Annotated in this window: 112 protein-coding genes and 4 pseudogenes (2 of these 116 cut by a window edge); 34 read left to right on the forward strand and 82 right to left on the reverse strand. The window is 64.7% G+C overall.

What is annotated here, in order from left to right:
- The 3 genes from EXE63_RS06255 to EXE63_RS06265 form a co-directional block, all read right to left on the reverse strand.
- On the reverse strand, positions 1–1,208 hold the 5' portion of the coding sequence (locus EXE63_RS06255) for a cation:proton antiporter (RefSeq protein ID WP_234904385.1). It extends 553 nt beyond the left edge of the window; 1,208 of the gene's 1,761 nt are visible here — the first part of the coding sequence; its start codon is at positions 1,206–1,208; its stop codon lies off the left edge, out of view.
- A 90-nt stretch (positions 1,209–1,298) separates the two neighbouring features.
- Positions 1,299–1,871, reverse strand: coding sequence for an SRPBCC family protein (locus EXE63_RS06260; RefSeq protein ID WP_210000325.1), 573 nt, complete (start codon positions 1,869–1,871; stop codon positions 1,299–1,301).
- Between the two features lie 32 nt (positions 1,872–1,903).
- Positions 1,904–2,317: a hypothetical protein gene (locus EXE63_RS06265; protein WP_168141258.1), complete on the reverse strand. Its 414-nt coding sequence runs from the start codon at positions 2,315–2,317 to the stop codon at positions 1,904–1,906.
- Positions 2,318–2,688: 371 nt separating this feature from the next.
- On the opposite strand from EXE63_RS06265, the gene EXE63_RS06270 reads away from it, so the two are divergent.
- Entirely contained in the window at positions 2,689–4,332 is a 1,644-nt protein-coding gene (locus EXE63_RS06270; RefSeq protein WP_234904544.1) for a GAF domain-containing sensor histidine kinase, read from the forward strand.
- 9 nt (positions 4,333–4,341) lie between these two features.
- Here the strand turns inward: EXE63_RS06270 and EXE63_RS06275 are convergent, their stop codons facing one another.
- From EXE63_RS06275 to EXE63_RS06285, 3 genes are all read right to left on the reverse strand, one after another.
- A complete protein-coding gene (locus EXE63_RS06275; RefSeq protein ID WP_168141259.1) occupies positions 4,342–5,334 on the reverse strand; it encodes an Acg family FMN-binding oxidoreductase in 993 nt (330 codons plus the stop codon).
- Between the two features lie 82 nt (positions 5,335–5,416).
- A complete protein-coding gene (locus tag EXE63_RS06280; RefSeq protein WP_168141260.1) occupies positions 5,417–7,132 on the reverse strand; it encodes a SulP family inorganic anion transporter in 1,716 nt (571 codons plus the stop codon).
- Positions 7,129–7,386 carry a three-helix bundle dimerization domain-containing protein gene (locus EXE63_RS06285; RefSeq protein ID WP_168140738.1) on the reverse strand — a complete coding sequence of 86 codons (258 nt, stop codon included), beginning with the start codon at positions 7,384–7,386 and terminating at the stop codon, positions 7,129–7,131. Before EXE63_RS06285 ends, EXE63_RS06280 begins: the two co-directional genes overlap by 4 nt.
- 181 nt (positions 7,387–7,567) lie before the next feature.
- Here EXE63_RS06285 and EXE63_RS06290 point away from each other — a divergent pair, with 181 nt between their 5' ends.
- Entirely contained in the window at positions 7,568–8,602 is a 1,035-nt protein-coding gene (locus EXE63_RS06290; protein WP_234904386.1) for a zinc-binding alcohol dehydrogenase family protein, read from the forward strand.
- Between the two features lie 26 nt (positions 8,603–8,628).
- Here the strand turns inward: EXE63_RS06290 and EXE63_RS06295 are convergent, their stop codons facing one another.
- Entirely contained in the window at positions 8,629–9,525 is an 897-nt protein-coding gene (locus EXE63_RS06295; protein WP_168141261.1) for a universal stress protein, read from the reverse strand.
- A 194-nt stretch (positions 9,526–9,719) separates the two neighbouring features.
- On the opposite strand from EXE63_RS06295, the gene EXE63_RS06300 reads away from it, so the two are divergent.
- From EXE63_RS06300 to EXE63_RS06320, 5 genes are all read left to right on the forward strand, one after another.
- Positions 9,720–10,367 carry a response regulator gene (locus EXE63_RS06300; RefSeq protein WP_168141262.1) on the forward strand — a complete coding sequence of 216 codons (648 nt, stop codon included), beginning with the start codon at positions 9,720–9,722 and terminating at the stop codon, positions 10,365–10,367.
- Between the two features lie 125 nt (positions 10,368–10,492).
- Positions 10,493–11,365 (forward strand): universal stress protein, encoded by an 873-nt coding sequence (locus tag EXE63_RS06305; protein WP_168141263.1) that lies wholly within the window; start codon positions 10,493–10,495, stop codon positions 11,363–11,365.
- 197 nt (positions 11,366–11,562) lie between these two features.
- Entirely contained in the window at positions 11,563–12,204 is a 642-nt protein-coding gene (locus tag EXE63_RS06310; protein ID WP_168141264.1) for a TetR/AcrR family transcriptional regulator, read from the forward strand.
- Positions 12,205–12,252: 48 nt separating this feature from the next.
- On the forward strand, positions 12,253–13,506 hold the full coding sequence (locus EXE63_RS06315) for an acyl-CoA dehydrogenase family protein (RefSeq protein ID WP_234904387.1): 1,254 nt from the start codon (positions 12,253–12,255) through the stop codon (positions 13,504–13,506).
- 149 nt (positions 13,507–13,655) lie between these two features.
- Positions 13,656–13,982 (forward strand): hypothetical protein, encoded by a 327-nt coding sequence (locus EXE63_RS06320; protein ID WP_168141265.1) that lies wholly within the window; start codon positions 13,656–13,658, stop codon positions 13,980–13,982.
- A 61-nt stretch (positions 13,983–14,043) separates the two neighbouring features.
- Here the strand turns inward: EXE63_RS06320 and EXE63_RS06325 are convergent, their stop codons facing one another.
- From EXE63_RS06325 to EXE63_RS06335, 3 genes are all read right to left on the reverse strand, one after another.
- Positions 14,044–15,720 (reverse strand): dihydroxyacetone kinase subunit DhaK, encoded by a 1,677-nt coding sequence (locus tag EXE63_RS06325; protein ID WP_168141266.1) that lies wholly within the window; start codon positions 15,718–15,720, stop codon positions 14,044–14,046.
- Positions 15,721–15,829: 109 nt separating this feature from the next.
- Positions 15,830–16,456, reverse strand: coding sequence for a TetR/AcrR family transcriptional regulator (locus tag EXE63_RS06330; protein ID WP_168141267.1), 627 nt, complete (start codon positions 16,454–16,456; stop codon positions 15,830–15,832).
- 9 nt (positions 16,457–16,465) lie between these two features.
- Positions 16,466–17,686, reverse strand: a complete 1,221-nt coding sequence (locus EXE63_RS06335) for an MFS transporter (protein WP_168141268.1) — start codon at positions 17,684–17,686, stop codon at positions 16,466–16,468.
- Positions 17,687–17,844: 158 nt separating this feature from the next.
- On the opposite strand from EXE63_RS06335, the gene EXE63_RS06340 reads away from it, so the two are divergent.
- A complete protein-coding gene (locus EXE63_RS06340) occupies positions 17,845–19,284 on the forward strand; it encodes an HNH endonuclease signature motif containing protein (RefSeq protein WP_168141269.1) in 1,440 nt (479 codons plus the stop codon).
- Between the two features lie 49 nt (positions 19,285–19,333).
- Here the strand turns inward: EXE63_RS06340 and EXE63_RS06345 are convergent, their stop codons facing one another.
- Positions 19,334–20,695: an NAD(P)H-dependent amine dehydrogenase family protein gene (locus EXE63_RS06345; protein WP_168141270.1), complete on the reverse strand. Its 1,362-nt coding sequence runs from the start codon at positions 20,693–20,695 to the stop codon at positions 19,334–19,336.
- A gap of 213 nt (positions 20,696–20,908) precedes the next feature.
- Between EXE63_RS06345 and EXE63_RS06350 the strand changes: the two genes are divergently transcribed.
- Genes EXE63_RS06350 through EXE63_RS32820 form a run of 4 tightly spaced genes read left to right on the forward strand, consistent with a single transcriptional unit; the run spans position 20,909 to position 24,637 of the window.
- On the forward strand, positions 20,909–22,720 hold the full coding sequence (locus EXE63_RS06350; RefSeq protein ID WP_168141271.1) for a flavin-containing monooxygenase: 1,812 nt from the start codon (positions 20,909–20,911) through the stop codon (positions 22,718–22,720).
- Positions 22,717–23,307, forward strand: a complete 591-nt coding sequence (locus tag EXE63_RS06355) for a TetR/AcrR family transcriptional regulator (RefSeq protein ID WP_168141272.1) — start codon at positions 22,717–22,719, stop codon at positions 23,305–23,307. Before EXE63_RS06350 ends, EXE63_RS06355 begins: the two co-directional genes overlap by 4 nt.
- Before the next feature lie 33 nt (positions 23,308–23,340).
- Positions 23,341–24,135 carry an LLM class flavin-dependent oxidoreductase gene (locus tag EXE63_RS32815; RefSeq protein ID WP_234904388.1) on the forward strand — a complete coding sequence of 265 codons (795 nt, stop codon included), beginning with the start codon at positions 23,341–23,343 and terminating at the stop codon, positions 24,133–24,135.
- Entirely contained in the window at positions 24,050–24,637 is a 588-nt protein-coding gene (locus EXE63_RS32820; RefSeq protein ID WP_234904389.1) for an LLM class oxidoreductase, read from the forward strand. Before EXE63_RS32815 ends, EXE63_RS32820 begins: the two co-directional genes overlap by 86 nt.
- A gap of 8 nt (positions 24,638–24,645) precedes the next feature.
- On the opposite strand, the gene EXE63_RS06365 is transcribed toward EXE63_RS32820, so the two are convergent.
- Complete coding sequence (locus EXE63_RS06365) at positions 24,646–25,401, reverse strand: GTP pyrophosphokinase (RefSeq protein WP_168141273.1); 756 nt, start codon at positions 25,399–25,401, stop codon at positions 24,646–24,648.
- A gap of 102 nt (positions 25,402–25,503) precedes the next feature.
- Between EXE63_RS06365 and EXE63_RS06370 the strand changes: the two genes are divergently transcribed.
- Complete coding sequence (locus EXE63_RS06370; protein WP_168141274.1) at positions 25,504–26,418, forward strand: MBL fold metallo-hydrolase; 915 nt, start codon at positions 25,504–25,506, stop codon at positions 26,416–26,418.
- Between the two features lie 403 nt (positions 26,419–26,821).
- Here the strand turns inward: EXE63_RS06370 and EXE63_RS06375 are convergent, their stop codons facing one another.
- From EXE63_RS06375 to EXE63_RS06440, 14 genes are all read right to left on the reverse strand, one after another.
- On the reverse strand, positions 26,822–27,409 hold the full coding sequence (locus EXE63_RS06375; protein ID WP_210000330.1) for a fumarylacetoacetate hydrolase family protein: 588 nt from the start codon (positions 27,407–27,409) through the stop codon (positions 26,822–26,824).
- A 158-nt stretch (positions 27,410–27,567) separates the two neighbouring features.
- Entirely contained in the window at positions 27,568–28,563 is a 996-nt protein-coding gene (locus EXE63_RS06380; RefSeq protein ID WP_168141275.1) for an extracellular catalytic domain type 1 short-chain-length polyhydroxyalkanoate depolymerase, read from the reverse strand.
- Positions 28,564–28,851: 288 nt separating this feature from the next.
- Complete coding sequence (locus EXE63_RS06385; protein ID WP_168141276.1) at positions 28,852–30,060, reverse strand: cytochrome P450; 1,209 nt, start codon at positions 30,058–30,060, stop codon at positions 28,852–28,854.
- 2 nt (positions 30,061–30,062) lie between these two features.
- Positions 30,063–30,647, reverse strand: a complete 585-nt coding sequence (locus EXE63_RS06390; RefSeq protein ID WP_168141277.1) for a TetR/AcrR family transcriptional regulator — start codon at positions 30,645–30,647, stop codon at positions 30,063–30,065.
- An 86-nt stretch (positions 30,648–30,733) separates the two neighbouring features.
- The gene (locus EXE63_RS06395) at positions 30,734–31,594 is read right to left on the reverse strand and encodes an alpha/beta fold hydrolase (RefSeq protein WP_168141278.1); all 861 of its coding nucleotides are present in this window, start codon (positions 31,592–31,594) and stop codon (positions 30,734–30,736) included.
- 60 nt (positions 31,595–31,654) lie between these two features.
- Positions 31,655–32,665, reverse strand: coding sequence for a zinc-dependent alcohol dehydrogenase (locus EXE63_RS06400; RefSeq protein WP_168141279.1), 1,011 nt, complete (start codon positions 32,663–32,665; stop codon positions 31,655–31,657).
- A complete protein-coding gene (gene araA, locus EXE63_RS06405; RefSeq protein ID WP_168141280.1) occupies positions 32,662–34,173 on the reverse strand; it encodes an L-arabinose isomerase in 1,512 nt (503 codons plus the stop codon). The genes EXE63_RS06400 and araA overlap by 4 nt, the downstream gene beginning before the upstream one ends.
- Positions 34,170–34,880 carry an L-ribulose-5-phosphate 4-epimerase gene (locus EXE63_RS06410; RefSeq protein WP_168141281.1) on the reverse strand — a complete coding sequence of 237 codons (711 nt, stop codon included), beginning with the start codon at positions 34,878–34,880 and terminating at the stop codon, positions 34,170–34,172. The genes araA and EXE63_RS06410 overlap by 4 nt, the downstream gene beginning before the upstream one ends.
- Entirely contained in the window at positions 34,877–36,544 is a 1,668-nt protein-coding gene (gene araB, locus EXE63_RS06415; protein ID WP_168141282.1) for a ribulokinase, read from the reverse strand. Before araB ends, EXE63_RS06410 begins: the two co-directional genes overlap by 4 nt.
- Positions 36,541–37,569, reverse strand: coding sequence for a LacI family DNA-binding transcriptional regulator (locus EXE63_RS06420; protein WP_210000333.1), 1,029 nt, complete (start codon positions 37,567–37,569; stop codon positions 36,541–36,543). The genes araB and EXE63_RS06420 overlap by 4 nt, the downstream gene beginning before the upstream one ends.
- Entirely contained in the window at positions 37,566–38,567 is a 1,002-nt protein-coding gene (locus EXE63_RS06425; protein WP_168141283.1) for an ABC transporter permease subunit, read from the reverse strand. Before EXE63_RS06425 ends, EXE63_RS06420 begins: the two co-directional genes overlap by 4 nt.
- Positions 38,564–39,661: an ABC transporter permease gene (locus EXE63_RS06430; protein ID WP_168141284.1), complete on the reverse strand. Its 1,098-nt coding sequence runs from the start codon at positions 39,659–39,661 to the stop codon at positions 38,564–38,566. The genes EXE63_RS06425 and EXE63_RS06430 overlap by 4 nt, the downstream gene beginning before the upstream one ends.
- Entirely contained in the window at positions 39,658–41,193 is a 1,536-nt protein-coding gene (locus EXE63_RS06435) for a sugar ABC transporter ATP-binding protein (protein ID WP_210000336.1), read from the reverse strand. The genes EXE63_RS06430 and EXE63_RS06435 overlap by 4 nt, the downstream gene beginning before the upstream one ends.
- Positions 41,193–42,176 (reverse strand): ABC transporter substrate-binding protein, encoded by a 984-nt coding sequence (locus EXE63_RS06440; RefSeq protein ID WP_168141285.1) that lies wholly within the window; start codon positions 42,174–42,176, stop codon positions 41,193–41,195. Before EXE63_RS06440 ends, EXE63_RS06435 begins: the two co-directional genes overlap by 1 nt.
- A gap of 285 nt (positions 42,177–42,461) precedes the next feature.
- On the opposite strand from EXE63_RS06440, the gene chvE reads away from it, so the two are divergent.
- The 9 genes from chvE to EXE63_RS06485 all read left to right on the forward strand — a co-directional run bounded on the left by chvE (position 42,462) and on the right by EXE63_RS06485 (position 51,234).
- The gene (chvE, locus tag EXE63_RS06445) at positions 42,462–43,565 is read left to right on the forward strand and encodes a multiple monosaccharide ABC transporter substrate-binding protein (protein ID WP_168141286.1); all 1,104 of its coding nucleotides are present in this window, start codon (positions 42,462–42,464) and stop codon (positions 43,563–43,565) included.
- 29 nt (positions 43,566–43,594) lie between these two features.
- Positions 43,595–45,106 (forward strand): multiple monosaccharide ABC transporter ATP-binding protein, encoded by a 1,512-nt coding sequence (gene mmsA / locus EXE63_RS06450; RefSeq protein ID WP_168145437.1) that lies wholly within the window; start codon positions 43,595–43,597, stop codon positions 45,104–45,106.
- Positions 45,103–46,332 carry a multiple monosaccharide ABC transporter permease gene (mmsB, locus tag EXE63_RS06455; RefSeq protein ID WP_168141287.1) on the forward strand — a complete coding sequence of 410 codons (1,230 nt, stop codon included), beginning with the start codon at positions 45,103–45,105 and terminating at the stop codon, positions 46,330–46,332. The genes mmsA and mmsB overlap by 4 nt, the downstream gene beginning before the upstream one ends.
- A gap of 4 nt (positions 46,333–46,336) precedes the next feature.
- Entirely contained in the window at positions 46,337–46,564 is a 228-nt protein-coding gene (locus tag EXE63_RS06460; RefSeq protein ID WP_168141288.1) for a hypothetical protein, read from the forward strand.
- The gene (gene galT, locus EXE63_RS06465; RefSeq protein WP_168141289.1) at positions 46,561–47,643 is read left to right on the forward strand and encodes a galactose-1-phosphate uridylyltransferase; all 1,083 of its coding nucleotides are present in this window, start codon (positions 46,561–46,563) and stop codon (positions 47,641–47,643) included. The genes EXE63_RS06460 and galT overlap by 4 nt, the downstream gene beginning before the upstream one ends.
- Positions 47,640–48,731 carry a galactokinase gene (locus EXE63_RS06470; RefSeq protein ID WP_168141290.1) on the forward strand — a complete coding sequence of 364 codons (1,092 nt, stop codon included), beginning with the start codon at positions 47,640–47,642 and terminating at the stop codon, positions 48,729–48,731. The genes galT and EXE63_RS06470 overlap by 4 nt, the downstream gene beginning before the upstream one ends.
- A gap of 4 nt (positions 48,732–48,735) precedes the next feature.
- The gene (locus EXE63_RS06475; protein ID WP_168141291.1) at positions 48,736–49,659 is read left to right on the forward strand and encodes an aldose 1-epimerase family protein; all 924 of its coding nucleotides are present in this window, start codon (positions 48,736–48,738) and stop codon (positions 49,657–49,659) included.
- Between the two features lie 179 nt (positions 49,660–49,838).
- Positions 49,839–51,026, forward strand: coding sequence for a cytochrome P450 (locus tag EXE63_RS06480; protein ID WP_168141292.1), 1,188 nt, complete (start codon positions 49,839–49,841; stop codon positions 51,024–51,026).
- A gap of 13 nt (positions 51,027–51,039) precedes the next feature.
- On the forward strand, positions 51,040–51,234 hold the full coding sequence (locus EXE63_RS06485; protein ID WP_168141293.1) for a ferredoxin: 195 nt from the start codon (positions 51,040–51,042) through the stop codon (positions 51,232–51,234).
- A 17-nt stretch (positions 51,235–51,251) separates the two neighbouring features.
- On the opposite strand, the gene EXE63_RS06490 is transcribed toward EXE63_RS06485, so the two are convergent.
- Entirely contained in the window at positions 51,252–51,914 is a 663-nt protein-coding gene (locus EXE63_RS06490) for a TetR/AcrR family transcriptional regulator (protein WP_168141294.1), read from the reverse strand.
- A 134-nt stretch (positions 51,915–52,048) separates the two neighbouring features.
- Between EXE63_RS06490 and EXE63_RS06495 the strand changes: the two genes are divergently transcribed.
- From EXE63_RS06495 to EXE63_RS06515, 5 genes are all read left to right on the forward strand, one after another.
- On the forward strand, positions 52,049–53,170 hold the full coding sequence (locus EXE63_RS06495) for a VOC family protein (protein WP_168141295.1): 1,122 nt from the start codon (positions 52,049–52,051) through the stop codon (positions 53,168–53,170).
- Positions 53,167–54,099 (forward strand): fumarylacetoacetate hydrolase family protein, encoded by a 933-nt coding sequence (locus tag EXE63_RS06500; protein ID WP_168141296.1) that lies wholly within the window; start codon positions 53,167–53,169, stop codon positions 54,097–54,099. The genes EXE63_RS06495 and EXE63_RS06500 overlap by 4 nt, the downstream gene beginning before the upstream one ends.
- A complete protein-coding gene (locus EXE63_RS06505) occupies positions 54,096–55,982 on the forward strand; it encodes an acyl-CoA synthetase (RefSeq protein ID WP_168141297.1) in 1,887 nt (628 codons plus the stop codon). Before EXE63_RS06500 ends, EXE63_RS06505 begins: the two co-directional genes overlap by 4 nt.
- 46 nt (positions 55,983–56,028) lie before the next feature.
- Positions 56,029–57,588: a bifunctional 3-(3-hydroxy-phenyl)propionate/3-hydroxycinnamic acid hydroxylase MhpA gene (gene mhpA / locus EXE63_RS06510; RefSeq protein WP_436277753.1), complete on the forward strand. Its 1,560-nt coding sequence runs from the start codon at positions 56,029–56,031 to the stop codon at positions 57,586–57,588.
- 228 nt (positions 57,589–57,816) lie between these two features.
- Positions 57,817–58,656: an EamA family transporter gene (locus tag EXE63_RS06515; protein WP_168141298.1), complete on the forward strand. Its 840-nt coding sequence runs from the start codon at positions 57,817–57,819 to the stop codon at positions 58,654–58,656.
- A 182-nt stretch (positions 58,657–58,838) separates the two neighbouring features.
- Here the strand turns inward: EXE63_RS06515 and putP are convergent, their stop codons facing one another.
- Together putP and EXE63_RS06525 are read right to left on the reverse strand one after the other, a co-directional pair.
- Positions 58,839–60,368 (reverse strand): sodium/proline symporter PutP, encoded by a 1,530-nt coding sequence (gene putP / locus EXE63_RS06520; RefSeq protein ID WP_168141299.1) that lies wholly within the window; start codon positions 60,366–60,368, stop codon positions 58,839–58,841.
- A 429-nt stretch (positions 60,369–60,797) separates the two neighbouring features.
- Positions 60,798–61,271 carry a winged helix-turn-helix transcriptional regulator gene (locus EXE63_RS06525; RefSeq protein ID WP_168141300.1) on the reverse strand — a complete coding sequence of 158 codons (474 nt, stop codon included), beginning with the start codon at positions 61,269–61,271 and terminating at the stop codon, positions 60,798–60,800.
- Positions 61,272–61,343: 72 nt separating this feature from the next.
- Here EXE63_RS06525 and EXE63_RS06530 point away from each other — a divergent pair.
- From EXE63_RS06530 to EXE63_RS06540, 3 genes are all read left to right on the forward strand, one after another.
- Positions 61,344–62,506, forward strand: a protein-coding gene (locus tag EXE63_RS06530; protein WP_168141301.1) for an IS3 family transposase whose coding sequence is annotated in 2 segments (ribosomal slippage) — positions 61,344–61,628 and positions 61,631–62,506 — 1,161 coding nt in all. Because the reading frame shifts where the segments join, the coding sequence is not laid out codon by codon here.
- Positions 62,507–62,525: 19 nt separating this feature from the next.
- Complete coding sequence (locus EXE63_RS06535) at positions 62,526–62,762, forward strand: hypothetical protein (protein ID WP_234904390.1); 237 nt, start codon at positions 62,526–62,528, stop codon at positions 62,760–62,762.
- The gene (locus EXE63_RS06540) at positions 62,759–63,526 is read left to right on the forward strand and encodes an ATP-binding protein (protein WP_168141302.1); all 768 of its coding nucleotides are present in this window, start codon (positions 62,759–62,761) and stop codon (positions 63,524–63,526) included. The genes EXE63_RS06535 and EXE63_RS06540 overlap by 4 nt, the downstream gene beginning before the upstream one ends.
- A gap of 132 nt (positions 63,527–63,658) precedes the next feature.
- On the opposite strand, the pseudogene EXE63_RS06545 reads toward EXE63_RS06540, so the two are convergent.
- The 11 genes and pseudogenes from EXE63_RS06545 to pcaH all read right to left on the reverse strand — a co-directional run.
- A pseudogene (locus EXE63_RS06545) lies at positions 63,659–63,979 on the reverse strand (helix-turn-helix domain-containing protein); the annotation flags it as partial.
- A 481-nt stretch (positions 63,980–64,460) separates the two neighbouring features.
- Positions 64,461–64,814: a DUF732 domain-containing protein gene (locus EXE63_RS06550; RefSeq protein WP_011891521.1), complete on the reverse strand. Its 354-nt coding sequence runs from the start codon at positions 64,812–64,814 to the stop codon at positions 64,461–64,463.
- Positions 64,815–64,825: 11 nt separating this feature from the next.
- Entirely contained in the window at positions 64,826–65,314 is a 489-nt protein-coding gene (locus EXE63_RS06555) for a cupin domain-containing protein (RefSeq protein ID WP_168141303.1), read from the reverse strand.
- 210 nt (positions 65,315–65,524) lie between these two features.
- Complete coding sequence (locus tag EXE63_RS33420; protein ID WP_168141304.1) at positions 65,525–66,115, reverse strand: CAP domain-containing protein; 591 nt, start codon at positions 66,113–66,115, stop codon at positions 65,525–65,527.
- Positions 66,108–66,842 carry an aldehyde dehydrogenase family protein gene (locus tag EXE63_RS06565; RefSeq protein ID WP_168141305.1) on the reverse strand — a complete coding sequence of 245 codons (735 nt, stop codon included), beginning with the start codon at positions 66,840–66,842 and terminating at the stop codon, positions 66,108–66,110. The genes EXE63_RS33420 and EXE63_RS06565 overlap by 8 nt, the downstream gene beginning before the upstream one ends.
- A 64-nt stretch (positions 66,843–66,906) precedes the next feature.
- Positions 66,907–67,629 (reverse strand): 3-oxoacid CoA-transferase subunit B, encoded by a 723-nt coding sequence (locus EXE63_RS06570; protein WP_168141306.1) that lies wholly within the window; start codon positions 67,627–67,629, stop codon positions 66,907–66,909.
- A complete protein-coding gene (locus EXE63_RS06575) occupies positions 67,626–68,324 on the reverse strand; it encodes a 3-oxoacid CoA-transferase subunit A (protein ID WP_168141307.1) in 699 nt (232 codons plus the stop codon). Before EXE63_RS06575 ends, EXE63_RS06570 begins: the two co-directional genes overlap by 4 nt.
- Positions 68,321–69,502 carry a bifunctional 3-oxoadipate enol-lactonase/4-carboxymuconolactone decarboxylase PcaDC gene (gene pcaDC, locus EXE63_RS06580; protein WP_168141308.1) on the reverse strand — a complete coding sequence of 394 codons (1,182 nt, stop codon included), beginning with the start codon at positions 69,500–69,502 and terminating at the stop codon, positions 68,321–68,323. The genes EXE63_RS06575 and pcaDC overlap by 4 nt, the downstream gene beginning before the upstream one ends.
- Positions 69,499–70,704, reverse strand: coding sequence for a lyase family protein (locus tag EXE63_RS06585; protein ID WP_168141309.1), 1,206 nt, complete (start codon positions 70,702–70,704; stop codon positions 69,499–69,501). Before EXE63_RS06585 ends, pcaDC begins: the two co-directional genes overlap by 4 nt.
- Positions 70,701–71,270 carry a protocatechuate 3,4-dioxygenase subunit alpha gene (gene pcaG / locus EXE63_RS06590; RefSeq protein WP_168141310.1) on the reverse strand — a complete coding sequence of 190 codons (570 nt, stop codon included), beginning with the start codon at positions 71,268–71,270 and terminating at the stop codon, positions 70,701–70,703. The genes EXE63_RS06585 and pcaG overlap by 4 nt, the downstream gene beginning before the upstream one ends.
- A complete protein-coding gene (gene pcaH, locus EXE63_RS06595; RefSeq protein WP_168145439.1) occupies positions 71,270–72,067 on the reverse strand; it encodes a protocatechuate 3,4-dioxygenase subunit beta in 798 nt (265 codons plus the stop codon). Before pcaH ends, pcaG begins: the two co-directional genes overlap by 1 nt.
- 72 nt (positions 72,068–72,139) lie before the next feature.
- On the opposite strand from pcaH, the gene EXE63_RS06600 reads away from it, so the two are divergent.
- The 3 genes from EXE63_RS06600 (at position 72,140) to EXE63_RS06610 (ending at position 75,145) form a co-directional block, all read left to right on the forward strand.
- Complete coding sequence (locus EXE63_RS06600; RefSeq protein ID WP_168141311.1) at positions 72,140–72,889, forward strand: IclR family transcriptional regulator; 750 nt, start codon at positions 72,140–72,142, stop codon at positions 72,887–72,889.
- Positions 72,890–73,163: 274 nt separating this feature from the next.
- The gene (locus tag EXE63_RS06605) at positions 73,164–74,141 is read left to right on the forward strand and encodes a dihydrodipicolinate synthase family protein (RefSeq protein ID WP_011559098.1); all 978 of its coding nucleotides are present in this window, start codon (positions 73,164–73,166) and stop codon (positions 74,139–74,141) included.
- Complete coding sequence (locus tag EXE63_RS06610; RefSeq protein WP_011559097.1) at positions 74,141–75,145, forward strand: ketopantoate reductase family protein; 1,005 nt, start codon at positions 74,141–74,143, stop codon at positions 75,143–75,145. The genes EXE63_RS06605 and EXE63_RS06610 overlap by 1 nt, the downstream gene beginning before the upstream one ends.
- A 25-nt stretch (positions 75,146–75,170) precedes the next feature.
- On the opposite strand, the gene EXE63_RS06615 is transcribed toward EXE63_RS06610, so the two are convergent.
- Positions 75,171–76,238 carry an AraC family transcriptional regulator gene (locus tag EXE63_RS06615; RefSeq protein ID WP_234904392.1) on the reverse strand — a complete coding sequence of 356 codons (1,068 nt, stop codon included), beginning with the start codon at positions 76,236–76,238 and terminating at the stop codon, positions 75,171–75,173.
- A gap of 140 nt (positions 76,239–76,378) precedes the next feature.
- Entirely contained in the window at positions 76,379–76,615 is a 237-nt protein-coding gene (locus EXE63_RS06620) for a hypothetical protein (protein WP_141562749.1), read from the reverse strand.
- Positions 76,616–76,671: 56 nt separating this feature from the next.
- On the opposite strand from EXE63_RS06620, the pseudogene EXE63_RS06625 reads away from it, so the two are divergent.
- A pseudogene (locus EXE63_RS06625) lies at positions 76,672–77,642 on the forward strand (transposase).
- 644 nt (positions 77,643–78,286) lie between these two features.
- Here the strand turns inward: EXE63_RS06625 and EXE63_RS06630 are convergent.
- The 40 genes and pseudogenes from EXE63_RS06630 to EXE63_RS06815 form a co-directional block, all read right to left on the reverse strand.
- Positions 78,287–78,547, reverse strand: a complete 261-nt coding sequence (locus tag EXE63_RS06630; protein ID WP_168141313.1) for a hypothetical protein — start codon at positions 78,545–78,547, stop codon at positions 78,287–78,289.
- A gap of 251 nt (positions 78,548–78,798) precedes the next feature.
- On the reverse strand, positions 78,799–79,023 hold the full coding sequence (locus EXE63_RS06635) for a ferredoxin (protein ID WP_366515312.1): 225 nt from the start codon (positions 79,021–79,023) through the stop codon (positions 78,799–78,801).
- A gap of 150 nt (positions 79,024–79,173) precedes the next feature.
- On the reverse strand, positions 79,174–79,392 hold the full coding sequence (locus EXE63_RS06640) for a hypothetical protein (RefSeq protein ID WP_011559095.1): 219 nt from the start codon (positions 79,390–79,392) through the stop codon (positions 79,174–79,176).
- A gap of 48 nt (positions 79,393–79,440) precedes the next feature.
- Entirely contained in the window at positions 79,441–79,959 is a 519-nt protein-coding gene (locus tag EXE63_RS06645; protein ID WP_036348144.1) for an aromatic-ring-hydroxylating dioxygenase subunit beta, read from the reverse strand.
- A 64-nt stretch (positions 79,960–80,023) separates the two neighbouring features.
- Positions 80,024–81,409 (reverse strand): Rieske 2Fe-2S domain-containing protein, encoded by a 1,386-nt coding sequence (locus tag EXE63_RS06650; protein ID WP_168141315.1) that lies wholly within the window; start codon positions 81,407–81,409, stop codon positions 80,024–80,026.
- Between the two features lie 72 nt (positions 81,410–81,481).
- Positions 81,482–82,372, reverse strand: a complete 891-nt coding sequence (locus tag EXE63_RS06655; protein WP_168141316.1) for a VOC family protein — start codon at positions 82,370–82,372, stop codon at positions 81,482–81,484.
- Positions 82,373–82,384: 12 nt separating this feature from the next.
- Entirely contained in the window at positions 82,385–83,236 is an 852-nt protein-coding gene (gene hcaB, locus EXE63_RS06660) for a 3-(cis-5,6-dihydroxycyclohexa-1,3-dien-1-yl)propanoate dehydrogenase (protein ID WP_122963548.1), read from the reverse strand.
- Between the two features lie 236 nt (positions 83,237–83,472).
- Positions 83,473–84,252 carry a 3,4-dihydroxyphthalate decarboxylase gene (gene phtC, locus EXE63_RS06665; protein ID WP_011559089.1) on the reverse strand — a complete coding sequence of 260 codons (780 nt, stop codon included), beginning with the start codon at positions 84,250–84,252 and terminating at the stop codon, positions 83,473–83,475.
- A 523-nt stretch (positions 84,253–84,775) separates the two neighbouring features.
- On the reverse strand, positions 84,776–85,729 hold the full coding sequence (locus EXE63_RS06670) for a DODA-type extradiol aromatic ring-opening family dioxygenase (protein WP_168141317.1): 954 nt from the start codon (positions 85,727–85,729) through the stop codon (positions 84,776–84,778).
- A 19-nt stretch (positions 85,730–85,748) separates the two neighbouring features.
- The gene (locus EXE63_RS06675; protein ID WP_168141318.1) at positions 85,749–86,978 is read right to left on the reverse strand and encodes a Gfo/Idh/MocA family protein; all 1,230 of its coding nucleotides are present in this window, start codon (positions 86,976–86,978) and stop codon (positions 85,749–85,751) included.
- A 36-nt stretch (positions 86,979–87,014) separates the two neighbouring features.
- Entirely contained in the window at positions 87,015–87,527 is a 513-nt protein-coding gene (locus EXE63_RS06680; RefSeq protein ID WP_011559086.1) for an aromatic-ring-hydroxylating dioxygenase subunit beta, read from the reverse strand.
- Positions 87,528–87,529: 2 nt separating this feature from the next.
- On the reverse strand, positions 87,530–88,276 hold the full coding sequence (locus tag EXE63_RS32830) for an RHO alpha subunit C-terminal catalytic domain-containing protein (RefSeq protein WP_234904393.1): 747 nt from the start codon (positions 88,274–88,276) through the stop codon (positions 87,530–87,532).
- A 155-nt stretch (positions 88,277–88,431) separates the two neighbouring features.
- Complete coding sequence (locus EXE63_RS32835; RefSeq protein ID WP_234904394.1) at positions 88,432–88,845, reverse strand: aromatic ring-hydroxylating oxygenase subunit alpha; 414 nt, start codon at positions 88,843–88,845, stop codon at positions 88,432–88,434.
- Positions 88,845–89,744, reverse strand: coding sequence for an alpha/beta fold hydrolase (locus EXE63_RS06690; RefSeq protein ID WP_011559084.1), 900 nt, complete (start codon positions 89,742–89,744; stop codon positions 88,845–88,847). The genes EXE63_RS32835 and EXE63_RS06690 overlap by 1 nt, the downstream gene beginning before the upstream one ends.
- 451 nt (positions 89,745–90,195) lie before the next feature.
- On the reverse strand, positions 90,196–90,714 hold the full coding sequence (locus tag EXE63_RS06695) for a MarR family winged helix-turn-helix transcriptional regulator (RefSeq protein WP_168145440.1): 519 nt from the start codon (positions 90,712–90,714) through the stop codon (positions 90,196–90,198).
- A gap of 165 nt (positions 90,715–90,879) precedes the next feature.
- Positions 90,880–91,758 (reverse strand): NAD(P)-dependent oxidoreductase, encoded by an 879-nt coding sequence (locus EXE63_RS06700; RefSeq protein ID WP_168141319.1) that lies wholly within the window; start codon positions 91,756–91,758, stop codon positions 90,880–90,882.
- Between the two features lie 89 nt (positions 91,759–91,847).
- Entirely contained in the window at positions 91,848–92,291 is a 444-nt protein-coding gene (locus tag EXE63_RS06705; RefSeq protein ID WP_011559081.1) for a cupin domain-containing protein, read from the reverse strand.
- 99 nt (positions 92,292–92,390) lie between these two features.
- Positions 92,391–92,945: a 3-phenylpropionate/cinnamic acid dioxygenase subunit beta gene (locus EXE63_RS06710; protein ID WP_011559080.1), complete on the reverse strand. Its 555-nt coding sequence runs from the start codon at positions 92,943–92,945 to the stop codon at positions 92,391–92,393.
- The gene (locus tag EXE63_RS06715; protein WP_168141320.1) at positions 92,942–94,357 is read right to left on the reverse strand and encodes an aromatic ring-hydroxylating oxygenase subunit alpha; all 1,416 of its coding nucleotides are present in this window, start codon (positions 94,355–94,357) and stop codon (positions 92,942–92,944) included. The genes EXE63_RS06710 and EXE63_RS06715 overlap by 4 nt, the downstream gene beginning before the upstream one ends.
- Positions 94,358–94,604: 247 nt before the next feature.
- Positions 94,605–94,802: a ferredoxin gene (locus tag EXE63_RS06720; protein WP_036348106.1), complete on the reverse strand. Its 198-nt coding sequence runs from the start codon at positions 94,800–94,802 to the stop codon at positions 94,605–94,607.
- Positions 94,803–94,832: 30 nt separating this feature from the next.
- Complete coding sequence (locus EXE63_RS06725) at positions 94,833–95,885, reverse strand: FAS1-like dehydratase domain-containing protein (RefSeq protein ID WP_168141321.1); 1,053 nt, start codon at positions 95,883–95,885, stop codon at positions 94,833–94,835.
- The gene (locus EXE63_RS32840; protein ID WP_234904395.1) at positions 95,872–96,126 is read right to left on the reverse strand and encodes a Zn-ribbon domain-containing OB-fold protein; all 255 of its coding nucleotides are present in this window, start codon (positions 96,124–96,126) and stop codon (positions 95,872–95,874) included. Before EXE63_RS32840 ends, EXE63_RS06725 begins: the two co-directional genes overlap by 14 nt.
- Positions 96,127–96,201: 75 nt before the next feature.
- A pseudogene (locus EXE63_RS33425) lies at positions 96,202–96,330 on the reverse strand (Zn-ribbon domain-containing OB-fold protein); the annotation flags it as partial.
- A 36-nt stretch (positions 96,331–96,366) separates the two neighbouring features.
- Positions 96,367–97,533 (reverse strand): thiolase C-terminal domain-containing protein, encoded by a 1,167-nt coding sequence (locus tag EXE63_RS06735; RefSeq protein WP_168141322.1) that lies wholly within the window; start codon positions 97,531–97,533, stop codon positions 96,367–96,369.
- Positions 97,530–98,783 (reverse strand): CaiB/BaiF CoA transferase family protein, encoded by a 1,254-nt coding sequence (locus EXE63_RS06740; RefSeq protein WP_011767844.1) that lies wholly within the window; start codon positions 98,781–98,783, stop codon positions 97,530–97,532. Before EXE63_RS06740 ends, EXE63_RS06735 begins: the two co-directional genes overlap by 4 nt.
- A gap of 52 nt (positions 98,784–98,835) precedes the next feature.
- Positions 98,836–99,867, reverse strand: a complete 1,032-nt coding sequence (locus EXE63_RS06745; RefSeq protein WP_071948748.1) for a 2,3-butanediol dehydrogenase — start codon at positions 99,865–99,867, stop codon at positions 98,836–98,838.
- Between the two features lie 106 nt (positions 99,868–99,973).
- On the reverse strand, positions 99,974–100,516 hold the full coding sequence (locus EXE63_RS06750; RefSeq protein ID WP_011559073.1) for an aromatic-ring-hydroxylating dioxygenase subunit beta: 543 nt from the start codon (positions 100,514–100,516) through the stop codon (positions 99,974–99,976).
- Positions 100,513–101,903: pseudogene (locus EXE63_RS33430) on the reverse strand (Rieske 2Fe-2S domain-containing protein). The gene EXE63_RS06750 and the pseudogene EXE63_RS33430 overlap by 4 nt, the downstream one beginning before the upstream one ends.
- A 233-nt stretch (positions 101,904–102,136) precedes the next feature.
- Positions 102,137–102,616: a MarR family winged helix-turn-helix transcriptional regulator gene (locus tag EXE63_RS06760; protein WP_011559071.1), complete on the reverse strand. Its 480-nt coding sequence runs from the start codon at positions 102,614–102,616 to the stop codon at positions 102,137–102,139.
- Positions 102,606–104,066 (reverse strand): MFS transporter, encoded by a 1,461-nt coding sequence (locus tag EXE63_RS06765; RefSeq protein ID WP_011767840.1) that lies wholly within the window; start codon positions 104,064–104,066, stop codon positions 102,606–102,608. The genes EXE63_RS06760 and EXE63_RS06765 overlap by 11 nt, the downstream gene beginning before the upstream one ends.
- A 315-nt stretch (positions 104,067–104,381) precedes the next feature.
- Positions 104,382–105,779 carry an aldehyde dehydrogenase family protein gene (locus EXE63_RS06770; protein WP_234904397.1) on the reverse strand — a complete coding sequence of 466 codons (1,398 nt, stop codon included), beginning with the start codon at positions 105,777–105,779 and terminating at the stop codon, positions 104,382–104,384.
- 198 nt (positions 105,780–105,977) lie between these two features.
- Complete coding sequence (locus EXE63_RS06775) at positions 105,978–107,102, reverse strand: epoxide hydrolase family protein (RefSeq protein WP_036349499.1); 1,125 nt, start codon at positions 107,100–107,102, stop codon at positions 105,978–105,980.
- An 85-nt stretch (positions 107,103–107,187) separates the two neighbouring features.
- A complete protein-coding gene (locus EXE63_RS06780; RefSeq protein WP_168141323.1) occupies positions 107,188–107,847 on the reverse strand; it encodes a hypothetical protein in 660 nt (219 codons plus the stop codon).
- Entirely contained in the window at positions 107,844–108,512 is a 669-nt protein-coding gene (locus EXE63_RS06785; protein ID WP_168141324.1) for an Rv1363c family protein, read from the reverse strand. Before EXE63_RS06785 ends, EXE63_RS06780 begins: the two co-directional genes overlap by 4 nt.
- Complete coding sequence (locus tag EXE63_RS06790; protein WP_168141325.1) at positions 108,509–109,966, reverse strand: MCE family protein; 1,458 nt, start codon at positions 109,964–109,966, stop codon at positions 108,509–108,511. The genes EXE63_RS06785 and EXE63_RS06790 overlap by 4 nt, the downstream gene beginning before the upstream one ends.
- Positions 109,966–111,105 (reverse strand): MCE family protein, encoded by a 1,140-nt coding sequence (locus tag EXE63_RS06795; RefSeq protein ID WP_067395692.1) that lies wholly within the window; start codon positions 111,103–111,105, stop codon positions 109,966–109,968. The genes EXE63_RS06790 and EXE63_RS06795 overlap by 1 nt, the downstream gene beginning before the upstream one ends.
- Entirely contained in the window at positions 111,102–112,451 is a 1,350-nt protein-coding gene (locus EXE63_RS06800) for an MCE family protein (protein WP_168141326.1), read from the reverse strand. Before EXE63_RS06800 ends, EXE63_RS06795 begins: the two co-directional genes overlap by 4 nt.
- Positions 112,448–113,776: an MCE family protein gene (locus EXE63_RS06805; RefSeq protein ID WP_168141327.1), complete on the reverse strand. Its 1,329-nt coding sequence runs from the start codon at positions 113,774–113,776 to the stop codon at positions 112,448–112,450. The genes EXE63_RS06800 and EXE63_RS06805 overlap by 4 nt, the downstream gene beginning before the upstream one ends.
- On the reverse strand, positions 113,773–114,801 hold the full coding sequence (locus EXE63_RS06810) for a virulence factor Mce family protein (protein WP_168145441.1): 1,029 nt from the start codon (positions 114,799–114,801) through the stop codon (positions 113,773–113,775). The genes EXE63_RS06805 and EXE63_RS06810 overlap by 4 nt, the downstream gene beginning before the upstream one ends.
- Positions 114,802–114,859: 58 nt before the next feature.
- Positions 114,860–115,343, reverse strand: the 3' portion of a protein-coding gene (locus EXE63_RS06815; RefSeq protein WP_168141328.1) for an MCE family protein. Its footprint extends 860 nt past the window's final position; the window shows 484 of its 1,344 coding nt (coding positions 861–1,344); the start codon falls outside the window, past its right edge; its stop codon occupies positions 114,860–114,862.

Here is a 115,343-nt window from a genome sequence, read left to right on the forward strand (position 1 = left end):
GCGACAACGGATTTCGGATCGCGGGGCCGGCGCCTCTCGAGGCGAGCCAAACCGCTCTTGACGCGGTCGTAGATCTGTTCGGAATAGGTGATCAGATACGTCGACACGGCGATCGTGATGAGTCCCACCAGGGTGATGAGACTGACCGTGGCGTTGGTGATGTGACCGAGGCTGAGCCCCAAAGCGGCCAGGATCCACGAGAATTCCGATATCTGCCCCAGCGGTAGTCCGGCAAGGACGCTGACGCGCAACGGATAACGCATCATCGACATCACTGCGATCACGATCAACGGCTTTCCGATCAGGACCAGCGCGGCGAACACCACTGCCGGGACGATCTGTCCTGCGACATCGGTGAATTCGAGTCGGGAGCCCAGTTCGAGGAAGAAGAACAGCAGCAGGAAGTCACGCAGGCTGGCCAGCCGGGCCCCTAGGGCGTCCCGGAACGGTGTGCTCGCCAACGACACTCCGGCGAGAAAGGCACCCACTTCGGAGCTGAATCCCAACCATTCGCTCAGCGCGGCCATCGACGCCGCATACGCGACGCCGAACAACACCAGCAGGTCCGGCATTCTTGCGATGTGCGGCAGTAACCGGGGCAGCACATAGCGCATCAACAGCCACGCCGCGCCCAGCAGCCCCGCCCCTTTGAGGAGCACATCCACCACGCCGTGGCCGAGCCCGCCGCCGGTGTCCTGCCCGAAAGCGGTCAGCACGATCATCACGACCACGACCACGAGGTCCTGCACGATGAGCAGGCCGACCGCGATGCGCCCGTGTAGTTGGTCGAGTTCGCGCTTGTCCGACAACAACTTCACGATGATGATCGTCGACGAGAAGGTCAGTGCCAGGGCGATGTAGAGCGCGGTGAGGCCATCCATTCCGAATGCCAACGCCACGAGGTATCCGACCACCGCGGTGATCACCACCTGGCTCAGCCCGGTGACCACCGCCACGGGGCCGGTGCTGCGAATCATCTGCACATCGAGGCGGAGCCCGACGAGGAACAGCAACAGTGCGATGCCGAAGTCGGCCAACAGTTCTATCGTTCCGTCGGCCGACACCCATCCGGTGCCCACCGGACCGACGGCGACGCCGACCGCCAGGAACGCGACGAGTAGAGGCTGGTGCAGTCGGGCGACGACGAGCCCGGCGAGGGTGGCCAGCGCCAGCACTGCCGCGAGGATGGGGAAGGGGTGCACATCCATACTCCGGAGTCCTTTCGCCTGTCCGCTGAGATGATGCCACCGGTGACGCGGCACTGACGCGCCGCCGCCATCCCGTGCGGACGTGGCGAATCAGCGCGCTACCGGATCCGCGTCGGCGTCGGCGAATCCGCGCACTCCCACCGCCTCGGCTGCTACCCGGAATGGGGCGCTTTCTGCTCGACGCTGGACGCCACGCAACATGGCCCGTGTCACGAGAGCCCGAACGGGACCGAGCAGTTCCACGCCGACGAATTGACCGGGGTGTCGCAGACCGATGCGGTTCCGCAGCAGTACCCGGCAGCGGTCCGCACCGTGCGGAATCACGCTTACCGACCACACGGCGCCCGCGTGCAAACCCTTCGGCGTCGACTGCAACACCAGGACAGCGCCCTCGGACAGCTGGGCCACCTGCAACGGCGCGGCCAGCCATCGGCTCACGCCGGCACGATTCCGAAGGGTCCGCAACAACTCCGACCAGACCGCGTCCGCAGGTGCGTCCACCCACACGCCTTCGGTGGTCTGGACGGCCGGCGCACCCACGAGGTCATCGCCGGGCAGCCGCGAGCTGCACTCCCCCTTCGTGGTGCCCCAGTTTCGGTAGAACTGCCGCAAACCCACCAGGCCGGCGACGACCACCACCCCGTTCACGATGTACTTGACCATGTGGTCACCATGCGACGGTTCGCAGTCCTGGGCTAGGGCCGGTGGTCCTCAACCGTGAGGTGTTTCGGCCACTTACCCGCAGACGCGCCTTGGTCGTTGTGGGGACGCTCGGAACGCCGCCACCCCATGTAGCTCAGATAGAGCGAACCCACCATCAGCAACGCGTAGACAACGGGCACGACCGCCGTCGCGCTCAACATACGGTGTGCCAGCGAATCCAGCGCGGAGGGAAAGGTGAGCAGCAGGATGCCTTTTGCCAGCATCGTCCAACCCAGCAGCGAAACGATGAACGCGGTGGGGCCCCGCCATGACCGGTGAAAGGTGACGACCGCGATCCCCGCGGCCGTCACGAACACACCGGTCACCCAGGGCCACACGGCGCTGGCGGAGAACTCGGACAGAATCGGTGTCAGATCGTCGGCACGCAGCAGCACGGCGAACGACATGATGCCAAGGAGCGGTCCGAGAACCCTGGCGAAATGACGTGTATGACCGTCAGCCCGTTGCGACACGTTCATGTCGTCTCCCTCTATGAGTCACTGCGACGGGGCTGATCGGCCCATCTCAGGTAACCACCGGCCCGCCCTCGGCAGACAGGGCCAAAGGCCCTCTGCCTGGGTTTCCTTGGTCACGGCGTCGGCCATCCGGCCCGACGTTGCCACGGTTTTCCACACTGCCGCGGAACTCGAACCTGATCCCGCATCGCCGTGTTGCGGCCGCCCACAAACGCGTACCCTGACCCGCAGGGGGTGCCGTGGACATCAAAAAAGAACGATCAGCGTTCACCCGTCTGGGCAACCCCGACCTGGTCGGCGAGATACACCAGCAGCTCGACGAGTTACAGGGCGCCCGGGATCAGACCGAGAAGCTGCTGCACGTCATCATGGGCATCAGCTCCGACCTTGATCTGGACGCCACCCTCGATCGCATCACCGACGCGGCGATCACGCTGACCGGTGCGCGGTACGGCGCCTTGGGGGTGCGTGACGGCGGCGGCGCGCTGACGTCCTTCCTGCACCAGGGCATCGACCCCGCACTCGTCGAACGCATCGGGCCGCTACCGGTCGGCAAGGGCGTCCTCGGTGTCGCGCTGGCAGACATCCCTGCGCTCCGGCTCGATAATCTGTCCGATCACCCGGCGGCGGCCGGTTTCCCGGCGCACCATCCCCCGATGCACGCCTTTCTCGGGGTACCCATCATCATCCGCGGGGAGGTGTACGGAAGCCTGTACGTCACCCACGACCGTTCGGGGCCAACGTTTTCGGAGAACGACGAAGTGTCCGTCCGGGTGCTGGCCTCGGCGGCGGCGGTCGCCATCGACAACGCCCGGCTGTTCGAGCGGGTACGGGCGGCCGCCACCTGGATGCAGGCAAGCCGCGAAATCAGCACAGCCCTCCTCTCGGGCGGCCCGGGATCCGAGAACCCGCTGCGCCTGATCGCCGAACGCGCGCGCGAACTGACCGACGCCGAGCAGGCGATCGTCCTGGTGCCCGAGACCGGCGAACCGGATGACGCCCAGACATTGATCGTGTCCGCGGCGGTCGGGTTGCACGCCGAGAAAGTCATCGGACAGCGTGTCCCCGTCGATTCGTCGACCAGCGGCAGCGTGTTCCGCTCGGAACTGCCGGTCATCACCGAGTCGTTCCTGCACCCGATCCGCTCCTTCACCGATGTCGGTCAGCGGCCGGCGATCGTCATGCCGCTCACCCTCGACGACGCCGTGATCGGTGTCATCGCGATCGCCCGTCACCGGGACGCCGCACCGTTCGACCCGTCCTATCTCGACCTCGTCCGCGACTTCGCCCGGCACGCCGCGATCGCGCTGACCCTGGCGTCGTCGCGGGCACGCGAACGCGAATTGACCGTGCTCGCCGACCGCGAGCGCATCGCGCACGACCTGCACGACCACGTCATCCAGCGGTTGTTCGCCGCCGGTTTGGACGTGCAAGGCACCATCGCGCGGTCGAGGTCGCCGGAGGTCAACGATCGCCTCACCCGCACGGTCGACGAACTGCAAAGCACGATCGAGACCATCAGGTCGACGATTTTCGAACTGCAGTCACCCGCCACCAAGAACACGGACCTGCGCGTCCGACTGCAAGCGTTGATCTCCGAACTGACGGGTGACAGCGGTATCGCCACCTCGGTGCGGGTGGTGGGGCCGCTGGGCGGCGTGGCCGGCCCGGTGTGCGAGCACGCCGAGGCGGTGGCCAGTGAGGCCATCAGCAACGCGGTACGACACGCACATGCCTCGCACATCAACGTCACCGTCACGGTGGACGACGAGTTCACCGTGGAGATCGTCGACGACGGCGACGGCATACCCGAAGACAACGTGCGCCACAGCGGCCTTGCCAACATGCAGCGGCGGGCACAACAGCTCGGCGGGGAATGCACCATTCTCACCGCGCCCGGCTCCGGCACCACGGTGCGCTGGACCGTACCGGTAGTGCTGGACTGACCACCCGGCCTAGGACACCGAGCCACCGTTGAGGGTGTGCACGACATCGTCGACCGGTCGCCGCGCCGTCGCGGGCAAAGGGTCGGCACCGACCGGCGCCCAACCGATGCGGAGCATCATCTGTGGATAGGCTTCGTCATCGAACACCTCGGATCGGAGCGCGGCACGAGTCTCGGCGATTTCCAGCGGCTCTGACACCGGGCAGCTGGCCAGCCCCAGCACCGTACTGGTCAGAAGCGCCACGCTGGTCGCCTCGCCGGCCCGCAACCGGCTCAGCGCATCGTCGTCCCCGGTGCCCAGCGCCAACAGCAGTCCGTGATCGTCTTCGGCCGTGGCATCGGGCGGCTGCGCCAGCGCCGGCCCGGCGAACAGCCGACCGGGTAGAGCGGCCATCGAGTCGGACTCCGGGGTGCTGCGCGCCGGCACCCCGGCAATCGACGAGTAACGACCGCTCCACGTCGTCAGCTCTGCCAGGTACTCGGCGTCGTTGGCGTGCAGCCACACCGCCTCGGCGACGATCGCCCGGATGTCGATCGTCGTCTCGACGTGGCGCAGCTGCACTCCCATCCGGGCCAACCGCACCCCGATCGTCACGACATCCGCGTGCGGCACCGGCCAGTGGCTGAAGTACCGGCGGTCGGTGCGGCGGCGCGGGATGGCGGCAGCCAATGCGATGTCCTTCTCATCCGGCTCACCGATCGTCAATTCGATGGCCGCCAGATGATCGGGCTCGGCCGCGTTCGGCAACCGGCTGACCTTGCACTGCCAGCCCAGTGCGGCGAACGCCGTGGTGGCGTGGTGCAGCGACGCGCCGCAACTGATCAGGAGGTCACGTCCATCGGGATCGGTACGTGATAGACGCCGGCCGTGGTCGGCGTACAGGTGAACGCTTCGGTCGCCCACTCGCCACTGCCAGGGCTGCGAATTGTGCACCGACGGAGCGCGGGTGGCCATCGACAGCGCCGTGCGAATCGTCGCGATGTCAGGAAAGTGCACGGTCATCTCTTTCGACGCTGCTGGTGAAACACGAAGTTGTCATCTCAATATCGCGCCGTCCTCGGGTCAGACACAGAGTCCGAAGTCCCTAAAGCTCGGGACCCGCCTGCGCGCTGCACCACCGCCGGTAGGCAGCCACCGCCGTCGGCAGGGTCATGAAGAGTCGGTCAGAATCGATCTGTTCGAGCATGCCCGCGGCGCGCAACGCCTCGCGCAGATCGTGTTTGACCCGCGCCATCGCGAAGACAATGCCCCGCCGGTCGCACTCCTGCCGGATCCCGTCCAGAGCGTCCAGAGCAGTGATGTCCACTTCGACGTTGGCCTCGGCGTTCAGGACGAACCAGCGCACCGGCGTCGGTGACCGGTCGACGGCGGCGATCGCACGCCGGCGGAAGTCATCGGCATTGGCGAAGCACAGCGGCGCGTCGTACCGGTACACCACCAATCCGGGTATCAATTCGGCCTGCGGGTAGTCGTCGACATCGTGCATGCCCGCCACGCCCGGTACCAGACCTTGCACGCTGTCGTGGGCACGGGCGATGCGCCGCATCAGTTCCAGGATCGACAGCACGACTGCCACCAGCACCCCGTTGAGCACTCCGAACACCGGCACGCAGACGGCTGTCACCACCGCGAGAAGCAGTTCGCTGCGCCGGAATCGAGCGAGCCTGCGGAATTCCGCAAGGTCCACGAGCTTGATCGCCGCGAACACGACGAGCGCCCCCAAGGCAGCGGAAGGAATCGCCGCGACCAAGCCACGGCCCCAGGTCGCGACGCCGAACACCACGACCACGATCACGAGCGAATACACCTGTGTGCGTGCACCCGCGGCCACGCCGAGTGCGGTGCGACTTCCGCTGGAACTCACCGGGAATCCCCGGGCCAGCCCCACCGCCAGATTGGCGACCCCCAGCGCGCGCAATTCGGCATTCGCATCGATGTCCTGCCCGGAGCGGGCGGCGAAGCCCCGGGCGGTCAGGACATCGTCCGAGAATGCGACGATCGCGATTCCCAGTGCGGGAACGATGAGTTCGCGCACCGTTTCCAGTGGTATCTCCGGTAGACCCGGTGCCGGTATGCCCAGGGGGATCGCGCCGACCACGTCGATGCCGTGCTGGTGCAGCGCGAAGACGGACACGATGAGCGTGGCGCCGAGGACACCGATCAGCGGCCCGGGCACCTGGGGCACAAACCGATCGAAGGCCAGCAGGAACACGAGCAGCCCGGCGCCGAGAACGGCGGTGGGCCAGTGCAGGTCGCCCATATCAGCGAGAAGTTCGCGGGCCTGCCCCAGTACGTCGGAGCGCGAGAGGTCGAGCCCGAGCAGGGTGCCCGACTGGCTCACCACCATGGCGATCGCAATCCCGGTCATGTATCCCACCAGAACCGGTTTCGACAGCAGGCCGGCCAGGAACCCGAGTCTGAGAACTCCTGCCAGGCAACAGGTCAGCCCGACCAGCAGGGTCAGCGCGGCCGCACAGGCGATGTAGCGCGCCGGGTCGCCGTCGGCGACCACCACCGCCAACGCCGAGGACGTCATCAGGGCGGTGGTCGATTCCGGACCGATCGACAGCTGCCGAGAGGAACCGAGCACGGCGTAGACGAGCAGCGCCGGCAGGGCGGTCCACAAGCCCACGGCCGGACTGAGACCGGCCAGGGTGGCGTAAGCCATGCTCTGCGGCACCAGATAGGCGGCGACACTCAACCCCGCCTGCAGATCGCCCCGGAACCAATGCCGTCGATACCCCTGCAGGTTGGCCACTCCCGGCGCCCAGTGGCGCCAGCCGGCGACGCGACTGCTCATCCGCAACTATGGGCCGAGGTCTCGGCCAGGACCAGGATTTCGCCGCGGCCATTCGCAGGGCGCCGATTGCGCTGTATCCGCATCAGGCGCATGCTGCGATTCAGCGTCAAGGGAATCAGATGCGCGGTGACCGTCGCCGTGCCCGCCAGATCCCGGTAGGCGCCGCGCACCACATCCTCGACTTCCTCCCGCGGCCGTTCCGGGAACTTGGCCTGCACCGAGGCGATGACTTCACCCAGCTCATCCCGGTCCATCGCACGAACGTGGCCCGCTGTCGGGACGACATGATTGAGCACGGTCGGCGCCCCCTCGAGCAAAACTGCTCATCGTGTGAAGCATGTGCGCACAAACGTAACCCGTGGATGGCCGTCCGGCTTAGGGCCGAAAGACCCCGGGAGGCAATCAATCGGCCGTCCTCATCCCAAGCAGTCCGCCATGACCGACGATGGACGGGTGAGCACGCACATGATGTCGGCGTGGCGGGCTACCTCTCCGGGCCCGCTCACCACACGTCCCCTCGAGTACGTCACCACCGCTGTCGCAGAACCCGGCGAGGACGAGGTGCTGGTCGCCGTGACGGCGTGCGGGGTGTGCCGCACGGACCTGCACGTCACCGAGGGCGACCTACCGGTACACCGACCACACGTCACTCCCGGTCACGAGGTGGTCGGCGAGGTCGTCGGGATCGGCGCCGGCGTCGGGCCGGGTATCGCCGTCGGCGACCGGGTGGGCGTCGCATGGCTCCGCCACACCTGTGGGCGCTGCCGCTTCTGCGTGCGCGGCGCCGAGAACCTCTGCCCGGACTCGCGCTACACGGGATGGGACGCCGACGGCGGCTATGCCGAGTTCCTGACCGCACCAGCAGATTACGTGCATCCGCTACCGTCCGGCTACTCGGACCCCGAACTCGCCCCGCTGTTGTGCGCGGGCATCATCGGGTACCGGTCGCTGCTGCGGGCGCAGCTTCCGCCCGGCGGCCGGCTCGGCATCTACGGTTTCGGCGGCAGCGCGCACATCACCGCTCAGGTTGCCCTCGCCCAGGGGGCAGAGGTGCATGTCATGACCCGGGGCCGGCAGGCGCGCGAACTGGCCCTCGCGCTGGGCGCCACGTCCGCACAGGGAGCCGCCCACCCACCGCCGGTGCCGCTCGACGCCGCCATTCTGTTCGCACCGGTCGGTGACCTGGTGCCGCCCGCGCTCGAGGGCCTCGACCGCGGTGGCACCCTGGCGATCGCCGGCATCCATCTCAGTGACGTGCCCGCCCTGAACTATCAACGTCATCTGTTCCAGGAACGACAGATCCGGTCGGTGTCGTCGAACACGCGCGCAGACGCTCGTGAGTTCCTGGCGTTCGCCGGACAGCACCGTATCGAGGTCACCGCGCTTCCCTACCCGCTGGATCGCGCCGACGGGGCACTGAATGACCTCAAGTCGGGGCGTATCGCGGGAGCTGCGGTTCTCCTACCGTGAGGGCCCGTCGACCGCTGCGATGCACGTCACCGCGGACGGACCACGATCACGGGACTGCGCGCTCCGTGCGCCACCGCCGAACCGACGGAACCGAGCAGCAGGCCGGCGAACCCGCCGCGCCCGTGGCTGCCGACGACCACCAGCTGAGCCGCCTCCGAGAGCGCGATGAGCTGCTCGGCCGGCTTGCTCTCCACCGCGGTGCGCTCGACGGCGACGTCGGGATAACGCTCCGACCAGCCGGCGAGCCGCTCGGCGAGGGTTTCCTGGGCATCGACGCGGAAATCCTCCCAGTACAGTCCGGGTACGGTTGCGCTGCGGTCGAGCCACGCATGCACGGCGATCAGCCCGACACCCCGCCGGGATGCCTCGTCGAAGGCGACCTCGACGGCGAGTTCTGACGCAGGTGAGCCGTCGACGCCCACCATCACCGGCGCGTCGGCCGGACGTTCAGACGCCGAAAACTCTTCGTGGACAACGGCAACCGGGCCATGGGCGTGATGCAACAGGCCTGCACTCACCGAGCCGAGGATCAGACCCTCGATCTTGCCGAGCCCCCGACATCCCACCACGACCAGCTGGGCGTCCTTGGACATGTCCACCAGCGTTCCGGCGGCACGACCCTCGACCATGCACTGCCGGATGGGGACGCGGGACCGATCGGAAATCCGCTGTGTCACCGCGTCGACGGCATCACGCATGATCTCCTCACCGCGCCGATCCCGCATCTCGACGAAGTCCTCGGGAATGGGTACGTCGATCCAGGCCGCGGCGTCCACCTGAGCCAGCACGTGGACGAGGGTGAGCGGGAGGTCGCGCAGATCCGCATCACGCGCCGCCCAATCCAGCGCCGCCAGTGATGCCGTCGAGCCGTCCACTCCCACGACGACCCCATGTGGACCCGCCGGTGCACCGAATGATGTCATGTCGATCTCCTTCGCTCTCGGGACGACGATATTGCGGTGCAGCCGGGCGATCTGGAGGCGTTGGTCACCGCCGAGGTGCCAAAGGGCCCTACTGCCGCGGGGTTGACGCATGGCAATGTGGTGGACGCAGACTCCGCCCGCAGCCCGCACAATCGTCACCCGTCCGCGGTCGGCTGCGGGAGGGTTGGAAAGCCATGGTGACCGTGTTTCTCGTCGACGACCACGAACTGGTCAGACGCGGACTGATCGACCTGCTCAGCACCGACCCCGAATTGCAGGTCATCGGCGAGGCCGGTTCGGTCTCTCATGCATTGGCGCAGATCCCCGCCCTGAGGCCGGACGTGGCGGTGCTGGACGTGCGGTTGCCCGACGGCAACGGTGTGGAGTTGTGCCGTGATCTGCTCGCCCGGATGCCCGATCTCCGCTGCCTCATGCTCACCTCGTTCACATCCGAGGAAGCCATGCTCGATGCCATCCTCGCCGGGGCCAGCGGCTACGTGGTCAAGGACATCAAGGGAATGGAGCTCGCCCGCGCGATCAAGGACGTCGGGGCCGGTCGATCACTGCTCGACAATCGCGCCGCCGCGGCGTTGATGGCCAAGTTGCGCGAATCGGCCGAACACTCCGATCCGCTCTCCGGGTTGACCGCCCAGGAGCGAACATTGCTCGGACTGATCGGCGAAGGCCTGACCAACAAGCAGATTGCCGCCCGGATGTTCCTCGCGGAGAAGACGATCAAGAACTACGTGTCCCGGCTGCTGGCCAAACTCGGGATGGAGCGGCGCGCACAGGCGGCCGCGTTCGTTTCCCGACTGAACCAGCCGTCGCGCCTCACCGAGTGATCAGCCGGGATGCAGCGGCGTGTCAGGCCGAATGACCCTTCCATCAGGCGGCGGCGCATCATAGGTTGGCAGTGCCGGGCGCCCCGATGGGCCGCGGCCCACCCTGACGAAGGGATCGACCGATCATGGGCGGATCATTGGACGCGGGCATCGTGGTGGGTGTCGACGGTTCCCCGTCGTCGGAGACGGCGCTGCGCTGGGCGGCCGCCGAAGCGGCCCTTCACGACTCGACGTTGACGATCGTCTACGCGGTTGCGCCCATTCTCGGCACCTGGCCGGTTCTGCCGCCGCCGGACGGATTGCTCGACTGGCAGCAGGAACTCGGCGGACGAATTCTCGAAGACGCCGAGAAGATCGCCAAGGAGATCGCCCACGCCGCCGTCCGGGTCACGACGGCATTCAGTTCGGCCGCACCGGCGGCCACCCTTGTCGAGCGCTCCAAGCACGCCCGCATGGTGGTGGTGGGAAATCGCGGGCGGGGGGCCTTGTCGCGGACCTTTCTCGGCTCGGTCAGCACCGCACTGGTGCACCGGGCCCATTGCCCCGTCACCGTGACCCATGATGACTACCTGCCGCCCCATGACTCGAAGGATCCGGTCGTGCTGGGCTTCGACAGCTCCGCGGCATCCACATCTGCCATCGCGCTGGCCTTCGAGGAGGCGCAGTGGCGTCGGGTGGAACTCGTTGTGCTGCACGCCTGGTGGTCACCGGGTGCCTGGGAACTCCCCCGATTCGACTGGGATGACCTGCGACCGGACGTCGAACGAGAGGTTTCCGCCGAGTTGGTGGACTGGCAGAAGCGCTACCCCGACGTGGCGGTCCGCCGCGTCGTCGTGCTGGACCAGCCCGCGCGCCACCTCGTCGAACAGGCGGAGACGGCACAATTGCTCGTCGTCGGCAGTCGCGGCTATGGCGCGGTGGCGAGCACCCTGCTGGGCTCGGTCAGTTCCGCCGTCGTCCAGGCGGCTCGCGTTCCGGTGATCATCGCGCGAGGCTGAGGGGTTTTGCAGCACAGCCGTTTTGGCCGGTCACGAGCGGGCCGCGACGGAGCGGTCGACCGTCAGGACGACTGATGGAACGTGACGGGGTTGGCGTGCCAACGAACCCATCCAGGAACGCACGCTGAGCTGACGAACGCCCGGCAAGTAAAAGTCAGTGCTGACTGCAACTATCCAATTTCAGTTATCATGCCGAGATGACGACTGTCGACCCGCCCACCCGCAAGTCGCAAGCGAGCCGGCGTGCCAGCAGCCAAGCGCTCATCCTTGACGCCGCCGTCGATGCCTTGATCGAACTCGGCTATAGCAGCACAACCACCGTGGCCATTCAGGAACGCGCCGGGGTCACCCGCGGCAGACTGCTGCACCATTTTCCCTCCCGCGACGCCGTGCTGGTCGCCGCTGCACATCACCTTGCCGGCGAGCGGATAGCCGAGATGGAGAGCTGGTTCGAACGTACCGACGACCCCGACCCCGGCGGATCCGAACGGATCGACACCGCAATTCACCAATTGTGGAACACCTTTCGTCAGCCCTACTTCTGGGCCGCGATGGAACTCTGGTCGGCCGCACGCACCGACATGGCGCTACGCGACGAGGTTGCCACTGCCGAGCGCCGGCTCGGACGTGCGATCCAGAGCGTCATCGCCACGATGTTCGGGCCGGTGCACAGCAGTCACCCACAGTTCGACACCGTGCGCGACCTGCTGTTCAGCAGCATGCGCGGGGTCGCCCTCACCTACACCTTCATGGAACGCGATCCCGAGACAGATCCGCATCTCGAGCTCTGGACGTCGATCGCCCACCACTTCCTCCTCGAAGACCACAACGAACTATAAACAGTCACAATCGACTGTTACTGTGAACTCGATACAGAAGGAGTCCAGATGTCGACCACGGATGCGCCGCCCGCCAATCCCCCGGTGCGGCGAACTCAAGACCACATGACCCACGATGTGTGGCTGCCGGACGAAATCATCGAGCTACGCCTGCAGGCGCGGTCCGCCGTCGAGAAGCGGCTGGCGCCGTTCGCCCGCGAGATCGGGCACCGTGAAGAATCTGCCGACAGCTTTCCGTGGTCCGCGTTCCGCGGTCTCGCCGACGAGGGGATGTTCGCCGTTCCGTTCGGGCCCGAGTACGGGCGCGGATTGCAGCACCCGATGCTCGGCACCTGCACTGTCACCGAAGAGATCGCGTATCACTCGTCCTCCATGGCCGGCGTCTACGACGGCCAATGCATCCTGGTACCACAGACACTCACCTACGCATCCGAGGAACTGCGCAGACAGCTGATCCCCGAGTTGATCAGCGGACAGACCGCGTTCTCGTTCGCCACCACCGAGCCGGAAACCAGTTCGGACCTCACCGCCGAGCGCATGCACACCGTGGCCGCGGACACCCCGGCGGGCTATGTGGTCAACGGCCGCAAGCGGTGGATCACGAACAGCATCGTGGCGGGTTGGGTGTCGGTGCTGGTGCGCGCCGGCGCCGGTAGCGACCGAGCGACGATGCTGCTGATCGACCTGTCCTCGCCGGGCGTCCGGATCGGCGCGCCGGACCTGAAGATGGGGCACCGCGGACAGATCACCGCTGACATCATCTTCACCGACGTTCTTGTCCCGCATGCCAACCTGCTCGGCCACGCAGGAAACGGCCTCAGCGTCGCGCTATCGGCACTGGTACGCGGCCGCGTCGGCATCGGCGCCGCGGGTGTCGGTGTCGCCCAAGCCGCCCTGGATCTCGCCGTCGCACGCCTGCGCACCCGCCACGTCTTCGGCGGACCCCTGGGCGCGATGCAACACTGGCAGTTCACCATGGCCCAGCGGGCCACCGAAATCGAATGCGCCCGCACTCTTTACCAGAAGGCCGCCACCCTGCTCGACCGCGGCGACCGCAACGCCGAACCCGAAGCCGCAATGGCCAAGGCCTACGGCACACGCCTGGCCAACGACCTGATCCGCGACGCGATACAGATCCACGGCGCTCTCGGTTTCGCCCGCCAGGTGGGCGAAACCGGAGAGTCGGTCCGGCTGGAAGAGATGTATCGCGACGCCAAGATTCTCGAGATCTTCGAAGGCGCCAATGAACTCCAGCAGTGGATCGTCGCGCGACAACTGATCGGCCGGGACGTCACCGGCTGACAGAACTGCGCACTGCAGCGCGCCGGCGAGTCGAACCGGAGCGCCTCAGCCGGGCGGGCATTCAAACGTCGAAATTGGTGCGCTGCCGGGTGTTCGACGCGCAGTAGGCTGACTGCGGGGGTCAATTGCACGGGCGGCGAGGGGGCCAGATGTCTGAGGTGCGGGTTGTTGCCGAGGACCTTCAGGTATCCGCAGCGACAGTCGATGCGCACGCGGACAGCGTTCGCGCGCGGTGCGCGGATGCCGACGCTCGGTTCGAGGGCGCGCAGAAGGGGCTACCTACAAGGTCTGCAGCCGCACTCGGTGCAGCCGTCGCGAAGTGGCAGGCCGACAGCACCGCGATGATCGACCGGATGATCGGCGGCAGCACCGGCCTGCGCAGCGGCGCCACGGCCTATGTCGCTGTAGATGAGGACGCAGCGGTCGCGGTCGAGTCGGCCGGCAACCAGATCCGGCCCGAGGACATGGGGCTCTAGTCAACGGCCGGCGTGGATGTCATTTGTCGAGGACCACAAAGGTGTTTTCGTGGCGTCGACGTCATCCTTGGACCAATTCCGCCAGGCGGGTGCGTAATTCGTCGCGTCGGATGTCTCCGTCGATGCGTTCGACGATCGCGACCAGCACGGCGACGACGGCCAAGGCGCCGGGATCGGTGGTGCCAATCGCCCGTTCGCCGACGTAGCTGGATCGGCCGCGCTTGCCGACCATGGTGCTGGTGGCGATCGCACCGGCCAGCGCGGCTTCCAGTGCGTCGTCGTCGAGCCGGCCGCGTGCGGTGTCGCCGTCCCACCCGGCCGGAACGAGTGCGTCCACCATCGTGCGGTCGCCGACCCGCGCCCCACCCGCCCGGGTGATGGCCTCGACGCCGTCCCGCAACCCTTGTACGACAGCACCGGCATCGGTGGCGACCGCAGTGGCGATGCGGACCAGGACGAGGCCGAACAGCGGACCGCTGGAACCACCGACGTCCTCGGAAAAGGCGGTGGCCAGAGATTTCAGATCAGCGGCCAGGTCCGCATCCGCTCCGGTACCGCGGCGGACCGCTGCCTGCAGCGCATTGTCGAGGTTGGTCCCGATGTCACCGTCCCCGGCTCGCCGGTCGAGATCATTCAGGGGTTCCCTGATTTCGGCGATGTCATCGGCCAGCTGCCGCAGCCACGCCGAGGGCTCGCCGGCGCTCGGCTCATCCACTTCACCGATGACCGTGGTCGCGGCGAGCACCGGCGACGGTAGCGAGGTGGTGGCGTGCGGAGCACACCAGTCGGTCAGCCACTGCTCGTCGCTCACGGCCGTGACGGTGATCGAGTAGCCGGCCATATCGAGGGCCGAGACGTACGTGCCTGCGACTGCGCTGCGCAGCACCACATCACGTTCGGCGAGTACCCGTTCGACCTCCGCCAGCACGTGCAGCAACTCGAGATCACCGGTGCCGCCCAGCCCGTTGACGAGAACAAGAACTCCGTGCTCGTCGACGTCGAGACTGTCGAGCAGCTCGCCGACCATCCGGCTGACGAGCTCGTTGAGCGGGGGCTGCGGGATGGACTCGCGGGCCGCCTCACCGTGGATGCCGACGCCGTATTCCAATGTGCCCGGCGCGACGTCGAATGCCGGACGGTCCGACCCCGGGACGGTGCCGGCGCGCTGGGCCACCGCCACCGAGCGCGACGCCGCCACCACACCCTGGCCGAGTGCGACGAGATCTTCCAAGGAAAGTCCGCGGTCGGCGGCCGCACCAAGGATCTTCTCGACGATCACCGTCGCCCCGGTGCCACGCCGTCCGACTTCCTGCCCCTCTGAACCCAGATCGTCATCGACCAGCACCCGGTCGACCGCCACTCCGTCTGCCCGCAGGCGTTCGGCCGCGATCGCGAAGTTCAGCACGTCGCCGGTGTAGTTCTTCACGATGTGAACGACGCCGCCGCCGCGGGCGACCTTGGTGCTGGCCGCGTGGATCTGACGATTGTGCGGCGAGGTGAACACCTCCCCCGGGCACACCGCATCCAGGCCACCGCGGCCGAGGAAGCCCGCGTGCATCGGTTCGTGGCCGGCACCGCCTCCGCTGACGAGCCCGACCTGCCGGGTCGGCGCCGGGTCCAGCGCCCAGGCGTACACGGGGTCGCGCTGTACCCCGACGCGGCTGCCACCGGTCAGCGCGAGCGCGGCCAGTGCATGCTGGGACGCCGATGAAACGTCGGCGTAGAAGTTGGTCGACACAAGATGGTCCTTCCGGTCGTGCAGCCAGGAATCGACTCGTCACCAGTATTCGGGCGACCAATCACCACCCGACGGTACCGATCACCGTCGCCCCCAAGGGCCAACTGGATCAGTGCGGGCCCGGCGTCGTACGGGACTCACAGCCCTGCCAGACGGTCTGCACCAATCGGTGAACCGCGGCGTCGTCCAGTGGCGGCATCCCGAACATCAACCGGTAGTACGGCGGGGACACAAGAGCGTCTACGGCGACCTCGATGTCGACGTCGGCAGGTAACTCCCCGCGGCGCACGGCACCGCGCAGGGTGTCGGCGACGGCTGCGCGACGCGGGGTGATCCACTGGTCGCGCAATGCGCGCTCGATCGCGGGATCGAATCCAGACGCCGCAATGACGTTGCGCAGCAGCGGCCCGACGGACGGATCGGCGAGGATGCCGAACAGAGCACTGACGTGATGGACGATCGCCCCGACCGACGTACTGCCCGTCGGGCGCGTGATGGAATCGCGCACCGAATCGAGCAGACCCTCCAACACGATTGCCGCCGCCGACGGCCACCACTTGTAGATCGTCGTGCGGCTCACTTCCGCGCGCTTGGCGATGGCGTCGATCGTCGCGGCCGCGGGGCCCCCGGCCAATGCCAACTCCGCGGCGGCTGTGAGGACTGCGTGGCGGGCAGCTTCGCTGCGCGGCCGACCCCTTTGAGCGCCGCCACGCGCCGTGTCAGGACCGGAAACCATTCTCGCAGCTTATTGCAGCGCCCTCTTGGATCCTGCGACCGCGATGACCAGACATACCGCGGCGGCGACTGCCCCGAACCCGAACATCACCGGATAGCTCAGTGACCGCGACAGGAACGCCAGTGCCGCGGGGACCGCAAACCCGAGATAGCTCAAGCAGTAGAACACCGCGGTCAGGCCCGCAAGGTCGTCAGGTCCCGCGATGCGCTGGATCTCCTGAAGACCGGCAAGCAGGGCCATTCCATATCCAGCGCCGAGCACCGCGGCCGCGACGAGCGCCGCCCACATCGTCAGTACCGTGGCAGCCCACCCGGCAAGACCCATACCCACGATGACCAGGCCCAGCGCAGCGACCACGCCAGCGCGGCCGGCCGTGACGAGGTTGCGGCCGATGTGCTGAGCCGCGAATCCCACACCCAGAGCGACGACGCACAGCAGAGCAGAGAAAGCGATGGGTGCCGCGGCGGCACGTTCTGACATCAGCGCAGGAAGTACTGCGTACGCCGAAGCGCCTGCACCGAAGACCCACGGGGCGAGCGGCACGACCACGAACAGGAAACGTCGGTGCGAGGCCCCCTGCACAACAAGGTCGGTCCACCACGGGCGGGCCGAGGTGCTGCGGACACGCGACTCGGGAACACCGAGGAGAAGAACCGCTGCGGCCAGCGCCATCACCACGTTGATCGCGTACGGCAGCACTGTGGGCGCGGGTCCCCATTCGGCGAGCGTGCCCGCAACACCGGCGCCGAGGCCGAAACCCGCTGTCAGGCTCATGGCGGCGCGCCGGGCGCCGGCGTTCCCATGCTCCCCCGGAGCGCTTGATAGTTCCTTGATCCAACTGCCACCGACGGCCATCGCAAGACCAAGTGCCAGTCCGCTGAACACCCGGCCCACACCGAGCGCCACAGCGGATTCCGCGCCGCCCGCCAAGATCAGCGAACCCACCGCGGCGAGTATCGGTGCAGGAAGCATCAGCGGGCGACGCCCGAAGCGATCCGACAGCGGGCCACCCACGAGCAGGCCGGGCACGATACCGAGGACATACGCGAAAAGCAGTAGATCGACGGTGACCGCGGAGAAGCCGCTTTGGGCGCGGTACATCACCAGTAGCGGAGTGAATTCGTTACCGCCCCATGCGATCGCGAACGTCGCCGACGCGACGGCCAGCCAGTGCCGGGCGCCGCCTGAGCCGACACGGTCGGCTGAGGTCTCCGTGGCGGGCGCGGTCATCACGCGACCCGGGATTTACTGAACATCGTGTCCACTATATAGGGGGGGCTCTTGGAGCGCGACACCGGTGGCGTCGTTGACGTGAAACATCTTCCGCCCCTTTGGTTTCACCAGTCACGCGAGCCGGAATTGTCGGTGGTAGCACGTATGTTCGATACATGACATCGGATCTGGCCGCTGCGGTCAGCGCCTACACCGCGAGTGTGGACGCGCTGCTGGCCGCCGATGTCGATGCCTGCTCACACCAAGACCTGCTCACCGCGTTCGCCGACGTCGAGACGACCACGCACCGAGTCCCGATGCTCGGATACGCGATCCTGGCCCGTCTGCAACGCGAAGCCACTCCCGCCGAGTTGGGGGCGACCTCCTGGACGAAACTGCTCACCCTGCACACCCGAATGAGCAAGGGCCGCGCCCACAAACTCCTCACCCGCGCCACCCAACTGGCACCGCGGCGAACACTGCAGGGCCAAGACATGGCGCCCGAATGGGAACACACCGCCGCCGCACTGTCGCGCGGCGCGTTCGGCGAGGAACACCTCGAGGTGATCCGCAAGTTCTTCAACGCATTGCCCGCCACTGTCGACCCGATCACCCGCTCCCAAGCCGAGCAGTCACTGGTCGCGGCCGCCGCCGACCTGGACCCGCACTCGTTGACCGTCCTGGCGATCCACCTGCTGGCCTTGCTACACCCCGACGGCGAGGAACCTGCCGACGCCGCCGCACGCAAAGCCGGCCTGCACCTGGGCTCTCAACAACCCGACGGCCTGAGCTACCTATCGGGGTGGGTCACCCCGAAATTGCGCGCCATGATCGAACCCATCCTCGCCAAATTCTCCGAACGCGGCCGCCACCCCGCACCCGAGCCCGAGCCCACAGAAGCGCAACCGCCACTGTTTGACGAACCCGAGCCCGAACCCGAACACCCTGCCGGCGAGGACAATCCGTCTCCTCCGCTCCACGAGGACCCGTCCCCGCCGCTGTTGGATGACCAGTGGCGCACCAAGGCCCATTACCTCCACGACGCCGTCGAAGCCGCGTTCGACCTGCTGCTGCGCTCCCAGACTCTGGGCCGACTCAACGGACTACCCACCACCGTGGTGATCACCACGACCCTGCATGAACTCCACGCCGGCGCCGGATACGCCGTCACCGGAGGCGGGTCGGTGCTCCCCATGCGCGATCTGATCGCGATGGCCGCCGCCGGGGCCTACCACTACCTCGCCGTCTTCGACGGCCACACCTCCATGGCCCTGCACCTCGGCCGCGCCCAACGCTGCGCCACTGGAGCCCAGAAACTCGCACTGTTCGGCCGCGAACGCGGCTGCACCTGCCCCGGCTGCGACGCCGCGTTCTACGACACTCAGGCCCACCACGGCCACAAGGACTGGAAACACGGCGGACAGACCAACATCGACGACCTCACCCTGGCCTGCGCCCCCGCAAACCAGATGATCGAAGACACCGGCTGGAGCACCCGACGCCGCCCCGACGGCCGCTTCGAATGGATCGACCCCACCACCGGCCGAGCCCATCTCAACAACCTGCATCACCCCGAACGCCTCCTCGCACCCCGAGAAGACGACCCGCCTCCCTAGAACTACGCGCCCAAACCCGCACAACGCACGCGGTACGGCTCCGGATCATCTATCCGGGTGCTTGCCATCGTTTCCGGACCGCGGCTATGGCCCGCAGGGCAATTCGAAGGGGTTGACCGTTCGCCAGGTCGATGATCGAGTCCGCGACCGCCCAGGACATCTTGCCGTCGCTCATCGAGACCATTTGCGCAACACTCTGGTAGGCGGCCATGCCTACGAACATCGCGACCTCGCGGTCATTGGTGGCCGTCTTCCTGGCCTGCCGGGCGACGACGCGGTTGAGCAGCCGCCCGATTCGTGACGCGGCGAGTTCCTGCAGGGTTGACTGACGTGTGAAGTGCGGATGCGAGGGTGGGGGGACCTCAGCCGACGCCACGGGCGGCGGCGCGGGCACCAACTGGGTTCCCACGGCGGGAAGGTCGGAGTAGCCGACGATGCCTGGCCGCGCAGCCACGACGGCCGGAATGGCGTTGACAACCGGCATGGCCGTGATCACCGAGCCGATGCCGACCATCTCGTCCATGGTCATCGAGCCGAATTCCGGCAGCACTCCGGCCCGCAGGGTGACGTTCGGGTGGCCACGGATCTCGATCTCGTAGGCCATTGCGATGTTCCACGCCGGAGTGAGGTTGGGGGTGATCGTCCACTTCACGGCGGTCTCGACAACGTCCGACCCACCGACCGAGCCGATCCAGCGTGCGTAGATGCCGGCAACGGTACCTGCGCGAACATCACGTCCGGGGATATCGAGATCTTTTGCCGCGTAGGCGAACTCGACATCGCACCGAATTCCGTCGAGGGCGAGGCCAAGCAGGTCGGCCAGCGCCTCGCAGGTGTCGCCGAATGGGATGGTGGCGTGGGCGATGTCAGCTTCGTGGTTCGCGTCACCTGCCGGACGCCCCCAGCCCAGCTCGTCCTGGTTCGCGTCCCCGGCCCAGGGCCCGATGTCGAAAGACTCCAGAATGCTCACGTAGTTGGCGGTACGGCACACGTTGGTCGCGATCGACGCCAAATACTGCACGTAGCCCGGGTTCACGCCGCTGCCGAACATACTGGCACCACCTTCGACGGCGGCGGCCTCGATCCGCGCACGACTCTCCTCGCCATACGCACGGCCGGTCATGAAGTGTGCAGTCGTCGCGACATTGATGCCCGCACGAAGCAACGTCTCGAGATGGTCGATGTCGGGATGCAACGGCATATAGACAACGCAGTCTGGCTTCAGCGCGAGGATCTCGCCGATGTCATTGGTCGCCGCGATACCCAGTCTGCGGTCGAGCCCGCAGAGCTCGCCGAGGTCCCTGCCTACCTTGTCAGCGCTGTAGGCGAATACGCCGACCAGTTCCAGCCCAGGGCGTTCGAGAATGCCCCTGACCGCCTCACGCGAGATGTTGCCGGTGGTCCACTGCACGAGGCGAATCGGGGCGTCTGTCACGGAGCACTCCAGGGTCTGGCGCGGAGGAGATCAGGAAGGGCGGAATGGCCACTACAGGTGGCACGTCACACGGAGCCTACATACATCCTCTTCGGCGCATAGCCCTTTACAGAAGACGTATTCTCTGTAAACATGACGCCAAGTACATTCACTGGACACGCCGTCCAGCGAGATGGATGGAGCCACGACATGTCACCGGGTCCCCAACCTGCCGTCTACGACGCTGCCTGGGTGCGAGCCAAGTACGCCGCCGAACGCGACAAGCGCCTGCGCTCCGACGGCGTGGACCAGTTCGTCGAGGTCACCGCCGATTTCTCGCACTACGCCGACGACCCGTACACCGAGCGCACCGAGCGTGGTCCCCTCAGCGATCACACCCAGGTACTGATCATCGGTGGCGGGCTGGGCAGTCTGATCGCCGCGGCGCGGCTGCAGGAGGCCGGGATCACCGATATCCGGGTGGTGGACACCGCCGGCGACTTTGGCGGCACCTGGTATTGGAACCGCTATCCCGGCGCCCAGTGCGATATCGAGTCCTACATCTACCTCCCGCTCCTGGAAGAACTGAACTACATCCCCACCGAGCGCTACGCCCACGGACCGGAAATCCGGGAGCACCTGCAGGCCATCGCCCGCCACTACGGGCTGTACCGAAACGCATTGCTGCAGACCACCGTCACGGCCATGACATGGGACGACGCTGCCCAGCACTGGGTCGTGGAGACTGATCGGAAGGACCGTCTCACCGCGAACCTGGTCGCCGTCTCCCCCGGATCCCTGACCCGACCGAAGCTGCCGGGCATCCCCGGCATCAACGAGTTCCGCGGGCATACCTTCCACACCAGCCGCTGGGATTACCGCTACACCGGCGGCGACGAATCCGGTGGCCTCATCAAACTCAAAGACAAACGGGTCGGTGTCATCGGCACCGGCGCCACCGGTCTGCAATGCATCCCACACCTGGGCCGGGAAGCCCAGCAGGTCTATGTCTTTCAGCGCACCCCGAGCACGGTCGCCGAACGCAACAACCACCCGACCGACCCCGCCTGGGCGGCCACCCTGAAACCGGGCTGGCAGCGCGCGCGGATGGAGAACTTCACCCGAGTCACCTGCGGGGTCGAGATGGACCTCGATCTCACCGATGACGGCTGGACGCGCAACGCGCTGGCTTTGACGGAGCCGGCCGTCATCCGTGAAACCCAAAGACTGGGCCGGGAGATGACCCCCGACGAGATCACCGAATTCCTGTACCGCGCCGACTGGGACGCGATGGAACGTCTGCGTGGGCGCATCGCCAGCGTGGTGGCCGATGAGCAGACCGCCGAAGCGCTCAAACCCTGGTTCAAACTGAACTGCAAACGCCCCGGCTACCACGACGAATACCTCAAAACGTTCAACCGGGACAACGTCACGCTGGTCGACACCGACGGCCGCGGCGTCGAACGGTTCACCGAGACAACGGCCGTCGTCGACGGCGTGCACTACGAACTCGACGCCTTGATCTTCGCCACCGGATTCGACGTCGGAACCGAGTTCACCCGTCGCCTGGGCTTCGAGATCACCGGCCGCGACAACGTGCGCCTCAGCGACACATGGGCCAAGGGCATGCGCACCTTCCACGGCCTGCAGACCCACGGCTTCCCCAACTGTTTCTTCCTGGGCTACACCCAATCAGGGGTCTCCCCCAACTACACCCACACCGCCGAGGAACGCGCCCGCCACTTCACCTACCTGGTCGGCACGTGGGTGCAACGCGGCGCGGCCACCATCGAAGCGACCCGCGAAGCCGAAGACGAGTGGCTGTCGGCGATGAACGAGGCCTCCGAGAGGCCGAAGGCGTTCTACGCGGACTGCACGCCGAGCTACCTGAGTTCCGAAGGCCAGAAGGACAATCCGCACGGCATGCTCGCAAACAATTTCGGCGGCAAACCGACCGACTTCTTCGACATGCTCGACGCCTGGCGCGCCACCGGACGCCTCGAGGGGGTCACCATCACATGACGACGCAGACCTCCCCGAAACTCACCATGCGCGACCGCCACCGCATCATGACGCGCGACCACATCATGACCTCGGCGCTGGAGGCCTTCGCCGAACGCGGTTATGTCGCAACGACCATCGACGACATCGTGCAGCGCGCCGGGATCGGCCGCGCCACGTTCTATTTGCACTTCGACAGCAAGGCGGCGGTGCTGCGCGAACTGCGCAACACCCGGATGACGAGATGGTCCGACGAGGATCACCCGCGCGGCGGCACATCCGGGCGCCCCTCGGTCCGCTCCTTCTTCGAGAAGGTCGTCGATTTCTACACCTCGGCACCCGAGCTGTACACGGCATTGCACCAGGCGCGCGCCGCCGACCCCGAGTTCGCCGCGGCGCACCGCGCGACCATGGAAGCCAACGTCAACGACTGGGTCCGCACGGATGCCGTACCCGGCGCCACCGAAGCTCAACTGCGCCTGGCCATCGCGATGATGTACACGATGGTCGACTCCTTCATGCATCTGTGGCTGGTCGACGGCTGGCCGCTGGACCGCGACGCCGCCATCGAAGCGATGACCGACGCGTTGTACTCGACCATGCGCTGAACGCGCCTCGCACCGACCGATAGGAGCCATCCGATGGCCGAAAAGCGTTATCTGCATCTGAATTTGGTCGCCAACGACATCAACCTGCACCAGGGGGCCTACAAGTTTGAGCGGGCACACGGGGTGCCCGAGCGCGGCTCCTTCGAGCGGCTGATCGAGTACGGCGGGTTCGGCGACGAGGGGCTGTTCACCGCGCTGTTCGTCGGCGACATTCCGGGCATGCAGGGATCCCCCGCCTTCGACGGCGGGCCCGCCGAACCCCTCACCGCGCTGGCCGCCATTTCTCAGCACACCGAGCATGTCGGCCTGATCGCCACCGCGTCCACCACGTTCTACGACCCCTACAACCTGGCGCGGTTGCTGGCCTCCCTCGACCAGGCGTCGGACGGGCGCGCCGGGTACAACGCCGTCACCTCCGTCATCGACCAGTTCGCACTGAACTACAGCCTCAAACAGCACCTGGACCGCGAGGCCCGCTACGCGCGCGCCGACGAGTTCCTCGACGTCATGCGGGCGTTGTGGGACAACCGATCCCTGCGCCGCGATCCCGACGGGTTGACCCGGTTCTACGCCGAGCCGATCAACCACCAGGGCAACCTGTTCGAGGTCACCGGCCCGCTCAACATCGCGCCCAGCCGGCAGGGCCGCCCGCTCATCGCGCAGGCGGGCGGATCGGGCGCCGGGATCAGGGTGGCCGCCAAACACGCGGAGATGGTGTTCACCAACTCCTCGACCCGCGAGAGTGCGGCCGAGTACCGCGAGACGCTGGACAAGGCGCTCGTCGAGCAGGGCCGCGCCCCGGTTCGGTGCCACCCATCCCGGGCCTGATCCCTACCTCGGCAAGACCACCAAGGAGGCCGAGGAGAAGCTGGCCGAACTCGACAGCTACGTCGACTGGGAACCGATCGCGCCATTCGCGTTGGGCCAGTTCGGACTCGATATCCGCTACGGCGACATCAACGAGCCGTTCCCCACCCACGAACTCCCCCGCCCCCAGGATGTCGAGAAGACGATCAAGAGCACCTTCGGCAACTACGTCGGCCTCTACACCTGGATCCAGGAACGCCCCGGCGTGACGGTGCGCGAGGTCGTCGCGCAGGCCGTCGGCCGCGGTGGCGCCACGCACCGTAAGTTCGTCGGCACCTACGACGCACTCGTCGAGGACTTCGCGGCCTGGCATGAGGACGGCAACGTCGGCGGCTTCAACCTGATGTTCTCCGCCGGTTCGGCCGCGATCCGCGAGTTCATCGACGAGGTGGTCCCCCGGCTCATCGACCGCGGCATCTACCGCAGCAGCCCGCACAATCGACCACTGCGGGAACGGTTCTAACCTGCCCGCTATATCAGCGTCGACGAGCCCTGCCGCTGCTGGGCAAAGCGCGCCAGCACCGCGTCGGGGATCGGGATGCTGCCGCTGGCCATCTCGACCGGGACGGGTGGCAGCGCGCCGTGCACATCATGGTGCAGGCTTTCCATCTCGTCATCCAATCGCGCAGCGGTGGTCGCGGCTTCCTCCAGGCTGCGAGCAATATGGGGAGGGACCGCACCGGAGTACTTGTAGAAGATCTTGTGTTCGAGGCTGGCCCAGAAATCCATCGCCACGGTGCGCACCTGCACCTCGACCGGAACGGCGACCACGCCGCTGGACAGGAAGACCGGTACCTCGACGATGAGGTGCAGGCTCCGGTAGCCATTCGGTTTGGGCTCGGCCACATAGTCTTTCAGCTGCAGCACGGTGAGATCGTCCTGCCGGGTGAGCGCGTCGGAAATCAGGTAGACGTCTGAGGTGAACGAGCAGGTGATCCGGACGCCGGCGATATCGGTGATCTTGGCGCGGATCTCCTCGAAACGGGGCTCGCACTGCTTGCGGGCGATCTTGTCGAGCACACTCTCCGGCGTCTTGAGCCGGCTGGTCACATGCTCGATCGGGTTGTACTTCTGCAGATGCTTGAACTCCTGCTGAAGAATGGAGACCTTGGTGGTCACCTCGTCCATGCCGAACTTGTAGGCGAACATGAATCGAGAAAACTCCTCCCGCAACACCTGAAACTCCTCCAGCAGAGCATCAGGCGTGGCGTCCAGAGCAGAATTCATACCTCCAGGATGCCTGATCGGGAAAACTCTGCGAAAACCGTGCGTTCGAGCGGGTAGAAGGGCAGCCCGCACCTTCGTCGACACGACGATCAGGAGAACACCATGAGCGTGGACAGCGTTGCAGATCTGAGCAGGACAGGGCTCGACGAGTTGGTACCGTCGCGCTACGCATTGCAGGTAGGCGATATCGATGTGCTGGTGATCAGCGACGGCGTGCTGCCGATCACGGCCTCGACGATGGCCACGAACGTCGCGCCCGCCGCGCTGTCCGAATGGCTCAAGGACATGTACCTGCCACCGGAGATCACGGACTGGCCGCTGAATGTGGCCGTGGTGCGCAGCGGCGGCAAGACCATCCTCATCGATTCCGGCCTCGGCACCGAGTTCCCGGACTTCCCGCGGGCCGGGCAGCTGAGCATGCGTCTGGTGGCCGCCGGGGTCGAGCCGTCCTCGGTGACCGATGTGGTGCTCACCCACCTGCACATGGATCACATCGGCGGGCTGCTCGTCGATGGACTTCGCAACAAGCTGCGCCCGGATCTGCGGGTGCATGTCGCCGCGGCCGAGGCCGAGTTCTGGGAGGCGCCCGACTTCACCCGTACCGTGATGCCCGCACCCATTCCCGAGGTACTGCGGCGGACGGCCGCGCAGTTCCTCGATGTCTACCGCGGTCAACTGCGGACCTTCGAGAACGAGTACGAGGTGGCGCCCGGCGTGCTGCTGCGCCGCACCGGAGGCCACACCCCTGGCCACAGCATCGTGCGTATCGAGTCCCGCGGCGAGGCGCTCACCTTCGCCGGTGACGCGGTGTTCCAGACCGGGTTCGACAACCCCGACTGGCAGAACGGTTTCGAACACGATCCCGAGGAGTCGACGCGGGTGCGGATCAAGCTGTTGACCGAGCTGGCGGCCACCGGCGAGCAGCTCGTCGCCACCCATCTGCCGTTCCCGTCGGTCTGCCACGTGGCGACCGCGGGCAGCGGATTCCGCTTCATCCCGGCCGTCTGGGACTACTGAGCGACCCGTGCGGCACCGTGCCCGGGATCCCGTCGCAGGCCCGGTGCCGCACGAAAGTTCATCTCTCGTTCACCTGAGCCGGTTTGAGCTGGGATACCTGCGGGGTACAGGCGTGGCATTGGCGCGATACGGCGCCGTACCACCGACCTGAAGGCGCCGACATGATCCCTTTCATCTGCACGAGCTGCGGACACATCGATATCGATTCGGCCGACTGCTCGACGTGCGCGCAGGCGCCCGGTGAGCGCAACGTGGTGGACGCAGACGTCGCCTGACGTTTTCGGCCCCTTGTAGCGGCGAGGTCATCGTCGGCGCGGTGTCGGGTTTTGCCGCGGTCATCGCCGAGTAGCTGTGCGACCCTTCGCAGCGCCACCGTCGGACAACCAGGTCCCGGCGCCGGGGCTCACTTGACGACGAACGCCAGTTCGCCGACACCGTCGATGCCACCCCGAACCCGCTGCCCACGGGCGATCGCTCCGACCCCGGCCGGGGTGCCCGTCATGATCAGGTCACCGGGACGCAGCGTGACCGATTTCGACAGGTGGGCAATGACATCGGCGACCGGCCAGATCTGGTCGGCGAGGTCACCTTCCTGGCGCAGGTCGTCATCGACGCTCAGCCAGATCCGTCCAAGGGTGGGGTCCACCGATTCGGCAGGCACCAATTCCGACACCGGGCCGGACGCATCGAAACCCTTCGCCAGATCCCAAGGCCGGCGCGCCTGCTTGGCCACGTCCTGCAGATCGCGGCGGGTCAGATCGACACCCACCCCGTAACCCCACACATGTTGGAGCGCATTGTCGGTGTCCAGATCGGCACCGCCGGCACCCAGGGCCACCACGAGTTCGATTTCGTGGTGCAGGTTCTGCGTCTGCGGCGGATACGGCAGCCGATGCGCCGGGCCGCCACCGTAGCCCTCCCGATCGGTGAAGACGGCGTCGGCCGGCTTGGTGAAGTAGAACGGCGGCTCCCGGTCCGGGTCGGCACCCATCTCGCGGCATGGTCGGCGTAGTTGCGGCCGACGCAGTAAACCCGGCGAACGGGGAAGCGTTCCGCGGAGCCGGCATTGGCGAGCGTCGTGGGCGTGATCGCGAACATCGAGACCAGCCTAGGGCCGCCGATCAGTCGGTGGGCATTCACGGCGCCAGGTCAGAGCCGCGCGGCGTGCTTCTCGGCAAACTGCCAAGCGAGAGAACTCGCATCTGGTCCGGACCGATCCGCAAAAAGGCCCTCCCCTGTCGGTGAAGGATAAGCATGACCCATGTTCTCGACGAGGTACATGTCGATGTACGCGAACCCGTCGGAGCCACTGAGCGTGGTGCGCGTGAACGGGTGCGTACCGGGCGCAGCCGGCACCGTCATCGTCTCCTTCACCCACCCAAGGCTGTCGTTGAGCAGTCCGTCGTCGACCAGGTCATTGACCACCGACCAGTGCGTGAAGAGCCGAGTGGCCACGGCGGGGGGCACCACCGTGTCCTGCTTGCCCTGGACGATGAGCAGCGGGACGTGCCGGGCGCGGTCACCCATCTGCGCCCACGCCTGACGGGCGGTGCGCTCCGGGGGCATGGCGTCCGGGTTACCGGGATCCACCTGGTTGAGCCCGTACTCACCGCCGGCCACCGAAGTGGCGGTGGCAAATAGGTCCGGGTGAGTCGCAGCAAGAATGACCGCCGTGCCCGCACCGGATGACGCGCCCACCACGTGCACCTGATCGCCGTCAGCGTTGTACTCGTCGACCACCCGGCGTGCGACGCCGGCCAGTAGCGCGGGTTCGCCTGTGTTGCGGCGTTGCTGCCGCGGATCGTTGGATTCCCAGCAGTTCAGCAGATTCTGGAACATCCGTTGAGTCGGATAGACGACGATGAACCCTTCGCGGTCGGCCAGCGAGTTGAATTGTGTCATCGCCTTCATGGAGTTGAATCCATAGCCGGTCATCCCGCAGCCGTGGATCGCCATGATCACCGGGAGCGCAGTGCCGCTGTCGTATTGCGGCGGCAGATGAACCTGGTAGCGCAGGCTTCCGGCGGGCCCGTCGAACACATGATTGTGGTCCCGGTCCCCCGTCCACCACGGCAGACCGTGCTGCACCGCCGCGGTGGCCGCGCCGAGTGCGACCACTACCACCGCGATGACTGCGGCGAGCATCTTCAGCCACCGCCGCCGCTTCCGGACGACCCCGGTTTCCCTCAATGGGAGTGCCCCGCACGCTTCAGCGTGGCGACCCATGTCGCAACGCGCTGTCGGTCACTGCACGTGCCTCTGGGTGCCGCCATGCCGCCGTAAACCCTGCCCTTCCGCGCTGCACGGCGGCGAAGTGCATCAGCCACCGCCCGCAGGTCTGTACCCGCAACGGTATCCGTGGCATGCCACGTCGGTACCCGCAGGTCCAGAGCCTGCGCTCCGGCCCCGGCGAGTCGCGGCTGAACAACGCGATCAGCGGCGCGCGGTGACCCGCACGGGCAGTGAGTCGATCCCGATGCCGACGTTGTGCACAGGCCCGCCACCCGCCCACACCGCGGGTCCGGCCAGTTCGATGTCGTTGCCGGCCGCGAGCGCCCCGAGCACCACCTGGACCTCCTTGCGCGCCAGGTTCGCGCCCAGGCAGTAGTGCACGCCGCCCCCGCCGAAGGACAGGTGCGGGTTGGGCGAGCGGCGAATGTCGAACCGGAAGGGATCGGCGAACACGGTGTCATCACGGTTGCCCGACGGATACCAGAACAGCACGCGGTCACCGGTTTTCACGTCCTGCCCACCGACGGTCACGTCGCAGGTGGCGGTGCGGCCGAAGAACAGCACGGGGCTGGCCCAGCGGATCGCCTCATCGGCGGCGGTCGCGGCGAGCTGCTGGTCCGACCGCAGCTGCGCCCATTGATCGGGATTGTCGAGCAGCGCGATCAGGCCCTGGGTCAATGCGTTTCGGGTGGTTTCGCTGCCGGCGACGGACAGGATGAGGAAGAACATGTCCAGCTCGAAGCCGTCGAGTTGCGCGGCGAGCTTGGTCCACACGTCATCGGTCGGGTGCGCCCGCTTCTCGGCGCTGAGCCCCTGCGCGTACTCGAACAGTTCGACCTGGAAGCCCAGCCGGTCTTCTTCGGTGTAACCGCGGTACGGATCACCGGACTTGAGCAGATGGTCGACCCGCTCGAACACCCACGGCCGGTCCGATTCGGGGATACCGACGATGTCGGCGATCAGGTGCATCGGCACCTGATAGGCGATATCGCGAACGAAATCACAGGTGCCGCCCGACGCCGCTTCGAGGATCTGGGCGGTGCGGGCGGCGATGAGCTGCTCGAGCCTGCCGATCATCCGCGGCGTGAACTCCGAGGTGATGATGCGGCGCATCTCCGCCTGATCGGGCGGATCCATCGAGACCAGTGTGCGACCCGCCGACAGCAGCGGGTTCGGTTCCATCATCGGCCCACCCGCGGCCGCGAAGGTCTTCCAGTCGCGGTTGGCCTGCTGGATCTCCGGGTGGGTGACGATGGACCAGAACGGGATCGGCGGGATCCCCGGCCGGCCCTCGACGGCAAGGTGCCGGTGTATCGCACCGCGACTGCGCAATTCGGTGAAGACCTCGTGCGGGAAGCCATCCGTGTAGAGCGCCGGATCGGTGAGATCGACGTCCAGGACGTGGGTCATGGCTACTCCCCTAGGGCTTGCCGGATCAGTGCGCGCACAGCGGTGGCGTCGGCGACCTCGCCGAGCAGCAGCCGCCGGTAGACAAGCCCGCCGGCGAGCATGTCGACAAGGGCATCGGCGTCGGTCGATTCCGCGACGTCGCCGCGTGCGCGGGCCCGCTCGACCGCGTCGATCGCCTGTTGCCGGCACCGCCCGGCAAAGGTGTGCACCGTGGAGCGAACCGCCTCGTCGTTGGTGGCCTCGGCGAGCAGTGACGGCAGCAGTGCGGCGAGTTCGGGTTGGGTCAGCATGTCCGCGATGGGCAGCAGCGCAACGAACAGGTCGTCGACGAAGGACCCGGTGTCCACACCCTCGGACGGCTGGGTGATCGATACCGCCGCATAGTGGAACAGCTCGTACTTGCTGCCCCAACGCCGGTAGATGGAAGCACGGCCGACGCCGGCACGGGCGGCGATCCCCTCGATGGTCGCGCCACCCCACCCCTTGGCGCCGACCTCGGCGACCGCCGCCGCCACGATCGCGGCGTCCAGCCGGTCGTCGCGGGGCCTGCCTCGGCGGGGCGCCGCCGTCGGTGTGCTCGTCGTCACACCTGGATCCTGAACCACTCAGTTCCGGAATTCAAGAGTCTCGTAAAAATGACCCCGCCCACACCCACGAGGCCTGCGGGTGAAAATCAGCGGCTCGGGTCGGCTGGCCCTGTCGTGGAGATGAACTCGTCGAGCAGCTCGATCACCTTATCGGGTGCTTCGACCTGCGCGAAATGCCCTACGCCAGGCAGGATTTCGAGGCGACAGTCCGGGCGGGCCTCCAACGCCGCGTAGGCATGGTCGACCGGGATGATGTTGTCCTGCTCGCCCCAGATCGCAAGTATCGGTAAACCCTCGCGCAGGTTCAGCCGGTTCAGGGCACTCACGGCCTGACCGCGATAATCGACCACCGAACGCAGGGTCCGCAGGAACGCCTGACGTGTCTCGCTGTCCCCGAACGACGAGTACGCGCTCCACATTTCCGCGCCCCGCGGGGAGCGCAACCCGGCCGAGCTCAGCCAGGATTTCACGGCGTTTCCGGCCCGCAGCACCGGCGACGGTGCGATCACCGGCATCACGAACTCCGCTCCCGGCGCCGCCAGCAGGCGCAGGATCAATCCCACATCGGGACCGAGTCCGCCACTGCTGATGAGGACGAGCCGGCGGCAGTAGTCGGGATGTTGATAGAGGAACTGCATCGCGACGCCACCGCCCAGGGATTGGCCGACGACAGTCGCCGATTCGACGCCGAGCTCATCGAGCAGATCACGCAGGCCGACCGCGAAGGCGCCCAGCGAGTAGTCGGTGCGGGGCTTGGACGACTGGCCGTGGCCGAGCAGGTCGGGCGCGATGACACGGTATTTCTTGGCGAGCTGGGGCAACACCGCGCGCCAGGTCTGCGCGCTGCCCGCCATGCCGTGGATCAGCAACAGGACTTCGTCACCGTCACCCTCGTCCACGACCGCTTGCCGCATGCCATGAATCTCGATGAACTTCGTTTCGATCACTGCAGCTCCCACCCGTCGGCCCTTCGAGCCTACTGAGCGGTAACTTACCCTGACAACCTGTCAGCCAGCGGACACCGCCACCACGACCTTGTCGCCCTGGCGCTGGGCCGCCGCACGGAAAGCCTCGTCCGCCTGATCCAGACGATGACGCCCGGTGACCAGCGCATCGAGATCCACACCGTCGGCGGCCAGGGCGATGGCCCGCGGGTAGGTGTCTTTCATCCGGCGGACCATCGCGAAGGTCAGGCCCTTGCGCCGTGCCGCCGCGGCCGGAAACGACGACTGATCTTCGGAGGGAATTCCGGCCAGCGCCACCCGTCCGCCCGGTCGGACGGCGGCCACCGCGGTGGCGATCCCCGCGTCGGTCCCGGCCAGTTCGATCACCACATCGACTCCGCGTCCGCCGGTGGCGCCCAGGATTTCGGCGGCGCCGTCGGCGGGCGACCACACAGCATGGGCACCGTGGCGCAGCGCCGTGGCTCGTCGGTGCAGAAGTGGCTCGGTCACGAACACCCGTGACGCACCGGCGCGCAGCGCCACCTGGACCGCGAGGACACCGATCGGGCCGGCACCGACCACCAACACATCGGCGCCCGGACGCAGATGACTCACGTCGACCGCGTGGATGGCCACACCGAGGGGCTCCAGCAGCGCCCCCGCATCGTCGCTGAGCTCGTCGGGTAGCGGATGCAGCAGGCGGTCCGGCCACACCAGATACTCCTGCAGCGCGCCGTCGAGCGTGCCGTGACCCGCGAACTGCACTGTCGGGCAGAGGTTGTGGTGACCGGCGAGGCAGAGTTCGCAGGTTCGGCACGGGATGGCGGGGTCGACGGCCACGCGTCGGCCGGTGTACGGGCCGGTGAGAGCCCGCGCGGCGAACTCGTGGCCGGGCACCACGGGGTGCTCGATCCGGTTCTCCCCGATACCACCGTCGGTGAACCAGTGCAGATCCGAACCGCAGATGCCCACCGAGGTCACCGCGAGCAGCGACCACCCCGGCGGGGCGTCACCGGGACCGTCCTCGGTGGCCACCCGCAGATCACCGACCGCGTGCAGGCGGGCGGCGATCACAGCCCGGCGGCGACGTGGTGATAGACGTCGTTCCAGCGAAGTTCGTGCTGAAAGCCGCGCACCGTCGTGGTGTCGTCGATGACGAGCAGTTCGGTGTCGGTCATCGTGGCGAAATCATCGATCACCTCGGTACCGACGGCGGTGGTCAAGACGGTGTGGTGCGGAGCGCCGGCCATCAGCCAGGCTTCCGCCGAGGTCGACCAGGACGGCGACGGCTCCCAGACCGCGCACGCCACCGGCAGATTCGGCAGTTCCTCGGCCGGTTCGATGACCCGAACCTCGTTGGCGACCAGCCGGAATCGGCTACCCATATCGCAGATCCCGATGATGACGGCATCGGCGGGCGCGGCGGTGAACCGCAACCGGACGGGGTCGTCGCGGTCACCGATCGACAGCGGGTGGACCTCCAGGGTGGGGGTTGCGGCGGCGATACTGGGGCACACCTCAAGCATGTGCGCACCGAGGATGCGCTCACGCCCGGGGGTCAGATCGTAGGTGTAGTCCTCCATGAAGGAGGTGCCACCCGGCAGTCCCTCGCCCATCACCTTCACGGTGCGCAGCATCATCGCGGTCTTCCAGTCACCCTCGCCACCGAACCCGTAGCCGTCGGCCATCAGCCGCTGCACCGCCAGTCCCGGCAGTTGACGAAGCGCGCCGAGATCTTCGAAGTTGGTGGTGAAGGCGTGGAAACCACCTTCGGTCAGGAACTTTCGCAGCCCGAGTTCGATCTGGGCGCCGTGCCGCAAGGCGACATGCCGGTCACCGCCGGGCAACAGGTCCGGATCGACCCGGTAGGTGTGTTCGTATTCGCGCACCAGTTTGTCGATATCGGCCGACTGCACTCGTTCAACGACGCCGACGAGATCGTTGACACCGAAGGCATCGATGGAGGCGCCGAAATGCGCTTCCGCCTCGACCTTGTCGCCCTCGGTGACCGCGACACCGCGCATGTTGTCGCCGAACCGCGCGACCTTGAGCGTGGACAGTTCGGCGGTGCCCAGTGCCGCGCGCACCCACGACCCGACCCGCACCTGGGTGCGCGGATCGCTGACGTGTCCGGCGATGGTCTTCCGCGAGGTGGACAACCGGGACTGGATGTAACCGAACTCGCGGTCTCCGTGCGCGGCCTGGTTGAGGTTCATGAAGTTCATGTCGATGGTCTGCCAGGGCAACTCGACGCCGAACTGGGTGTGCAGATGCAGCAATGGTTTACGCAGTGACTTGAGCCCGCGAATCCACATCTTCGCCGGTGAGAAGGTGTGCATCCAGGCGATGACACCGACACATTCCGGTGCGGCATTGGCGTCGCTGAGCACCCGGGCGATCTGTTCGGAATCGGTGACGACCGGAACCCAGCGCACCTCGACCGGGATCTCTGCACTGCCGTCGAGTCGTTCGGCGATCTGGCGTGACTGGTCGGCGACCTGGTCCAGGACATCGGGTCCGTACAACGATTGACTGCCGGTGATCAGCCACACCTGGCTGGTGGCGAGTCGGGACGCGATCATGGGTTCTCCTGGTGGACGTCGGAAATCTGTTCGTTCTGGCCGTATACGTTCTGGTACCGGTCGAAGAGCGCGGTCACGTCGGCGGCGTCGATGGGCGGCGCTGCACCGAGTTGCCGGCTGATGTGCACCGTGCGCGCCACGTCTTCGACCATGACGGCGGCCTTGACCGCGTCGCGCGCGGTCCGGCCGATGGTGAAGGGACCGTGGTTGCGCATCAGCACCGCCGGGGATCGGCTGTCGCGCAACACTTCCACGATGCCACGCCCGATCGAGTCGTCGCCGATCAGCGCGAACGGACCGACCGGCACCTCGCCACCGAATTCGTCGGCGGCCATGGTGAGCACACACGGGATCGGCTCGCCGCGTGCGGCCCATGCGGTCGCGTAGGTGGAGTGCGTGTGCACCACACCGCCGACCTCGGGCATGTGCCGGTAGACATACGCGTGGGCCGCGGTGTCCGAGGACGGTGCCAGCGCGCCGTCGACCAGATTGCCGTGCAGGTCGCAGACCACCATGTCCTCGGCGCGCAGCGAGGCGTACTCGGCCCCCGAGGGCTTGATGACCATGAGGTCGCGCCCGGGTACCCGGGCCGAGACGTTGCCCGCGGTCCAGATGACCAGTTCGTACTGGGTGAGCAGGGCGTGCAGATCGCACACCTGTTGCCGCAGTTCGGCGATGACGTGGTCGATGTCCGAGGTGATGGTCATCGGGTGGCTCCTACCGGTTCCGCAGTGGCGATGCGCCGCAGCCGGCGCATCATGTCGTTGCCGCGACCGAACCACTCGTAGGCCGCCACGTATTCGCGGTAGAGCCGGTCGTAGGCCGCGGCATTGTGCGCGATGGGCAGATAGGCGTTACGGGTCCGCGCGCCCATCCGCCGGGCGGCCGCGCCCACGTCGAGGTAGGCACCCGCCGCGACCGCGGCGTGGATCGCCGAGCCCAGGGCGGGCGCCTGGTCCGAGGGCACCGTCGACAGCGGCAGCCCGACCACATCGGCATAGATCTGCATCAGCAGCTGGTTCTTCAACAGGCCGCCGGCCACCACCAGTTCGTCGATGCGCACCCCGGAGTTCACGAACGTCTCCACGATCATCCGGGTGCCGAAGGCGGTGGCCTCCAACAGCGCCCGGTACATGTCGACGCACGTGGTGTGCAGGGTCTGCCCGATCATGACACCGGACAGTTCGTGGTCGACCAGCACCGAACGGTTGCCGCTGTGCCAGTCCAGCGCCACCAGGCCGTGTTCTCCCACCTGCTGGTGGCTCGCCAGCTCGGTGAGGTGAGCATGCAGCGACACACCCAGCCGGCGGGCCTCGACGTGGTAGCTCTCGGGGACGCAGTTCTCGATGAACCAGCCGAAGATGTCGCCGACGCCGGATTGTCCCGCCTCGTATCCCCAACTACCCGAGGAGATTCCACCGTCGACGACGCCGCACATGCCGGGTACGTCGCGCAGCACGTCGGAGTTCACCACGTGACAGGTCGAGGTGCCCATGATGGCGACCAGCTGCCCGGTGTCCAGCGCGTCGGCTGCCGCGACCGTCACGTGCGCGTCGACATTGCCCACCGCGACCGGGATGCCTTCCGGCAGCCCGGTCCACGCCGCGGCCTGCGCGGTCAGCGCACCGGCCCGGTCGCCGAGTCGGCCGATCGGGGCGGCCAGCTTCTCGGTCACGAAATCACCGAAGCCAGGACGGACCTCGGAAAGAAACTGCCGCGAGGGGTATTCACCGTCCTGTCGGATGCCCTTGTACCCCGCGCTGCAGGCATTGCGCACATAGGTCCCGCACAGCTGCCAGACGATCCAGTCGGCGGCCTCGACGAAGCGATCCATCGCCTGGTACACCTGCGGATCCTCGTCGAAGATCTCCAAGGCCTTCGCGAACTCCCACTCACTGGAGATGAGTCCGCCGTACCGGGGCAGCCACGGCTCACCGCGTTGGGCGGCAACGGCATTGATGCGGTCGGCTTGCGGTTGCGGCGAATGGTGTCGCCACAGCTTGCCGTAGGCGTGCGGGCGATCCTCGAACTCCGCCAGCTGATACAGCGGTGTCCCGTCGCGGCGGACCGGCACCATGGTGCATGCGGTGAAGTCGGTGCCGATGCCGATGATGTCACTCGCATCGACCCCGGATTTCGCGACGGCCTCGGGAACGGCGTTGCGCAGGACGTCCAGGTAGTCCTCGGGGACCTGCAGCGCCCACTGCGCCGGCAGGCGGATCGTGCTGCCGGGCAACGTGTCGGTGATGACGCCATGCCGGTAGGCATGCTCGGCGCCGGCGAGCTGGTGGCCGTCGCTGACCCGAACCACCACGGCCCGTCCGGACAAGGTGCCGAAATCGACACCGACCGTGTATTTTTCGGTGCTCATGAACTCTCCTGCGTCGTCGTGGTGCTGTCGCGGATGACCAACTCGGGGGATAGCAGCGGAACGTCGAGCGACGTTCCGTCCAGCGTGGCCATCACCAGCTCGATCGCGCGTTGTCCGACAGCCTTGAAGTCCTGGCGGATGGTCGTCAGCGCCGGGTTCAGGTAGCCGGACTCGGGGATGTCGTCGAATCCCACGACACTCACATCCTCGGGAACACGGATCCCGTGCTGCGCGAACGCGTGCAGTACGCCGATGGCCATCTGATCGTTGGCCACGAACACCGCCGTCGCCTCGTTGCGTCGCACCAGTTCGCAGCCGATCTCGTAGCCGCGGGCCGGGGTCCAATCCCCCGCCAACGACTCCCGTACCGCAAGACCGTTGTCGCGCATGGCCTCCTCGTAGCCGACGCGGCGCCCCTTCGCCTCGGTCCAGGTCGCCGGGCCCGCGACATGGTCGATGGCGCGATGGCCGAGGTCGATGAGGTGCTGGGTGGCTTGGCGCGCACCGTCGATCTGGTCCACACCGACGCTGAGTCCCCGACCGGAGAGATCACCTTCGACCACGATGAACGGCACACCGGGGTCGGCGGCATGCGCGACGGCGAGGGCATCCTCCTGCGCGGCGATCATCACGATCGCCTCCACCGATTGGCGTGCCAGGTGGTCCAGGGAATCGTGCAGCGCCTCCCGCGTCAGGTCGGCCAGCGGCACCATGCTGGAGAAGTAGCCGGCTGCGCGGGCGGCCTCCTCCACCGACCGCTGGATGCTCGACGGCCCATACAGCGCGTCATTGGTGCCGACGATACCGATGATCCTGGATCGTCGGGTCACCAGCGCGCGCGCCGCGGTGTTGGGCCGGTACCCGAGTTCAGCGATCGCCTGCTGCACCCGCTCCTTGGTGGCGGGCCGGATACTGGACGACCCGTTGATCACCCGCGACACCGTCTGGTGGCTGACGCCGGCAAGGCGGGCGACGTCGGCCATGACCGGTTTGCCGGGTATCGGTTGATTGGGCTGACTGCTCATCCGGTCTTCCTCACCACTAGGCGCTGCACGAGAACGAATACCAGCAGCAGGGCGCCGGTCATGATGCGCGTCCAGTACGAATCGAGGTTCGCGGCCGTGACGAACGTCTGGATCGTACCGAGCACCAGCACGCCGACGACGGACCCGAGCACGAAACCCACACCGCCGGAGAGCAGTACGCCACCGATCACCGCGGCGGCGATGGCGTCGAGTTCCAGCCCGATTCCGTTGAGGCTGTATCCGGACAGCTTCTGCACCGCGAGCAGCAGACCGGCGATCGCCGCGCACAGCCCGCTGATGGCGTACACCGATACGTTGGCCCTGGCGGCGTCGAGCCCCATCAACTGGGCCGACTGCCGATTGCCGCCGACCGCGTACACGGTGCGACCGAATCGGGTCTTGTGCAGTACGTACGCACCGACCGCCACGACGACGAGTGCGACGACGACGCTCCAGCGGATGAACTTGTCGTCGTAGAGGTAGACGTAATTGAGCCCGAAGACGCGCAGGGCGGGATCGGTGATGGGTAGCGAATCCACGCTGAGCACGTAACACAGGCCGCGGGCCAGGAACATCCCAGCCAGCGTCGCGATGAACGGCTGGACATCGAAGTACTCGATGACCAGTCCCATCATCAGCCCGAGGGTGGGGCCCACCACCAGCACCACGGCCACGGCCAGCGGCATCGGCCAGCCGGCCCGCAACGTGGTCGCCAGGATGACGGTGGACAGCGCGACCACCGCGCCGACGCTGAGATCGATACCGCCGGTGAGGATCACGAACGTCATGCCGACGGCCAGCACGATGAGGTAGGCGTTGTCGACGAGCAGGTTCAGGAACACCTGTGCGGGGCTGGCGAATTCATAGCGGGCGATGACGGCGAGGAACAGCACCGCGAACAGCACCAGCGAGGCCAGTGGCGACAGGTAGCGCCCACGCGCGCGCCGGATCAGTTCGGCGCCGACGGCGCGCGGTCGCACGGCGGTCTGGACGCTCATGTGGTCACCACCGCCGGGAATCGAGGCGCCGAGATCTGGGACGAGCCCGAGGGATTCGTGACCGTTTCCGGTGGATCTGTCGACGCCGGGGGCCGAGGTGTCCGACGCCGTGACAGCAGCGCCCGGAACTTCGGGGCCTGCAGCAGGCACACGATGACCACCACGAGGGCCTTGAACACCAGCGTGGTCTCCGGGGTGATCCCCGCCGTGTAGACGGTGGTGGTCAGGGTCTGGATGATCAGCGCGCCGAGGATGGTCCCGGTCAGGCTGAATCGCCCGCCCAGCAGCGAGGTTCCACCGATCACCACGGCCAGGATGGCGTCCATTTCTATCCACAGCCCCGCGTTGTTGGCGTCGGCCGCGGAGATGTTGGACGCGATCATCAGGCCGGCGACACCCGCACACAGGGCGCTGAACACGTACACCGCGAAGACGATGGAGCGGTGACGCACGCCGGCCAGCCTGCTGGCCTCGGGATTGATGCCCACCGATTCGAGCAGCATGCCCAGCGCGGTGCATCTGGTCAGCAGGGCCACCACCGCGAACACCGACAGACTCACCAGGATCGCCACCGGTAGCCCGAACGCGTAGCCGGCCCCGAGGATCTTGAAAGGCGCGCTGGTCACCGTGACGATCTGGCCGTCGGTGATCAGCAGGGCGATCCCGCGACCGGCCGTCATCAGCACCAGGGTCGCGATGATCGGCTGGATGCCGAACACCGAGACGAGCACCCCGTTCCACAACCCCAGCGCCACGGCCACGCCGAGTGCGATCCCCATCGCGGTGACGACGGTGCCGGGACTACCCGGGTCCGCGGCTGCCGCGATGTGCGCGCAGGCCAGCGCGCCGCTGATGGCGACGACCGCCCCCACCGACAGATCGATGCCACGGGAGGCGATCACCAGGGTCATGCCGAGCGCGATCAGCATCGTCGGGGCGCCGTTGCGCAGGATGTCGATCAGACTGCCGAACAGGTGACCGTCCTGCACCCGCAGCGTCAGAAAGCTGGGGGTGAGAATGACATTGACCGCCAGCAGGGCGATCAGCGCGAGCGCCGGCCACAGCAGCGGCGATGCCAACACCTTGTTCCTCACGACGCACCCGCCCCGGCGATGAGTTCGGTCAGCCGCTGGACCGTGCAGTCATTGCCGACTTCCTCGACGCAGTGCCCGTCGCGCAGCACCAGGATGCGGTCGCTGATCCGCGCCACCTCGTCGAGTTCTGCGGAGATGAACAGTACCGCCATGCCGTCGGCCGACAGGTCGGTGACGAGCTTCTGAATCTGCGATTTGGCACCGATATCGATGCCCCTGGTCGGTTCGTCGAGGATGAACAGTTGCGGCTCGGTGATCAGCCACCGTGCCAGTAGGACCTTCTGCTGGTTGCCACCGCTGAGGTTCTTCACCAGCGCGGCGGGGTCGCGGGGCCGGATGTCGAGCGCCTCCAGGTACCGTGCCACCAGATCGTCCTTGGTCTTCTTCGACAGGGGCCGGGCGAAGCCACGGCGGGCCTGCAGCGCCAGGATCATGTTGTCCCGCACCGAGAGCTCGCCGATGATGCCCTCACCTTTGCGGTCCTCCGAGGAGAATGCGAAGCCGCTGGCGATGGCGGCCCGCGGTGAGCGCATCGGCGCGGTCTTGCCGTTGACGACCATGCGCCCGCTGGTGGCGCGATCGGCGCCGAAGAACAGCCGGGCGAGTTCGGTTCGCCCCGAACCCAACAGCCCCGCCAGGCCGACCACTTCGCCGCGGTGAATGTCGACATCGGTCGGGTGGATGCCGGGGGCACGCCCGATCTGCTGCGCGCTGAGCACGGTCTCATCGGCGTCGGCGCGACTCCCGGCGGCGACCGCCTCCTCGAGGTCTTCGAGAAGATCGAGCTCGTGGCCGAGCATGGCGGCGATCAGGGCGACCTTGTCGAGTTCTGCGGTCAGATGCTCGGCGACCAGCCGTCCGTTGCGCAGCACGGTCATTCGGTCCGAGATCTCGTAGACCTGATCCAGAAAGTGCGAGACGAACAGGATCGCCACCCCGCGGTCGCGCAGGTTGCGCATCACCCGGAACAGCTCGGCGACCTCATCGGCGTCGAGGCTGGAGGTGGGCTCGTCGAGGATCAGCACCCGCGCCGACACCGCCATCGCGCGGGCGATGGCCACCAGCTGTTGCAAGGCGATGGGGTGTGCGCCCAGGGTGTCGGCCGGATCGATGGTCAGCTCGAGCTCGCCCAGCAGTTCCTCGGCGCGGCGGTTCATCGCGCGGTAGTCGATCCGCCCGAGGCGCCGCGGCTCCCGGCCCAACAGGATGTTCTCTGCCACCGTCAGATTCGGGCAGAGGTTGACCTCCTGATACACCGTGCTGATGCCGGCGTCCTGCGCGTGCCGCGGGGTGGCGAACCGGCGGTCGGCGCCGTCGATGGTGATCGTCCCCGCAGCGATATCGTGCACGCCGGTGAGCGCCTTGATCAGCGTCGACTTACCGGCCCCGTTCTCGCCCATCAACGCATGGATCTCGCCGGGCAGCAGCCGCAGGTCGACACTGTCGAGGGCTTTGACCCCGGGAAACTCGACCGTGACTCCGGTCAGCTGGATCACCGGCTGCACAACGGTTTCCGACAGCGACGCGGTCATCAGTATTTGCGGTCCGGCAGCACCGCTGCCGCTTGCTGCTGGTCGAAGGCCTCATCGGGGGTGACCACCCGCTCCGGTACCTGCTCGCCGGCGACGACCTGCTTCGCGAGATCCATGAGTTGCGGTCCGAGCAGCGGGTTGCACTCGACGATGTAGTTGAACTTGCCGTCGGCCAGCGCCTGCATGCCGTCATGGGTGGCATCGATGGTGACGATCTTGATGTCCTGGCCGGGTTTCTTCCCGGCCGCCTCGATGGCCTCCATCGCGCCCAGGCCCATATCGTCGTTCTGCGAGAACACCATGTCGATCTGCGGGTTGGCCTTCAGGAAGGCCTCCATCACCTGTTTGCCGCCCGAGCGGGTGAAGTCCCCACTCTGCGAGGCGATGATCTTCAGGTTCGGGTTGGCGGAGATGGCGCCGGCGAAACCGGAGTTGCGGTCGATGGCGGGATCGGCTCCGGTCGTGCCCTCGAGTTGAACGATGTTGACCGGTCCGGGCGCCGAGGCGTACTGCTGGACCACCCATTCGCCGGCGCGTCGGCCCTCGTCGACGAAGTCCGCGCCCAGGAAGGTCTTGTAGACGCCGGGCTCCTGGGTGTCGACGGCGCGGTCGGTGAGGATGACCGGGATACCGGCGTTCTGGGCCTCCAGCAGAACGGCGTCCCAACCGGTGCGCACGACGGGGCTGAACGCGATGACATCGACGCCCTGCTGGACGAAGGAGCGGATGGCGGAGATCTGATTCTCCTGCTCGCCGTTGGCGTCGGAGAACTTCAGGTCGACCCCGGCGTCCTTGGCCGCGTCCTGGATGGATTTGGTGTTCGCGGTGCGCCAACCGCTCTCGGCACCGACCTGCGAGAAGCCCATGGTGAGCGCTCCCCCGTCGCTGCCGGATCCGGCGTCGCCGCCGGGTGCCTGCCCGCTGCCGCATCCGGCCAGCAGGACGGCCGACGCCGCGGCCACGACCACAGTGCGAATCCTCATGACGGTAACTCCTCTAATGTCGCTGTTTGCCGAGATCGGGCCGCGATTCGCGGAGATTTGGGGCCGGCCGAGACGGCGGAACTTTGATGTGACCGGCGTTACACCGTCCGAATGTTAACGCTCACATTCGGTCGATGTCAACGGCTTGTGAGCGCTCACATCGATTCGGTCGAGACCTTGACAAAGCCGTGAGCCCCGTCACACACTTCTCGATGTTAGCGCTCACATCACCGCGGCAGGCACGACCGGCCGCGCGTTCCGAGCAGATACCTTTCGGAGGATTTCATGCGTAAGAGCCTTGCTCGCGCCGTCGGCGCCCTCGCCGTGGTAGCGGCACTGACCAGCGCCGCTTGCGGGCGCCCCGACGCGACGGACAGTGCCGGTGGCAGCGGCGGTGAACGCACCGGCACCGTGGGGATCGCGATGCCCACCAAATCGTCCGAACGCTGGGTGGCCGACGGCGACAACATCGCCGCGCAGTTCCAGAAACTCGGATTCGAGACCGACCTGCAGTACGGCGACGACGTCGTGCAGAACCAGGTGTCCCAGATCGAGAACATGATCACCAAGGGCGTCAAGGCCCTGGTTATCGCCCCCATCGACAGCTCATCGCTGACCGACATCCTGCAACGCGCCGCGGACGCCGATATCCCGGTGGTCAGTTATGACCGGCTGATCCGCGGCACCGAGAACGTGGACTATTACGCGACATTCGACAACTTCAAGGTCGGCGTGCTGCAGGCCACCTATATCGTGGACAAGCTCGGCGTCGCAACGGGCAAGGGCCCCTTCAACATCGAGTTGTTCGCCGGTTCCCCCGATGACAACAACGCGACCTTCTTCTTCGACGGCGCCATGAGCGTGCTACAGCCCCATATCGACAGCGGAAAGCTGGTCGTGAAGAGCGGTCAGACATCCTTCGATCAGGTGGCGACGCTGCGCTGGGACGGCGGACTGGCGCAGTCCCGCATGGACAACCTGCTCAGCCGCGCCTACACCAGCGGGCGCGTCGACGCCGTGCTCTCCCCCTACGACGGGATGTCGCTGGGAATCATCTCCGCGTTGAAGAGCGCCGGCTACGGAACGCCCGCGAACCCGCTGCCCATCGTCACCGGCCAGGACGCCGAATTGGCCTCGGTGAAGTCGATCATCGCCGGCGAGCAGACCGAGACCGTGTTCAAGGACACCCGCGAGCTGGCCAACGCCGCTGTGCAGATGGTGGATTCGCTGCTGACCGGCGGCACGCCCGAGGTCAACGACACCACCACCTATGACAACGGGATCAAGGTGGTCCCGGCCTTCCTACTCGATCCCGTCAACGTGGACAAAACCAACTACGAGAAGGTGCTCGTCGACTCCGGCTACTACACGTCGGCACAACTCGCGTGACCGGGGTGACGGCGGCGCCGTTGCTCGAGATGCGGGACATCACCAAACGATTCGGCAACGTCACGGCACTGAGCGAGGTCAACCTCACGGTGCGCCACGGCGAGATCCACGCCATCTGCGGTGAGAACGGCGCCGGGAAATCCACGCTGATGAAGGTGCTCAGCGGTATCTACCCGCACGGCAGCTACGACGGCGACATCGTCTTCGACGGCCGGCCCGGCGAGTTCAAGGACATCCGCAGCAGCGAACGCCGTGGGATCGGCATCATCCACCAGGAACTCGCCCTGGTGCCCGTACTGTCCATCGCCGAGAACATCTTCCTGGGCAATGAACACGCTTCGGGCGGAATCATCAGTTGGCACGAAACCACCAGTCACGCCCAGCAACTGCTCCGACGTGTCGGCCTGAACGAGAACCCGCAGACCCTGATCTCCGACATCGGAGTCGGTAAGCAGCAACTCGTCGAGATCGCCAAGGCGCTGTCCAAGAAGGTGAAGCTGCTCATTCTCGACGAGCCGACGGCGGCCCTCAACGACGAGGACAGCAGGCACCTGCTCGACCTCATCGTCGAGCTCGCCGGGCAGGGACTGACCTGCATCATCATCTCGCACAAGCTCAATGAGGTGATGCGGGTGGCCGACACCATCACCATCCTGCGCGACGGCCAGACCATCGAGACCCGGCCCGTCGAGGCCGGACTCACCGAGGAACACATCATCCGCGGCATGGTCGGCCGCGATATGGTCGACCGCTTCCCGCCGCGCACCCCCCATCCCGTCGGCGAGATCAACTTCGCGATCCAGGACTGGACCGTCTTCCACCCGCTCGACCAGGAGCGCAAGGTCGTCGACGGGGTGTCGATCAGCGTGCGCCGCGGCGAGGTCGTGGGCCTGGCGGGGCTGATGGGAGCCGGCCGCACCGAGCTGGCGATGAGCGTCTTCGGACGCAGCTATGGCAAGAAGGGCGGCGGCGCGGTCTTCAAGGACGGCAAAGAGATTCGTACCCGCACAGTGTCCGAGGCGATCGCACACGGTATCGCCTACGCCACCGAGGACCGCAAGCATTACGGACTCAACCTGATGGACGACATCGCCCGCAGCGTGACCCTGGCCTCACTGCCCAAGGTCAGCAGGGCAGCCGTCATCAACGAACACGAAGAGACCGTCGTCGCCGAGCGCTTCCGCAAGGACATGCACATCAAGGCACCCTCGGTACGGGCCACCACCGGCAACCTGTCCGGAGGCAATCAGCAGAAGGTGGTGTTGAGCAAGTGGATCTTCGCCGACCCCGACGTGCTGATCCTCGACGAGCCCACCCGCGGCATCGATGTGGGCGCCAAGTACGAGATCTACACGATCATCAATTCGCTGGCATCCCAGGGAAAGTCGGTGATCGTGATCTCCTCCGAGCTGCCCGAACTGATCGGTTTGTGCGACCGCATCTACACCCTCAACGAGGGCAGGCTCACCGGTGAGGTGGCCCGCGAGGACGCCGCGCAGGAAACACTGATGCACTACATGATGAAGGGATCGACCTCATGACCACCAGTTCCACGGTGGATGCGGGCTCACGCGCACCCGCCCCGCCACCGGACTCCGGCGCCGCGCGACTGGTGACGGCCGTACGCAAGAACTTCCGGCAGTACGGCATGGTCGTCGCGTTGGTCCTGATCGTCATCCTGTTCCAGATCTGGACCAGCGGGATCCTGCTCAAACCCCTCAATGTCACCAATATCGTTCAACAGAACGGCTACATCCTGATCCTGGCGATCGGGATGGTCATCGTCATCATCTCCGGCCACATCGACCTCTCGGTAGGTTCCATCGCCGGTTTCATCGGTGCCATGTCGGCGGTGCTGATGATCCGGCAGGACATGCCCTGGCCGGTCGCGGTCGGGCTGTGCCTGCTGCTCGGCGCGCTGATCGGAGCGTGGCAGGGATTCTGGATCGCCTACGTCGGCATTCCGTCGTTCATCGTCACCCTGGCCGGCATGCTGGTGTTCCGCGGCGCGACCCAGTATCTGCTGGAGGGTCAGTCCATTGCCCCGTTCCCCCGCAGCTTCAGCCAGGTCAGCAGTGGGTTCCTGCCCGAACTCGGCGGCAGCAGCCTCTATCACTTGCCCACGATCATCCTCGGCGCGCTGGTGATGGTCGCCGCGCTGTGGCAGCAGGTTCGCCAGCGAAGCACGCAGACCCGCTACGACTTCGACGTTCTGCCCTTCGGGTGGTTCGTCTTCAAATGCGCCGCCATCGTGGCCGCCCTTGCCGCGTTCACGTTGCTGCTCGCGAGCTATCGCGGTGTGCCGGTGGTCGGGATCATCCTGGCGGTGGCATTCGTCATCTACGCCTTCGTGATGCGCAGCAGCGTGTTCGGCCGCCAGGTGTACGCCGTGGGCGGCAACGTGGCCGCCGCCCGACTCTCCGGGGTCAAGACCAAGCGCGTCACCTTCCTGGTCTTCGTCAACATGGGTCTGCTGTCCGCGCTGGCCGGTCTGCTCTTCGCCGCGCGACTCAACTCGGCCACCCCGCAGGCGGGAATCGGCATGGAACTGGAGGCGATCGCCGCGGCATTCATCGGTGGCGCCTCGGCCAACGGCGGCGTCGGCACCGTGTTCGGCGCCATCATCGGCGGTTTCGTCCTCGGCGTGCTGAACAACGGGATGTCGTTGATCGGCATCGGCAGCGATGTCCAGCAGGTCATCAAGGGCCTGGTGCTGCTGGCCGCGGTGGGATTCGACGTCTACAACAAGAAGAAGGGTGGATCGTAGCGCCATGGACCGCTTCGACCGCGAGATCCTCGACTATGTGCGCAGCTGGTCCCCCTACGGCGGCCCACCCGCGGACGAGGTTCTCGCGGAGTTCGGCCTGACGCCGGGCCAGCTGGCCGAGCGGGTCAACCACATCATCGCCGCCGAGAATGCCCGGCATTTCCAGGAACTCGCGCAACCCTGGCGGCGGGTCCAGGCCTCGCGCGACGGTGCTCGGATGATCGGAACGTGAGGATCGAGCCGCAGCGATGGCCATTGGCCGACGGACGCGAACTGCTGTTCTTCTCGCTGCCGGGTCACGGTGCCGCCCCACTTCCCGACCGGCGCGTCCTGCCGGGCCGGACCGGCTCACACACCGAGCTGCGCCTGGACCGGCAGACCGGCGAATGGGTGGTCATCGCGGCCCTGCGCCAGAACCGCACCTACAAGCCCGCTCCCGACCAGTGCCCGCTGTGCCCGGGACCGTCCGGGATCTCCAGCGAGGTGCCGGCACCCGACTACGACGTGGTGGTGTTCGAGAACAGGTTTCCCAGTCTGGCCGGCGACGGTTCCTGCGGGCTTCCCGACGCCGTCGACGGGTTCACCTCCGCACCGGGCAACGGCCACTGTGAGGTCATCGCTTTCTCCAGTGACCACACCGGTCGGTTCGCCGACCTCGACGCCGACCACGCACTGCTGGTCGTGCAGGCTTGGCGGCACCGCACGGCTGAGTTGATGGCGCGGCCGGGTATCGAAGAGGTCTTCTGTTTCGAGAACCGCGGCGAGGAGATCGGCGTGACACTGACCCATCCGCACGGTCAGATCTACGCCTACCCGTACCTGACACCGCGCACCGCCACGATGCTGCGGCAGGCCCGTCTGCACCGAGAACGACACGGCACCAACCTGTTCGCGCGCATTCTTGCCGACGAAGTCGACCAGGGCAGCCGGATCGTGGCACGCAACGATTCGTTCACCGCCTTCGTACCCTTCGCCTCCCGGTGGCCGCTGGAGGTGCACATCTATCCGCACCGGTTCGTGCGCAACCTGACCGACCTCGATGGTGCGGAACTCGAGGGCTTCGCGCGGATCTACCTCGACGTGCTCGGCCGGTTCGACCGGCTGTACGACGCGCCGCTGCCCTACATGTCGGCCCTGCATCAGTACACCGAGGACGACGCGCAACGCGAAGGGTACTTCCACGTCGAGCTACTCTCGATACGGCGCACCGCCACCAAGATCAAATATCTGGCCAGTTCGGAGTCGGCGATGGGCGCGTTCATCAACGACACCACACCCGAGATCGTCGCGGGCAGGTTGCGGGAACTATGAGCAAGCCTGTCGAGTACAGCGCGCCCGGCCGGATCAACCTCATCGGCGAACACACCGACTACAACCACGGATTCGCGCTGCCCATCGCGCTGCCCGAACGCACCACGGTGACTTTTCGGCCCGCGGACACCGACACACTCGTGGTGCGCAGCGACCGCGAGGCGGCGCCGGTTCGGTTGGCACTGGGCACGGTGCCCGGCGATGTGGGCGGCTGGGCCGCATACGTGGCCGGCGTGGTGTGGGCGCTGCACAGCGCGGGGCACCATGTCCCCGGCGGCACCATGGCGGTTACCGGCGGTGTCGCGACCGGCTCCGGCCTGGCCTCCTCCGCCGCACTGGAGTGCGCGGTGCTCGGCGCGATCCTGTCCGCCTCCGGCCTGACGCTGGACCGCGTCGAGCAGGCCCGGATCGCGCAGCGCGCGGAGAACGACTACGTGGGCGCGCCGACGGGCCTGCTGGATCAGCTGGCCATCCTGTTCGCCGAACGGCGGCACGCCCAGCTGATCGATTTCCGCGATCTCAGCGTCCGCTCGGTGCCGTTTGAACCCGAGGCCCACGGCGTCTCGCTGCTGCTCATCAATTCCCATGCCGCACATCAGCATGCGGGCGGCGAATACGCCGACCGCCGCGCCGCCTGTGAGCGTGCCGCGGCCGCGCTGGGTGTTGTCACGCTGCGGGATCTGCAGGACCGAGTGCCACAGGTCGTGGCGGAGCTACCGGACTCCGAAGACGGCCGGCGCGCCCGGCACATCCTCACCGAGAACCAACGCGTCCTCGATACCGTTGCAGCGCTGCACCGCTCCGACTTCGGCGCGGTCGGCCGGCTACTGACCGCGTCGCAGGAGTCGATGCGCGACGACTTCGAGATCACCACCGATCACATTGATCTGATCGCCGAAACTGCGGTGCAGGCAGGCGCATTGGGGGCACGGATGACCGGTGGCGGCTTCGGGGGCTGCGTGATCGCGCTGGTCCCCGGCGAGCGACGGGAGGCCATCGGCGACGCGGTGCGCGCCGCAACCCGCCACCACGGCCACCGTGAACCGACGATCGTGGCGACTCATGCCGGCCACGGCGCCGGCGGTTGACCACATGGCACCGTTCGAGCTCGTCTTGCACAGCGGTGGCCGCACGGTGCGCGCGGCGATCGCCGAGGCGGGTGCGGCCATTCGGCAGCTGAGCGTGGACGGCGTCGAGATCACGGCCGAGTTCGACGACCGCGGGCCGGTGCCGTTCTTTTGCGGCGCGGTCCTGATCCCGTGGCCCAACCGGGTGCGCGACGGCCGGTGGGTACACCACGGGCGCACACACCAACTCGATATCAACGACGCCCGCCATGGCAGCGCACTGCACGGACTGGTGCACCACACGGCGCATCGGGTGGTGGCCCGGTCGGCCTCCTCGATCACCCTCGGGGCGTCGGTACTTCCGCAACGCGGCTACCCCTTCCGACTGCGGACCGAGGTCACCTACCATCTGGTGGCTGACGGCCTGACCGCGACGCACACGGTGCGCAACATCGGATCGGACTGTGCCCCAGTCGCGATCGGAGCCCATCCCTTTCTGACGATCGGCGACGTGCCCACCGAGACGCTGGCGCTGACCGTGAACGGATCACACCACATCGACGTCGACGACCGGCTCATACCGACCGGCTGCACCGCCGTACCCGGAACAGCGTGGGACCTGCGCGGTGGACGCGTCATCGCCGACCTCGACCTCGACGACGCGTGGTCGGTGCCGACGTCGGACGGTCGCAGCGTGCACACCCTGTGCTCCCCCGACGGCCGCACCGTCTCGCTGTGGGCCGACGACAGCTTCGGGTTCGTGCACGTTTTCATCACCCGGCAGTTCCCCCGGGGTGAGCAGTTCGTGACGGCCGTGGCGCTCGAACCGATGACCGCGCCCGCGGATGCGTTCAACAGTGGCGTCGGATTGCGCTGGTTGGCGCCCGACGAGACGCTGTCCGCCTCGTGGGGCATCGGCTATGACGACGCCCGATATTCACGCCGATGAACCTTCCGGCCGGGCAGGACGAACCACACCTGCTTGCCAGATTCAGTCATACTTGACGATATCGTCATCCTCTGGTTCTGTTGGTGGGTATGAACCCGCGCAGGGCTCGACCGTCGAGTACGCACGACCAGGCGTCGACGACGGAGCCGCCCCGCACCCGCCGCAGTGAGGGACTCACCATGGGAAATGCCGCCAACGCGCCGGCGTATCGACGGAATATCTACGCACGCAGCGCCATCGTCGACCCCTACCCGCACTACGCCCGACTACGACAGCTGGGCACGGTGGTGTGGCTGCCGCGACAGCGGGTCTACGCGTTGCCGCGGTACTCCGAATGCAAGGCCGCGCTGCGCGATGACGGGCGCTTTGCGTCCGGCCAAGGTGTGGCACTGAATCCGCTGACCAACCGGCTCTCCCGGGGTACCACACTCAACAGCGATGGCGCCGACCACGACCGCCGACGCAAGTTGCTGGCCCACCGCCTCACGCCGAAAGCTCTGCGATCCATGTCCGAGGCCATCGACCGCCAGGCCGCGGCGGTCGTCGAGGCTGCGGTGGCCCGTCGCCATGTGGACGGCGTCCGTGACGTCGCTACGGCGCTACCGTTGGCGGTGGTTCCGGATCTGGTGGGTTGGCCCGAGAACGGCCGAGAGAACCTTATCGACTGGGCTGGAGCCACATTCGACTCGCTTGGTCCGCTGAACCGGCAGTGGCTGCGTACGACACCTGCGGCGTTGTCGATGTTGCGATTCTCCCGCCGCGTCGTCCGCGATCGCGCCGCACTGCCCGGCAGCATGGGTGACGACGTGTTGAACGCGGCCGACGCGGGTGAGGTGCCGCGCGCGGAATGCCCGGCATTGATGATCGACTACCTGGCGCCCTCGCTGGATACCACCATCAGCGCCATCAGCTCGGCACTACACCTCTTCGCGACCCATCCCGATCAGTGGCAGGCGCTGCGTGAGGACCCGTCACTGGTCGCGAACGCCGTCAACGAGGTCGTGCGCCTCGAGTCGCCGTTGCGAGCATTCTCCCGCAAGGCCGTCACCGACGTGGAACTCGGCGGCTCGTTGATTCCACGAGATTCCCGGATTCTGGTCATCTACGCCTCCGCCAACCGCGACGAACGCGAATGGGATGATCCCGATAGCTTTGATATCACCCGGGATGTCAATCGGCACTTGGGTTTCGGCTACGGCACGCACGGCTGCGCGGGACAGGGATTGGCCCGCCTGGAGTCACAGGCCATCCTGCGCGAGCTCGCCGCACGCGTGGAGCGCATCAACCTCACCGGCGAGCCGATCTGGGCCGTCAACAACATCATCCACCGATACCAGCGACTGCCCCTTGAGCTGGTACCCGCCTAGGAAGGGAGGACCCATGCGTGTCACCATCGATCAGGACCGCTGCGAAGGTCACGGTTTGTGCACCCAGTCCGCTCCGACGATCTTCTCCTTCGACGACGAGGGCGATCTGGTCAGCGAGTACGCCAATACCGATGTGCCCGAGGACCTCGCCGGCGCCGCCCGGGAGGCGATCGACATCTGTCCGGTCGCGGCGCTGCGCGGCAGCTGAGTCGTCGCGCCGGCGGCTCACGCCGCCGAATGCGGGGGCGCGATCGCATCCAGATCGGGCAGCGGTCGAGCGCAGACCTCGGCGGCATCGGCTGCCGACATACCGAACAGTCGCAACACGTCGGACGTCACAGAGTCGGCCGCACGGGCATCGTCGCGATCGGGATCACTGCTCAGCAGGGCGCCCAATCCCATGATGGCGCCGCCGGCCACCGCGAGCGCCAGCTGCGGATCGTCGACCGAGAACCGTCCGGCGCCGACGGCGGCTTCGATATCGCGCAGCGCACGGGGCGCCAATCCCCGATCCGAGGTCAATAGCGCAACCCCGTTGGCCAAGAGGATCTGGCTCTCCTGCGGGCGGCGGCGAAACAGACGCCCGGTCAGCCGGAATCGACAGGCGAACGCCTCTGCGGAGTCCTCGACGTCGGCGGTCAGCACATCCAAGAGCGCACCGTGCGCCTCGAGGGCCTCAGCCACCGCGGCGGCGAACAACTCTTCCTTGCTGTCGAAGTAGTTGTAGAACGAGCCCATTCCCACATCGGCGGCCTGCGTGATGTCCAGCACCGGCACGCTGAGCCGACCTTCGGCGATAAAGCCCTGTGCTGCGCTGATCAGCGCAGCACGGGTGCGTTGCTTGCGCCGTTGCACCCGACTGATGCCCGGTTCCACGGACTCACCCATCACTACCTCGCCTGTCTCGAAGGGAGACTCAATCTAGCAGTTCAGTCATAACTGAGGATATCGTCAGAAACCTTGACTGAGGGTAGCGTCGTATGTGACGATTTCATCAGTTACAGAGAGGAGGTTGTCGCCACATGGCCGGGACCCATAACGATCTGCACAGCGAGCGCGGCGCAATGCCCGGCGAGTTCGCCGACCGCGCCACGAATCCCACCATCAAGATCCGCGACATCTCGTGGCTCGAATTCGAGAAACCCGATCTTGTGCGTGCCGAGGCATTCGCGCGTGCGTTCGGCTTCCAGACGACCCTGCGAACTCCCGAGGAACTGCACCTGCGCGGAACCGATGTGGGCACTCCTTGCGTGATCCTGCGGCGTGGGGAAAGGTCTCGCTTCGCCGGCGTGGCGTTCCGCGCCGCCGACGAAGCCGACGTGCGTCGGCTTGCCGACAGGACCGGCGCGCAGGTGCGACCGCTGCCCGACACCATCGGCGGTTCGGCGGTCCAACTGAACGACCCCAGCGGAATCCCGGTCCGCGTCGTGGCGGGGACTCATGATCTTCCCCAATTGCCCACGCAGCCACCGCTTCTGTTCAACTCCGGCCATGAGATCGTGCGCACCAATGCCACCCAGCGGCCCCCTCGCGCCCCGGCCAGGGTCCAACGCCTCGGTCACGTGGTGCTGCAGTCGACCAAGTACGTCGAGGCGCTGACCTGGTATCAGCAGAACCTCGGGATGATCGTCAGCGATTTCCTGTTCTTCCCGGGCCAACGCGAACGTGGACCCACGATGAGCTTCATCCGCTGCGATCGCGGTGCCGAGCCCGCCGATCACCACACCTTGGCGATGGCGCTGGGACCGGCCAACCGGTACGTGCACTCGGCGTACCAGGTCAGCGATCTGGATGCACTCGCAGCCGGCGGGGAGTACCTCAGAGAGCGCGGCTACTTTCGGTCCTGGGGTATCGGCCGCCACATCCAGGGCAGCCAGCTCTTCGATTACTGGCGTGATCCCGACGGGTTCCTCGTCGAACACTTCGCCGATGGTGACATGTTCGACAACACCCTCGAACCCGGCTGGGCACCGTTCACCGCCAGCGGCCTGTCCCAGTGGGGCCCTCCGGTCAGCGGCGACTTCCTCGGCACCAGCCCGCGCGGCGCCCGCGCGGAAGCCCGGTCCATCCTCACCGCCCTCCCACAGCGCAACGAGTTCGACCTCCACCGCCTCATCGGCCTACTGAAAGTTGCCCGCTCATGAGCACATCCATCATTCGCACCGCCGACGGCTGGTGGGTCAAGACCGCCGACCGCGCCACCAAGATCGGCACCTCTGCCTCCACCACCGCACAGCTGCTCGCCGACCGCGCCGCGATCGCCGCCGCAACCGGTGACACCGTCGCGGTGGACGGGCTGGATCTGCTTTCGCCGCTGACCCGGCCCTGCCGGGTGGTCGCGCAGATGACCAATTTCGAATCCCACGTGAGGGATTCGGGCATGGATCCCAAGACGGTCCCGCTGACGTTCTTCCGAAAGTCCTCCGCATCCATCGGCGGCCCGTTCGACGACATCGTCAAACCCACACACGTCCGGTTCCTCGACTACGAGGTGGAGATCGGCCTGGTCATCGGGCGTGACCTGCCGGTCGGCACCGACGTGACGCCCGGCAATCTCACCGATTATGTTGCCGGACTGGTGATCACCAACGACGTGTCCGCACGCGACATCCAGCTGCCGCAGACCCAGTTCTACGAGGCGAAGTCATACCCGACCTTCACCCCGGTCGGACCGGAACTCGTGCTCCTCGATGCCGACGAGCTTGCCCGTTTCGGCGACCTGCGCCTGCGGCTGAGCGTCAACGGGGACGAACGCCAGAATGCCCTGGTCGAGGGCGATATGCTCTACCGGCCGCTCGCCGCGTTGCAGTCGCTGACCCGGTTCCAGGATCTCGCCGCCGGCGACCTCGTGCTGACAGGTACACCAGCAGGCACGGCGCTCGTCGCACCACCCAAACCGATCGAGATGATCGGTGCATTGCTGCCGCCGGCGGTGAAGTGGAAAGCCTTCTTCAAACGTCAGGCTTCCAACCGCAAGTACCTGCAGCAGGACGATGTCGTCACGGCATCGGTGGCCACCGACGACGGTGCGATCGACCTAGGCAGCCAGCGGATGAAAGTTGTCTTCGCGTGACAACCGATCAGCTGTGGCCGCGCTACGCCGGCCCCGCCGACCTGCCCGATGTCGAGCGTGTGCCACTGAATCAACGGGGGCTGCCGAATTCGACGTTCGGCATTGTGGAGCGGGCGGCAAGCCTGTGGCCGGACGCCCCCGCGGTCATCGCATTGCCGGCTGCCGACCGCTGGGCGGGCGGCACGTCGAGGACGTTCGGCGAGTTGGCCACCGACGTTCGCCGAAGCGCCAACTTTCTGCGCGCCATCGGGGTCCAGCGCGACAGCGTGGTGGCTCTGCTGTCCCCGAACTGTGACGAATTGATCACCGCAACCCTGGCGGCGCAGCTGGCCGGGATTGCCGCCCCGATCAACAGCGGGCTGAGCGCTGAGCAGGTCACCGAGCTCGTCTCACGGTCCGGTGCCCGCACCCTGATCAGCGCGTCGCCCGAGTTCGACGCCGCGAGCTGGGATGTGGCGCAGGCCCTGGCCGACAGCGGGCTGGTCGACTGTGTCCTGCTGCTTTCACCGACCGGCACGGCGGTGACCGAGCCCGTGCCCACATTGCCCGGCGTCACCGTCGGATATCTGACGGTGATGGCCTCGGGATATGACGGTGCGGGCTTCGCGGGCGAGCCACCCGAACCTGGCGACCTGGCGGCGATATTCCATACCGGCGGCACAACCGGAACCCCGAAACTCGCCGCGCATACCCACGCCAATGAGGTCACCGACGCGTGGATGGTGGCCGCCGCCGATACCGTCCTCGACCAGGATTCCGTCGTCTTCGCGGCATTGCCCCTGTTCCACGTCAACGCCTTGGTGGTCACGTTGCTGGCGCCGCTGCTGCGCGGTCAGCGGGTGGTGTGGGCAGGTCCGCTCGGATACCGTGATCCCGCGCTGTACGCGAACTTCTGGAAGATCGTGCAGCACTACCAGGTCGCAGCGATGAGCGCGGTGCCCACCGTCTATGCGGTGCTCACTCAGTGCCCGATCGACGCCGACATCTCCAGCATGCGGATCGCCGTCGTCGGCGCATCGGCACTTCCGCCCGCCGTGCGCAAGGACTTTGAATCCCACACCGGTATCACCCTTGTCGAGGGATACGGGCTCACCGAAGCAACCTGCGCGAGCGCTCGTAGCTTCGGTGAATACCCACGACCCGGCTCAGTGGGTCAACGCCTGCCCTACCAACAGATCACCGCAGCCAAGGTCGATGAGCAAGGACACCTGATCGATCTTCCTGCCGGCGAGGTGGGAACGTTGATCATCGGCGGGCCAACGGTATTCGCCGGCTACGTGTCCGGCCACGGCGTGCACGGCCTGCAACTCGACGGACTGGGAAGCCTCCATGGGGAACGGCTGGACACCGGCGATCTCGGCTGGGTTGACGACGACGGGTTCGTCTATCTGACCGGCCGCGCGAAAGACCTCATCATCCGCGGTGGCCACAACATCGACCCGACACAGATCGAGGACGCACTACTCACCCACGGCGACGTGGCCTCCGCTGCCGCTGTCGGCGCCCCAGACGCCCACTCCGGAGAGGTGCCGGTCGCCTACGTCACGCTTCATCCCGGATCCGTCGTCAGCGCTCAGGAGCTGACACGGTGGGCCGCAACCCAGGTCGGTGAGCGCGCCGCCGCGCCACGAAAAGTGACCATCCTCGACGGGCTACCGGTGACGGCAATCGGCAAGCCGTACAAGGTGCCCCTGCGTGCCGATGCCGCCCGTGATGTCTTCACCGACGCCCTGGCCGGGCACGACGGTGTCTGCGTTACCGCAGAGATCGAGGGCGGAGCGCCCGTGCTCATCGTCGAGATCGCCGACCCCGCACACCGCGAGGACATCGACCGCGTGTTGGCACGCTATGCCGTGACCTACCGCGTGGTGGAAGCGAACTGAGCTCAATTCAGTGACTCCGCAACCGAGATCGATCACTGCCGTGGGGCTGCCCGTCATCATCGTCGGGGCGGGTCCTACCGGTGCCACCGTGGCGACCCTGCTGGCGCAGTACGGCATCAGCAGTCTGGTGCTCGACCGCTGGGACGGGGTCTATCCGCAACCCCGCGCGGTCCACATGGACGACGAGGTCTATCGCATCATCGCGCGGTTGGGCATCTCCGAACAGTTCGCGGCCATCTCCCGCCCGGCACACGGACTACAGCTGCGCGACCACGATCACCGTGTTCTTGCCGAGTTCCACCGAGATACCGTCCCCGGCACCAACGGCTTTCCGCAAGCAAACATGTTCGACCAACCCGAGCTCGAATCTGTCCTTCGGGAGAACCTCGCCCGCTACCCCGGCATCGACGTGCGGGGCGGCTGCGAGGTGCTCGGCATCGAACAGCGGGCAGACGGTGGCGTTCGGGTCAGCTACCGCGACCGCGGTGACGGCACCACCAAGCAGGTGGACGCGGACTACGTACTGGGCTGCGATGGCGCCAATAGCTTTGTGCGCTCGACGATCCGCGCGCGAATGGACGACCTTCGGTTCCAGCAACGCTGGCTGGTGATCGATGTCGAAACCACCGCGGACCTCGGTCAGTGGGAGGGCGTCCATCAGGTCTGCGATCCCGCACGGGCGGGTACCTACATGCGTATCGGAGACACTCGCTACCGGTGGGAGTTCCAGTTGCTCGACGGCGAGACCGCCGAACACTTCTGCGACCTGACCACGCTCAAGCCGCTGATCGCGCCGTGGACCGGAACCGTCGGCGACGATCAGCTGCACCTCATCCGTGTCGCCGAGTACGTTTTTCGCGCCCAGCTCGCCGACCGCTGGCGCCGGGGGAACGTCTTCTTGCTCGGTGACGCCGCCCATCTGACGCCACCCTTCATCGGCCAGGGCATGGGTGCCGGACTTCGCGACGCAGCCAACCTCGCATGGAAGCTGGCCGGTGTGATTTCCGGTGACCTGCCACCGTCCGCGCTGGACAGCTACGAGCGCGAACGAAAACCACACGCGCGAGCCATGGTTCGACTGGCCCTGGTGGTCGGCAGATTCATGACCGCGGGAGGTGAGGCCGGCTCGCTGCTGCGTCGCATCGTGGTGCCACGGCTGGGGCTGATACCGGGCGTGCGCAACCGGATCATGGATTCGTCGACACCGGCGCTGCACCGCTCACGCTTTGTTCAGCGCCGCCATGGCCCTCGGTCACTGACCGGGACGTTGTGCCCCAACCCCGTGTTGCCGGACGGCCACCGGGTCGATGACGTCCTGGGTCTGGGTTTCGCGCTCATCACCGCGGTGCCGCTCACGTCGGCCCAGCACCTGCTGGCCCAAGAGCGCGGCTCCACAACATATTTCGCCGCACCCGGTACCGAGTTGGCCCGGTGGCTACGCCGCGGTCACACTGTCGCCGCACTGGTCAGACCCGATCGTACCGTGATGGCGACGTCGAGGAGTGTCGCTCAGCTCGTCACGCAGCTGCCGCACTACCACTCGTCGGTGCACGGCCATCACGCCGTGGGTGAGAACTCAGTCCGAGTGACGCAGGACAAGCCGTGAACGCAGCCGGGATCTACGACGAGACCATGTCCGCCTCCCGGGGTATCGGCGATGACGACGTGACGCGTACGGGTAGAGTCTGGCCCGATAGCGTCTAGGGTTCCGGCGGTCACACGCGACTGGTCCGAGCGTCGCCACCGGGAGTTCCGAACACTCGCGGTCATCTGAACGGATAAAAGCCTGGAGGATCTTGCGGTGGCGCGCGCGTGCCACCGGGAAGGTCCTCGGATGACGCCGATCATTGCCCTCGCCGTGCTGTTCTCGGCGCTCCTTCATGCCATCTGGAACTCGCTGGCGCACAACGTCAACGACCGTCTGGTGGGTTTCGCGCTCATCGGCGCGGTCGACATGGTCGGCGGCGGGCTGCTGGCGTTGCTGGCCGGGTTTCCGCCCGCCGGAGCGTGGCCGTTCATCATCGCGTCCGCGGCGCTGCACGTGGTCTACAACCTGCTGCTGCTCGCGAGCTACCAGCTCGGCGAATTCAGCCAGATGTATCCGCTGGCGCGGGGCACATCACCGTGGATCGTGGCGCTGGTGTCGGTGGTGGTGCTCGGCAACGACCTCCCGCCGACCGAGCTCGCCGGGGTGCTGGCGATCTCCCTGGGGCTCATCGGACTGGTGTTCATCGGCGGACGGCCGGGCCGCCGCGACATCCCGGCGCTGTCGGCGGCACTGCTCACCGGCGTGATGATTGCCGCGTACACCGTCGTCGACGGGCTGGGTGTTCGGGAGGCGCCGTTGGCCGCCTACATCGGGTGGATGTTCCTGCTGCAGGGCCCGCCGATCGCGGTGCTGGCGGTGATCCGTCGCCGCGGCCGGCTCGGGCCGGCGTTGCGTGCGTCGGCCGGGGCGGGGATCACCGGCGGTGTGATCTCACTGGCCGCCTACTCGATCGTGCTGTGGGCGCAGACCAGCGGGGCACTCGCGCCGATCGCCGCGCTGCGGGAGACGAGCATCATCTTCGGCGCGCTCATCGGCGCGGTGTTTCTCGGCGAGAAGCTGGGTGGCCGGCGCGCGATCGCGTCGGCGGTGGTGTTGGTCGGGGTGGTGCTGATCAGCGTGGGCTGACCAGCGCGGCGATCGCGGTGGACAGCGCGGCTCGGCATTTGTCGCCGCCGGTGTGATCCGCGTTGCGGCGCAGGAAGCACGGCTGGGAGTGTGCACGTCGTAAAGCCGTTCCCGCTCATAGGTTTCACGCCGCGGTCGAACAATCACGTGCCGCCTGGCGGTTCGATCGGGGAGGCAGTGCGTCAGGCAGGCACCGCGGGTTCGTGAGGCTTCCTGGCCGTCTCGGCCATATCGGAGAACTCGCGCTGGATCTCGTCGTTCTCGCGGGCAGTCATGAGCGATACGGCCGCGGCAACGACCAGGCACGCGAGGAAGCCGGGGACGATTTCATACATCGCGCTCGACAGCGACTCGGTCTGGCCCCAGATGCCGACCACCACCGCACCGGCGATCATGCCGGCGATCGCACCGGCCGAGGTGAGCTTGCGCCAGAACAGCGACAGGATGATCAGGGGGCCGAACGCGGCCCCGAAGCCGGCCCACGCGAAGCCGACAAGGTCGAGGATCGTCCCATCCGGGTTGAGCGCCAACAGGACCGCCACCACGGCCACCGTCAGCACCCCGAGCCGGCCGTAGGTGACCAACCTAGCCGGACTGGCCTCTTTGCCGAACGCCCGGTAGATGTCTTCGACCAGAGCCGACGAGCACACGATGAGTTGCGACGAGATCGTCGACATGATGGCCGCCAGCACTGCGGCGAGCACGATCCCGGCGATCAGGGGATGGAACATCACCTGCGCCAGCTGGAGGAACACGGTCTCGGGGTTGTCCAGCGTCACGCCTTCGCGGAAGAAGTACGCCAGGCCCGCAAAGCCGGTGGCGATCGCACCTGCCGAGGTGAGGATCATCCAGCTGATGCCGATCCGACGACCGGCCTTGGCATCGGCCGAGGAGCGCAACGCCATGAACCGGACGATGATGTGCGGTTGGCCGAAATAGCCGAGTCCCCAGGCCGCAGCGGACACGATGGCGAGGAAACTTCCGCCGAAGAACAGAGACGTGCGGTGGATTTCGTCGCCGGGGTTGGCGGCGTTGTGCGCGGCGTCGGCGGCCTGGACCAGATTGACCACCTCGCCCGGTCCGCCGGTCGCGATGATCGTGACGACGGGGATCGTGACGAGCGCCGCGAACATCAACACCGCCTGCGCAACGTCGGTGAGCGACGCACCCAGAAAACCACCGAAAAGCGTGTAGCACATGGTGATTGCGGCGACCAAGAGCATCCCAGCCGGATACGACGAGCCGAACGACGTCTCGAAGAACACGCCGCCGGCGACCATGCCGGACGACACGTAGAATGTGAAGAAGAACAGGATGATCGTGCCTGCCGCGATCCGCAGGACATGCGACTTGTCGCGCAGCCGGTTCTCGAAGAAACTCGGCACGGTGATCGAGTTGTTGGCGATCTCGGTGTATGCCCGCAGTCGCGGTGCGACGAACTTCCAGTTGAGCCAGGCTCCGATCACCAGGCCGATCACGATCCACGACTCGACAAGGCCGGAGGCGTAGATGGCGCCCGGCACTCCGAGGAGCAGCCACCCGGACATGTCTGATGCGCCGGCCGACAACGCCGCGACAGTCGGGGTGAGCCTGCGGCCGCCGAGCATGTAGTCATCGAGGTCGCTGGTCTGCCGGTAGGCGTAGAAGCCGATCGCCAGCATCAGAGCGAAGTACAGCCCGATCGCCAGAATCTGAAACGCGGAGTCGGACATGGATTTCTCGTTCCGTCGAAGGTTCCCGTAATGCGCTCGTCGTGGTGATCATGCAAGCAGGACGGCCGTCTGAACTTCTTGGCCGATCGTATGGGAAATGGGCTCGCTCTTTATCCTGTTCGACAAAGCGCCCCGGGGTAAAGCTCGCTCAGCTGTTCGGTGCCCAGACGCGACCAGGACTTCCCACAGCGTTCCCTGTGGGCATGAAACCGGCCCCCGGACCGAAGTCCGAGGGCCGTTCCTATTAATAGTGGGGACAGGATTCGGACCTGTGACCTCTGGGTTATGAGCCGGTCAGTTGCGGTCCTGTGCTTCACTCTGCGCCGGTGATGAGCACTTCGGCTGCGATGTCGCGTCGTGTGTGTCACGTCCGGTCGAAGCTGGCTGCCGCCCCGCGCACGGTGTCTTGCGTTCCACCGCAGCTCTGTCTCAGCCGCGCAACTCTGCTTGAATATCGCGCGCGGTCACTGAATGCCCGTTGCGGCAACGCACTTCGACATCGATGGGCGATCCGCAGTCGATGTGCGATAGCCCTACGCGGCCCCCGTCGGAGCGAGCCCATCGGTCCCCCCAGCGCATCAGGCCCAGCAGAATGGGGAGAAGTTCCTCGCCCTTCTCGGTGAGGTGATATTCCTCCCGGGCGCGCTGTCCGGGGTCGTGGTACGGACGCTTCTCCAGGATGCCCTCATCGGCGAGTTCACGAAGCCGGGTCGCGGTGATCTTGTCACTGAGCTGCGCCCGGCGCGCGAACTCATCGAAGCGATGCGCCCCGTAGAAGGCCTCACGCAGCAGCAGCAGGCTGGCCCGGCGCCCGACAATGTCGATCGCCGCCGCCATGGAGCAGCCGTCCGCTTGCCAGGAGTCACGATCGCTGAGTCGACCGACCAGAGTCGCGGAAGTCATGCGGGTCTGCTGCACGAATAGGTGACATCTGAGTTGGCTTGCCCGGGATGGGTGAGCTGGAAGGATGTCAGTGTGCCCAGGCCTTACCCCCGTGAGTTCCGTGACGATGTCGTCCGCGTGGCCCGCAACCGCGATGACGGTGTGACGATCGAACAGATCGCCACTGATTTCGGTGTGCACCCGATGACGCTGCACAAGTGGATGCGCCAAGCCGATATCGATGAAGGTGCCAAGCCCGGCAAGAGCACCGGTGAGTCGGCTGAGCTGCGGGAGCTGCGTCGCCGGAATCGGTTGTTGGAGCAGGAGAACGAGGTCCTGCGCCGGGCGGCAGCGTATTTGTCGCAGGCCAATCTGCCGGGAAAAGGGTCTACCCGCTCGTAAGTGAGCTCGCTGCCGACGGGATTCCCGTGGCGGTGACGTGCCGGGTACTCAAGCTCGCCCGCCAGCCTTACTATCGCTGGCTGGCCCAGCCGATCACCGACGCCGAGATGATCGAGGCCTACCGCGCCAACGCCCTGTTCGACGCCCACCAGGACGACCCCGAGTTCGGGTACCGCTACCTGGTCGAAGAGGCCCGCGATGCCGGTGAGCCAATGGCTGAGCGCACCGGCTGGCGGATCTGCTCGCAGAATCGATTGTGGAGTGTGTTCGGTAAGAAACGCGGCAAGAACGGCAAGGTCGGCCCGCCGGTGCACGACGATCTTGTCGAGCGCGATTTCACCGCGGGTGGCCCAAATCAGTTGTGGCTCAGCGACATCACTGAGCATCGTACCGGTGAAGGCAAGCTCTATCTCTGCGCGATCAAGGACGTGTACTCCAACCGCATCGTCGGGTACTCGATCGACTCCCGGATGAAGTCCCGGTTAGCGACCACGGCCTTGAGTAACGCGGTGGCACGCCGCGCTAATGTGGCCGGGTGCATAGTTCATAGCGATCGTGGGTCTCAGTTCAGGTCAAGACGATTCGTGCACGCACTCGGCCGCTACGAGATGGTCGGGTCAATGGGCCGTGTCGGGGCGGCCGGTGACAATGCGGCCATGGAGAGCTTCTTCGCTCTGCTGCAGAAGAACGTGCTCGATCGCCGCCGCTGGGAGACCCGCGAGGAGCTGCGGATCGCGATCGTCACCTGGATCGAACGGACCTACCACCGCCGCCGGCGCCAAGCCGGCCTCGGGCGGTTGACCCCGATCGAATTCGAAGCAATCATGACCACACCGGCCAGTCAGGCCGCGTGACCGAAACTGTCACCTGATCGTGCAGCAGACCCAACTGTCCGCGTTGGCCGGGCCCGCTGATGTCGACTGGGCGCTCGGCCATGCCGCGACCCATGGCCGCTTCGCGACCGGCGATCTTGATTCCATCCTGGCCAGCAAGGGCTTGGATCCCACCCGACGCGGCGCCAGCGAAGCCACGTCCCTGGCTCAGGGCACCAAGGGTTGGGACCTGTTGGGCACCAACATCAACGACACACCCGAAGCAGACATCGCATGACCACCACCACCGCGCTGCCCGCCGATGTGGAAACCCTGATGCGTGCCCTGCGGTTACCGCACGCCCGGGCCATCGCCGCCGACGTGCTGGCCACCGCCCGCGCGCAACGCTGGGACCCCACCGAAGTCCTCAAAGCGCTACTGGTCGAAGAATCGGCCGGACGGGCCCGCTCCATGCTGGCATCCCGACGCAAAGCCGCCGGCTTCCCCACCGGGAAAACCTTCGACGTGTGGGACCCGGGCACGTCGTCGATCCCGCTACCCACCCAACAAGCGTTACAGACCTTGGAATGGGTTGGGCGCCGGGAGAACCTGGTGGTCTGCGGGCCCGCCGGCACCGGCAAAACGTTCTTCCTCGAAGCCTTGGGGCAGAAAGTCATTGAAGCCGGGATGCCGGTGGCGTGGTTCACCCTCGAACAGATCGGAGTGCTCGTCCGGGCACATCGCGCTGACGATTCCCTGGGCAAAGCCGTCGCCAAGATCGTGCGCGCTGAGCTCGTGGTGATCGATGACGTTGGACTGTTGCCGGTCGGCGCGGATGCCGCCGAAGGGCTCTACCGCATCGTCGAAGCCGCCTACGAACGCCGCTCGGTGGCGATCTCGTCAAACCTTCACCCGAGCGGATTCGACGAGCTGATGCCCAAGACGTTGGCGACCGCCACCGTGGATCGACTCCTGCACCACGCGCACCTGTGCCAAACCAGCGGCGACTCCGTGCGCCTGGCCCAAGCCCTGCACGGGAAAGGAGTCAAACCCCTGACCTAACAACGGCCTCAACCACCGGTGGCGGACACACCCTCATGGGCAGATTCGTGTCCGCCACTGGGCCGTTCTTATTGGCCACCAACGGGCACTTCTCATGTCCGCCCACGGGCAGTTTCAGCTGTCCATTGACAAGGCCTCGACATCTCGGAGCCCGATCTCGTGGGCGATCCGTTGTGCGCCCCACCGGGGATAGGTCCTGCGAAATTCGCAGATCATCGCGACCACCTCGGGTGTGAGCGCATTCGGTGAGGTGTGGGGCCGGCGTGAACCGTCTGCCAGACCGGCCAGTCCGCCAACCTGGTACCGGGCGACCCAGGAGTGCACCGACTGGCGCGAGGTTCCAAACTCGCGGGCCACCTGAGCTTTGGGTACGCCATCGAGGACCTGCAGAACGGCGCGGTATCGGTGCTCGGTCACCCAGTCGCCGGGATTACCCGGTAGTTCATCAGTCACAAGATCAAGATCAAACCAGACCCGTCAAACAAGTCCTGAACCCGTCAAGGATGTCTAGAACCAACAACGTCAAGAATGTCTTGAACCTTTACACGAACAACGTCAATGTTGATGTGGCTGTTGATGTTCGGTCATCCGCGAACTGAAATGCGCTGCTCAGCGCACCCCTTCCCGGTGGAGCTGCCGGGAATTGAAACCGGTGTGCAATCAAGGCTGACCTGCGAAAACAATGGCTGCGACGACTTGAGACAACGCGAAACGACGCGGCGTGCCGTGCGCATTTAGCCAAGCGTGTTGATGGCATCAACAGCCATCGCCGGCCAGCGAACCTTCGTCCGCGAACGGACTTACAGTCCGCGTCTCTCGGTCCTTGTTCCGACAAGCAGTGTTGGTTACGGCGGACGATGCTCGTCAATCGCGCGAAGAACAAGCATGGCTCCGCCTATCTGCGGCGCAGCCATGTGGCAGAGGAATTAGAACCCTACCCAGTGATGCTGGCTGAGTAGGTGTATCCGGCGGCCGACTGCCGCAGCTGCCAGATCTGCGCCGGGCACAGCTCGTTGACCGCTTGGTTGATGAGGTAGGCGCCCTGGTAGTAGTCCGAGGTCCGGAAGTCGGCCTTCACCTGATCGACGAGTTGCGCATAGTTCATCTTCGCGGCGACCCGGTCGCAGATCGTCCTGCCGTAGCCGATCGCGGCCTCGGCGTTCGGGAAGTTGTAGCCCGGCCGGACATGAACGTTGACGAGATAGGCCACGGTGTCGGCGCCGGCCGGCGGGGCGATGACGCCGAGGACGGCGGTAGCCGCCGCAACTGCCACGAACACGCGCTTCATGAGCGAAGAGCCTATTCCGTGTTCGCGCCGAACGCGTCGGCGAAGCTGGCGTTGCCCATGCTCTCCCTCTGGCTGGCGTCCACCGCCGCTAGGAGGCGAGAGTTTTCGATGACGATCATCTCCACGTCGCGCCCGTCGTCGGCATAGTGGCGATGCCAGATCCACGGCGGCGTATACACGAAGCTGCCGGCGCTCCACCGCACGCGTTGATCGCCGATTTCCGACCAGCCCGAGCCATGTTGCACGAAGTGGATCGACTCATGTACGTGTCGATGAAGGTCGCTAGCCTCCCCCGCGGGGATCTTCTGCAGAAAAATTTCAATAGAGCTGGCGGGTATTCGCAGGAGCAACCCAATTTGCGATGGGCTTGCAGTTTGGATCCAGTGCGCCTCGGCGGAGCTAACGACGAGGTGCTTCTCCCCCACGTGCTGGCTGTCGCGACCTCCTGCTCGCGCCATGCTCTTGGCGAATTCGTCTAACTCGTCACGGGATAGAGTCATTCAACGGCCTCCTTCGGGTATTCCTTCGCTTAGTCAGCAGAGTTCTCGACCTGCCATGAACGATGGCCCTTGGTGGACAAGGGTCCAACGGGACTCTGAGTTTGGTCATCATTGATTATCTCGCCGGGCCGATAGATTCGTTGCGATGACCACAGAGGCGTGTAGGGGTCAATGCAGGGAACGCACCCGTCACCATTCCTCCGCTTTGACTCATTGGGGCTTGCCGTACACCGCCACGACAACGGTGCGGTCGACGGAATTCTCTGACCAGACCCCGATCCGGGTGTTCGAGCAGTCGGACATGACTGCGAGATCGACCGGATCGTGATACCACTGGTTAATCAACTCGATACCGCTGAACGCGAGCGCGGGATTGATGGCCACGGTTTCTGACACCGCGCCGCTGAATCCCGCGGCCTCCGCCCGCTGCTGTGGCGTAGAACCATCCGATCCGACATCGCCGTTGACGTTGCGGTTGGTCAGCGCATCGCGTGCGTGCCACTGCGCGGCGAGCTGGAGACTCGGACTAGTCTTGATGTCGCTCACGCAGCCCGCTTGGCGTTGAATGGTGTATACGTTCGCTACTACGCCGTCATTGAGGCGCTTGTTGTCACCATGTGCGGCGGGCGTTATCAGTAGTGCTTGCACGCCAAGCACCGCAACGATACCTACCGTGAGCGTCAAAAAGTGTCGGAGGCGGCGACCTGATGCCTCTCTGACCGTCTTCGTTGCGCCCGGGTTCGGTCGCCGGGCGTCGAGTTGATCACCGCGGGGCCGCTTTTCGTGGGTCGAGTTACACACGAGCAACCTCCCCTATGCCGTAGTCTGCCAAGATGCCGCCTGCAGCCTCGTCACACTGATCGAAAATGGACGGGATCCAACCGGTAGCGGCCGGCGGCCCAGCGAGAATTGAGCTCACCGCGGCACTTCGATGAATGCGCCATGATTGCCGTGCGGGATACGGGTCGTACGAACCAAAAATCCTCGTCTCCTTCGCTGCCCCGGCTATGGTGCAGCCCGGATTATCGACGCCGCTACAGGACATCTCGCGACTGTTCTTGCGGGAGCCGTTGAACCATGTAAAGCCGGCTGTAGTCTCACGGCTCAAGCCAATCGCGGCGTCGTTGAGACGGGTCCACACCGCGACTGCAAGACCATACGGAGTTGCATTAGCCAGGCTGATCGCCTGAACCTCATCGTCAAATTCCTTCAACGTGAGCACCGAACCGAATATGTCGTCCTGCATGTCCTGAACAACGGCGGATGCCGGTTCGAGGGTGGCAACAATCGTCGAAGCGGCGAAGTAGCCGGGTAATTCATCGGGTTGGCTCGGCTCCCCTCCGCTGAATTTCGTTCCCTCGGTCCTGGCGATGTTCCGGCACACTCTTTCGGGCTGAGCGTGGGAAACCAGCGGTCCAGTCTGGGCACCGATTTTGCGGGGATTTGCGACGACGATCATGCTGACCTTGGTCCTGGAACTTGCCGTTGCGTCATGAAACTTGGAGACGTACACGAGGATTCGCTGCATGCCCTAAAGATCTGCCCGTCGGTGATCACCGAGGCCGCCTGCGATGCCGATAGCGCCGCCAAGGTCAGCATTGACGACGATCACCGACGCGTCCCTCACACGAGAGTGCTATGCGCATCCGCTTCTCGAGCGCGGCAATGCTGAGCCCGAACGTGTGCAAGACCCGCAGCTGGCCGCCACCGGTGTGGTCGATGTCAAACACGGCATAGTCGGTGTACACTCGATTGACGCATCCAAGTCCGGTCAGTGGATAGCTGCACGAAGGAACCAATTTAGCGGTTCCGTCCTTCGCGAACAGCGTCATCATGACCAACACGCTCTTCGCGCCGATAGCAAGATCCATCGCGCCGCCGACGGCGGGTATGGCGTCAGGCGCCCCGGTGTGCCAGTTGGCGAGATCCCCGCGCTCGCTGACCTGAAACGCGCCGAGGACACAGACGTCGAGATGACCGCCGCGCATCATGGCGAAGGAGTCGGCGTGGTGGAAGTAGGATGCCCCAGGGGTTTCGGTGACCGGGATCTTGCCGGCGTTTGTCAGATCGGGATCGATTGCGTCGCCGATCGCCTCCCCACCCATCCCGAGCATCCCGTTCTCGGTGTGCAACACGACCCCCGCGGCGGGGTCCAGGAAGTCAGCGACCATGGTGGGCTGCCCGATGCCGAGGTTGACGTACGAACCCGCGGGGATGTCGTGGGCGATCATCGCGGCGATCTCCCGACGGTCGAGCGGGCCCCGGTCGAGGTGCTCGACACAGGCGCGGATCGATGCGTCGACTGTTCTCGTCACGAGGCTGCCTCCGTGGTCGTCTCGGGAATTGCGGACAGGTCGAGGACGCGGTCGACGTAGATGCCGGGCGTGACGACCGTCTCGGGGTCGATCTGCCCGGTGTCGACGACGCGGGAGACCTCGACGACAGTAAGCAATGCCGCGGTCGCCATCACCGGGCCGAAGTTTCGCGCGGTCTTGCGGTACAACAGGTTTCCGAACTGGTCCGCTACGTGCGCCCCGATGAGCGCCACATCTCCGAAGATCGGGTACTCCAGCACGTAGTCGCGGCCGTCGATGGTGCGGATCTCCTTGCCCTCGACCAGTGGCGTGCCAACCCCCGTCGGGCAGAAGAATGCGCCGATGCCGGCCCCCGCCGCCCTGATCCGTTCGGCCAGGTTGCCCTGAGGGACCACCTCGAGGTCGACCTTGCCCGCCCGGTAGAGCGCGTCGAACACGTACGAATCGGCCTGTCGCGGGAAGGAGCAGATGACCTTGGCGACCCGACCCGCCGCCAGCAGCGCGGCCAGGCCGGTGTCGCCGTTGCCTGCGTTGTTGCTGACGATGGTGAGGTCGGCGGCACCCTGTCGAATCAGCGCATCGATGAGCGTGGTGGGCATGCCCGCCATGCCGAACCCCCCGACGAGAACCGTTGCACCGTCTTCGATTCCAGCGACGGCATCCTCGGCACGGTCGCAGACAACGGTGCGACTCATGATGGCGCACCTGGGTGCTCGTCGAACTCGGGCAGGACCTCGGCGGCTATGCGGAAGGCGGAGTTGGCGTCGGGAACCCCACAGTAGATCGCGGTCTGCAAGAGCAACTCTTTGATCTCGTCGTTGCTCAGACCGTTCCGGCGGGCCGCCCGCAGGTGCATCGCCAGTTCCTCGTGGTGACCGCGGGCGACCAGCGCCGTCAGCGTGATCATCGAGCGGCTGCGGAAGTCGAGACCCGGGCGGGTCCAGATGCTGCCCCAGGCATACTGCGTAATCATGTGCTGGAAGTCGGCGGTCAGGTCGGTGGTACCGGCCACTGCCCGGTCGACGTGCGCATGGCCCAGCACCTCCCGCCGTACCGCCATTCCTGCACGGTGCACGTCTTCGAGGGTCTTGCTCGGGGGCTGCGGAACACCGACGATCTCTGCGATCAGGCCGGCCACCCTGTCCGGAGCTTCGGCGGGGGCCAGGTGTCCGACGCCGTCGAGCACCACGAGGTCCCCGTCTTTTACGTCGGAGGCGATGCGCCTCAACGATTCCGGCGGCGTGGGGCTGTCAGCGCTACCCGCAACGGCCAGGACCGGAGTGACGATCTCGGACAACCTATCGGTTACATCAAACACTGCTAACGCTTCGCATACCTGCGCATAGGACTCCGCATCGGTGTGACTCAGGGCATCCAGCAGCGCCGAGGCGGTCCCCGGCTCGCGGTCGACAAAGCCCGGCGCGAACCAGCGCTCGGCCGCGCCGGTCAGCATCGTGTCGACACCGCCGGCGCGGACGGTAGCGGCACGTGCGAGCCAGCCGTCCGGGGTGCCGATGACGGCGCCGGTGCACAGCAGGGTCGCCGAGCTGACCCGTTGCGGAGCATCGAGCAGCAGCTGCAGACCGACGCAACCACCCACCGAATCACCGGCGTAGTGGAATGTCTCCACGTTAAGGTCGTCCGCGATCACCAGCACCGCTGCCGCGAGGTCGGCGATGGTGAACGGGTGGGCCCGACGGCCGCGGCCGTGACCGGGAAGGTCCCATCCGACTACGCGCACATGATCGACCAGTCGTTGCGCCACGCCTGTCCACAGGGTGGCCGTCGTTGTCCCCAGCGACGGGCCGAGCAAAAGCAGCGGCCCGTCGTCGGGTCCGCCGAGGTGGATGGCGGTGAGAGGCGGATTGCTCATGGCGCGTCCTTGACGAAGCGGCAAGCCCGGCCGAGTGTCGAGTCGATCAGCCGATCCGCGGCGCCGGTGTAGCCGGGTAGCGCTGCACGACCTGTCAGCTCGGTCATCGAGCGCTGTTCGGAAAGCAGGTCTTCGGCGGCGGCCAGATTGGCCGCGGCGCGCGCCGAGTCGACACGGAGGCCGGACAGGAGGTCGGATGTGTGCGCGGCGGCGACGACGGTGTGGCGGGCGAGTGTCCGCAAGGTGGCCCATTCTGTGTGCCAGGCGCCGTCGGAGCGTTCGTCGACGGTCGCGCCTGCGGCGGTGTGCAGGATGCTGCCAAGGGGTCCGGCGGTGAGCGCGGCGCGGCGGATCAGCACCGAGCGGACCGGGTTGTTCTTGTGCGGCAGCGTCGACGAGCCGCCACCGCGCCCCTCAGCCAGCTCGCCGATCTCGGGCCTACAGCCCGTCGTGACGTCCGCGGCGATGTGGCCCCAGGCGTCGCAGCAGCTCACCAGCGCGTCGCCGATCCGGGTGACCTGCCACCGGGTGGTATGCCAGGGCGGGGTGGGCGCCAACCGCAGCGTGGCGGCCAAGCCGTCACTGAGAGCGATGGCCCCCTCGACGGATCCGGCCAATTCGGTTGCGGCTGCGAGCGATCCCACCGCGCCACCGACCTGCGCCGGCAACGACGCCATCAGCCCCGCTATGGGCTCGGCGGCGTCGAGTACACCGGTCAGCCAGCGGGCGAACTTGGCGCCGAGGGTGCTCGGCAGTGCGGCCTGGGTCAGCGTGCGGGCGAGTGCCGAAGTGTCACGGTGAGTTTCGGCCAGTTCGGTCAGCGCCCGTACCTGGATGGCGAACTCGTCGCCGATGCGGATCAAGACGTCACGCGTGCAGAGCATCAGTGCGGTGTCGACGACGTCCTGACTGGTCAGCCCGCGGTGCAGCCAGCGGGCCGTTGGTTCCGCCGAGCGTTCCCGCAACATCAGCACCAGGGCGGAGACGGGATTGCCGTCCGCGCCAGCGCGCCGGGCGATCGTCGCGGCGTCACCGTCGGCGAGCAGGATGGTCAGGTCCGCGCGCGCCTGCCGGGGCGCGATGCCCGCGTCAACGAGTCCGTCCAGCCAGGCTTGTTCCACCGCGACCATCGCGGACAGGAATGCGCCGTCGCTCATCAGGTCGCCCGCGAGATCGTCGCCCGGCCAGAACAGGTCGGTCATTGCTGGTGGGCCGGGTAACGCAGGAAGACCGTCTCGGCCTTGTCCTGTGCATCCTGCAATTGGATGTCGAAGCGTAGACCGGTTTGGTCGCGGGTGGCGATGAGCGTGTCACGACGCTCGGGCGTAAGCGTGTTCAGCAGCGGATCGTTCTCCAGTTGCTTGCCGGGAATGTAGGCGCGGGTGAACAACCGGTTCAGCAGTCCCCTGGCGAACACGGTGATCAGAATGAACGGCGCGGCAACGGGTTCGCTGACGCCGGGGATGACGGTGGTAAAGGTGTACCGCCCCGCTTCATCGGTAGTGGCACGGCCCCACCCGGTGAAGGTCCAGCCGTCTCGGTGCAGGGAGCCGGTGGCGTTCGGGATGCTGCCGTCGGCGTCGGCCTGCCAGATCTCCAGCAGCGCGTCGGGCACTCCTCGGCCGTCGGCGTCGGCGACGACGCCGTGCAACTGAACGGCGTTCGGCGTACCCGGCGGAACCAACTCGTTGCACCTGTCGAACGGCAGCGCGTAACCGAAGAAGGGTCCGACGGTCTGTCCGGGGGTAGCGGTCAGCAACCTGCTCATCAGTGCTGGCTTCCGTGGTCGGGGTTTTCGCTCGGAATGCGCGACGCTCCGGTCAACACGATGTCCCATCGGTAGCCGGTGGCCCACTCGTGGGTGGTCACGTCATGGTCGTAGCTGGCAACCAGGCGATCCCGCGCCTTCTGATCCGGGATCGCCTGGAAGATCGGATCAAGGCAGAGGAGCGGGTCGCCCGGGAAGTACATCTGGGTGACCATTCGCTGCGTGAATTCCGTTCCGAAGAGCGAGAAGTGGATGTGTGCGGGCCGCCACGCGTTGCGGTGGTTCTTCCACGGATACGGCCCCGGCTTGATCGTGGTGAACCGGTAGATGCCGTCATCGTCGGTCAGACAGCGGCCGGCGCCGGTGAAGTTGGGGTCGATTGGGGACGGGTGCTGATCCCGCTTGTGGATGTAACGTCCGCCGGCGTTGGCCTGCCAGATCTCGACGAGCTGGCGGCGCACAGGCCGTCCTGCGCCGTCGACGACCCGGCCGGTCACCACCAGTCGTTCGCCGATGGGTTCACCCGAGTGCTGGACGGTGAGGTCGGCTTCAAGCGGGTGAACGTCGCGTTCGGAGAAGCACGGCGTCCATAGCTCGACCCCTTCCGGGTCGGCGTGGTGCAGATCTTTGGTCGGATGCCGTAGCAGGCTGCTCCGGTACGGCGGATAACTCAGGCGCGGCTGCGTCTCCTCGACCCCTGCACGCTGGTAGGCGGACTCGATCGCACCGATCTCCGCGCTGATCTCCGGCTGGCTCGCTACGGCGCCGTCGGGATTGCTGTCGATCAACGTTGTCACGGCGCCTACGGTACCGACGACGTTGAGACTGGCGAACGGTAGAATTCCACTGAGCGGAAAGGCCATCCACAATTGGCAGGGAACACTTCGACGCCGGGAACCACTGTCACCTCGCGTTTGCTGAACATTCTCGGCGCCTTCGACGAGCAGCATTGCAGCCTGACGCTGTCCGAGTTGGCCCGCCGGGCCGGACTGCCGATTGCCACCACACACCGCCTTGCGGCCGAGTTGGTCGCCGGCTCGGCATTGCAGCGCCGCGCCGACGGTCAGTACGTGGTGGGCAGGCTGGTCTGGAACGCGGGATTGCTGGCGCCGGTGGAAGGCCAATTGCGCCAGGTGGCTGAACCGTTCTTGTATGACGTATACGCGGCGACCCTTGCCACCGTGCACCTGGCCGTGCGCGATGGCGACGAGGTGCTGTACCTGGAACGGATGATGGGCCGGACATCTGTCCCGATTGTCAGCGCCGTCGGCAGCAGGCTGCCGATGCACTGCACCGGCGTTGGCAAGGTGCTGCTGGCCCACGCGCCGGAGGACGTTAAAGACCGAGTGTTCGCCACCTTGACTCGCATCACGCCGTACACCATCGTGTCGCCGACCGTGCTGTCTTCGCAGATGCAGCGCATCCATCGTGAAGGAGTGGCCACCACGAGCGAGGAGATGTCGCTGGGTGCATGTTCGCTGGCGGTGCCGGTCATCCGCCAGACCGACGACGCCGTAGTCGCCGCGATCGCCGTGGTGGTACCGACGCTGAAGCGCGATCGTCAGCGGCTTCTCGGCGCCCTGCAGGTCGCCGCGCGCGGCATTGGGCGACTGCTATGACCCGTCAGGCGCCGTCGTAGCCGTCGCTCTGTGGGACAGAATCTCTCGAACGGGCAAGCTTTGGCGGCGGCCGCAACCTAGGTCGAAGTGCCACACGTTAGGCGCGAACCGGAGTCCGCGCAGCGCTTACTGGATAGACGCCAACGAGTCTCCCCGCCAATGATTTGCAGGAAGCTGGCGCACTCCGCAGCTTCGAATATTCAGCGAGGGAGGCGGTTCCGCCCACCCTCAAACCCTCAACAGCCAAACTATCGCTGAAGGAATTGCAAAGAACATGACCACCACGACACCGCTGGGATCCGACGCCAGGGCGTGGGCCGCCGAGAACCTTCGAGGCTTCTATATGTGTCCTGTCACGCCCCTTACCGACGAGTTCGAGCTGGACGAAGAGGGTCTGCGGCAGAATATCGACGCGTTTGTGGAGATGGGGTGCACCGGCCTCGTTGTCGGCGGGTTTTTCGCCGAGGGATGGAACATGACGCTGGCCGAATGGCAGCGTTACCACGAGGTAGTCGCCGGTGCCACCGCCGGCCGCCTGCCCTTGTTCACAATCATTCTCGACCATTCGGCCTACCAGGCGATCGAAAAAATGCGGTTCGTGGAGTCCCTGGGCTTCACCGGCGCCGAGATCATGAACCCATCGGTGCAGCTCAAGACCGACGACGACGTGGTCGACTACTTCGACTTCGTGGCGCCCGCCACCGGGCTGGCGCTTGTGCTCTACCGGACGCCGGTATCCGGTTTCGTGTATAGCCACGACGCCGTCGCTCGGATCGCCGAGCACGCCAACGTCGTCGGGATCAAGAATGGCACTTTGAGTTGGACCGACAGCATCGCCTTACGCCACCGCTTCGGGGACCATCTTGTGATCAGCGAGCCGAATGAGCGCTATTGGGCTCATGATGCTGCGCTCTTCGGGGGTCGGGTGCTTTACGGGGAGCTCTCCCTGATCCTCTACGGGAAACGGCGGCAGGAACTGCACCAATACACCGACCTTGCGTTTGCTGGTGAACTCGCGGGGGCGCTACCTGTGTCGGCGAAGGTGGACGCAATTCGCCAGGTGTACGAAGAGGTGCTCATCGGCCGCATCGCGGCAACGGGTTCCTACGTCGCGGCCATGCCCTATCTGAAGGCGTGGTTCGAACTGTTGGGGCTGCGTGCCGGCCCGGTGCGACCGCCCGTCAAAGCCCGGCTGTCTGCTCCGGAGCGGGAAGTCCTGCAGGAGAAACTGACGGCCGCCGAGGCCATCTGATGCGCGTCCTGATCCTGGGCGCTGGTGGGCTCGGATCTGTCTTGGGCGGATATTTGGCGAACATTGGCGTCGATGTCACCCTGGTCGGCAGGCCCGCGCACGCCGAGGCCATCACGCGCTACGGTCTCCGAATCACGGGCCGTCGGGGCGACCTGGTGATTACTGATAACTTGACCGCGGTCGACCAGACAGCCAAAGCCACGGGGCATTTCGATTACCTGGTGTTGGCGGTGAAGGGCAAAGATACCGCGCAGGCCCTGGCGGAGGCCGACGGGTTGCGTGATTGCGTGAGCAGCGCGTTGTCGGTGCAGAACACCGTCGAAAAGGATGCGACGCTCGCCGGGTGGCTTGGGCCCGACAGGGTGATCGGAGCCTCCACCATCGAGGGCGGCACCTTGCTCGAACCGGGGCTCGTCAGAAATCACCTTACAGCTGAGGTGACCGCTTACTTCGGCGAACTTGACGGGACATCTAGTGCGCGCGTCGACGACTTGACGGCTGCCTTCACCAACGCCGGCCTTCCTGCAAAGGCGGTAGGCAACATCGAGCAGGTCGAGTGGGAAAAGCTCGCCCAGATCGCGCTGGCGGCCGCGTGGTCGGTCACGGCGCTGGGCGCAATCCCTGACGCCTCGGTCTTCGAGGGCATGGAGGTGCGCGAGGGAGCGATGTACTTCGTCGCGCTGGCAAAGGACCTTCTTGGGGTCTACCGGGCGAAGGGCTACGAGCCGATGAACTTCTTCGCGCCTCTCTCCCGCCTGAAGGAACTCGATGCCCTTCCGACGGCCGACGCGATCGAGTTTGTCATCGGGCAAGGCAGAGTAATGCGCGAGAAGGGAAACCTGGGACACCCCTCGATGTACGAGGATGTTCTGCGACGACGTAAGACCGAGGTCGACTTCATGCTGGCGCCTTATCTCGCCGCCGCTCAAGAACTGGGCATGGATGTACCGACGCTGCGGGTCGCCTACCAGATCATCAAGACCGTCGACCGATTCCTGGCCTAGCAATGACGCGGTTCGAAGGCGATGTTCAGGTAGCGCGCAAGGTGTGTTGGGGAGTGACGCCGAACTTGCGCCGGTACTCCGCGCTGAAGCGGCCCAGATGACCAAAGCCCCACTTCATCGCTACGCGGGCAACAGTCACGGCACTCTCAGACGACGCCGCCAGTTCTGCATGCGCACGGATCAGCCGGACTTCGCGCAGATACGTGAGCGGAGGAAGCCCGACGTGCCGCTTGAAGCACTCTTGAAGAGCGCGGACACTGATACCAACCTCGCGAGCAAGATCGGTTGTCGTCCAACTCCGTTCGGGATGCTCCTCGATTAGGTCGAGAGCTGTCCTGAGTACTTTGGGCGGCGGCGCTGCGTGTTGGTCGGCGGCGAGCGCCATGGCCTGATAGTGAGGTTGGGCGAGTAGAAACCCATGCATGAGCAACTGTTCGAAATGTCGCCCGGTCATCGGATGTTGCACGATGCTCTCAGGGCGAGAGACCTCCCGATACAAGACCGATAGCAGCGCAAGCCACGCACGACTGCTGTCCGCCGTCAGGTCCATGCTATGCGCGATATTCAGCGGCCTAACCGCAGGTCGTCCAAGCAAGCCCTCGAGTTCGTATTCCAGATCCGTGCGGCTGAACTTCACGCACAGCTGACCACAATCGGCGGCCCACTTGATGCCGGCAGGACGGCCTGGGAGGAAAACCGCCGCCTGCGTGGGCGTCGCTTGGGCCGTGGCTGGGCCGCACCACGAATCGGCGTGGCTGGTGAGGGGAACGTTGATGTGGTAATCATCGAGCGCAGTCGAATTGACGAGCTCGACATCTGCACCGTACCGAAGATAGCCAACGGTCACAGCACCGATTCGTGCGGCGCTGAGCCGCGCATTCAAACGCTGGCCGCGACGGGAGTAGCGGAGACGGTGCGGTGTGAAAATTTCCGAAGCGAGGTGCTCGGCCGCGCTCAACTGTTCGGTGCATACGGTCTCGCGTCGGCTGAAGTACGATCCTGCCATCTTCGGTCCATTCGCCATTGGTAACAACTCACTTTCTCGCTGCGGTAACCGCAGTTCGCCGACAGAATCTGTCGCTCCGTCGAACACCAACGCGGAAGGTCTGGCCTCCGACTCAGGGTCCTGCGTCACCCGACCGCATGCTCTCGAAACATTCTAGTGGATGAAAACTCTGTTCAGCAGAGAATGATTCTTGTAGACGCAAGTCGTCCTTTCTCCAGGCAGCAGGGTCACTGGCTGCCGCGTGCATCGTCCACCTCGATGGTGTGCTGGCCGGCGACCGCCCCGACCCCGATATTGCTGTTGAAGGACGCTCTGGAGCTGTGTGAGCTTGCCGGCGTCAGCTCGACAGTTGTCGCGTGGCGTTGACTGGTGCGATCGCACCCCGGAGCAATGATCAATACCTGTGGATGAGCCTCGGCGTGGGGGCGTGAAAATAGGCGCACCTTCCCGAGGATGATCATCACGGAATCAGGTATTGGATCAAGACCGGCGTTGGCGCGCTGGTTGGGAAGGTACGCCCATGCTCACCGTAGTTCACGATGGCCAGGAGGCCAACGACGAAACCGGCGGACGCTCATTGCTCGACGAGATCGTTCGCGACGGCGCGCGGCAGATGTTGGCCGCGGCGTTGCAGGCCGAGGTCGCCGCCTACGTGGCCGCGTTCGCCGACCAACTCGATGAGGACGGCCGCCGACTGGTGGTGCGCAACGGCTACCACCAAGCCCGTGAGGTGCTCACCGCCGCCGGCGCGGTCGAGGTGAAAGCGCCGCGGGTCAACGACCGCCGGGTCGACCCCGACACGGGCGAGCGCAAGCGGTTCGCCTCGGCGATCCTGCCGGCCTGGGCGCGCAAGTCTCCGCAGATGAGCGAGGTGCTCCCGCTGCTGTACCTGCACGGGTTGTCGACCAGTGACTTCGGGCCGGCATTGGAGCAGTTCCTCGGCTCTGGTGCCGGGTTGTCGGCCACCACGATCACCCGGCTCACCACGCAGTGGCAGGACGAAGCCCGCACCTTCGCCGTCCGTGACCTCTCGGGCACCGACTACGTCTACCTGTGGGTCGACGGCATCCACCTCAAGGTCCGTCTGGACCAAGAGAAGCTGTGCCTGCTGGTCATGCTCGGCGTGCGTGCCGACGGCCGCAAGGAGCTCGTGGCGATCACCGACGGCTACCGGGAGTCGGCCGAGTCGTGGGCGAACATTGGATCCACCTGCGCACCACGAATCCGATCGAAAGCACCTTCGCCACAGTGCGTTTGAGGACCAAGGTCACCAAGGGGCCGGGATCGCGGGCTGCCGGACTGGCGATGGCCTACAAGCTCATCGACGCAGCCCAGGCGTGCTGGCGAGCTGTCAACGCCCCGCACCTGGTCGCCCTGGTCCGCGCCGGCGCAGTGTTCCACAAGGGCAGACTGCTCGAACGCCCCACCGACATCACCCCACCGACGCCGCCCTCAGACGGCGACGAACACGCCGGAACGGAGGTCGCCTGAAACACCCCGATCCACAGGTATTGACAATTCCTCCCGACCCCGGTGCGAGTGCCGTCCGGAGGGGATTCGCGCCTCTGGCGGGAACACATCCGATACCAGCTTGCGTGTGCAATAGCCTGCGCTCACAGATCCATGCCAGCGGAGATGGAGGAGCCAATCGGGCCTGAGGGGTCTGCATACCTTGAGTGCGGAATGTATTACACAGTGGGGCACTGAATAATCACAACGATTTTGCTTCTCGTCGCGCCTTCCGTTCGTGCAGGCCAGTGGGTTGAGCACTTCTGGCATCCATCCCATTCCTTGAAAGCTTGGAACCTTCTCGCGCTCTGAAGACATAGAGGGCGAGATCAAAATCGCTGGGAGGGAAGGAAAAATGATGGCTTCTTCTCAGACACTTCGCCACACTAGGCCATCTGGCGATGTTGCGCTAAACGCTCTGCCAAAGCTCGTGATGACCAAGCGTTGTGGTAGTCGATAGCAAAGATATCGACCCGACACCGCACGGCGCACAATCGCCTTAGTGTCACATCGAAGCGGAAGAGTTGGAGGTAAGTCAATATTCGCGAAAAAAGGAACGAAACAGGCCGTTTCGGTGATCATCACCGACACAGACCGGCAATTCGGTCTCTTAACTGCACGAGCTGTCACAGCTCCTCGACCTCGCCGTCGGACCAGATAACCGCTGTTCCGTAATCAGGGTGCCCGTAGATGTGAACCTTATACAGATGGTCTAGGTCATCCCACCAGACGCAAGACCCAGCGCCTACCATCCAGCGCTGCGCGACACGGCCATCAGAGAAGACGCACATTTCAAATTGCGCCTCGTCAGGCGGGTTGTAGTTGTCCTTCTCGAAGTCGTCCTTCACGTCTCTGGCGAGCCGCCGATAGACGACAGCCGTTCTCATAGGTCAACCTCTGACAATCCCATCACGTCGAGGAGTTATCGGCGGTCTTCTGGTGTGAGGCGATAGTGGCGACGGAAAACTTCTTGGCGTACTCCCTCGGCCTTCTTGATCGCCTCGTGCTCGTGAGAAGCAGAGACATAGTAGGCGGAAGGTCGCACCACGGAAGAGATCAGACGGTGCCGGGTGAGCGCCTGCGACAACGGCGGACGGTCGTTTGGGGGTGAACCTACCCGAGGAAGACGTTTCCGGTGTCATTGCGCGGATCCGGAAGCACGTACGGTGATCGCTGCCGACGGGCATTTGTGTGCTGCCGCGCGGGCGTTGACCTCTAGATCAGCGGGAATGTCGCGCACCAATATCTCCGCCTTCCCAGCCGCGTTGATAGCGAAGACACTGGGCGCGACGTCCACGCACAGCTGGTAGCCGCAGCACCGACGTGGATCGACTTCCGCATGGATCACTTGTCCACTCCTCACTTAAGTGCACCCCTCCACCGCGATGGATCGAGCGGAGGACCAAGGCACGCCGCCGCGCAGCACCTGCAGTTGTCATCACAGACGTCCTTTCACGATTGGGGAAAGGGCGTCAAGTAGGAAACGATCCCCTGCTCACTGACGTGCGCGAGGTCAATGGCCAGGACCGTACGGGTCCTCGAGAAACCGCGAAAGGCTTTCCTTGGTCTGCCATGACAGACTCTCAAGTTCCAACGGGTCGAGCTGAATTCGGAAGCCGAGGCGGGGGCTGGCAATCTCCAACCGCTCTCCATTGCGGGTAAAGATTTTGTCGACGGTGACGACGGCGAACTCGTTCGCGATGGTCGTCGCCGCACCGTGGTCGCCGGTCACGACTGTACCTTTCTAGGTTTTAAGTAATGCAAGCTCAACGTCGCCCCGTTAGAAGAAGTTAGCCAGATTGTGGGTGCCGACAACGGCATGATCAAGCACTACCCGTCGGCTCGCTAACCGCAGGCCCATCTCACTGCGGCGGATGACATCGTGGCGCTCCGCAGAGATGAGGTCGTGCTGCGGACTGTCCCCCCTGTTGCGGAACACGAGAAGGTTGGAGCGGACATCGTATTCGTCCGTCCCTGCGCCGGGGCGTACCCGCACATTCGACACGTGGTGTCGGATCCGTGAGGGCGGATCTTCTGCCCATGCGTATTCGGTGTCCAGACGTAGCACCCGCAGCTGCAAGCCTGCGTAGTCGTCATCCCAGTGGGTCATGGTCGTCGAATTTCCGTCGCCGTTGGCGCGTTCTCTGCTCACGCGCACCGGGATGATGTAGTGGATATCTTCGGCGCACAGTTCTAGCCAGTCGTGAAACCGGCCGTCGTTCAGCAGCTCCGCCTCTTCGAACAGAAAGTTCTCCATCTCGCAGCGGAGCAGAAGCTGTTGCTCGACCGTCGCTACCATGGCACACCATCCTTTATGACTTGGTTGATTGTGGTTGTGAGACAAGCAGGTGCCTGATGCCTCATCAGGCGACCTCGTCTGCATTGGTCCGAGATTGCGCGAGTAGTTGGGGTTTGGGCTCGGTTTCGCTGGCGTCATCGCCTGAGTCGGTGAGTAACTCCAACAGGCGACCCCAGAATTCGCGTTGGTTACGCTCCGCGTACCCGCTGGACAGGGGACGACCGGGCCCCCTCCACGTGTCGTCGCTGGTCAGCACACCCATGCCCATCTCGAAGTTGAGTGTCTGGCTGCCTGCGAGAATGCCTTGCGTTCCCGCAGTGATGGAGCGCCAAGTCTCGGCGTCGTCCTGTTCGAACACACCGGAGATGCCGAACGTTCGTACGTAGGTCTCATACGACTGCTGTTTGAACTCTTCGTCGGCATCCTTCTCGACGAGAAACCACGACCACACTTCCATCGTGTCGTGTGACAGTGGACGCCACAGCCGAAATGTCAACATCGGCACTGGCATTGACTTGTTGTCCCTACCGATGAGGACGTTGAGGAACGACAGGTTGGGAAAGACCGTGCCGTGAATGAAGGCCGAACGCTGAAGCATGTCTGCGCGGTCCTGATCGAGTCCATCGACGATCTCGGGTGGATAGTTCATAAAGGGCGGCATCGGTTGCCCGGGCGGCACCCCGAGGACGCCGAGGCCGTGACCGTTGGAGAGACCGATATGCGCCGGCTCCGATGCGAATTTCGGATCGGGCGGGGCCAGACCGAGCTCGACCGCCGATCGGTGCGTCATCAACGTGTGGTAGGCGTCCCCGACAAAGTTGTCCGCGCCGAGCTTCCAGTTGGAGTCGATGATCCAACGCTGGGGCTCACCCCGCACCTCCAGTCCACCCTTGGACTTCTGGGTGATCAGGTCCAGATACCACGCCATATCGCCCAAATAATCAACGAGAGGTTCTGCCTTCTCGTCCAGGCAACCGAATATCATTCCGCGGTAGTTCTCGAGGCGCGGAACCTGGGTAAGACTCCACTCGTTCTTGTCCATCTCGACCCCATAGACCTCTTTTTGTGCGGGTACACCCGCCAGAGTTCCGGTATTGCGGTAGGTCCAGCCGTGATAGGGGCAGCGGAAGTGCGAAGTGTTGCCCATCTCCGTGCGGCACAGCATTGTTCCGCGGTGCCGACACGAGTTCGCCATGGCGCGCACTTCGCCGTCTTCGCCGCGGACAACGATGATCGAACCGCCACCCAGATATCGGACCACGTAATCCCCTGCCTGGGGGATCTCCGTCTCGTGGGCCAGGAATTGCCAGCACCGGCCGAAGACTCGCTGAGCTTCGAGCTTGTGGAGTTCTGCGTTGGCGACCAGCCCGGCGGGCAGACGGCCCTTAGCAAGGCCTTCTTGGCCCGCCGCTACCAGTTGCTGAATGTCGTTCTTCCCGACAATAGACATGTACTTCTCCTACGTTTCTTGGATTGGGCTGCGTAATGTTCTCTTGGACAGATGTTTTCGTGATTGCGGCGTTCATGTTGTTGCGGCTTCGAGTGCGCCTGGTGGTGTTTGGGCGACCATCTGGTGGCCCCACACACTGGGCCGGTCGTACTGAGCGACTGTCCAGGTTTCCTCGTCGACGGTCACCGCATCCCAGCCGTACTCGATGTCAAACCCGCTCGGTGTGCGCACGTAAAACGACACCATCCGATCGTTGACATGGCGCCCCAACGTCATGCTCAGCGGAATGTTGCGCGACATGCACAGGTCATAAGCCATCCCCACGTCATCAAAACTTTGCACCTCGACCATCACGTGGTGCAGTCCCCGCACACCCGGCATCGGAGTCAACGCGATGCTGTGATGGCGCGGGTTGCAGTGGTAGAACCACAGATCCATGAAGGTGTAAATCTCATCGCTCTTCTTAAACCCCAACACCCCCCGCAAAAACCGGTCGGCCTGCGCAAGGTCCGGCGTCGCCAGCACCACATGACCCAACCCCTGCGCACCGGTGACGAACCCCGATATCGCACGACCGGGCCGGAAGGAACGCGGCACCACCTTCTGACCGTAAAACAACTCATGACGCAACCCCGAAGGATCCGACAGCGTCAAAAAGCCCAACACCCCGCGGGCTGCGCAGTCCTCCTCGGTTCCCACCTCAAACCCAATGCCCCGCTTGTGCAGCAACTCCCCGGCAGCCTCAAGCGCATCCTCGCTGCCCACATCCCAGCCCGCATACAGCATCCGGTTGCGGTCCCCGTGATGAACGGCGATCCGGTGATCCGCGTCGTCGATCCGCAACAGGACCGACCCACTGGACGCCTCAACCGCCTCCATCCCCAAAACCTCCGGACCGAACGCCAACCACTCCTTCGCATCCGGAGACTCCACACCCACATAACCCAACGCTTTCACCAACATGTGTAAAACCTCCTATGTTGACCCGACGTCGATGCGCATCGCGCCGGTGGCAAGTTCCAGCCCTCCGGACGGCTGGTTGAGGCCCCGCACGCCCAAGCCGCCGTCGCTGTTGATGACGACGCCGGTCACCGCTCGCGAGTTGTCTGCAGACGCGAGTAGCAGATACAGGCCGGCGTGATCGGCGGGCTGCTGCGCGTACTGCAATGGGTTTGTAGTACTCATAATGTCGGCGATGCCGGGCACCGATGACAACACGTCCTGACCCTGGCCGAGGTCCTCGATTCCACGCAGGCCCGTTACCGTGCCGCCTGGAGCGACGCCATTCACCCTGATCTTCGGCGCCAACTCGTAGGCCAGTTCACGCACTACGCCAACGACTGCGTGCTTGGAAGCGGTGTACAGCGGGCCGCCACCGGAGGCATAGAAGCCAGAGTTGGAGACGGTGAAGATCATGCTCGGGCCATCGCTTTTGAGGAGTTCAGGAACGGCGGCCCTGGCACCAAGGAGGTAGCCCTTTACATTGACCGCGAAGATCTCATCGAAGGCGCTGCTGAGGTCGGCTCCGTCGAAACCCACCAAAGGGGCAAAGTAATCGAAGATCCCAGCGTTGCCGACGAAGACGTCGAGCTTTCCGAACGCATCGACCGTTTCGCGCACCGCCATGACGTTGTCTGCATACGACGTCACGTCACCTGTTACCGCGATGAGCCTGCCGTCGGCGTTGCCGATGGTAGCCAGGTCGCCTTCCGAGCGATCCAGGACGCCCACGCATGCGCCCTCGGCCAAGAAACGCTCGACCACGGCCAAACCGATTCCGGCTGCCCCGCCGGTCACCAGGGCGACTTGCCCGGTCAACCAACTCAAAACTATCGTCCCTCCGGTGATGCGCAATGCTCTTGTTGCTCTGCATCTGCCCACCAGTGTCCTCGCCGCTGAATGGGGGGTCTATCCGCGCAGCGCTGTCGAAGCTCCGATTCACGCGGGTCTCGATGCTCGGGCTAGGAGAGTGCGGGGGATGTCTACGCCAATGGTCCGATGGGATCGGAAGCCGCGTCCCAGACCACCCGCGGCAATGGACATGAGCGCGTGCCCGGATGTGCCTATGAGGACCTTTTCTCCGATGGGTGACACGACAAACCATGGGTTTCGAGGCGCGCCAACTCGTGACGCCACGCGATGGTCTCGTTGAAAGCGTTACCGAGATCAGGCAGCTCTGCTGCATCAGCGTCGGGCAAATCAGCCAGAGTGCCACCCGCAGAAGCGATCTGGAGCGACAAACGCGAGATCGTGTCGACGCTGATGGCCTGTAGTACGGCCCGCTCGACGGTGTCCGCAGCACTGGTGAGGCCGTGGGCACGGAGAACGACCACCGGCCGGTCTGCCATAGCAGCAACCATTTCCTGGGCTAGTTGCCGATTGCGCACCAATACGCCTCGCCGATAGACCGGCACGCCAGCCGCGGCGAGCCGAAAACCGGGTATGTCAAACGCTCCGACGATCGGTCGGACAGCCAGACCGGCGAGATCGGCGGCGACTACCGCCTCGGGGTGCGCATGAACCACAGCATTGACATCGCGGCGGGTGCGGAGCACTTCGGTGTGCAGTGGCAACTCGTTCGGCGGCTGGTAACCATCGTCGAGTTCTCCTTTGCCGCCCGCTGTACCGTCCAACGTGACCATCCGGATGTCCTCTGCGCTGGTGAACGCGAGCCCTCGCTCGCGCGGACCACGACATCGGATCAGCAGTCGATCTCGGTCGACGCGCAGGCTGATGTGGCCGAGGATGCCTGGCGCCAAGTCGCGCGCCGCCAGGACGCGACAGGCCAGCGCGATGGCGTGTCGTTCAGTGTCTAGCCCTGCACCCGAAGGAGTGGAGCTCATCGCCAACTCGGGGTTTCGGTGTCGACGCCGTCCTTGACGACGACAGCGAAGTCCGCGGATGCCTTACCCAAACTGCGATGGGTGGTGCTGGCAGCGCAGATGGCCATCCGGTTCGCCTCCTTAACCGTTCCTATAGGGCTTGGGCTGTTGAGGCCCCGAAGCAGAAGGCATCGTTAACCACGAGCCATCACTTCCACGCAGTTAGGCGCTACACCCAATAGCCTTACTGTATAACAGAAATCTACTCTGTAAAACAGAGACTCTGGTTTCGGTGTGGGTCTATTGTCCGCGCAGGCGGCGCAACAACGACATTGGGACACATACCCTTTCGCGAGCGGCGTCTCGGCGGCCCACGGTTCTGCCGGTTGACTGGGCCAGAGGGTGGGCAGACATGCCCTCGTCCCAGGGTCACAGCCGACGACGTCTTCCGTCGACCGTGGGGGTTCTCAGTGCAAACGTCGAGTAGATCTGCGGATAACCCACACCCGCAGAATCAAATTTCGCGTGCCTCACCTTCGACGCGCTAAACAGTGACTTCGCAGTTCGTCCAGGCGACGGCCATTCCCATCAGGGCGCGGGGAATGGGCTCATAGACGCTGGCCCATGGCGTGTTGCCGCCGACTGCGCCGACAGCACATATCCACGATCTCAGCTCGATGTTGCCAGAGTTGAGCAGGTCTTCGCTGGTCAGTTTGCTCAGCTCGTAGCCGTTTCCGGTAGCGAGGCACTTCAGGGTGCGGCGATCGAATTCGTCGTCGATTGAACCGTGAACGCGCGGCCCATCGTAGGCAGCCCACGGATAGCCGGCAGTGAAGTGTGAAAGTCCACCGGACGCGTAAAGACCTATCCTCTCGTCTGCAGGGCGGCGTGACCGCACGGCGTCGGCAATCGCGCGGCCGAGCGCGAAGCACCGTTTAGGCGACAACGACGGCACGTGAACGGCATTGAGGAATACCAACACCACTGGGATTTGGTGGTCTCCAAGGATATTGGCCACAATCTCGCCATGGGCGTGTGAGTGCAAGGTGGTCTCACGGAAATCGACAACGGTGGCGACGTCGAACCCCGCCTCGACGGTGTGCTCACTCAAGTCCTTACTGAGCTCGGGCGAACTTTTCCAAAACCGCGCCTCTGGCAAGAAGCGGTCAGACACTGTGAACCCATCTCCTGTGTGGATGGCTATCTGGGGCAGTGCCGAACCGTCGAAGTTTTCGTTCTGGTCATCACCGACGATGATCAGGCAATCCAGTCGGTCTTGTCTGATGCTGTCACGCAGCCTTTGAAGCCCGTTCTCGATGTGCGCGTAACGCGCCGCAGCGTCGTCGAATGGTTCTTCGTCTTTCCTCAGGCGAGGTGGGGTCTTACCACGTCGCAATGTGTAGCTTTGCCTGTTCTTTATGCGGAAGCCTTCCCACCTGGGAGGCGGGATGAAAGTGAAGGCATGCGACGACGCGTAACCCGCTACAATCTCACCCACGATTTCTCCTCATCTGAAGTCACAGCGATACCTGGTGGGAGAGAACGACTTCGCGATCTTCGTAGGCCGACTGCAGGATGGCGAAACATACTTCTAGCGTCGCGCGCCCCCAGCGACCGTCGTGCTGAACAGGGCGGTCCTCAGTGATCGCCCGGTGTAGTTCAGCCAACTCTGCGGCCCTGCCCCGCATGGTGCGCGCGACCGGTATTTCCTGCAATCCGTTTTGCCCGTACACCACCAGCCCGTCGGGCGACTGCCTGATCGCGCCGCGTTCGCAGGACACCACGGTCAGGCCGAAGTAGGGGTGGTGGATGATCTCTCCGGGGGCGGAGTAACCCCACAGCTCCTGTGACTCTTCGGTCGTCGTCGCAGCACCGTAGCGGCCCTGTTCCTTCTGAGCTTCCAATGCGACTTCAAGGTGGTCAGGGTTCTGACTGAGCGCAGCGAAGTTATTGGCTACTCGCTGGTTGGCTTGGGGGCTGCGGCGGCCGCCGTCTTCTGCCACCCACGAGTGCAACTCCGCGACGTCGAAGAAAGCTCGCGCGTCATAGACGAGCGTGGCGGAAGCTCCTGATTCGAATCCGAGATGACAGGTGTATCCCCCGACGCATTCCCGGACGTCGTCCCATATTGTCGACGCACGCACTGTTCTGGCCAAACCGCCGACTATTTGCCGCACGATATCGACCTGGTGGGGCCCCTGGTTGAGCACTGGCCCGCTGGTCGAGCGCAATTCCGAAGTCGGCCACGGTCGCCGGTTGAAGTCGTTGAAATTCCAGGTGTTGACCATGAGCAACTCGCCGAGTTCGCCACTGGCTACAAGTTCGGCCATCGCTCGCACCGGCGCGTCAAAGCTGTGTGTGTGGCCGGCCATCAGCTGCACGCCCGCTGCCTGGGCCGCCTCGACCATTGCAGTGCAATCGTCGATCGACATGGCCAACGGCTTTTCGACGATCATGTGTTTTCCGTGACGTGCGGCCATTAGCGCATGCTCCCGATGCAGCTCGGGAGGGGTGGCGATGTAGACGACGTCCACGCTTGGATCGGCACACAGTTGCTCTGCGTTCGTGTAGGTCTGGCCGGAGAACTCGGTGGCGAAGCGGGCGAGCGAGTGTGATCGGGTATCGGCTGCCGCCACAACCCGATACGGCAGCGTCGACATGTCTGGGTACTGCTGGAAGATTCGGGCGACTGCCTGACCGATTCCGAGAAATCCTAGGCCGAGCTCGCGTGACGCGACATCTGTCATGTGCGACCTATCTGAGAGCTAGTGAACGACTGGGCATTAGAAGAAGATCGAAATCGCTCGTGGAAGAACGCTATGAGCCAGGGTGATGTCCCGGGCGGCCAGCAGCAGGCCCGAGTCTTCGTCTCGGCGTAGAACGTCTTGTCGTTTGCCGATGAAGAAGCTCTCGTGGCGTTCGTGGCGTACGAGAAACACCATGACGCTGGATCGGACGCTCAGCTCTTGATCGGATACATCGGTGACCAGGATGTCGCTGACTAAGCGCTGAGTGATCGTGCGTGGAGTTTCCCCGGGGGCGAGCCCAGTAGCCAGCCGGGCAATTCTCAGCTTCAGCGATTCGTAGTCGTCGTTGAACAACAGAAACGGCGGTAGGCCGTCATCATCGTCGACCGGATGCGTGCTGGACTCTGGGAATGGCATCGTGTATCTGACATCCGGCGCCAATAAGCCCAGCCACTCGTCCAGCCGCCCATCATCGAGAAGCATGGTCTCCCGCGCATAGAATTCGTTTATTCGCAGCCGCAGTTCCACGTCCAACTGGCTGGTCTCCATGGCTAGGCCGGCTCCGTCATAGTTCGGTGCCAGTGCCGATAGAACTCGCGCTGGTAGGCTTCGCTGATCTGCGGCCTGACATTGCCGGGTAACTCCGCAACCAGCGACTCCATTGGTTCGACGTCCTCGCCGAGTGAGTAGTTGAACGGCACATCCCGGGCGACTCCGGTGTCAAGGGCGTCAGACAATCGTTCGAAGTTTTCGTGATCATCGGGCGTCACGAGACCGGCCGCCGATTGCCGCTGACTCAAGACGAAGACCATGCGTTCCTTGACAGCACGGGGCGCGGAGCTTTCCACCAAACACCACTCCCAAACCTCGGTCAACCGCGGTCCCCGAGGCTGCCACATGATGAATCCCCGACCGTAAAAAGCCGTGCCCATGCCAATCATGCTGAAGTTTGGGAAGATATTGGCTACGTGAAAGCTGTAGGGCTGCACGGGGGATGTCGCCAACCGCTCGTCTTGCAGGCGCTGCCGCTCGGTTAGCCAGTCGACTGCTTCGGTACCCAGCGTTTCGGCTTGGGCGAGATCGTCCTGATAGAAATTCTTACCGACTGCCAGTTGCAGCAACCCATGGGGCGCGCAGCCGTCGAGAACCACGCTGTAGTGCTGCCCCTCGTCTATCGAAAAGTTGATGCGGGCAGTCTGCCCAGCTTTCGACAGTGCGGAAACCGATCCGTGAGTGGCAGCGAAGTGATACTGGTCGCCGCCGAAGTTCTCGGCCAACAACTTCCAGTTGACGGGCATGAGGTAGCGGTGCAGGCCGGGAACGACCTGCAGGCCGTTGGGGTCACAGTCGAGTAGAAAGTTGTCGAGGTACCACAGCAGGCCCTCCCCCAGATATTCTTCCAGCGGCGGCGCCGACTGATCCCAGCAAGCAAAGATAAGTCCTTTGTAGGTAGCTACCCGGGGGAGACGAGGCCCATGCTGGCCTTATCGAACTGCGGCCCGTAGGCGCTCTCGGCTAGCGGAACACTGCGCAGCCGTCCGGCAGTGTCGTAACTCCAGCCGTGATAGCTGCAGTGAAAGATGTTCGCGTTGCCCTTGTCGAACTGACAGACTTTATTGCCCCGGTGCCGACATTTGTTCAGCAGCACACGAACACGAGATTCCTTGTCCCGGCATACGATCACGGCGTCGTCGGCCATATAGGTTGTGCGGAAGTCACCGGGCTTGGGGATCATGGACTCGTGGCCGACGAATAGCCACGACCGCTTGAAGATGGAGTCGAGTTCCCGCTGGTACACCGCCTCGTCGTAGAAGGCCGAGGAGTCTATCGGCAGCGCCGAGCCGGTTTTGGAACCGATTGTCTCCATCAACGTTGCCCTCGGGACTCGCGATCACCTTGAAGATAATTGGTGAGGATTTGGTTGAACTCTTCCGGCCGTTCCCACTGCGGCCAATGGCCACAATCCTCCATCAATGCGAATTCAGCGCCGGGAATTAGCTCGGCTGCCCGCCGTCCGAATTCCACCGTCGCCGAGGGATTGTGACTCGTCCACAGCACGAGCGTGGGCCTGGTCAAGCTGGTCAATCGCTCAGCCGTGAGATTGTCCTCAGCAGTCGCCGCTGAGGGCGGCGCCGTCGCGTTCGTCAGTGCCGACCGCGATTCTTCGCTCTGGTAAAGTGCCCACCGCAGCGCCACCAGTTCATCGGTCAGGTCGCGGTCAGGGTGGTGGAAAAGCCAGGCCATCCTCTCCCGCACATTCGCCGGACTCGGGTCAGCCAGGAATTGCCGGGTGACCCGGGCAAGCTCTGCGCGCCCGGCAGCGGTGCGAGCCTCGGCATCGGCGCCGACCTCTAGCGTCAACCGCGCGCCGCACACGTAGATCAATCGGTCGACACGGTCGGGATGTTCCAACGCAGTCCACGCCGCGATCCAACCTCCTAACGACTCGCCCACCAGGTGGGCTCGGTCGATGCCTTCCTGGTCCATGTATCCGAGTAGGTGACTGACATAGTCCTTACGCTTCGGGGCGACCTCACAACCACTGGTGAGACCGTGACCCAACAGGTCCAGCGCATGCACTCGGAAATGACGCGACAGCGCCGTCACGTTGCGGGCGAAGGCTTCGGCGTGACCGCCTCCCCCGTGCATGAGAATGAGGTCCGGACCTTCCCCTGCCTGAATTGTCCTGGTTCGGACGCCGTCGACATCTACGAAGCGTGTTTCCGCTCCAAGCAAGCTCACACAAATTGAAGCGTCTTTGAGCAACCTTCGACGTCCCCTCAGCTAGTACAGTACCCAGTTTTTATCATACTTCCCGAATATCTGCAAGGTAGAAATTTAGGCTTCTGTGTAAATGGGACTCTCGAAGGGGAGACGATGCCCACGTCACGCGGGCGCAGCGGTGCGGCTGCCGACGCAAACTGTCGACCATCACATCGACACAGTTCTTCGCTGCGGTCGTGCAGCGTCGTATCAATAATTCTTCTGTGCCGCAATGTCATTCGCACCTCGCGACAAACCCTGAGCGCCACGCGGACTGCCACGTTTCACCAAGGTCGGACGCAACCTAGCCGACGAGCGAACGTTCTTCTCGGGAGTACTCACTACCTGAGTGCACCCGATAGACCCCTCAGTTGGAGCCGTGGATGCCATGCGAGGACCGGTGAGTGGACGTCAGCACCGTAGCGGCGTCGACCGTCCTATACCCGGGGACCGATCAGGAGGTGCGCTGGCCGCTCGGGTAGTTCTCCAAGCAATCTATTAGTTCGTTCAGTCGTGCAAGCAGCTGCTGCCTGTGTCGCGGGTTGATACCGGCAAAGAGTCTCTGCAGAAAGTCGTAATGACCGGGCAGAAACTCGGTCATGAACTGATCGCCCTTCTTCGATATCGCGACCACAACCGAGCGCCGATCGCGGGGATTCACCTTGCGTGTGACAAAACCTGCCTTGGTCAGCGTGTCCACCACGCTCGTCAGGCTGGCTTGGCGTACGGAAATAGAATCGGCCAGTGCGCCCATCGTCATCGGCCCGTCGGCGCGCTTCAGGACGGTCAGAACGTTGAACTGGCTCATCGAGAGGTCTACCGGCGTCAACTCATCGACGGCGACCCGACCGAAGGCGGTCACAGCACGGTAGAGCGCAAGCGGGACCGCCAACGAAGAGGGGTCGTGATCGGGTCCGGCTTCGCGGGTCTTGGCCGCGACCTGTTCGGCCATCGTCAACTTCTCGGTACTCATGAAGTCCCTTGCAACGTTGATCAGCGGTTCGGCAGACATCTCCACCGGGTGGTGATCATACCGGCAAATGGTCGGTGGTCTTTCTTTCCGCTCACCGATATTCGGCCCGTTTACAATTCAGTTAGCTATACAGCGTGACGGGGGTCGCACTCAAGACGTAGGGGTTCACTTCGGAGGCATCGACCGGATTCGTTGAAGAAGTTCTGTGCTTTCGGGGTAGGCACGGTCGCGAAACTCCGAGGCCGCAACACTTTGGAAGAAGTCCACGACGGGCTCAAGCGTCCTGCTGCGGATACCGGCGTTCGTCGCCATTCGTTCCGCGAGCGCGGAGTCTTTCGTAATGGTGCTAGCGGGGGCGCGGTTTCTAACTGACTCGGTGTCGTGGCGGAAGTACGCCGCCGCCGTGGTGAGACCCGAGTCCCCCCCGCTGCACTCCGCGATCGCGTCGGCTACGTCGCCGGCATTCAATCCCATCGCCTCAGCGATTAAGAGGGCTTCCGCCGAAGCGAGGTACCAGCTGTACTTGATGTGCTGGTTGAGAAGCTTGGTGGCATATCCCGCACCTCGATGGCCGCAGTACACCAAGGTGCGCGAGACGGCGGCGAGGACATCGGCATCAGGGCCGAGCACCCCGCTTGGGCCTCCGACCAGAACGGTCATGTTCGGCGCCTTTCGGCTGACGGGGCAATCGACAAAACGCCTCCCAGCCGCGTCGTAGGCCTGACCGATGATTGCTGCGACCTCGGGATTACAGGTCGACATATCCAGCAGGGCGGCCCCGTCGGCAAGGCCGGCCAGGACACCTCGCTCCGACCCGAGCGCCACCTCCAGCACCTGACTCGGCCCCGGGAGGAACGTCAAAACGACATCACATGCGCCGGCCAACTCACGCGCGTCCGCAGCAGCCTCGGCGCCTAGCTCGACAATTGGGCGTAATACGTCGGGCCGAATGTCGAAACAGACTACGTAATGGTCCGTCGCAAGAAGTGACGCCGCCAGCGCGGAACCCATGCCGCCCAAGCCGATCACGCCGACCCGCCTCATGACACCGACCACCGAATGTCAGGCCGTAAACCGACTACCGACACCGTCGGCGAATGCCGGCATCTGCGGCATGGTGGCTCAACATACGGCTATCCCAGCGCCGGATCGGCGAATCGGACACTGTTTCGCTTGGCCGCCTCAATGAGGGCCTTCACGTCACCCGGGCCGTTCGACGTTTCGTCCACGTCTGAGAAGAAATCCAGCGCGCCGCCCGGGCAAGACGAAGTCGTGATCCACCGGGCGCCGTCAGAGAGAACGCGATAGGCGTGCACGACGCCAGCCGGCACTCGAATCGCCTCACCCACCTGCAGGGTCGCTTCTTCGCCGCCGCGGCTTACCCACAGTTCGCCCTCCAGCACGACATAGCTTTCATCCCAGGGATGTTGGTGCGGCGGTGGGCCAGATGATTGCGGAGCGCGGACATCGAACATCTGGTACCCGTCGCCGACGAGAAGCGGGCGCATTTCCTCTGTCATCACACGCAGGGCGGTCACGTCATCGGCACGCCGCTTCGGTTGGAGCGAAGTAGACAATCCAGCTGCCCCCTCATCGGTCGCGGCCCATCGAATATGTTTAGAGAAGACTATATTTTGCCGTGCTGAAGGTCAAGGGTTCAAGGACATGGTCCGGCTTCATAGAATGATCGACAGGTTTTTAGCGAGTAAGACCGTTTGGTCGAGGAGTAGCCGGCGACGGCACAGTTGCCAGTCACCGGCGACGCGGCGCAACCGGTCCTTGCGCCGGCCGACCAGCAAATCAGTCTCATCGGCGACCCGGTTTCGATACACCAGGAACCGGCAACTCACATCGACTTCCGCGCCGTCTACTCCTTCAATACGCACGTTGGTAACCAGGTGTGACACTCGCGAGACGGGTTCTTCGGCCCAGTGCAGTCCAGTCATCAGCTGCTCCACCCGCAAAGCGACGGTCTCCTTTTTCTCGTCGAACCAGCAGATGTCGTGACCTTCCTGAGTCTGCTCCAGCTGCGCGAGGTCGTCGTAGGCGACGTTCGCCCGCAGTGGAACGGAGTACTCGTAGTCGTCGGTGAGCAGACCGAGCCATTCGGAGTAACGTCGTTCGTCGAGCAGGTCGGCTTCCCGATAGAGGAAATCGGCGATTTCGGCCTGAAGCAGCAACTTCTCTACCGCATCCTGCCTCGTGGAAATTTCACCGCCCGTTGCACTCACGACCGTGCGGCTCTCTCGTCGGATTTGGCAAGTTCGATGAGTTGAGGCCACGAGAGGTTGTCCACGAACTCGGCCCATCGCCGGTAAAAGGCGCGAGCATTCACCTCACCGGCGATGGGCTGGTGAGAATGCACAGCCTGGTCGAGCGCACTGGGAGTTTCCATATCGAGACCCTGCTGATAGTTGTACGGATACCGCCGGGCTATCACGCCCTGGCTAGCCTGCGTCGCGTAATTCCAGTTCTCCATATCGTCTTGCTCCGTCATCCCTCCAGGACCCGAGTAGCGCATGTAATAGCGGCGCAACCAGTCACGCACATCATCGGGTGCACCCTTGTCGACGAGATACCACCGCCACACCTCGGTTTCGGTCGGGCTGATCGGATGTGAGACCAGAATCGTCCGCGGAAAACCGGCCGAAAACGACATATTGGGGAACATCGTCGCCGGGCCACGTCCGCCGAGCAGTCTGCCCTGCGCCTGCAGTCGCTCCTTGCGGACCGCCCACGCCTGGGAGAAGTACTCACTCAAGGCCGGTTCTTCGGCGAACTCAGGATAGGGAATCTCATACGCCAGATTGTCCGACGCGCCATGGCCCATCCGAAACGACGTCTTCACACGGCCCTTCGAAAAACCACCCTGATCCTGTCGTTCACCGTGACGCCGTGAATTTCTGCCACCCGGCCCGATGCCCACCTGTTCAACCGAGGCATGGGTCGTCGCCCCGTGATAGGTATCGCCCAAGAAATTCTCTGAGACGAATTTCCAATTTGATTTGATGCGCCACTTCTGCACCCCACGGAACACCTCGGTACCACCTTCCGTACCATCGAAAGCATCAGCCAGGTTATCCAGCCAATAGTGAAAGTCGCCGACGTACTCATCGAACTCCGGGGCGGCGGGATCCCAGCACGCGAAGATCAAGCCTTTGAAATTGTGCACCTTGGCAGCCCTGACAAGTCCCCAGGCCGCTTTGTCAAGGCCGTTGCCGTAGGCCATGCCCTGCTGCGGCACACCGTGCAAATCCCCCGGGGTGGACACCAGCGAACCGTCCATCGAGTACGACCAGCCATGATAGGGACAGGTGAACTGGAGCGCGCGACCCTCGTCGTAGCGACACACCGCCATACCCCGATGTCGGCACGAATTGAGCAAGACATTCACACCACCCTGAGCGTCACGGGTCAACAACACCGGATCCGAGCCCATCCTCGACGAGAAGAACTGGCCCGGCGCAGACACCTGCGTGGCATGACCCACAAACAACCAGCTCCGCGGAAACAAATACTCCAACTCACGGTTGAAAATCGAAGCATCGGTGAAGATTTCGCGACTGATCTCCCCGCGATCGACATCGACGAGACTACGAGCGGTTTGATCTGAACCGCCTGAAGTACTCATTTTTAACGTCATCGGTACCTTTCCCTTGCTGTAATGCCCGAATCACCCCGAGACAGCCGTAACTCAAATCACCACAAACCGTCACCGCGTCTGCCGGGCACCGATCTCACGCGTCGAAGTGGAAGTGGAGCCAGATCCTGATTGAGGATGCAATACACGAGAACTCATGTCGGTTGAGACTCAAGGACATTCGACGATCCGACTCGTCTCCACCATGCATCCGACCCCCTGATACTTGCGCCGTTCACGGCCGTCTCACTCAGGCCGTTTCGAGGCGTAGAGCCGAGACGGGGCAACTGCGAATCGCAGTGACAATCCGCGCCTCATCGCTCTCGGCTACCGTGTCATCAAGAATGACAACAGTTCCCGTATCACCGATGTCAAAGACGTCGGCCGCTGCAACGACACAGTTCGCGTAGCCCTGGCAGACCTCCACGTCCGCCTTGATGACACTCATCGGAACCCTCCTTCTCCTACAGAACTCTGATCAGCATTGCTTTTTGCCGTTGAGATGAATGGCGGCAACCCCTTGCGCCGCTTGCCGATCCCCGGCGAAGACACCGAATTGGAGATCTACGACGTCTGCGCCGGCCTGGGCATGCTTGCCGGTCACCGTCCATCGCGCCTGCACCACGTCGCCCGGGTGAACCGAGGCACTCATCTTAAACGGACCCAGCTGCACCAACCTGCCGCGAAGGCCCATCCATCGACGAAGCCCGGTCTCGAAAAGAGTTTCCAGGCCACGAGTATTGAAGATGATGTCGGCAAGCCCCGCGGCATGAGCGGCCGCGGCGCTGTGGTGTATCCCGGAAAACATGCGATCCGCGGCAATGTTCATCACAATGCGCTGGTAAGTCAGGGCCAAGGCCGGCCCGCGCACTTGCGCACCGACCGTAACGTCGTCGAACTCGAGTGGCGTGTTCCAATCGACACCGGTATCGGCATCGTCGACGGGGCGTGGGCTCCGACCTCGGTCGCCTTGCTGTGAGCGCGCGGAAATGCCGGACTCGGGTCGGGGCTCCGAGGCGTCGTCTGGGACGTAGTTGAAGACGGTATTTCGGTTGCGCGCGACCAGTTCTCCCGAAACCTTCAAGTATTCTGACTCGTATTGCAGGAAGATTCCGGTACCTACCCGGGTGCGCTTCTGCTCTACCGAGATGATCGTCGTAGTCCCCTGCAACCTGTCCCCGAGGTATAGCGGTGCGTGGTACTGCCACTCGCTGCTGACGTTGACCGATCGGCTGAACGGCAGAGCCAGCGTGTCGGTGATGTTGCCCGTCATCTCCTGCCCGTCGACCAGATAGGGACTGGGCTGTCCGGGTGCCCAATACGGCGGCAGCCCCCACAGCGGGGTCATCGTCACCGGGGCCACAACGCCGAGGTACCCGTTCGCCTTCGCTGCCGCCTCGTCGTCATGCAGCGGACAGGAAAAGGTGAAAACCTCCAGTTTGCGGCGGATGTCGTTCTGCGTCACCGAGTCGGCTCCTCGAAAGTGGATCTTCTCACCGACACGATCGCGCAACTCGTCAGCGGCGGTCATCGCCCCGCACTTCCGCAGCGGAGAGCCGAAATGCCGGCAGCACAACATCATCGGCGACGTGCACATAGACAACCTCGACGGCCGCATCCGCCAACATCGCTGTCCCGTCGGCAACTACGCCCACCATCCGTGCCACCATCCGCACACCCTCATCCATTTCGACGACGGCGCACACGAACGGGACGGCCTGGTCGAACCCGGGATGCAGCGCGCGGTGAACAGCCGTGAAGCTGAATACCACTCCCCTGCCCGACGACCTCTGCCAAGACCAAGCGTCACTGCCGCAGCGCGCGCACGTCAGGCGAGGAACGTGGCGCCAGCGATCGCACCCTGAACAACGCTGAAACGACAGCTCTTCACGTCGGCAATGCTCATAGAACTGGGCCGTGAGACCCTCCAGGGATGGCAACGGCGGTGCTGCGACATCCGGTCCCGTTCGTGTCACATCGGTCCCCTTGTGAACCGGCCAGTCACAACGCTGTCACCGACGCAATATCGCGAGAGCACCTGAACCCCATCCGCCGCCCATACCGGTCACTACCGCCAACTCCGCATTGTGGACCTGCCGCTGCGGTAAACCACCGCGCAGCTGCCGCACCGCCTCGACCAGATTGTTCATGCCTTGCACGTGGGCTTCGGAGAGCAAACCGCCGTTGAGATTCGTGGGCAACGAACCGTCAGCGGCGATACATCCGTCGAGAACGAAATCCGCTGCTTCGCCTGGCTTACAGAACCCGGCCGCTTCGATCTGCCGCAACACGTTGACAGTGAAACTGTCGTAAACCTCGAGCAGATCGATGTCAGACGGGGTGACACCAGCGTCGGCAAATGCGCGCGGCGCCGCCTCGGCAAGCCCAATCTCCAATGGGTCGGCCCTGTTGGCGAACTCATCGACGGGAAATGGGCGACCTTCGGCCACACTCATCACAAACACCGGCCGGTGCGGGCTGTCAGCCGCACGATCGGCCGCTGATACCACCACCGCCGCTGCGCCGTCGGTCTCCAGACTGCAATCGAACAAACGAAACGGCGTACTGATCGGTGGAGCGTCGAGATACTCCTGCATCGTCAGCTCACGGCCGCACATCACCGCATTCGAGTTGAGCTGCGCGTTAGCACGAAACGCGACTGCCACCGCCCCCATCGCTTCAGGCGGCACGTCATACTTGCGGACGTATCGGTCGGCCACGAGCGCATACTGGTGCACGGCCGACACCGCGCCCTGTGGCGCGTAATAGTCCCGGACAACCTTGCCTATCGCCATGTCCGCGCTCGATGCCATCCCGCGGGCACGCGGACCTGAGTACCCACACCAGCCCGCGGGAATGAGGACATGCCGCGCGACGCCCGACCAAACCGCCATCGCCGCAGTTGCCAGGGCCGCCACACTTGCCGCGCCTCCGGTATGGGAAGTCACCGCGTAACGAACATGCGTCAGGCCGAGATTCGCGATAAAATCTTCGGCCGTGCCACCGTTGATCGGGCAGATGAGCCCATCGATCTCGCCAGCCGACAACCCGGCATCCACGATCGCGGCATGGGCCGCTTCGAGTTGCAGGCCAAGGTCCGTTGCCGACTCAGTGCCATCACGACGGTAGGCCGTATGACCAACGCCGACGATGCAGGCCTTGTCGCGCAGCGAACTCAATGCCCGGGAACCTCTCCGTCAACGTCGACCGCCCCGACGACGCCACTCGATACCAGCGCCTCGTACTCCGAGTCGGCCATGCCGAGCCACTCGGTCAGCACCCCTTTGCCGTGGATCCCGAGACCGGGCCCAGTGCTGCGCACGGATCCGGGAAAGTTCGTCAGCCTTGGTACCACCCCGGTGACGCGGACCGGACCCAATTCCTGGTCGGCGACCTCGACCAGGCTCTGGCGAGCCGCGAACGTGGGACTGGAGAACATCTCTGCCGGCGTGAAGATCCGCGCAGCCACGACACCGGAGCTCGCGCAGGCCTTTTCGACGATATCGGAGTTGTTTTCGGCGAACCACTGGCGAACCATCTCGCCGAGCTCCTCGCGGTGCAACATCTGCAGTTCCTGAGTCGCGTACTTCGGATCGTTGCGCAGAGTCGTGCCGCCCAGCAGTTCGAGCAGGCTCTGCACTGACCGAACTGTGCCGGTCGCCACGGTGTACCACACCCCATCGCAACTGAGATACGTGTCTGACACCGGTGACGGGCTGACCTGGAACTGATTGCCCTGACGCTCGGCAACAAAGTTCAACTGGTCGTAGAGGATGACCTGCCAGTCGATACCACGGAACAGTGATTCGTAGAGAGCCAGGTCGATACATTCCCCATCGAAGCGATCCCCGATCGCTTCGCGTTTGAACAGTGCTCCGGCAACAGCGAATGCACCCATGATTCCTGTCGTGACATCGCCGAGGGAGAAACCGAAATGCGTCGGTGGCCGGTCAGGATGCCCGGTGATGTGTACCGCTCCGCTCATGGCCTCGCCGACCCGTCCGTATCCCGGCTTTGCGCTCTCCGGGCCGATTTGGCCGTACCCAGAAATCCGCAACATGATCAGCCGCGGGTTCGCTGCGTGCAGTTCCTCCCATCCCAGTCCCCAGCGCTCAAGCGTTCCCGGGCGGAAGTTTTCGATCACCACGTCTGCGCGTTCGACCATTTTGCGCACGAGCGCTTGCCCCTCGGGGAGACGCAGATCGATAGCGACGCTTGACTTGTTCCGGGCCGCGGACTTCCACCAGAGGGGCACTCCGTCTTTCCTCGGACCGGACCTACGCAACATGTCGCCTGAGCCGGGGTCTTCGATCTTGATGACCTGTGCTCCGAAGTCGCCGATCAGCGAGGCAGCGAAAGGCGCCGCGATCACGTGCCCCAGCTCGAGGACTGTCAGACCGTCGAACAGACTCTCCATATTCGCGGACACTTAACTCCTTTGGTGGGGCGGCGTGACAATCGACGGCGCGATACCGGTCGTGCTATGCCGATGGGTCGATCAGAATTTTTACGTGTGCATCGCGGTTGACGCGCAGTTCCTCGAGACCCTGACTGACCACGGCATCCAACGGGATCTCGTCGGTGATCAGTTCACCGAGGCTGATCGCCCCCGTAGCTAGTAAGTCAAGAATCGCCGGGACCTGCCTTTGCGCTTCGTAACAAAATGAAAAGCCGATATTGGCTTCGCGCATGACGCTTCGATTGATGTCGATACCGGCCGGGGCCTCCCAAATCGCCACGACCATCAATCGACCGCGGGGGCGCAGCACGCCCAACGCCGCATCAAGCGCGGGTTGTACGCCCGCAGCGTCGAAGGAGATGTCGACGCCGTTTCCGTTCGTCAACGTCCGAACCACCTCAACTGCATCCTCCGCCAGAGGATCGATTACGCGCGTAGCCCCGACCCGGTGGGCGGCAACGCGGCGCGTCGCCGAAACCTCACTGACGATGACCTGAGTCGCACCTTGGGCAAGTGAGAATTGCACCAGGGCGAGGCCGATCGGGCCAGCGCCGGCGATGAAGACGGTCCCACCCGCTGCCAACCCGCTACGGCGGACAGCGTGGTACGCCGACGCGATCGGTTCAACGACGGCAGCCTCGGCGAGACTGATCTCATCCGGGATGCGAAACAACGCCTTCGTCGGCAACGACGCGTAGCGGGCAAGCGCTCCGTTGACAGCGAAGCCGATGAAACCGACTGCTCCGCAGAGTGCTTCAGCGCCCTGTTTGCAGAAGCCGCATTCACCGCAGCCGAAAACGCCGACGCCGCAGACTCGGTCACCTTCGGTGAACTCGCGCACGCCGGACCCGACGCCGACCACCGTCCCGGAATATTCGTGGCCAATGACGACCCCTGGCGCAGCATGCATCGGACCGGCGATGTACTCATGCAGGTCTGTGCCGCAGATCCCCGCTCGGGCCACCTCGATGACCACTTCGCCCGCACGTGGACTCGGGTCGGGAAGCTCTTCAATCCGCACGTCTTCGCGACCGTGATAAATAGCTGCGCGCACCTACCGGCCTACCTTAAGGACAGACCCAAATTCGCTCGGCCACAACGTTCGTGGGCCGGAGTTTCGGCGGAGGCGCCGCCGTAATGATGTCAAGCTCACCGGCACCTTAGATCCAGAATGACAGGTTGTGCGTGGGCAACGTGGTGTGATCCAGCAGGATCTCGCGCTGGACCAGTTTCAAACCCGTCTCGTCGCGACGAATAATGTCTCGGCGCTCGGCAGAAACTGTCTCCGCCTTGGCTTCGTCCCCGCGCGTGCGCACCAGCAACGCATTCGACGTCACACGGTACTCATCGCCGTCCTCACCAGACCTGACCCTGACATTGGTGATGTAGTGCCGGATCCGCGACGGAGGATCCTCAGCCCAATCCGACGACGTTCGGTGCCGCTGAATACGCATCTTCAGACTCGTGTAGTTATCACTCAGGTGCATAGAGCGCTCAGAGAACCCCGGGCCACCTGCTCTGCGAAGCGTCTGACGGACGCGCGCGAAATAGTGCACATTCGGTGCCAGCAATTCCAGCCACTCTTCGAACTCATCGCGATCCAACAGATCGGCCTCGTCGAAAAGGAAGTCTTCGATTTCCTCGCGCACGTCGCGCGAAACCCTCGCAGCCTGAGGTGGATCCTGCGGCACCGTTGTCGTCATACGTTCTCATCCCTTCTCGGTGTGGCCAGATAGTCGAAGTACTGCTTCCAGTACTCGCGCTGATTCTGTTCGGCGTAGCCACTGGCCAACGGTCGTCCCGGGCCCAGCCACGTTGGATCAGGAGCCAGATTGTCCAGTCCCATCTCCAGGTTCAGCTCCACACCACCAGCCAACTCGCCGCGTGTTCCCTTGGTAATAGCCTGGAATATCTCGGCGTCATCCTGCTCGAAGACACCCCCGACCCCGAACGTCCGAACATAAGTCTCAAACGACTGCTGCTTGAACTCTTCGGGCGCGTTGCGCTCCACGAAGAACCACGACCACACCTCCATACGCGCTGCGTCCAAGGGACGCCATTGCCGCAAGGTCAGAATGGGCACCGGCATAGACTCCCCGTCCTTGGCGATGAAGGCGTTCAAGAAGGACAAGTTCGGGAACACATTGCCATGAATGAACATCGTCCGTTTCAGCAACTCGCCATGGACGTCATCGCCGTAACCCTCGCTGAGACCGGAGACGACTTCCTCGGGATAGCCCATGTACGGCGGTGCGGGTATGCCGGGTGGTGCGCCTAGAACGCCCGCCCCGTGCCCGCCCGATAGGCTGACGTGGGCCGGCGAAACGGCCACATTATCGGGCGGTAACAACCCCAGCTCACACATCGAACGGTGCGTCATGACCGTGTGATAGCCGTCCCCAACAAAGTTATCGGCGCCGGTCTTCCAGTTCGCGTCAATCACCCAACGCTGCGGGGCACCCCACGCCTCAAGGCCGGTCGGGCTCTTCTTCATCATCAAGTCGAGATACCAGCGCATGTCCCGAGGTACTCATCCAGTCCCGGCGCCTCATCCGACACACACCCGAAGACAAGGCCCGCGTACGAGTCCAGCATCGGCAGAGCGCGCAACCCTAGCCGACTCTTGTCGAACGCAGCACCGTACACTGCCTGCTGCGCAGGTATCGCGATGAGATCACCGTTGTTTCGATAGGTCCAACCGTGGTACGGACACTGGAACGCCGACTCATTCCCAGACTCGGTTCGGCAAAGCAGCGTGCCGCGGTGCCGACACGAGTTCGACATCGCCCGAATCGTCATATCCTGCTGCCGCGCGACAATAATTGAGTTATCAGCGATGTAGCGCACTACATAGTCACCCGCATTGGGGATCTCGTCTTCGTGGCAGAGAAACTGCCAGGTCCTACCAAATACTCGCTTCAATTCAAGCTCGTAAAGCGCTGCATTAGCGATGAGAGACGCAGGGAGGCGACCCTTTAGGATGGAGCCGCGCGCATTCTCTAAGGTTCGCATTGTCGTCGCATCAGGCGCCATCGAATCCACCGGGCGCACCTTCCTATCGATTTGTGCCCCTAGAACGTGAGCACTCATGTGGGCTATGCCACACGGAAGCTTACATAGGATGACAACTGTTTGCAAGCTATTATTTAGGCCACCGCGGTAACGGCGGTATCAGCCGGCATCCCCTCGCAGACCGACGTCTGCCACCCAGGACTCCAACCGAACAGAGTTCTTCTCGACAGTCGCGGCCCTTGGTCCACCAATCCCGCCATCTGACCCGACTTCTGCAGACCCCACAGCGACCCTGGCATGTTGCAGGTTCGCTAGGCCGGACTGAGAGTCGTTCGTTGAGCGATCCGGCCGCGGCTTTCATTCAGTGTTTGGCGGGCGGCGCTGACTCTTGCTATCGCATCGCGCAGCGCCCTCAGTTCATTACCCTCAAGTGCCGCAAGCGCTTCGGGAGCCGGGTCGTCGACCGCATTGATGGTGGCCACCATCGACCAGCCGGCGTCGGTCAGTGATACCACTTTGTACCGCCGGTTGGTGGGAATAGTCTGACGCATGACTAGGCCGCGGTCCTCCAGATCGTTGACGGCCACCGTGGCCGCCGGGGGATCGATTGTCACGGCGTGCGCGACCTCTTTGACGGTCATCGACCCGCGGGACAGCCGGAGCAGTATCCGGATGCGACTGAAAGGTAGGCCCGTCTGGTCGACGGTCGCTCGCCTCCAACTGTCGCGGTTGTCGGTGACCAGTGCGGTCATCGCGCGCCAGACCTCGTCCGCTTCCGGATTACGCGACATCGGCAGCCTCCCGTCGCGGATCGGTTCCTGCGATCAGCGGCGCCAGATGCTCTGCTGAGCGCAGCGCGCGCTTCGACGTCGAGTAGACACCGAGCGTGAAGATCAGCACACCAACTCCAGCGAACACTAGCCATAGGGGCTGGGCGGAGACCGCGAAATCGACGTTGGTGTCGCCCAATGCCGCACCAGCGACCGGGCCGCATATGGCCACACCGATGGCGACGCCCACCTGTCGGCTCGTGGATGTGATAGCCGCCGCCGCACCGGCGCGGTCGGTCGGCATACCGCTGACGGCCGCGGTTGTGACCGGTGCGTTCACCATCGAAGTACCGACGCCGAAAACCGCAAAGGCGACCAGCATTTGCCATTGCGGGGTAGCGTCGCTCATCTGCGCGAACATGAGAGTCGCGGCGACGATCAATGCGCCGGCGATCATCAGCGACGGTCTGGCACCAAATCGCCCCACCAGCCGGCCAGACAAGGGCGAGAAGATGAATGCGCCGACGGCCACGGGCAGAAACATCAGCCCGGTGTTCACCGCTGAAAGCCCGCGCTCCCCTTGCAAATAGATTGACATCATGAACAGGAACGCGCCCCATGCAGCGAATGCGCACACCGCGATGGCCGTCGCCGAAGCAAACGGGATGCTGCGGAAGAATCGGAGCTCGACGAACGGGTCGAGGCGGCGTGACTCGTAGCGCAGGAATGTCGCGAAGGCCAGCGCTGCGAGGCAACAGCTAACGACGACGCGGGTGTCGGTCCAGCCCATCCCTGGCCCTTCGATGAGTACGAACACCAGTCCGAACAGGAAGGCCATGCCCAGGACCAAGCCGATCAGGTCGACGTGGCGCATGGTGACCGACTTGGATTCGGGAACGAAGATCGCGGTCAACAGCACCGCAAGCGCGCAGATCGGCACGTTGATCCAGAACACTGCTCGCCAGTCAACATACTCGAGAAGTATTCCGCCCATGATCGGACCCAAGGCCATCGAGATGCCTACGACGCCCCCCCATATGCCGATGACGCGCGCGCGCTCCACTCTGCCGGTGAACACCTGCGTGACGATCGACAACCCAGCAGGAGTGAGCATCGAACCGCCGATCGCCTGCAGGAAGCGGGCGCCGATCAGCGTTTCGACGTTGGGAGCCACGCTGCACAGTAGGGAGGCCGACGCAAAGATTGTCAACCCGATCTGCAACGTACGCCGCCGACCGAATCGGTCGGCCATGGCACCCGAGAGCAGCAATAGCGAGGCCACCATCAAGGTGTAGATGTCAATGACCCACTGCATTTGCGAAGGCGACGCCGAAAGGTCGGCGCGGATGCTCGGGATTGCAACGTTGGCGATGGTCACGTCGATCGACACAATGAGCACGCTCAGGCAGCAGGACGCCAGGACGAAGGCCTTGTGCCGGCGGCTCAGTCGTTCGACAACAGTTTCATTCACACAACTATTTTGAAACTACAACTGATGCTAGCGCAAGTCGGCGTGTACCAGTCGATTGCGTGCTGCCCGACCCGACGCCGGACATAGCCGCCGCCGCGGGCATCGGAGGGGTTCCGGGGGAAACAGCCGCGTGTCACATACCCGCAACGGCGCGATGCCGTGTCCCGAGTCGATTTTCTAATCGGTCGCTTATCGTCTGGGGCGCCGATGCACGGCCGACTGACGCCCTACGTCAAATAGCAGTTCTCCCACAGGATTTCGACTGCGAGAAAGGTCACCGTCCGCTGTCGACGCCTTCCAGCGCATCGACGCAGTTCAGTCCAAGGTGACGGTTACTGCCTTGACTTGGGTGTAGGACAACAGTTCCTCCGTGGACTCTTCGGATCCAACACCTGACGATTTCCAACCGCCGAAGGGCAACCCCCAGTAATGGCGTGCACTGCCGTTTATCCAGACGTAGCCGGCATCAAGTCCCGCAGCCATGCGGTGGGCTTGGCTTACGTCGTTGGTCCACACCGCGGCGGTCAACCCGAACTCGACGCTGTTGGCAACTTCGACAGCCTCGGCTTCGTCACGGACGGTCAGCACCGAAAGAACGGGCCCGAAGATCTCGTCGCGGGCGACATCGGCTTGTGGTGCCACTCCAGCCAATACGGTCGGGGCGACATACCAGCCTTTGCTACCAACACCCTGCGCGCGTCCTCCACCGGTAAGTACGCTGGCGCCGCCCGCCCGTCCTGACTCGATGGCCCGCAACGACTTTGAGTATTGCGCTTGGTCGATGACGGGTCCCATGTCCGTGCCGTCAACGAGCGGGTCGCCTACCTTGATGGCAGCGACCTGATCGACGACCAGATCAATCACCTCGTCAGCGATCGCTTCGTGCAGCAGCAGTCTGCTTGTTGATCCGCATGATTGGCCCGCGGTGGTGGTGAAGTTCATCCCTACCACGGCGCTTTTGGCAGCCGCCTCGAGGTCGGCGTCGGGCATGACGATCATCGGGTTCTTGCCGCCGAGTTCCAGCGTGACGTATTTGACGCCGTGCTCGGCCGCCAAGCGCTGGATATGTCGGCCCGTGCCCGGGGAGCCGATGAAGCCGATTCGCCGGACTAGTGGATGGGCAACCAACGCGGCGCCGGCAGTTGCCCCGTGCCCGGTTACCACCCCGAATAGGCCTTCGGGCAGGACCTCCCTGGCGAGCTCGGCGAGCCGGATGGCCGACAACGGTGTTTGATCGGGAGCTTTGAGCACCACGGCGTTCCCCGCCATCAGCGGAGCGGCGATCTTGGATCCTGCAAATAGGACGGGATGATTGAAGGGGACGATTCGAGCGACTACGCCGTAGGGCTGCTGCAGCGTGTAGTGCAGGTTCGCCGAGAGCGGGATAGTCCGTCCGCCGAGGTCGAGCGCGTCGTCTGCCATCAGCTCGAGCACGTCGGCCGCCCACGTGACGTCGTCGCGCATCGCAGGCAGTGGAAAGCCGCCGTCAATTGCGTCGAGCAGCGCGAGCTCTTCAGAGTGATCGCGCATGAGTGTCGCCAAAGCCCGCAGCGCGGTGCCGCGCTGGCGAGGCGTCCGCAGCGCCCAATCGCGTTGAGCGGCATGTGCAGTCGCCACCACCCTGTCGACATCCTCACTGCTGCAGTCGGGCACCTGGGTCAGCACGTCGCCGGTACACGGATCCTCCACGTCGTAGACGCTTTGGCCCTGCAAAGTTGCGTCACCTAGCGGGAGCGTCCACGTTCTCATGACTGCACTCCGTGGGTCGTCTACCACTCATCGCCTCCTTGATAGTTGACACGTGCTTGTCAGCGGGCATCCTCTTGCTAGCAGATAATATCTCCGCAATACAGAAAGTTTAGCTCATCGAAAGCGTGCTCCCAAAGCTTCGTTGCCTGCCGGCTGGCCGCATCACCGCACGGATTCGAAGAATGCGCGGATGTCGTCGACGAAGAGCCTCGGTTGTTCCAGAGCGGCGAAGTGCCCGCCGCGCGGCATGGTCGTCCAATGGGTGATGTTGTAGATCGGTTCGCACCAACTTCGCGGTGCGCGCAGGACCTCCTTGGGGAAGGCAGCAATACCAGTGGGCAATTCCACACGAGTTGTCGCGTCCAGGGTCTTGAAGCTCTCCCAGTACAACCGGGCCGAGGAGGAGCCACTATTGGTAGCCCAGTACATCATGACGTTGTCGAGGAGCTCATCGCGGCTGAGCACGTTCTCGGGATGGCCGTCGCAGTCCATCCACGCTGCGAATTTCTCGACGATCCAGGCCATCTGGCCGACCGGCGAATCGGCCAGTCCGTAGCCGACGGTCTGAGGCCGGGTGGACTGCTGCTCGGAATAGCCTGTCTCCCAACGCTGATAAGTCGTTAGGGCGGCCAGGGCCAGCTGTTCTTCCTCGGTCGGATCGGTGATGCCGCCCGCTGGAGGGTAAGCGATCGGCATATTCAGATGGATGGCGGCGCAGTGGCCGCGGTTGCGGCCCATTTGTGTGGTGATCGCTGCGCCCCAGTCGCCGCCCTGGGCGCCGTAGCGCTGGTAGCCAAGGCGCAGCATGAGCGTCTCCCAGGCCTGCGCGATCTTCCCGACACCCCAGCCGGCGTTGGTGGGCTTGCCGGAGAAACCGTAGCCCGGAAGCGCCGGGCACACCACGTGGAAGGCGTCCTCGGCCCGTCCCCCGTGGGCAGTCGGGTTGGTCAGCGGCTCGATCACGTTGTGAAACTCCACGATCGAGCCGGGCCAGCCGTGGGTGATCACCAGCGGAAAAGCCTCTTGGTGCGGAGATCGCTGGTGGATGAAATGGATGTCCACGCCGTGGATTTCGACGACGAACTGATCGAATCGGTTGAGGGCGGCTTCACGGGACCGCCAGTCGTATCCGTCGGCCCAATAGGCGGCCAGTTCGCGGGTGTACCCGAGCGGGATGCCCTGGGTCCAGTCCGGTACACATTCGGCTTCCGGCCAACGGGTCCGCGAAAGACGCGTTCGTAGATCGTCGAGAACGTCATCGGCGACGTGGATGCTAAATGGTCTCACTGCGCGCACGGCACTCAAGGTCACTCCTCACACGTTGTTATCGGCGGACTCGGGGGCCACCCCGACCCTGAAGTTTGGATGGTGCTCATTTCGGCTCGAAACCCGATATCAACCAGTGGGATCCGACCTTGTCGAGGCTGACCTGGACTACGGAGTCGGTCTCTGTCGGCGCGTCTTTGCCCACAGTGGTGGTTTGGTCGACGAACACCATGACGATGGCACGGTTCTTGCTTACGGAGACGGAGGCGGCGGCTGACACCCTGGCGGTGGCTGAGATTCGTTGCTGCTGTGCCCCAGGAATGACGACATCCTCCGTCAACGATGTGTATGAACCGCGAAATGGTCCCGTCAGTCGATCCCGCGCAGCCTTCAATTTCTCGGCTGCCGTTTCGGGTGTGTAGGACAGCATCGCGACCGTAGCTTCGGTGGCGACCTGAACGGTTTCAACGCGGGCGCGATCCTCGTCACTGGCGGTTCCTTCTTGATACTTGAAGTAGGCCGCGCCCAGCGCGAGCAACAACGCGATAGAGGGCAAGAGCCAGAATCCGAGCGTCCGCACGAAAGTGCCGCCACGATTGTCTGTCGAGGCGACATCGTCGGGGTCCTGGCATTCTGGCGCTACGTCGGCCTCGCATCCCGACGCGCTTTTCGATGTTTTCTCGGGTGATGGCGGTTGGTCGTCGGCTTTGGCGGAGTGGTCGGCCTCGCCGTCATCGGGCTCGACTTTCGCTGGTGAATTCGTCATGCCACGAACTCCACGTCGGCGACCTTCGCATCGTTGCCGACTTTCTGCACCGTGACGCGCATTCGCCATGCTCGGGGTTCCTGTTCTGGCCCATCGCCGACCGTGGTCTTCACACTGACCGCGACCAGCACTTGGGCTGTGTCACGGGACTGCGATTCCAAGCCGGCCTCGGTAATGGTGCCCACCGATTTCGACTTTACTTTGTTGACCACGTCGATGAACGGTTGTGACCGCTGGGAGAACTCGTCGTAGAACGTGCCGGTGGCCGAGTCGAGAATGCGCTTGACATCGGCGTCGGCGTGCTGCCAGTCGATCGTGGTTAGATTCAGTGCGCCTTGACGTCCGACCTGCACGAACAACTGGCGTTGTTCGGAGGCTTGATGCGCTTGGTGGGCTTGGTAGCCCAGCCAACTGGTCAGTGCGGCCATCGTCATGACCGCCACCAATCCCATCACAAGCGCGAGTCGCTGCGGCGGCATTGGGTTTCGCCAGGCGCGATTGGCGTCCCGCTGCTGTTCGTCGTTGACGCCGCCTTCGGGGTCGTCGCCGTCGGCGCCCGCACCGTCAGCGCCCTCGTCGGGGCCGACATCGAGGGTGTCATCAGGGGCAGTCGAGCACAGTGTGGGATTGTCGCGGGCGGGGTCTTCGGTCGTGCGGGTGGTCACGGTTCACCGTCCTCTGGAGGAAGCAGCATGTCCTGCCAGGTGTGCAGCCCGGCGGCGTTCCGGCCCAAATCCGCTTGCCGGTACTGTTTGCCATCAGGTCCGATGTAGCTGCCGGTGCTCGGGTCGTACTCGGCAATCGCAATCGGGGCGGTCGCCGGCACAGGGGTGGGCGGCGTTCCCGGCGGCAGCTGCGGAACCGGCTGACCGGACAGCGTCGCGTTCGGATCACCTTTCCAGTTGGTGCCGTCGTTGAGTGGTACGTAGTTTTCGTCGCTTTCGCACATCTTCACCGTCGGCGCGCGCTTTCCCGGCCGAGTCACACAGGGCAGGTTGCGAGCCCCGCGGACGTTCGTGAGGCCGGAATCCTGTGGTATCCGGCAGTAAAAGTCACCGGCAGGCTTCGGTGGGTAATCCACCTCAGTCGGTGAGCGTTGCTGTTGCGCGGGTAGGTATCCCGTTCTGCACGGCGGGGGCACATTGAGGTTCAGGTTGAAGGACAAGAACACGCCCTTGTAGTCCTGTTTGGTGTTTCGGTTGGCCAGCGCGGCACCCTGGAGACCGGCGATCTCGATCGGGAACAGGGCGAGGAGCTGCTCGAGGTTGGGTTGATAGGTCAGCGCCACTTCGCCGAGGCTGACCAGATTGGCCAGCAGGATGGGCAGAGTGGGCCGTACGCGGTCGAACAGCTGACGTACCTGGTCAGCGGCGGGGGGTCCGTTGACCAGTAAGCCCTGCACCGATTCATCCTGGAGTTGCAGCTGTTTGGTGATTTGAGCGAGATTGGCCGCCCAGGTCTGGATGGAGTCGGAGGTGTCGGTCTGGGTATCCAAGATGGGTTTGGCCTCGTCGATGAGGGTGATCAGCGCGGGCAGGTTCTTGCGCGCATCGATGGCCAGCGTGGCGGCACCCCGCGTCAGCCGTGAAAGCTCGGGGCCCAAGCCGCCGAACGCCGTGTAGGACTCGTCGATCACCGTTTTGAGGTTGTCACGCGGGATCGCCTGGACACCGGTGTTGACAGCCCGCAGCAGTGCGTTGATGTCGGGGGGGACCGAGGTGCGGTCGGCCGGTATCACGTCGCCGTTCTTCAGCGGCGCACCGTCACCGCTTCGCGGGACGAGGTCGACGAACAACTCCCCGACCGCGGTCTGGCTGCCCACGCGAGCCTCGAGGTCCGCCGGGATCTTGATGTCCGACTGCAGCGACAGCACGGCATCGACTCCGGTGTCACTGAGTCGGACGTCTGTGACCCGACCCACCGTCGCGCCCCGGTAGGTGACGTTGGCGTTGTCGTACAGGCTCGCTGCGTCCGGCAGCTTCATGGTGACTTGGTAGCGGCCGACACCGAAGAGCAGACTCGGCAGCCGAAGGTAGTAGAAGGCCATGCTTCCACCGGCCAACAGTGTCACCACTCCAAACACGGCCAGCTGCAACCGGACTCGTTTACTCAGGTACATTACGGTCCTTGGTCCAACCGGTAGGGGACGATCAGCGGATTTCGCGCGGTGTAGGGGCTGGGCAGTTGCCCGATCGTTCGGCCCCACTGCAGTTCCAGTTCGGTGAGCTTGCCTTCGAACCGGGTACCGGTAAACAGCGCCGCGTCGATGCGACTCAATGTCAAGTCGACGATGGTGGTGATGTTGGCGTAATCACCGCGCCACCACTTGGTGAGGTTGTCTTTCACGAACGGAACCGTGGTGAACAAGTTCAGTGAACGGGTGAGCGCGGGACCGGCGTTCGCCAGTGATTCCAGCACGGGTCCCAGGTCGTTCAGGATTTGGATCAACGACTCTTGGGACTGGTTGACTGAGTCGGCGGCCAGCGCGCTGAATTTGCCGAGCTGGTCGACCGCCTCCACGAGCTGGTCGCGTTCGGCGTTGATGACCGCAAGCGCGTCGGGAATCGTTTCGAGGGCCTTGTCGATGACTGGTTTTTGTGCCGCGAACTGGGCGACCAGATTGTTGAGGCTTTCGGTGGCCGCGATGATGTCGCCGATTTGACCGTTGACGTTGGCGGTGAAGGTGTCCAGCTGTGTGAGCAGGCTGCGGAATTCCTCTTCCCGGCCTCCGAGCGCGGACGTGATTGCTGCGGTGATGTCCTGTACTTGCCCCACTCCGCCGCCGTTGAGCAGGAGGGATACCGACGCCAGGGTCTGTTCGGTGGACGGGTAGGCCCCAGCCGAGGTCAGCGGGATCAGCGAACCGGCCCGAAGTTTTCCCGCCGGGCGAACATCGGTGGGGGGTGCCAACTCGATGTGCAGTGAGCCCAGCAGGCTGGTTTGACCCAGCGACACGGTCGAGTTGGCGGGAAGATCGACGTCGCCATTGAGTGCGAGCGTGAGCAGCGCATGCCAGCCTCGACGCTCGATCTTCGTGACGGTGCCCACATTGACGTCGCCCACTCGGACACGCGAGTTCGGCTGCAGATTTTCGACATCGGGCATTTCGGCCTGGATCGTGTAGGAGCCCTTCCCGTTGCCTTGCGTCCCGGGCAGCCGAAAGGAGTTCAGGCCGCGAAAACCGCATCCCGACAGCGCGGCGATGGTCAGTGCGATCACGATCACTGCGCCGGCGCGAACGCAGCGCTTCCTCGTCATGAGCCGCCCCCGGGCGGAATCATCATGCCGGGCAGCCCGGCGGCCGGATCGGTCTGCTGATCCGACGGGCCGGGAACCGGCACCGGGGCTTCGGCTGGCAGCGCTGGCCCGGCAAGCGGTGGCGGCGCATTCGGGTCGGAGGCCGTTGCGCCGAGCGGCGACGTCGGCTGCGGCGGAATGTAATCCGGGCGCATCCAGTCCTCACTGTAGGTGACTTCATTCGGCCGGGCGCTGGCCTGGACAAAGGGGTTCACCCCGATCGGGGGGAAGTTGTATTGGCGGTTCTTGATGATCGGCGCCAAGTACTGCACACATAACTTCGCCGACTGTTCGTTGTTCAGTCGCGACGCGGCCTGTACTGCGCCGCACAGAAAGGTGATCGGATCCGAGAAGTTGGCGACGTTGAGGGCTCCGGTGAGCGTGCCCTGGGCGGGCTTGTAGAGGTTGGCGGCGTTGGACAACGTCGTCGGCGCGATATGCAGCAGCTGTTTGATGTCGTCGGTGCTGTCCGTCAGTGCCTGTGAGACCGACGTCAACTTGTCCGACGTGGCGCCGATCGTCTCGCGGTTTGCGGCGACGAAGGCCGTCAGGTCGCTCACCACGTCATTGAGATTCTTCACCGCATCCCCGACTTCGGTCGGGTTGTTGGTCAGTAGCCCGGTGACCGACGCGAGGTTCTGATTCAGCTGACGTATCAGGACGGTGCTGTCCTGCAGCGCAGACACGAGTGTCGAAAGATTCTTGACGCTGGTGAAGATGTCCGGGCTGTGATCGGCTAGCGCGGACACCGACTGGGACAACTTGATGATGGCGTCGCGTATTGCCGGGCCTTGGCCGCGCAAGTTGTCGGCGGCGGTGTTGACCAGGGCGCCCAGCGTGCTGACTCCGCCGGGCTCGGTGGGCTGCAGCAGTGTCGTCAGCCGTTCGAGCTGTTGGCGGACTTCGTCGAACTCCACTGGAACCGCGGTGCGTTCCCTGGGGATGATGGCGTTGTCGTGCAGCGTCGGGCCACCGGTGTAGCCGGGAGTCAATTGGATGGCGCGGGAGGTCACCAGTGTCGGCGACAGGATGACGGCTTTGGCATCGGCGGGCACCGTGTATTTCGCGTCGACCCAGAAGGCAATCTTGACTTGTGTGGGCTGCGGTTCGATGGCGTCGATTCCGCCTACGCGAACGCCCTTGATGCGGACATCATCGCCGACGAACACCCCGTTGCTGTTGTCGAAATAGGCGACGACGTGCAGGCGATCGGACTGCTGTGCCGCGCGCGCCACCGCAATCGACCCGCCGGCGATGAGGCCCACCAAAACGATGGCCAATCCGAGTTTGGTCCGAGATTTCGTCATGGTCTGCCTTGGGGAATCGAGGAATCTGTTGGTCCGGGCGCGACTTCGCCGGGCGCCGGCACGAAGACCGGGCTTGGGCTGGGCGGCTGTGGGCCGTGCTGATCGGCTGGTGGGGATGCGGGCGGACCTGGTGGGGGTCCACCTGGCGGAGGGGCCGGCACGGGTTCGCGGTACGGGTAGCGGGGATCGCCCGGATTTCCGGTGATCGCGTCGGGCAGCGTCAACTTGGGGTCGCCACCCTGGCCGGTCCTCGGATAGGGAATCGGCAGCGCCGGAGTGCCGGGCTGGCCCACCTGGGGGTCGTCGCGCTCGGAAGGTAGCAGCACGTTGGGATCCAGACCGAGGTCGGAGAACGCCGCATCGACGAACGGTTGAATGAACTGTCCGGGCAGTAGGTTGGCGAGGTAGGCGTTGAAGAAGGGGCCGGCTGCGATGGTCTCGCCGAACTGCATCGCATAGGCTGCCAGCCCTTTGATGGACTCTTGGATTTGAACCTTGCGGTTGTCGAGGATCTCGAGAACCCCGTTGAGCTTGTCGAGGGCGGGTTTGAGCGTCGTCTTGTTTTCCGCAATGAACCCGGCGATCTGCCGACTGAGCTGAGTGATGTTCGTCGAGATCTCATCCAGCGCAGCGCTTTGCGAACGCAGCTGCGCCAGCAACGCATTGGTGTCGGAGATCAGACGCACTATGTCGGTAGTGCGTTCGCCCAGGACGGTGGTCGCCTTGGCGGCGTTCGCGAGCAGTTCGCGCAGCCGGGCATCGCGCTGGTTGAGAGTTTCCGAGAAACGTGCGACACCCGCGACGGCGAGGCGCAGGTCATCGGGGGTGTCTTGGAGCGTCTGGGACAGCACTGCTAACGACGTTGACAGTTGCTCGGTGTCGAGCCCGCTGATGGTAGTCGTAAGGTCTCCGAGGGCGTCCGGCAATTGATACGGTGAGGTCGTCCGCTCGACAGGGATGGCGCCGGAGAGTGTCCCCGCGCCGCGGGTCGTGAGATCAAGGACCTTATTGCCAAGCACACTGGTCGTCTTGATCGACGCCTCGCTGCGGTCCCCCAGCCGGATACCGTCGGCCACCGTGAACTTGACCAGTACCCACTGCCCGTCGAGCGTGATGCTCTCGACTTGGCCGGCGGGAGCGCCCGACACCCGCACCGGAGCTCCGGTGGTCAGTCCACCAGCCTCGTCGAAATATGCCGAATAGGTCTTGCCGGAGGAGACGAACGGCAGCTTGTCGTAGTTGAGCGCGCCGAGGACCAGGGCGGCGGTGGCCACGACCCCGATGGCTCCCATGAGAACGAAGTTGCGCTCCGCGAACGGCTTCATTGGGGTGTGCACCTGCCGCTGTCTTGTCCCGCCATCTTGATGTACACGGGTTGTCCGCCCTTTCCATTCACTTTCAGCAGCAGATCGCACAGGTAGAAGGCGAAGTAGTTGCCGTAGAGCCCTTGCCGCAGCAGTACTCGGTAGGCATCAGGCAATGTATTGAGGAGGTTGTCGAAGTAGTCACGATCTGCGAGCACAGCGGTCGCGGTTCGATCGGTCTCGTGCACAGTTTTCTGCAGCGGTGGTCGGGCTTGTGCGAGAAGGTCGGCGATCGACCGGGCAGCCTCGTTGGCATAGGCCACTCCGTTGCTGATGTCCTGCTTGCGGGCTTGCAGCCCGTGCACGAGCTGCGACAGCGAGTCGACAGCCTTGCCGAATTGCTCGCTGTGCTCGCCCAGCGATCCCAGCACCGCGTTCAAGTTGACGATGGTTTGCCCGATCAGCTCGTCTCGGTCGGCCAGAGTGTTCGTCAGCGCTGCAGTCTGAGCCAGTATGGAACCGATCGTGGCGCCTTGACCCTGAAAAGCTGCGATGAGTTGGCTGGTGAGAGCGTTGACCTGTGTGGGGTCCAGGGCGCGGAACAGCGGCCGGAACCCACCGATCACGGCGTCCAGATCCAGTGCCGGCGCGGTGCGATTCAACGGAATTGTGTCGCCGGGCCGCAGTTTCTTGGTCCCGCCCGCGCCTTCCTCGATCGCCAGGTAGCGGTCTCCGATCAGGTTGTCGTATTTGATGACAGCGCGGCTGCCGTCGGTGAGTACCACCGAGTCGTCGGCCCCGAACTCGACCTGCACCGTCGAGTCATCGCGGACTGTGATGGTTTGGACCTTGCCGACCTCCACACCGGCGATGCGGACGAAATCCTCGCTCTCCAGTCCGCTGACGTTGGTGAAGACAGCGGTATAGGTCTGTTCGCGCTCGAAGCGCAGCTGTGCGAAGACGGCAAAGAGGGCAAATGCACCCAGAGCGCACACGAGCACGAAGATGCCGAGGCGCCACAAGACAGCCGACACTCTATTGGTCACGGCTAAGCTCCCCTCCGACATCTGCGGGTATGTTTCGAACCATTTGCGTGGCGGGCGGTCACGGTGGTGTGGGTCCCCGTGACGGCGGTGGCGGGACCCCGGGATATAGGGGCGTTCCGTCGGGGCCGTACTGCGGTGCGCCGTAGGGCGGCGCACCGGGGTAGGGCATGGGACCGGGCGCCGGGCCGCCCGGGTAGCGGATACTCGGCGGTTCGGGGACCGCCCGAGTCACCGGGAAGTAGTTGGCGTACCCGGGGAATCCGATGCCGGGATTGGGCCGCCAATCCAATCCGGTGCCGAAGCCGGTGTTGGCGATCAGCTGTCTCACCGGGAAGTTCTGGGCGACGTCGGGGAGCGAGCCGCACCCGGGCTTGCCTCCTTCCCCGCCCTTAGCAGCGTTGATGGGCAAGTTTTTCGGATACCGGTACGGGTCGTATCCCGGCAACAGCTCCGCGTCCATGATGAGAGACTTGCCGTTTCCGCCAAGCATGTCGGCATAGCCGGAGTCCAGAGTGGTCTTGGCGCCGACGAACAAGCAGGTG

Source organism: Mycolicibacterium frederiksbergense, from assembly GCF_012223425.1.
Taxonomy (GTDB): Bacteria; Actinomycetota; Actinomycetes; order Mycobacteriales; family Mycobacteriaceae; genus Mycobacterium; species Mycobacterium frederiksbergense.

Coding starts and splice junctions, on each gene's coding strand:
- EXE63_RS06310 (WP_168141264.1), top strand. CDS start 11,563: ATGACGACTGTCGACCCGCCCACCCGCAAGTCGCAAGCGAGCCGGCGT.
- EXE63_RS06515 (WP_168141298.1), top strand. CDS start 57,817: ATGACGCCGATCATTGCCCTCGCCGTGCTGTTCTCGGCGCTCCTTCAT.
- EXE63_RS06495 (WP_168141295.1), top strand. CDS start 52,049: ATGGCCGGGACCCATAACGATCTGCACAGCGAGCGCGGCGCAATGCCC.
- EXE63_RS06350 (WP_168141271.1), top strand. CDS start 20,909: ATGTCACCGGGTCCCCAACCTGCCGTCTACGACGCTGCCTGGGTGCGA.
- EXE63_RS06440 (WP_168141285.1), bottom strand. CDS start 42,176: ATGAGGATTCGCACTGTGGTCGTGGCCGCGGCGTCGGCCGTCCTGCTG.
- EXE63_RS06700 (WP_168141319.1), bottom strand. CDS start 91,758: ATGAGGCGGGTCGGCGTGATCGGCTTGGGCGGCATGGGTTCCGCGCTG.
- EXE63_RS06485 (WP_168141293.1), top strand. CDS start 51,040: ATGCGTGTCACCATCGATCAGGACCGCTGCGAAGGTCACGGTTTGTGC.
- EXE63_RS06320 (WP_168141265.1), top strand. CDS start 13,656: ATGTCTGAGGTGCGGGTTGTTGCCGAGGACCTTCAGGTATCCGCAGCG.
- EXE63_RS06575 (WP_168141307.1), bottom strand. CDS start 68,324: ATGAGTCGCACCGTTGTCTGCGACCGTGCCGAGGATGCCGTCGCTGGA.
- EXE63_RS06630 (WP_168141313.1), bottom strand. CDS start 78,547: ATGAGAACGGCTGTCGTCTATCGGCGGCTCGCCAGAGACGTGAAGGAC.
- EXE63_RS06295 (WP_168141261.1), bottom strand. CDS start 9,525: ATGACATCATTCGGTGCACCGGCGGGTCCACATGGGGTCGTCGTGGGA.
- EXE63_RS06370 (WP_168141274.1), top strand. CDS start 25,504: ATGAGCGTGGACAGCGTTGCAGATCTGAGCAGGACAGGGCTCGACGAG.
- EXE63_RS32830 (WP_234904393.1), bottom strand. CDS start 88,276: ATGCCCGTCAACTGGAAGTTGTTGGCCGAGAACTTCGGCGGCGACCAG.
- EXE63_RS06645 (WP_036348144.1), bottom strand. CDS start 79,959: ATGGTAGCGACGGTCGAGCAACAGCTTCTGCTCCGCTGCGAGATGGAG.
- putP (WP_168141299.1), bottom strand. CDS start 60,368: ATGTCCGACTCCGCGTTTCAGATTCTGGCGATCGGGCTGTACTTCGCT.
- EXE63_RS06330 (WP_168141267.1), bottom strand. CDS start 16,456: ATGGTTTCCGGTCCTGACACGGCGCGTGGCGGCGCTCAAAGGGGTCGG.
- EXE63_RS06435 (WP_210000336.1), bottom strand. CDS start 41,193: ATGACCGCGTCGCTGTCGGAAACCGTTGTGCAGCCGGTGATCCAGCTG.
- EXE63_RS06260 (WP_210000325.1), bottom strand. CDS start 1,871: ATGGTCAAGTACATCGTGAACGGGGTGGTGGTCGTCGCCGGCCTGGTG.
- EXE63_RS06525 (WP_168141300.1), bottom strand. CDS start 61,271: ATGACTTCCGCGACTCTGGTCGGTCGACTCAGCGATCGTGACTCCTGG.
- EXE63_RS06460 (WP_168141288.1), top strand. CDS start 46,337: ATGGACCGCTTCGACCGCGAGATCCTCGACTATGTGCGCAGCTGGTCC.
- araA (WP_168141280.1), bottom strand. CDS start 34,173: ATGATCGCGTCCCGACTCGCCACCAGCCAGGTGTGGCTGATCACCGGC.
- EXE63_RS06420 (WP_210000333.1), bottom strand. CDS start 37,569: ATGAGCAGTCAGCCCAATCAACCGATACCCGGCAAACCGGTCATGGCC.
- EXE63_RS06760 (WP_011559071.1), bottom strand. CDS start 102,616: ATGTCGCGTAATCCGGAAGCGGACGAGGTCTGGCGCGCGATGACCGCA.
- mmsA (WP_168145437.1), top strand. CDS start 43,595: ATGCGGGACATCACCAAACGATTCGGCAACGTCACGGCACTGAGCGAG.
- phtC (WP_011559089.1), bottom strand. CDS start 84,252: ATGAGCTCCACTCCTTCGGGTGCAGGGCTAGACACTGAACGACACGCC.
- EXE63_RS06780 (WP_168141323.1), bottom strand. CDS start 107,847: ATGACGAATTCACCAGCGAAAGTCGAGCCCGATGACGGCGAGGCCGAC.
- EXE63_RS06290 (WP_234904386.1), top strand. CDS start 7,568: ATGACCGACGATGGACGGGTGAGCACGCACATGATGTCGGCGTGGCGG.
- EXE63_RS06555 (WP_168141303.1), bottom strand. CDS start 65,314: ATGACTCTATCCCGTGACGAGTTAGACGAATTCGCCAAGAGCATGGCG.
- EXE63_RS06540 (WP_168141302.1), top strand. CDS start 62,759: ATGACCACCACCACCGCGCTGCCCGCCGATGTGGAAACCCTGATGCGT.
- pcaDC (WP_168141308.1), bottom strand. CDS start 69,502: ATGAGCAATCCGCCTCTCACCGCCATCCACCTCGGCGGACCCGACGAC.
- EXE63_RS06315 (WP_234904387.1), top strand. CDS start 12,253: ATGTCGACCACGGATGCGCCGCCCGCCAATCCCCCGGTGCGGCGAACT.
- EXE63_RS06790 (WP_168141325.1), bottom strand. CDS start 109,966: ATGTACCTGAGTAAACGAGTCCGGTTGCAGCTGGCCGTGTTTGGAGTG.
- EXE63_RS06800 (WP_168141326.1), bottom strand. CDS start 112,451: ATGACGAAATCTCGGACCAAACTCGGATTGGCCATCGTTTTGGTGGGC.
- EXE63_RS06410 (WP_168141281.1), bottom strand. CDS start 34,880: ATGACCATCACCTCGGACATCGACCACGTCATCGCCGAACTGCGGCAA.
- EXE63_RS06655 (WP_168141316.1), bottom strand. CDS start 82,372: ATGTTGGTGAAAGCGTTGGGTTATGTGGGTGTGGAGTCTCCGGATGCG.
- EXE63_RS06795 (WP_067395692.1), bottom strand. CDS start 111,105: ATGACGAGGAAGCGCTGCGTTCGCGCCGGCGCAGTGATCGTGATCGCA.
- EXE63_RS06365 (WP_168141273.1), bottom strand. CDS start 25,401: ATGAATTCTGCTCTGGACGCCACGCCTGATGCTCTGCTGGAGGAGTTT.
- EXE63_RS06375 (WP_210000330.1), bottom strand. CDS start 27,409: ATGGGTGCCGACCCGGACCGGGAGCCGCCGTTCTACTTCACCAAGCCG.
- EXE63_RS06340 (WP_168141269.1), top strand. CDS start 17,845: ATGACATCGGATCTGGCCGCTGCGGTCAGCGCCTACACCGCGAGTGTG.
- EXE63_RS06805 (WP_168141327.1), bottom strand. CDS start 113,776: ATGAAGCCGTTCGCGGAGCGCAACTTCGTTCTCATGGGAGCCATCGGG.
- EXE63_RS06585 (WP_168141309.1), bottom strand. CDS start 70,704: ATGACCGACCTGTTCTGGCCGGGCGACGATCTCGCGGGCGACCTGATG.
- EXE63_RS06650 (WP_168141315.1), bottom strand. CDS start 81,409: ATGTCTATTGTCGGGAAGAACGACATTCAGCAACTGGTAGCGGCGGGC.
- EXE63_RS06715 (WP_168141320.1), bottom strand. CDS start 94,357: ATGACGTTAAAAATGAGTACTTCAGGCGGTTCAGATCAAACCGCTCGT.
- EXE63_RS06385 (WP_168141276.1), bottom strand. CDS start 30,060: ATGACCCACGTCCTGGACGTCGATCTCACCGATCCGGCGCTCTACACG.
- EXE63_RS06335 (WP_168141268.1), bottom strand. CDS start 17,686: ATGACCGCGCCCGCCACGGAGACCTCAGCCGACCGTGTCGGCTCAGGC.
- EXE63_RS06680 (WP_011559086.1), bottom strand. CDS start 87,527: ATGGAGACCAGCCAGTTGGACGTGGAACTGCGGCTGCGAATAAACGAA.
- EXE63_RS06480 (WP_168141292.1), top strand. CDS start 49,839: ATGGGAAATGCCGCCAACGCGCCGGCGTATCGACGGAATATCTACGCA.
- EXE63_RS06720 (WP_036348106.1), bottom strand. CDS start 94,802: ATGAGTGTCATCAAGGCGGACGTGGAGGTCTGCCAGGGCTACGCGAAC.
- EXE63_RS32835 (WP_234904394.1), bottom strand. CDS start 88,845: ATGGAGACAATCGGTTCCAAAACCGGCTCGGCGCTGCCGATAGACTCC.
- pcaG (WP_168141310.1), bottom strand. CDS start 71,270: ATGAGCAGGTTGCTGACCGCTACCCCCGGACAGACCGTCGGACCCTTC.
- EXE63_RS06355 (WP_168141272.1), top strand. CDS start 22,717: ATGACGACGCAGACCTCCCCGAAACTCACCATGCGCGACCGCCACCGC.
- EXE63_RS06490 (WP_168141294.1), bottom strand. CDS start 51,914: ATGGGTGAGTCCGTGGAACCGGGCATCAGTCGGGTGCAACGGCGCAAG.
- EXE63_RS06265 (WP_168141258.1), bottom strand. CDS start 2,317: ATGTCGTTCGCCGTGCTGCTGCGTGCCGACGATCTGACACCGATTCTG.
- EXE63_RS06725 (WP_168141321.1), bottom strand. CDS start 95,885: ATGACCGCCGCTGACGAGTTGCGCGATCGTGTCGGTGAGAAGATCCAC.
- EXE63_RS32815 (WP_234904388.1), top strand. CDS start 23,341: ATGGCCGAAAAGCGTTATCTGCATCTGAATTTGGTCGCCAACGACATC.
- EXE63_RS06550 (WP_011891521.1), bottom strand. CDS start 64,814: ATGAAGCGCGTGTTCGTGGCAGTTGCGGCGGCTACCGCCGTCCTCGGC.
- EXE63_RS06380 (WP_168141275.1), bottom strand. CDS start 28,563: ATGCTCGCCGCAGTCATCGCGGTGGTAGTGGTCGCACTCGGCGCGGCC.
- mmsB (WP_168141287.1), top strand. CDS start 45,103: ATGACCACCAGTTCCACGGTGGATGCGGGCTCACGCGCACCCGCCCCG.
- EXE63_RS06750 (WP_011559073.1), bottom strand. CDS start 100,516: ATGACGACAACGGTGCCGCAGGATCCACCTCAGGCTGCGAGGGTTTCG.
- EXE63_RS06280 (WP_168141260.1), bottom strand. CDS start 7,132: ATGAGCAGTCGCGTCGCCGGCTGGCGCCACTGGGCGCCGGGAGTGGCC.
- EXE63_RS06565 (WP_168141305.1), bottom strand. CDS start 66,842: ATGCAGCGAATCCTCGTGTACGTCTCCAAGTTTCATGACGCAACGGCA.
- EXE63_RS06610 (WP_011559097.1), top strand. CDS start 74,141: ATGCGCGTCCTGATCCTGGGCGCTGGTGGGCTCGGATCTGTCTTGGGC.
- EXE63_RS06475 (WP_168141291.1), top strand. CDS start 48,736: ATGGCACCGTTCGAGCTCGTCTTGCACAGCGGTGGCCGCACGGTGCGC.
- EXE63_RS06305 (WP_168141263.1), top strand. CDS start 10,493: ATGGGCGGATCATTGGACGCGGGCATCGTGGTGGGTGTCGACGGTTCC.
- chvE (WP_168141286.1), top strand. CDS start 42,462: ATGCGTAAGAGCCTTGCTCGCGCCGTCGGCGCCCTCGCCGTGGTAGCG.
- EXE63_RS06300 (WP_168141262.1), top strand. CDS start 9,720: ATGGTGACCGTGTTTCTCGTCGACGACCACGAACTGGTCAGACGCGGA.
- EXE63_RS06605 (WP_011559098.1), top strand. CDS start 73,164: ATGACCACCACGACACCGCTGGGATCCGACGCCAGGGCGTGGGCCGCC.
- EXE63_RS06695 (WP_168145440.1), bottom strand. CDS start 90,714: ATGAGTACCGAGAAGTTGACGATGGCCGAACAGGTCGCGGCCAAGACC.
- EXE63_RS06285 (WP_168140738.1), bottom strand. CDS start 7,386: ATGGACCGGGATGAGCTGGGTGAAGTCATCGCCTCGGTGCAGGCCAAG.
- EXE63_RS06425 (WP_168141283.1), bottom strand. CDS start 38,567: ATGAGCGTCCAGACCGCCGTGCGACCGCGCGCCGTCGGCGCCGAACTG.
- EXE63_RS06470 (WP_168141290.1), top strand. CDS start 47,640: ATGAGCAAGCCTGTCGAGTACAGCGCGCCCGGCCGGATCAACCTCATC.
- EXE63_RS06675 (WP_168141318.1), bottom strand. CDS start 86,978: ATGACAGATGTCGCGTCACGCGAGCTCGGCCTAGGATTTCTCGGAATC.
- EXE63_RS06500 (WP_168141296.1), top strand. CDS start 53,167: ATGAGCACATCCATCATTCGCACCGCCGACGGCTGGTGGGTCAAGACC.
- araB (WP_168141282.1), bottom strand. CDS start 36,544: ATGAGCACCGAAAAATACACGGTCGGTGTCGATTTCGGCACCTTGTCC.
- EXE63_RS06275 (WP_168141259.1), bottom strand. CDS start 5,334: ATGACCGTGCACTTTCCTGACATCGCGACGATTCGCACGGCGCTGTCG.